Source organism: Lachnospira pectinoschiza, from assembly GCF_900103815.1.
In the GTDB taxonomy this organism is placed as follows: domain Bacteria; phylum Bacillota; class Clostridia; order Lachnospirales; family Lachnospiraceae; genus Lachnospira; species Lachnospira pectinoschiza_B.
This window is the reverse complement of record NZ_FNHZ01000004.1, coordinates 57,672-173,014: the sequence shown is the minus strand read 5'-3', so window position 1 is coordinate 173,014 and position 115,343 is coordinate 57,672. Positions and strand designations below refer to the sequence as shown.

General features: G+C 37.3%; 115 protein-coding genes, 1 pseudogene and 1 other annotated feature (1 of these 117 only partly in view). Of the genes and pseudogenes, 108 read left to right on the top strand and 8 right to left on the bottom strand.

Annotated features, from left to right (window positions below; all coding sequences use genetic code 11):
• The first annotated feature begins 584 nt into the window (after positions 1-584).
• Positions 585-1,127 (top strand): NUDIX domain-containing protein, encoded by a 543-nt coding sequence (locus tag BLQ66_RS07855; protein ID WP_074521681.1) that lies wholly within the window; start codon positions 585-587, stop codon positions 1,125-1,127.
• Positions 1,128-1,306: 179 nt separating this feature from the next.
• Here the strand turns inward: BLQ66_RS07855 and BLQ66_RS12050 are convergent, their stop codons facing one another.
• A complete protein-coding gene (locus tag BLQ66_RS12050; protein WP_180364708.1) occupies positions 1,307-1,513 on the bottom strand; it encodes a hypothetical protein in 207 nt (68 codons plus the stop codon).
• Positions 1,514-1,617: 104 nt separating this feature from the next.
• On the opposite strand from BLQ66_RS12050, the gene BLQ66_RS07850 reads away from it, so the two are divergent.
• The 13 genes and pseudogenes from BLQ66_RS07850 to glmM all read left to right on the top strand — a co-directional run bounded on the left by BLQ66_RS07850 (position 1,618) and on the right by glmM (position 15,836).
• Positions 1,618-1,983 (top strand): helix-turn-helix domain-containing protein, encoded by a 366-nt coding sequence (locus BLQ66_RS07850; protein ID WP_074521680.1) that lies wholly within the window; start codon positions 1,618-1,620, stop codon positions 1,981-1,983.
• A 1-nt stretch (position 1,984) separates the two neighbouring features.
• A complete protein-coding gene (locus BLQ66_RS07845) occupies positions 1,985-2,995 on the top strand; it encodes an ORF6N domain-containing protein (protein WP_074521679.1) in 1,011 nt (336 codons plus the stop codon).
• 48 nt (positions 2,996-3,043) lie between these two features.
• Positions 3,044-3,523, top strand: coding sequence for a GNAT family N-acetyltransferase (locus BLQ66_RS07840; protein ID WP_074521678.1), 480 nt, complete (start codon positions 3,044-3,046; stop codon positions 3,521-3,523).
• Positions 3,524-3,527: 4 nt separating this feature from the next.
• Positions 3,528-4,031 carry a GrpB family protein gene (locus BLQ66_RS07835; protein WP_074521677.1) on the top strand — a complete coding sequence of 168 codons (504 nt, stop codon included), beginning with the start codon at positions 3,528-3,530 and terminating at the stop codon, positions 4,029-4,031.
• A gap of 293 nt (positions 4,032-4,324) precedes the next feature.
• Complete coding sequence (locus tag BLQ66_RS07830; RefSeq protein ID WP_074521676.1) at positions 4,325-4,768, top strand: GNAT family N-acetyltransferase; 444 nt, start codon at positions 4,325-4,327, stop codon at positions 4,766-4,768.
• A 297-nt stretch (positions 4,769-5,065) separates the two neighbouring features.
• A pseudogene (rhuM, locus tag BLQ66_RS12315) lies at positions 5,066-5,621 on the top strand (RhuM family protein); the annotation flags it as partial.
• Between the two features lie 292 nt (positions 5,622-5,913).
• Entirely contained in the window at positions 5,914-7,224 is a 1,311-nt protein-coding gene (locus BLQ66_RS07810; RefSeq protein ID WP_074521673.1) for a hypothetical protein, read from the top strand.
• A 160-nt stretch (positions 7,225-7,384) separates the two neighbouring features.
• Positions 7,385-8,137, top strand: coding sequence for a hypothetical protein (locus BLQ66_RS07805; protein WP_074521672.1), 753 nt, complete (start codon positions 7,385-7,387; stop codon positions 8,135-8,137).
• A 25-nt stretch (positions 8,138-8,162) separates the two neighbouring features.
• Complete coding sequence (locus BLQ66_RS07800; RefSeq protein WP_074521671.1) at positions 8,163-11,039, top strand: YfhO family protein; 2,877 nt, start codon at positions 8,163-8,165, stop codon at positions 11,037-11,039.
• Between the two features lie 18 nt (positions 11,040-11,057).
• On the top strand, positions 11,058-12,323 hold the full coding sequence (locus BLQ66_RS07795; RefSeq protein ID WP_074521670.1) for a hypothetical protein: 1,266 nt from the start codon (positions 11,058-11,060) through the stop codon (positions 12,321-12,323).
• Between the two features lie 187 nt (positions 12,324-12,510).
• Entirely contained in the window at positions 12,511-13,254 is a 744-nt protein-coding gene (locus BLQ66_RS07790) for a polyprenol monophosphomannose synthase (protein WP_074521669.1), read from the top strand.
• Between the two features lie 90 nt (positions 13,255-13,344).
• Positions 13,345-14,361, top strand: coding sequence for a UDP-glucose 4-epimerase GalE (gene galE, locus BLQ66_RS07785; protein WP_027430919.1), 1,017 nt, complete (start codon positions 13,345-13,347; stop codon positions 14,359-14,361).
• A 122-nt stretch (positions 14,362-14,483) separates the two neighbouring features.
• The gene (glmM, locus tag BLQ66_RS07780) at positions 14,484-15,836 is read left to right on the top strand and encodes a phosphoglucosamine mutase (RefSeq protein ID WP_074521668.1); all 1,353 of its coding nucleotides are present in this window, start codon (positions 14,484-14,486) and stop codon (positions 15,834-15,836) included.
• A gap of 296 nt (positions 15,837-16,132) precedes the next feature.
• On the opposite strand, the gene BLQ66_RS07775 is transcribed toward glmM, so the two are convergent.
• Together BLQ66_RS07775 and BLQ66_RS07770 are read right to left on the bottom strand one after the other, a co-directional pair.
• The gene (locus tag BLQ66_RS07775; RefSeq protein WP_074521667.1) at positions 16,133-16,756 is read right to left on the bottom strand and encodes a hypothetical protein; all 624 of its coding nucleotides are present in this window, start codon (positions 16,754-16,756) and stop codon (positions 16,133-16,135) included.
• Between the two features lie 168 nt (positions 16,757-16,924).
• Positions 16,925-17,758 (bottom strand): helix-turn-helix domain-containing protein, encoded by an 834-nt coding sequence (locus BLQ66_RS07770; protein WP_074521666.1) that lies wholly within the window; start codon positions 17,756-17,758, stop codon positions 16,925-16,927.
• Positions 17,759-17,962: 204 nt separating this feature from the next.
• On the opposite strand from BLQ66_RS07770, the gene BLQ66_RS07765 reads away from it, so the two are divergent.
• The 5 genes from BLQ66_RS07765 (at position 17,963) to BLQ66_RS07745 (ending at position 22,365) form a co-directional block, all read left to right on the top strand.
• The gene (locus tag BLQ66_RS07765; protein ID WP_074521665.1) at positions 17,963-19,336 is read left to right on the top strand and encodes an MATE family efflux transporter; all 1,374 of its coding nucleotides are present in this window, start codon (positions 17,963-17,965) and stop codon (positions 19,334-19,336) included.
• A 159-nt stretch (positions 19,337-19,495) separates the two neighbouring features.
• Positions 19,496-20,383 (top strand): 4-(cytidine 5'-diphospho)-2-C-methyl-D-erythritol kinase, encoded by an 888-nt coding sequence (gene ispE / locus BLQ66_RS07760; RefSeq protein WP_074521664.1) that lies wholly within the window; start codon positions 19,496-19,498, stop codon positions 20,381-20,383.
• Positions 20,380-21,048 carry a GntR family transcriptional regulator gene (locus tag BLQ66_RS07755; protein ID WP_074521663.1) on the top strand — a complete coding sequence of 223 codons (669 nt, stop codon included), beginning with the start codon at positions 20,380-20,382 and terminating at the stop codon, positions 21,046-21,048. Before ispE ends, BLQ66_RS07755 begins: the two co-directional genes overlap by 4 nt.
• A 14-nt stretch (positions 21,049-21,062) precedes the next feature.
• Positions 21,063-21,629 (top strand): YwiB family protein, encoded by a 567-nt coding sequence (locus tag BLQ66_RS07750; protein WP_083330311.1) that lies wholly within the window; start codon positions 21,063-21,065, stop codon positions 21,627-21,629.
• A gap of 232 nt (positions 21,630-21,861) precedes the next feature.
• Entirely contained in the window at positions 21,862-22,365 is a 504-nt protein-coding gene (locus tag BLQ66_RS07745) for a hypothetical protein (protein ID WP_027430911.1), read from the top strand.
• A gap of 93 nt (positions 22,366-22,458) precedes the next feature.
• Here BLQ66_RS07745 and BLQ66_RS07740 read toward each other — a convergent pair whose 3' ends face one another.
• A complete protein-coding gene (locus BLQ66_RS07740) occupies positions 22,459-23,193 on the bottom strand; it encodes a lysophospholipid acyltransferase family protein (protein WP_074521662.1) in 735 nt (244 codons plus the stop codon).
• Between the two features lie 313 nt (positions 23,194-23,506).
• Here BLQ66_RS07740 and tig point away from each other — a divergent pair, with 313 nt between their 5' ends.
• The 33 genes from tig (at position 23,507) to BLQ66_RS07575 (ending at position 61,824) form a co-directional block, all read left to right on the top strand.
• Positions 23,507-24,694, top strand: a complete 1,188-nt coding sequence (tig, locus tag BLQ66_RS07735) for a trigger factor (protein ID WP_074521661.1) — start codon at positions 23,507-23,509, stop codon at positions 24,692-24,694.
• Positions 24,695-24,889: 195 nt separating this feature from the next.
• Positions 24,890-26,548, top strand: coding sequence for a SulP family inorganic anion transporter (locus BLQ66_RS07730; protein ID WP_074521660.1), 1,659 nt, complete (start codon positions 24,890-24,892; stop codon positions 26,546-26,548).
• Positions 26,549-26,683: 135 nt separating this feature from the next.
• Positions 26,684-27,850, top strand: a complete 1,167-nt coding sequence (locus BLQ66_RS07725; RefSeq protein WP_074521659.1) for a glycosyltransferase family protein — start codon at positions 26,684-26,686, stop codon at positions 27,848-27,850.
• A gap of 76 nt (positions 27,851-27,926) precedes the next feature.
• Positions 27,927-28,361, top strand: coding sequence for a MarR family winged helix-turn-helix transcriptional regulator (locus BLQ66_RS07720; RefSeq protein ID WP_074521658.1), 435 nt, complete (start codon positions 27,927-27,929; stop codon positions 28,359-28,361).
• A 362-nt stretch (positions 28,362-28,723) separates the two neighbouring features.
• On the top strand, positions 28,724-29,719 hold the full coding sequence (gene mreB, locus BLQ66_RS07715; protein WP_027430905.1) for a rod shape-determining protein: 996 nt from the start codon (positions 28,724-28,726) through the stop codon (positions 29,717-29,719).
• A gap of 69 nt (positions 29,720-29,788) precedes the next feature.
• The gene (locus BLQ66_RS07710; RefSeq protein ID WP_027430904.1) at positions 29,789-30,559 is read left to right on the top strand and encodes a flagellar hook-basal body protein; all 771 of its coding nucleotides are present in this window, start codon (positions 29,789-29,791) and stop codon (positions 30,557-30,559) included.
• Between the two features lie 126 nt (positions 30,560-30,685).
• On the top strand, positions 30,686-31,501 hold the full coding sequence (locus tag BLQ66_RS07705; protein WP_074521657.1) for a flagellar hook-basal body protein: 816 nt from the start codon (positions 30,686-30,688) through the stop codon (positions 31,499-31,501).
• A gap of 68 nt (positions 31,502-31,569) precedes the next feature.
• Positions 31,570-32,055, top strand: coding sequence for a hypothetical protein (locus tag BLQ66_RS07700; RefSeq protein ID WP_074521656.1), 486 nt, complete (start codon positions 31,570-31,572; stop codon positions 32,053-32,055).
• 183 nt (positions 32,056-32,238) lie between these two features.
• Positions 32,239-34,476: an SF1B family DNA helicase RecD2 gene (recD2, locus tag BLQ66_RS07695; protein WP_027430902.1), complete on the top strand. Its 2,238-nt coding sequence runs from the start codon at positions 32,239-32,241 to the stop codon at positions 34,474-34,476.
• Complete coding sequence (locus tag BLQ66_RS07690) at positions 34,470-35,225, top strand: ComF family protein (protein ID WP_083330310.1); 756 nt, start codon at positions 34,470-34,472, stop codon at positions 35,223-35,225. Before recD2 ends, BLQ66_RS07690 begins: the two co-directional genes overlap by 7 nt.
• A 49-nt stretch (positions 35,226-35,274) precedes the next feature.
• A complete protein-coding gene (locus BLQ66_RS07685; protein WP_074521655.1) occupies positions 35,275-35,685 on the top strand; it encodes a flagellar protein in 411 nt (136 codons plus the stop codon).
• Between the two features lie 394 nt (positions 35,686-36,079).
• Positions 36,080-36,361 (top strand): flagellar biosynthesis anti-sigma factor FlgM, encoded by a 282-nt coding sequence (gene flgM / locus BLQ66_RS07680; protein ID WP_027430899.1) that lies wholly within the window; start codon positions 36,080-36,082, stop codon positions 36,359-36,361.
• 16 nt (positions 36,362-36,377) lie between these two features.
• Positions 36,378-36,893: a flagellar protein FlgN gene (locus BLQ66_RS07675; RefSeq protein ID WP_074521654.1), complete on the top strand. Its 516-nt coding sequence runs from the start codon at positions 36,378-36,380 to the stop codon at positions 36,891-36,893.
• A 190-nt stretch (positions 36,894-37,083) separates the two neighbouring features.
• Positions 37,084-39,039: a flagellar hook-associated protein FlgK gene (gene flgK / locus BLQ66_RS07670; protein WP_074521653.1), complete on the top strand. Its 1,956-nt coding sequence runs from the start codon at positions 37,084-37,086 to the stop codon at positions 39,037-39,039.
• 18 nt (positions 39,040-39,057) lie between these two features.
• Complete coding sequence (gene flgK / locus BLQ66_RS07665) at positions 39,058-40,623, top strand: flagellar hook-associated protein FlgK (RefSeq protein ID WP_074521652.1); 1,566 nt, start codon at positions 39,058-39,060, stop codon at positions 40,621-40,623.
• A gap of 146 nt (positions 40,624-40,769) precedes the next feature.
• On the top strand, positions 40,770-42,308 hold the full coding sequence (locus tag BLQ66_RS07660) for a flagellin N-terminal helical domain-containing protein (RefSeq protein ID WP_074521651.1): 1,539 nt from the start codon (positions 40,770-40,772) through the stop codon (positions 42,306-42,308).
• Positions 42,309-42,344: 36 nt separating this feature from the next.
• On the top strand, positions 42,345-42,809 hold the full coding sequence (gene fliW / locus BLQ66_RS07655) for a flagellar assembly protein FliW (protein ID WP_074521650.1): 465 nt from the start codon (positions 42,345-42,347) through the stop codon (positions 42,807-42,809).
• A 1-nt stretch (position 42,810) separates the two neighbouring features.
• Positions 42,811-43,035, top strand: a complete 225-nt coding sequence (gene csrA, locus BLQ66_RS07650) for a carbon storage regulator CsrA (protein ID WP_027430893.1) — start codon at positions 42,811-42,813, stop codon at positions 43,033-43,035.
• A gap of 246 nt (positions 43,036-43,281) precedes the next feature.
• Positions 43,282-43,752, top strand: coding sequence for a flagellar protein FlaG (locus BLQ66_RS07645; RefSeq protein WP_083330309.1), 471 nt, complete (start codon positions 43,282-43,284; stop codon positions 43,750-43,752).
• Positions 43,753-43,872: 120 nt separating this feature from the next.
• Positions 43,873-45,975, top strand: coding sequence for a flagellar filament capping protein FliD (fliD, locus tag BLQ66_RS07640; RefSeq protein ID WP_074521649.1), 2,103 nt, complete (start codon positions 43,873-43,875; stop codon positions 45,973-45,975).
• A 98-nt stretch (positions 45,976-46,073) separates the two neighbouring features.
• Complete coding sequence (fliS, locus tag BLQ66_RS07635; protein ID WP_027430890.1) at positions 46,074-46,490, top strand: flagellar export chaperone FliS; 417 nt, start codon at positions 46,074-46,076, stop codon at positions 46,488-46,490.
• A gap of 11 nt (positions 46,491-46,501) precedes the next feature.
• Complete coding sequence (locus tag BLQ66_RS07630; protein ID WP_051195361.1) at positions 46,502-46,975, top strand: hypothetical protein; 474 nt, start codon at positions 46,502-46,504, stop codon at positions 46,973-46,975.
• A gap of 308 nt (positions 46,976-47,283) precedes the next feature.
• Positions 47,284-48,096: a flagellin N-terminal helical domain-containing protein gene (locus BLQ66_RS07625; protein ID WP_074521648.1), complete on the top strand. Its 813-nt coding sequence runs from the start codon at positions 47,284-47,286 to the stop codon at positions 48,094-48,096.
• A 387-nt stretch (positions 48,097-48,483) separates the two neighbouring features.
• Entirely contained in the window at positions 48,484-49,296 is an 813-nt protein-coding gene (locus tag BLQ66_RS07620) for a flagellin N-terminal helical domain-containing protein (RefSeq protein ID WP_074521647.1), read from the top strand.
• Between the two features lie 510 nt (positions 49,297-49,806).
• A complete protein-coding gene (locus tag BLQ66_RS07615; protein ID WP_074521646.1) occupies positions 49,807-50,619 on the top strand; it encodes a flagellin N-terminal helical domain-containing protein in 813 nt (270 codons plus the stop codon).
• 448 nt (positions 50,620-51,067) lie between these two features.
• Positions 51,068-51,889, top strand: a complete 822-nt coding sequence (locus BLQ66_RS07610) for a flagellin N-terminal helical domain-containing protein (RefSeq protein WP_074521645.1) — start codon at positions 51,068-51,070, stop codon at positions 51,887-51,889.
• A gap of 421 nt (positions 51,890-52,310) precedes the next feature.
• Positions 52,311-54,608 (top strand): motility associated factor glycosyltransferase family protein, encoded by a 2,298-nt coding sequence (locus BLQ66_RS07605; RefSeq protein WP_074521644.1) that lies wholly within the window; start codon positions 52,311-52,313, stop codon positions 54,606-54,608.
• Complete coding sequence (locus BLQ66_RS07600) at positions 54,586-55,638, top strand: N-acetylneuraminate synthase family protein (RefSeq protein WP_143452992.1); 1,053 nt, start codon at positions 54,586-54,588, stop codon at positions 55,636-55,638. Before BLQ66_RS07605 ends, BLQ66_RS07600 begins: the two co-directional genes overlap by 23 nt.
• A gap of 69 nt (positions 55,639-55,707) precedes the next feature.
• Positions 55,708-56,850, top strand: a complete 1,143-nt coding sequence (neuC, locus tag BLQ66_RS07595; RefSeq protein ID WP_074521643.1) for a UDP-N-acetylglucosamine 2-epimerase — start codon at positions 55,708-55,710, stop codon at positions 56,848-56,850.
• A gap of 16 nt (positions 56,851-56,866) precedes the next feature.
• On the top strand, positions 56,867-57,568 hold the full coding sequence (locus BLQ66_RS07590; protein ID WP_074521642.1) for an acylneuraminate cytidylyltransferase family protein: 702 nt from the start codon (positions 56,867-56,869) through the stop codon (positions 57,566-57,568).
• 9 nt (positions 57,569-57,577) lie between these two features.
• Positions 57,578-59,518, top strand: coding sequence for a glycosyltransferase family protein (locus BLQ66_RS07585; protein WP_074521641.1), 1,941 nt, complete (start codon positions 57,578-57,580; stop codon positions 59,516-59,518).
• 12 nt (positions 59,519-59,530) lie between these two features.
• A complete protein-coding gene (locus BLQ66_RS07580) occupies positions 59,531-60,700 on the top strand; it encodes a DUF4422 domain-containing protein (protein ID WP_074521640.1) in 1,170 nt (389 codons plus the stop codon).
• Between the two features lie 20 nt (positions 60,701-60,720).
• Positions 60,721-61,824 (top strand): glycosyltransferase family protein, encoded by a 1,104-nt coding sequence (locus tag BLQ66_RS07575; RefSeq protein ID WP_074521639.1) that lies wholly within the window; start codon positions 60,721-60,723, stop codon positions 61,822-61,824.
• A 45-nt stretch (positions 61,825-61,869) separates the two neighbouring features.
• Here the strand turns inward: BLQ66_RS07575 and BLQ66_RS07570 are convergent, their stop codons facing one another.
• Positions 61,870-63,075 (bottom strand): glycosyltransferase family protein, encoded by a 1,206-nt coding sequence (locus tag BLQ66_RS07570; protein WP_074521638.1) that lies wholly within the window; start codon positions 63,073-63,075, stop codon positions 61,870-61,872.
• 54 nt (positions 63,076-63,129) lie between these two features.
• Positions 63,130-64,305: a CgeB family protein gene (locus tag BLQ66_RS07565; protein WP_074521637.1), complete on the bottom strand. Its 1,176-nt coding sequence runs from the start codon at positions 64,303-64,305 to the stop codon at positions 63,130-63,132.
• A 188-nt stretch (positions 64,306-64,493) separates the two neighbouring features.
• On the opposite strand from BLQ66_RS07565, the gene BLQ66_RS07560 reads away from it, so the two are divergent.
• Positions 64,494-65,885 carry a class I adenylate-forming enzyme family protein gene (locus BLQ66_RS07560; RefSeq protein WP_074521636.1) on the top strand — a complete coding sequence of 464 codons (1,392 nt, stop codon included), beginning with the start codon at positions 64,494-64,496 and terminating at the stop codon, positions 65,883-65,885.
• 470 nt (positions 65,886-66,355) lie between these two features.
• Positions 66,356-66,724, top strand: coding sequence for a hypothetical protein (locus BLQ66_RS07555; RefSeq protein WP_027430875.1), 369 nt, complete (start codon positions 66,356-66,358; stop codon positions 66,722-66,724).
• A gap of 113 nt (positions 66,725-66,837) precedes the next feature.
• Here the strand turns inward: BLQ66_RS07555 and fliD (BLQ66_RS07550) are convergent, their stop codons facing one another.
• The gene (gene fliD, locus BLQ66_RS07550) at positions 66,838-68,163 is read right to left on the bottom strand and encodes a flagellar filament capping protein FliD (RefSeq protein WP_074521635.1); all 1,326 of its coding nucleotides are present in this window, start codon (positions 68,161-68,163) and stop codon (positions 66,838-66,840) included.
• 395 nt (positions 68,164-68,558) lie between these two features.
• Between fliD (BLQ66_RS07550) and rpmG the strand changes: the two genes are divergently transcribed.
• The 21 genes from rpmG (at position 68,559) to BLQ66_RS07445 (ending at position 93,601) form a co-directional block, all read left to right on the top strand.
• Positions 68,559-68,708, top strand: a complete 150-nt coding sequence (gene rpmG / locus BLQ66_RS07545; protein WP_027430873.1) for a 50S ribosomal protein L33 — start codon at positions 68,559-68,561, stop codon at positions 68,706-68,708.
• Positions 68,709-68,730: 22 nt separating this feature from the next.
• The gene (gene secE / locus BLQ66_RS07540; RefSeq protein ID WP_074521634.1) at positions 68,731-68,931 is read left to right on the top strand and encodes a preprotein translocase subunit SecE; all 201 of its coding nucleotides are present in this window, start codon (positions 68,731-68,733) and stop codon (positions 68,929-68,931) included.
• Positions 68,932-68,949: 18 nt separating this feature from the next.
• The gene (gene nusG / locus BLQ66_RS07535) at positions 68,950-69,483 is read left to right on the top strand and encodes a transcription termination/antitermination protein NusG (RefSeq protein ID WP_027430871.1); all 534 of its coding nucleotides are present in this window, start codon (positions 68,950-68,952) and stop codon (positions 69,481-69,483) included.
• Positions 69,484-69,622: 139 nt separating this feature from the next.
• A complete protein-coding gene (gene rplK / locus BLQ66_RS07530) occupies positions 69,623-70,048 on the top strand; it encodes a 50S ribosomal protein L11 (protein ID WP_027430870.1) in 426 nt (141 codons plus the stop codon).
• Between the two features lie 154 nt (positions 70,049-70,202).
• Entirely contained in the window at positions 70,203-70,898 is a 696-nt protein-coding gene (gene rplA / locus BLQ66_RS07525; protein ID WP_034209983.1) for a 50S ribosomal protein L1, read from the top strand.
• A 69-nt stretch (positions 70,899-70,967) separates the two neighbouring features.
• Positions 70,968-71,104 (top strand) — a sequence feature (ribosomal protein L10 leader region).
• Positions 71,105-71,160: 56 nt separating this feature from the next.
• On the top strand, positions 71,161-71,658 hold the full coding sequence (rplJ, locus tag BLQ66_RS07520; protein WP_074521633.1) for a 50S ribosomal protein L10: 498 nt from the start codon (positions 71,161-71,163) through the stop codon (positions 71,656-71,658).
• Between the two features lie 138 nt (positions 71,659-71,796).
• Positions 71,797-72,153, top strand: a complete 357-nt coding sequence (rplL, locus tag BLQ66_RS07515) for a 50S ribosomal protein L7/L12 (RefSeq protein WP_027430867.1) — start codon at positions 71,797-71,799, stop codon at positions 72,151-72,153.
• Positions 72,154-72,277: 124 nt separating this feature from the next.
• Positions 72,278-72,493, top strand: coding sequence for a type II toxin-antitoxin system HicB family antitoxin (locus tag BLQ66_RS07510; RefSeq protein WP_074521632.1), 216 nt, complete (start codon positions 72,278-72,280; stop codon positions 72,491-72,493).
• Between the two features lie 247 nt (positions 72,494-72,740).
• Positions 72,741-76,706 carry a DNA-directed RNA polymerase subunit beta gene (gene rpoB / locus BLQ66_RS07505; RefSeq protein ID WP_074521631.1) on the top strand — a complete coding sequence of 1,322 codons (3,966 nt, stop codon included), beginning with the start codon at positions 72,741-72,743 and terminating at the stop codon, positions 76,704-76,706.
• An 18-nt stretch (positions 76,707-76,724) separates the two neighbouring features.
• A complete protein-coding gene (gene rpoC, locus BLQ66_RS07500; protein WP_074521630.1) occupies positions 76,725-80,372 on the top strand; it encodes a DNA-directed RNA polymerase subunit beta' in 3,648 nt (1,215 codons plus the stop codon).
• Positions 80,373-80,676: 304 nt separating this feature from the next.
• Entirely contained in the window at positions 80,677-81,096 is a 420-nt protein-coding gene (gene rpsL, locus BLQ66_RS07495) for a 30S ribosomal protein S12 (RefSeq protein ID WP_074521629.1), read from the top strand.
• 227 nt (positions 81,097-81,323) lie between these two features.
• Positions 81,324-81,794: a 30S ribosomal protein S7 gene (rpsG, locus tag BLQ66_RS07490; protein WP_027430863.1), complete on the top strand. Its 471-nt coding sequence runs from the start codon at positions 81,324-81,326 to the stop codon at positions 81,792-81,794.
• 22 nt (positions 81,795-81,816) lie between these two features.
• Positions 81,817-83,934, top strand: coding sequence for an elongation factor G (fusA, locus tag BLQ66_RS07485; protein ID WP_074521628.1), 2,118 nt, complete (start codon positions 81,817-81,819; stop codon positions 83,932-83,934).
• A gap of 229 nt (positions 83,935-84,163) precedes the next feature.
• Positions 84,164-85,357, top strand: a complete 1,194-nt coding sequence (gene tuf / locus BLQ66_RS07480) for an elongation factor Tu (protein WP_027430861.1) — start codon at positions 84,164-84,166, stop codon at positions 85,355-85,357.
• Positions 85,358-85,714: 357 nt separating this feature from the next.
• The gene (locus BLQ66_RS07475) at positions 85,715-86,413 is read left to right on the top strand and encodes an ECF transporter S component (RefSeq protein WP_074521627.1); all 699 of its coding nucleotides are present in this window, start codon (positions 85,715-85,717) and stop codon (positions 86,411-86,413) included.
• Between the two features lie 169 nt (positions 86,414-86,582).
• On the top strand, positions 86,583-87,584 hold the full coding sequence (locus BLQ66_RS07470; RefSeq protein ID WP_074521626.1) for a P1 family peptidase: 1,002 nt from the start codon (positions 86,583-86,585) through the stop codon (positions 87,582-87,584).
• 429 nt (positions 87,585-88,013) lie between these two features.
• On the top strand, positions 88,014-89,633 hold the full coding sequence (locus BLQ66_RS07465) for an autotransporter outer membrane beta-barrel domain-containing protein (protein ID WP_074521625.1): 1,620 nt from the start codon (positions 88,014-88,016) through the stop codon (positions 89,631-89,633).
• Between the two features lie 30 nt (positions 89,634-89,663).
• A complete protein-coding gene (locus BLQ66_RS07460; RefSeq protein ID WP_074521624.1) occupies positions 89,664-91,124 on the top strand; it encodes a ferric reductase-like transmembrane domain-containing protein in 1,461 nt (486 codons plus the stop codon).
• 267 nt (positions 91,125-91,391) lie between these two features.
• On the top strand, positions 91,392-92,390 hold the full coding sequence (locus tag BLQ66_RS07455; RefSeq protein WP_074521623.1) for an FAD:protein FMN transferase: 999 nt from the start codon (positions 91,392-91,394) through the stop codon (positions 92,388-92,390).
• A gap of 212 nt (positions 92,391-92,602) precedes the next feature.
• A complete protein-coding gene (locus BLQ66_RS07450; protein ID WP_074521622.1) occupies positions 92,603-93,082 on the top strand; it encodes a NusG domain II-containing protein in 480 nt (159 codons plus the stop codon).
• 9 nt (positions 93,083-93,091) lie between these two features.
• A complete protein-coding gene (locus BLQ66_RS07445; protein ID WP_074521621.1) occupies positions 93,092-93,601 on the top strand; it encodes a Gx transporter family protein in 510 nt (169 codons plus the stop codon).
• Between the two features lie 281 nt (positions 93,602-93,882).
• On the opposite strand, the gene BLQ66_RS07440 is transcribed toward BLQ66_RS07445, so the two are convergent.
• Entirely contained in the window at positions 93,883-94,788 is a 906-nt protein-coding gene (locus BLQ66_RS07440; RefSeq protein ID WP_074521620.1) for a class I SAM-dependent methyltransferase, read from the bottom strand.
• Positions 94,789-95,046: 258 nt separating this feature from the next.
• Between BLQ66_RS07440 and BLQ66_RS07435 the strand changes: the two genes are divergently transcribed.
• The 33 genes from BLQ66_RS07435 to BLQ66_RS07275 form a co-directional block, all read left to right on the top strand.
• Complete coding sequence (locus BLQ66_RS07435) at positions 95,047-96,870, top strand: ABC-F family ATP-binding cassette domain-containing protein (protein WP_074521619.1); 1,824 nt, start codon at positions 95,047-95,049, stop codon at positions 96,868-96,870.
• Positions 96,871-97,060: 190 nt separating this feature from the next.
• A complete protein-coding gene (locus BLQ66_RS07430; RefSeq protein WP_074521618.1) occupies positions 97,061-98,677 on the top strand; it encodes a zinc ribbon domain-containing protein in 1,617 nt (538 codons plus the stop codon).
• Between the two features lie 518 nt (positions 98,678-99,195).
• Positions 99,196-99,510 carry a 30S ribosomal protein S10 gene (gene rpsJ, locus BLQ66_RS07425; protein ID WP_027430852.1) on the top strand — a complete coding sequence of 105 codons (315 nt, stop codon included), beginning with the start codon at positions 99,196-99,198 and terminating at the stop codon, positions 99,508-99,510.
• Between the two features lie 221 nt (positions 99,511-99,731).
• Positions 99,732-100,367 (top strand): 50S ribosomal protein L3, encoded by a 636-nt coding sequence (rplC, locus tag BLQ66_RS07420; protein ID WP_074521617.1) that lies wholly within the window; start codon positions 99,732-99,734, stop codon positions 100,365-100,367.
• A gap of 27 nt (positions 100,368-100,394) precedes the next feature.
• On the top strand, positions 100,395-101,015 hold the full coding sequence (gene rplD, locus BLQ66_RS07415; protein WP_074521616.1) for a 50S ribosomal protein L4: 621 nt from the start codon (positions 100,395-100,397) through the stop codon (positions 101,013-101,015).
• Positions 101,015-101,317, top strand: coding sequence for a 50S ribosomal protein L23 (gene rplW / locus BLQ66_RS07410; RefSeq protein WP_027430849.1), 303 nt, complete (start codon positions 101,015-101,017; stop codon positions 101,315-101,317). The genes rplD and rplW overlap by 1 nt, the downstream gene beginning before the upstream one ends.
• A 48-nt stretch (positions 101,318-101,365) precedes the next feature.
• Entirely contained in the window at positions 101,366-102,208 is an 843-nt protein-coding gene (gene rplB / locus BLQ66_RS07405; RefSeq protein WP_027430848.1) for a 50S ribosomal protein L2, read from the top strand.
• Between the two features lie 50 nt (positions 102,209-102,258).
• On the top strand, positions 102,259-102,534 hold the full coding sequence (gene rpsS, locus BLQ66_RS07400; protein WP_027430847.1) for a 30S ribosomal protein S19: 276 nt from the start codon (positions 102,259-102,261) through the stop codon (positions 102,532-102,534).
• Positions 102,535-102,652: 118 nt separating this feature from the next.
• Positions 102,653-103,039 carry a 50S ribosomal protein L22 gene (gene rplV / locus BLQ66_RS07395; protein ID WP_027430846.1) on the top strand — a complete coding sequence of 129 codons (387 nt, stop codon included), beginning with the start codon at positions 102,653-102,655 and terminating at the stop codon, positions 103,037-103,039.
• Between the two features lie 87 nt (positions 103,040-103,126).
• The gene (rpsC, locus tag BLQ66_RS07390) at positions 103,127-103,801 is read left to right on the top strand and encodes a 30S ribosomal protein S3 (RefSeq protein WP_027430845.1); all 675 of its coding nucleotides are present in this window, start codon (positions 103,127-103,129) and stop codon (positions 103,799-103,801) included.
• Positions 103,801-104,238 (top strand): 50S ribosomal protein L16, encoded by a 438-nt coding sequence (gene rplP, locus BLQ66_RS07385; protein WP_027430844.1) that lies wholly within the window; start codon positions 103,801-103,803, stop codon positions 104,236-104,238. The genes rpsC and rplP overlap by 1 nt, the downstream gene beginning before the upstream one ends.
• The gene (rpmC, locus tag BLQ66_RS07380) at positions 104,228-104,428 is read left to right on the top strand and encodes a 50S ribosomal protein L29 (RefSeq protein WP_074521615.1); all 201 of its coding nucleotides are present in this window, start codon (positions 104,228-104,230) and stop codon (positions 104,426-104,428) included. Before rplP ends, rpmC begins: the two co-directional genes overlap by 11 nt.
• A gap of 45 nt (positions 104,429-104,473) precedes the next feature.
• A complete protein-coding gene (rpsQ, locus tag BLQ66_RS07375) occupies positions 104,474-104,731 on the top strand; it encodes a 30S ribosomal protein S17 (protein ID WP_027430843.1) in 258 nt (85 codons plus the stop codon).
• A gap of 68 nt (positions 104,732-104,799) precedes the next feature.
• Positions 104,800-105,168 carry a 50S ribosomal protein L14 gene (gene rplN / locus BLQ66_RS07370; RefSeq protein ID WP_027430842.1) on the top strand — a complete coding sequence of 123 codons (369 nt, stop codon included), beginning with the start codon at positions 104,800-104,802 and terminating at the stop codon, positions 105,166-105,168.
• A 10-nt stretch (positions 105,169-105,178) separates the two neighbouring features.
• On the top strand, positions 105,179-105,490 hold the full coding sequence (gene rplX, locus BLQ66_RS07365) for a 50S ribosomal protein L24 (RefSeq protein WP_027430841.1): 312 nt from the start codon (positions 105,179-105,181) through the stop codon (positions 105,488-105,490).
• Positions 105,491-105,511: 21 nt separating this feature from the next.
• On the top strand, positions 105,512-106,054 hold the full coding sequence (gene rplE, locus BLQ66_RS07360) for a 50S ribosomal protein L5 (protein ID WP_027430840.1): 543 nt from the start codon (positions 105,512-105,514) through the stop codon (positions 106,052-106,054).
• A 16-nt stretch (positions 106,055-106,070) separates the two neighbouring features.
• A complete protein-coding gene (locus BLQ66_RS07355; RefSeq protein ID WP_027430839.1) occupies positions 106,071-106,256 on the top strand; it encodes a type Z 30S ribosomal protein S14 in 186 nt (61 codons plus the stop codon).
• A 156-nt stretch (positions 106,257-106,412) separates the two neighbouring features.
• A complete protein-coding gene (gene rpsH / locus BLQ66_RS07350; RefSeq protein WP_074521741.1) occupies positions 106,413-106,814 on the top strand; it encodes a 30S ribosomal protein S8 in 402 nt (133 codons plus the stop codon).
• A gap of 141 nt (positions 106,815-106,955) precedes the next feature.
• Positions 106,956-107,498 (top strand): 50S ribosomal protein L6, encoded by a 543-nt coding sequence (rplF, locus tag BLQ66_RS07345; RefSeq protein WP_074521614.1) that lies wholly within the window; start codon positions 106,956-106,958, stop codon positions 107,496-107,498.
• 17 nt (positions 107,499-107,515) lie between these two features.
• Positions 107,516-107,884 carry a 50S ribosomal protein L18 gene (gene rplR, locus BLQ66_RS07340; protein ID WP_027430836.1) on the top strand — a complete coding sequence of 123 codons (369 nt, stop codon included), beginning with the start codon at positions 107,516-107,518 and terminating at the stop codon, positions 107,882-107,884.
• 19 nt (positions 107,885-107,903) lie between these two features.
• On the top strand, positions 107,904-108,413 hold the full coding sequence (rpsE, locus tag BLQ66_RS07335; protein ID WP_027430835.1) for a 30S ribosomal protein S5: 510 nt from the start codon (positions 107,904-107,906) through the stop codon (positions 108,411-108,413).
• Between the two features lie 41 nt (positions 108,414-108,454).
• The gene (gene rpmD, locus BLQ66_RS07330) at positions 108,455-108,640 is read left to right on the top strand and encodes a 50S ribosomal protein L30 (RefSeq protein WP_027430834.1); all 186 of its coding nucleotides are present in this window, start codon (positions 108,455-108,457) and stop codon (positions 108,638-108,640) included.
• Positions 108,641-108,667: 27 nt separating this feature from the next.
• Positions 108,668-109,108: a 50S ribosomal protein L15 gene (gene rplO, locus BLQ66_RS07325; protein WP_027430833.1), complete on the top strand. Its 441-nt coding sequence runs from the start codon at positions 108,668-108,670 to the stop codon at positions 109,106-109,108.
• A 1-nt stretch (position 109,109) separates the two neighbouring features.
• Positions 109,110-110,429: a preprotein translocase subunit SecY gene (gene secY, locus BLQ66_RS07320; protein ID WP_074521613.1), complete on the top strand. Its 1,320-nt coding sequence runs from the start codon at positions 109,110-109,112 to the stop codon at positions 110,427-110,429.
• A 160-nt stretch (positions 110,430-110,589) separates the two neighbouring features.
• Positions 110,590-111,231 (top strand): adenylate kinase, encoded by a 642-nt coding sequence (locus tag BLQ66_RS07315; RefSeq protein ID WP_027430831.1) that lies wholly within the window; start codon positions 110,590-110,592, stop codon positions 111,229-111,231.
• 21 nt (positions 111,232-111,252) lie between these two features.
• The gene (map, locus tag BLQ66_RS07310; RefSeq protein ID WP_027430830.1) at positions 111,253-112,008 is read left to right on the top strand and encodes a type I methionyl aminopeptidase; all 756 of its coding nucleotides are present in this window, start codon (positions 111,253-111,255) and stop codon (positions 112,006-112,008) included.
• Between the two features lie 10 nt (positions 112,009-112,018).
• The gene (locus BLQ66_RS07305; RefSeq protein ID WP_074521612.1) at positions 112,019-112,291 is read left to right on the top strand and encodes a KOW domain-containing RNA-binding protein; all 273 of its coding nucleotides are present in this window, start codon (positions 112,019-112,021) and stop codon (positions 112,289-112,291) included.
• An 8-nt stretch (positions 112,292-112,299) separates the two neighbouring features.
• On the top strand, positions 112,300-112,518 hold the full coding sequence (infA, locus tag BLQ66_RS07300) for a translation initiation factor IF-1 (protein ID WP_027430828.1): 219 nt from the start codon (positions 112,300-112,302) through the stop codon (positions 112,516-112,518).
• Positions 112,519-112,621: 103 nt separating this feature from the next.
• Positions 112,622-112,735: a 50S ribosomal protein L36 gene (gene rpmJ / locus BLQ66_RS07295; protein WP_005339020.1), complete on the top strand. Its 114-nt coding sequence runs from the start codon at positions 112,622-112,624 to the stop codon at positions 112,733-112,735.
• 304 nt (positions 112,736-113,039) lie between these two features.
• The gene (rpsM, locus tag BLQ66_RS07290; protein ID WP_027430827.1) at positions 113,040-113,414 is read left to right on the top strand and encodes a 30S ribosomal protein S13; all 375 of its coding nucleotides are present in this window, start codon (positions 113,040-113,042) and stop codon (positions 113,412-113,414) included.
• A 46-nt stretch (positions 113,415-113,460) separates the two neighbouring features.
• Positions 113,461-113,856 carry a 30S ribosomal protein S11 gene (rpsK, locus tag BLQ66_RS07285; RefSeq protein ID WP_027430826.1) on the top strand — a complete coding sequence of 132 codons (396 nt, stop codon included), beginning with the start codon at positions 113,461-113,463 and terminating at the stop codon, positions 113,854-113,856.
• Between the two features lie 19 nt (positions 113,857-113,875).
• Positions 113,876-114,469 (top strand): 30S ribosomal protein S4, encoded by a 594-nt coding sequence (rpsD, locus tag BLQ66_RS07280; protein ID WP_074521611.1) that lies wholly within the window; start codon positions 113,876-113,878, stop codon positions 114,467-114,469.
• Positions 114,470-114,686: 217 nt separating this feature from the next.
• Positions 114,687-115,343: the 5' portion of a DNA-directed RNA polymerase subunit alpha gene (locus BLQ66_RS07275; protein WP_027430824.1), read on the top strand. 312 nt of this gene lie beyond the right edge of the window; 657 of the gene's 969 nt are visible here — the first part of the coding sequence; the start codon lies at positions 114,687-114,689; its stop codon lies off the right edge, out of view.

Here is a 115,343-nt window from a genome sequence, read left to right as displayed (position 1 = left end):
TACACAGTATTTTACACAGTATTAAAAGATAATTAGGCTTATTCTCTGTAATTCGTAAAGAATACGTTTTGAAATTATTATTTTCTTTATGTTTCATGATGTAAATTTTAAGGACAACAGAAATAATAAAAAAAGCATACCCTGTAAAATTAAATGCAATAGTATAATTACTAGCTAATTGTATTTGCGCTGAAGAATTATGTGCATAAGGGTCTATGGATGTGGGGAGAAAACTGATGAAATAATATTCTCCTAGAATTACCATTGCGATAATGGTGATCCCAATTAACCAAAGTAGATTAGAAAGTAATTTCAATTTTTTCATAATAATCACTTCCTTTTCATCATATTATGTAATAGTATAGCATAAAATTTTTTAATTGCACACGCATTTGTGGGAAAACCTGCAAGTCCTGAGAGTAAGTTTACTCCAGGAGATGTTCAGATGATTGAGGATTATCATAACCTCAGAGAAGAGCAGCTATGCATTCGAGGAATAGGAGCGTAGAGCCAAGTTTTGATCCTAATTGAAAAATTTAATGTAACGAAAGCATGGTTGTGGAGGGGAAAGGAGAAACGGTAATATGAGAAGATTATTTACAATTGATCTTAAAGATTATAGAGAGGATTTTAGGATTTTCAGAAGACCGTCTGCTAGAGCAATCATACGAAGAGAAGGCAAACTTCGCATGGTATACAGCCCTGTCGAGAAGTATTATAAGTTTCCTGGCGGAGGAGTCCGTGGTAATGAGGACAGGATAGATACGCTCATAAGGGAAGTGCGAGAGGAAACAGGTCTTGTTGTTATACCGGAAACCGTCAGAGAATACGGCAGCGTTTTGAGAAGACAAAACAGTGATAGAGATGAGGATACCATTTTTGAACAGGAAAATTTCTATTATTTCTGTGATGTAAGTGAAGCAAACATAGGGCAGGATCTTGACAGTTATGAGGAAAAACTGGAGTTTACTTTAAGAGATGTTGATATTGACGAAGCAATCCGGGTAAATGACGAGTATACCAGTGAGAATGCTTTCAATTATCAGATGATAAAGAGAGAGTTGCGTGCGCTTCAAATGATGAAAGAAGAAGTCTTTACAGGTTTAATGGGAAAACAGTTGTCATAGGTACGCATGGAACTGCACTTAGCACCATTCTGAATTATTATGATCCAGCATTTGATGTGGATGATTTTCTTCGGTTCATTGATTGGATGCCGTATATAGTGGAATTATCATTTATAGGTCATGAACTGATAGAGAAGAGGGAATTGGCACATATTTATAAGGAATATCAAAAGTGTTGACTAAGTGTGTCGGCGATGAGATTCTTTTATGTCTTTTGCAATTGCAGTAATGCCTTCGCAGATCAGTCGATTGTTGATGGTGCCACTTTTCAAAATGCCTATGGCATCATCGTTGTGTTTCAGCGCAAAAATATCTGATGAGTATTCATTCCGATTTTCTGATAATCCCAAAAGATAATCTGCAGACACACCATAAAAATTTGCCAATGCGATGATCGATGTATGAGAAATATCTCTTGTAGAAATAATGCGATTGTGGTATTGTTTGTATATACACAAGTTTGTATATGCACACAACAATGGAGGGTTACATGACTATAAGTGAAAGGCTTTTTAGGATAATGGAAGAAAAGAATATATCAATGTCTGAACTGTCACGCTTGACTGGAATATCAAGACATACGATTTTTGACTGGCACAAGAAGAATACGAATCCGGGTTCAGATAAAATAATGGCCATTTGCAGAGCGCTTGAGATTACTCCGGAACAATTGCTGACCGGTGAAGGAATTGATGATGTGACAGAGCTTAAACCTATAACGGAACGAGCATATGATGATAGAACAGATGCTAAACTGCTGAAGGATTATCACGGAATGCAGGAAGATCAGAAGAAAAGATTGCTTGCATATGTGGAGGCACTAAAGAAAATCGAGAGTCTGGAGGATTTGAAATAGCATGGGGAAAATTACAGAAATCTTGACGATAGAAGAACTATATAAATGCGTATACATTATTCGCGGACAGCAAGTAATGTTTGATCAAGATCTTGCTGCGATATATGGATATGAAGTGAAGAGGCTCAACGAACAGGTGAAAAGGAATATCAGCAGGTTTCCGGAAGATTTTATGTTTCAAATTGAACCGGAAGAGGTTCCGGATCGTTTAAAGTCGCAAATTGCGACTTTAAACGGAAGCAACAATAAACGTGGAATGCACATAAAAAAGATGCCATATGCTTTTACGGAACAAGGAATTTACATGCTTGCTACGGTATTGAAGGGAGATTTAGCTGAGCAACAGAGTATTTATATAATGAGGGCATTTAAAGAAATGCGCCATTACATAAGAAGAAATCAACAGTTTGTTACCGGGGCCGAGATGAATCTGCTTAACGCCCGTGTTACTGAGATTTCGATGCAGGTTGCGGGACTAAATGATCATAGAATCAAGACGGATCAAAGCATAGAGAAGATTCAGAAAAGTATAGACACTATTAATGCAAATTTTATCCAGAAGGATGATTACAGGAATTTTGTTATATACAAGGGACAGAAGTTTGAAGCAGATGTGGCATATATAGATATCTATCAAAAAGCTAGAAAGAGCATATATATCGTAGACGATTATGTGAATATAAAAACATTGCAGTTATTATCGCAGAAGAAATCGGGTGTAAACGTGATTCTATTCACCGAAAATGGTTTCGGACGACAGGGGTTCTTGACTACAACAGTTGTAACGGATTTTAACAATCAGTATCCGTTACTGACTACAAAACATAATCAGGATTGTCATGACAGGCTGATCGTCTTGGATTACGGCTTTAAAACCGAGCAGGTTTTTCATTGTGGAGCATCAAGTAAAGATGCTGGGAAGAAACTATGTGCCATAAATGCTGTTGCGGATACGAGCCTTATTCATCCCGTGATAGATAAAATGCTTTCAAGTCCGGATTATACAATTTAGCTATGCTTTGAGGCATTTTCAGATGATATAGAAGAAACAATCATAGGAGTGAAAAAAACATTGGAATATAGAGTGGCAACTTTGGATGATATTGATTTATTGACGGTTTCCCGTGTTAAAGTTTTAAGAGCGGCAAATAAGTTAGATGATTCTGTTGATATGACAGAGGTTGAAAAAGAATCATACAATTATTATAAAAAGGCATTGGCTGATGGTAGCCATTTCGCGATTCTTGTAATGGATGATGGTGAATTTATAGGGGCTGGCGGTGTTAGCTTTTATAACGTTATGCCGACTTATCATAATCCCAGTGGCAAGAAAGCTTACATTATGAATATGTATACAGATCCGAACTATAGACGACAAGGAATTGCGTATAAAACATTAGATACGCTTGTTAATGTTTCAAAAGAACGTGGAGTTAAACATATATCATTAGAAGCAACAGATATGGGGCGACCTTTATATGAGAAATATGGTTTTGTAAAAATGAAATCAGAAATGGAATTAATAATGATGGAGAAATAGCTTAATGAGAACAAAACATGTTGTTGTACTTCCTTATGATGAAAACTGGAAGCAGGGCTTTATTGACATAAAAACAGAGCTTAGTCAGGCTCTCGGAGAGCTTGCGATTTCTATTGAGCATGTCGGCAGTACCTCAGTTGAAGGATTGGCAGCTAAGCCAATTATAGATATTGATGTTGTTGTGAAAAAAGAAAGAATTAATGATGCGATTTTAGCTTTGAAAAGTATTGGCTACATTCATGAAGGTAATCTTGGAATACCTGGAAGAGAGGCATTTGCATATGATGGTAAAGAGCATTTACAGAAACATCATTTATATGTGTGTCCGGAGGATTCTTTGGAATTGAAAAGACATTTGGCATTCAGGGATTATCTTAGATTGCATCCAGAGGCTGTAGATGAATACAGTAAAGTTAAGGTGGAGGCTGCAAAACTTTATCCAGAGGATATTGACAAATATATTGAACACAAGGCGTTTGTTATAGAAAAAATTTATTCTGTTATGTAAGGAGTGGGTATTAGAACTTTTTACGGAACCGTAAAGTATTTTGTTGACAGCTTTGTAACTATTGTAATAAGCTATTATTATTAAGAGAGGAGGTGCTTCATTATGATGATAAGTGGAATAAATACTATAGCTGAATATCTCATGAAGACCTCGGTGATTTTTGTTTAGTTTATTATGATTAGATGCCGTGGACTTTTGCCACGGCTTTTTTTATTGAAAAAAGTCATGGTTTTCGTAGATATTCATACAAGATCAAAGGAATCAGTGAACTAGAATATTTATGGAGGAAAACTATGATAAGTTTGAAGGTAATTAACGAAGATAATTTTGTAGATGCATTTAATCTCAAGTTAGCTAAAGGTCAAGAGGAGTATGTTTCTCATCCGGTACGAAGTCTAGCGCAGGCTTATGTATATAGGAATCAATGCCAACCCTTTGGGATATATGCTGATGAAAAGATGGTTGGGTATGTCATGGTGATATATGATTATGATATTCCGGAGTATGATATTTGGCATATGATGATTGATGAATCACAACAAGGCAAAGGTTATGGTAGAGCAGCGCTTAACCAAATTATTGAATATATAAAAGCAAAACCATTCGGTGATTCTAGCAGAATTGCACTAACCTGTAATAAAAACAATTATGTAGCCAAAGCGCTATATGAAAATATTGGTTTTTCATCTACGGGAGTTGAGGATGAAGATGAAATTGAACTTGTTATGAATGTATAATAATCATTAGAAACTATGGGCGCACTCGTGCTTTACTTAACAGTAAGTATGAGTGCGCTTTTGCTATGCGGAAAAAAGATTGCGTTCAGGCACTTGGAAAGTTTGTGTACCTTGTATTACTTTTACTTTTTACTATGTCCACTTCCTTTAATTGTTTTATAGAAATCTGAGTAGCGTTGCAATATGTCAGTAAAGATCTTGAACTCGTATGAATCCATCTTGGTAAAATTGATTTTGAAAAGTTTTCATGTAATGGTTTTCATCGGAAATACCTTTACTTTGAAGGCGAACCCTTGTCTGTTCAATCATTTTGTTGATGCTTCGAAATTGCAGCGGCAAGTCCTGAAAGCAAATGTTAGCGAGCATATTACAAATATTTTCAAAGAGGGTGAACTTGTAAAAGAAGCAGTTGTTCGAAAATTCCGAACAACTGCCTCAGATGGGAAGAATTACAATGTTCTTCATTATAACTTGGATATGATTATTAGATGAAAATTCAACCTGTCGGAAATTCCGACAGGTTTGGATGGAAGGAAATAGACAGGTCACAAGAAAACTACCATTTTATAACCTTGATATGATAATTTCTTTGGGTTATCGAGTTAAATCTTCAACAGCGACGCATTTTCGCAAGTGGGCAATGCAACGTTTGAAAGAATATATAATCAAAGGATTCACAATTGATGACGAGCGTCTAAATGGAAATGGCGGTTGTAATTACTGAAAAGAACTTCGTGATAGGATTCGAGATATCCGTTCTTCAGAAAATGTTCTTTATCGTCAGGTTCTGGATTTGTATGCAACTAGTGTTGATTACAATCCAAAGAGTGATGAGTCTATACAGTTTTTTAAGGAAACTATTGAAAGAGCAAAGGAATCTTGTGAAAGTGCAGAAATAGAGGTGCTTGACCATTTTGCCGGCGCCGGCAAAATGATTGAGATAGCTAGTGGGGCAATGAGAGAAAAAATCAGATAGTAAGGGAATCGGAACATTCGATTCCCTTATTTTACTGTACAAAGAAAACAGCTATACTGACTTTTATTAATTTAAGTGCTATAATTAGACAGAATATGGGTATGTATACAATTTTATCATACCAAAGTGAAGTTAAGTAATGAGAAGAAATAATAAGAGGAGTAATCATATGAATAACGAAACTATGCTTTCGTCACTAGTTAGAGGAGCGTTAAACAACGAGAACAGCAGAGAAGAATTTCTTAAGAAAATGTATGATGACGTGTATGCCTTAGTTTATCCGGTTATGAAAAACAAGAATGATTCTAAGGATTACACAGAAGATGCCCTAGATTATGTATATGATAATCTATCCCAGATTAATTTAAATAAGAACATTTATCGACAAATCGCAACATTAGTTTCTAGTTTCTTAGTTAAGGATTTATTAGAAGAAGCTAATGATTACGAATTAAAGGATTGTGCTTATAGTTATGATAATTTAAAGGAAGATAAGGAATTACATAACGTTTGCAAGAATAATGTTACAGCCTTTAGAAACGTGAAGGACTTTAAGGGTTGTGGAAAAAAGTTTAAAAAGTTGCCGGCTGTTCTTATGGCAATGTTAGAGCTTTTCGGTTATGAGATGCGAAGTGTAGCAGAGATTGCAAAGCTTACTAATCTTAGTGAAGATAAGGTTAGAGGCTTCCTTAATGAAATAAGAAGATATTATGGTTATGAAATCTTAGATGGATTTAAGGCAAAGGCAGTTAGTGAGGATACTAACGAGCTAGATGGCTTTGAATTTATTGATGAGAATACAAATCCTGAAACTGCTCCAATTCCTGAAGTTGAAGCAATAACTGAAGATTCAGAGGAAGATTTAGAGTTAGAGACATTATCAGTTGAAGCTGATGATGACTTTGAAGTTGATAAGAGTGAGACTGATGGGGAAGAAAAGGAGGAGAAAAAGGCAGGTCCTATTGTGGGCTTCTTTGCTAGACTTTTCCCAGATCTTTCTGTGGGTCAGGCAAGAATTGTAACTGTGGCTTTATTTGGCTTGGTGGTAGCAGTAGTTGCCGTTCTTGTATTTGTGCCATTACTAGGTAAGGATGAGGTGGCATCAGATCAGGTTCAGGTTGAATCAACTACTGAGGCTGAAAGCGAGACAGAGACTAGTGAGGCAACAACTGCTAGTCAAACAAAGGCAGCAACAACAAAGGCAACAACTGAGTCTACAACAGAAGCTACAAAGTCATCAAATAGTACAACAACTTCTAGTACTGAAACTACAACAGAGACTACAGAAGCAACTAGTTCAAATGATTCACAGGATTCAAAAAAATCACAGGATTCAAATGATTCACAGGATGTAGAAGAGTCTGGTGAGGAATCAGGAGAGGAAAGTTCTGATGATAGTACTCAAAAGACAGATGATAACACAGAAGCTAATGCTACTAAAGCAACACAGGAGGCAACTACAGAAGCAGTAAGTAATTAGTTAAATAATATATTTTATAAAGGAATGAAATATGAACAACAACACACGATTTAAAAAGCCTCTAAGAAGGCTATTATACGGAGCGAGTGCTGTTTTAATTTTATTTTATCTCATTGTTTTATATCTAGGGCTTAAACCTGATGTAGGTGTGGAGTATGAAATGTATTACATTAGCCACGAAATAAGTGAGTGGCCGGGTTACGGTAATCTAAGTTATGACTATGGTCAAGTGGAGTATTTGACTGAAAATACTTATCGTAACAGTGATGGTAAATACGTAAGCCATCCCGTAGCTAGACGAAGAGGTGATGGATGGCATACTTCAGGAAGATTTGATGGTACTTGGTCTAATGACGAAGAATCGATTCTTTACTACATTTTTAATGAAGATACGAATAAGGTAACAATCAGCATAACAGTTAAGGATTACTTAACCGAATATGGTTTTGTAAGAGCTAATTCAGGCCTGACTATGAAAGATGCCGCTGTTTTATCTAAGCAGAGAAAGTCGGCGGATAAAATAGTTTCAGGAACAATTGAAACGGCAATAATTGCAGCTACTGATGAGGGAAACTCTCATAGATCCTGGGTGCTAAAGGTGATTAATTTGGCAAAGGAAGCCAATGCTAATGGAGAAGAGTTAACACTTCTTTCTGTGGCTAGCGCTTTTCCATCTGAAAGCTTAAGAAGAGCATCTTATACAGGTTGTGAGTATGTAGAGCCATCAACGGACGGAACTTGTTCGGTAGATATTTATCTTGGTGAGACTTATATAGGTACATTTAATCAGCCGGGAGAGTTTGAATTTAGTGTAGATGCAGACATAGTAAAGGATGAGCTTTACGAACTTAAATTTGTCTCAGATGAAGATACAAGTTTCCTTTTATGGAAGGTTAACATAACGAATCAATAAAAAATAAAAACTAGGAGTTAGATTTATGAAAAAAAATCGATTAGGGTCTCTAATTAAAGAATTTAGTATTCCTGGCCTTATAACACTTATTACTCTTTTAGTAGTCTTTTTACTAAAGGGAATTTGGCCACTTGGTCAAAACAGAATTGATTTCTTTGACAACATGCAGCAGGTTGCCCCATTATATGCCCATTTATGGGATTTCATGCATGGCAAGGCAAGCATATGGTTTGATTGGTACACAGGCTATGGTACTAATGTTTCAATGAGTATTTCAGCATTTTCAATGCTAAGCCCATTTAATATCTTATTATATTTTTGCCCAAGAGATTACATTTTAGAGTTTATCTCAATTCTTACATTAGTTAAATTAACTTTTGCTTCTGTGGCAATGTATGGATATCTCTATGTTAGCTTTAAGAACTTAGATAGAAAGGCAAAGGTTGCTCTTTCAGTTCTTTACTCATTTGGTGGATATGTAATTGTTTACGCTTCATGCTTTACACCATGGATGGATATTGTAGCAATTTTCCCACTTCTTATGATGGCTTACGATAGATTATTCTACACAGGCAAGAAGTTATTCTATACAATCATGGTAGCAATTATGTTTATTATTAATTACTATCTTGGTGCTATGTCGCTTATTTACATTCTTTTAGTTGGTGGAATCAGAATGTTTGCTACTGGAGATAGAAAGGCTTGGAAGAAGAAGACTTTAAATACTGGTCTTGGTACAGCAGGTGGCCTTGCACTTTCTTGCTTCGTGCTTATTCCTGTATTTATGCAGCTTTCTACTTCACAGCGTGGTGGCAGCAGTGAAAGTTTAATTTCACAGTATTTAGGTTGGATTGTTAAGCCAGTGGCTACAAGCATTTCCCTTGGTATTATTGAACGTTCTATTATGATTTTTGGACTTTCTTTCTGCTTCGTGTTTGTAATCGCAGCAATGATTAGAGAAAAGAAGAATTCAAAGAGCTTTAAGGAAAGCTTAGGAATGCTAATCTTAGTGTTAGCGCCTGTTGTTTCAGAGGGTGTAAACCTTATGTGGCACTTTGGTTCTTATAACGGTTATACCTTAAGAAACGGATTCATCATTGCCTTTACAATGATTATCCTAACAGCAAAGTATCTTGAGATTCACATGCAGGATTCTTATGAAAATGCATCTAGAAAGCCACTTATTAACGATGATAAGCTTTCTAATAAGGAAAGAATTATTAGTTGTTTCCTTATAGCCTTTGTTTGCATTGGCTTTGCCCTTCTTTATAACAAGGCAGGAAGCCTTGGAGAAATGGCTGGCTTTATATTTGTAAATGCAGTATTTGTAATTTTCCTATTGATTTACATTTTCATGCTAATTAAGTCAAAGAAGGGGCTTAACCTTAAAAGGGTTATTTCTTTCATGATTGTGGAAGTATTCTTAGGAGTTTATGCCTTTACTGGCCCACCTAAGTTCTACAGCTACGCAGCTTACCAGTACGGCGATTATGTTCAGTTAGCAGTGGAGGCCGATAATAACCTTGAAATTGAAGAGTCTGCAACAGATAGAATTGTAAACCCTGATATTTCCCTTAATGCTAACTATCCATTGATTTTAAGAAGAGGCGCAACATCAAGCTTTACAGCAGCCCTCCTTGAAAATACACAGGATTACAGTAGAAACTTTGGTTACTCTAAGTACTTCTTATGGTTACTTGATTCTGGCGGAACAGTATTTACAAATGCCTTATTCCACGTGACTGAGGCAGTTAATCAGTTAGATTTAGATAATTATTTATATACACTTGAAAGACAGGAAGGGGACTTTAAGTTATATTCTTGTAACTACACACTTCCTTTTGCCATGACTATTAATAAGTCTATCTTAGATGAGGGCTTAGCAAATTATGGCGATGCAACAAATTGGGACAGAGGCGCTCATGGCGACTGGATCGATTTACATAACATTTTCTATTCAGCAATGGTAAACGATAGCGAGGCTACTCTTGTAAAGCGTTACGAGGATGAGGCAGAGATTTCAAAGACTGACACAGTTCTTTCTGCAAGTTATTCTTACTACATCAATGGTACACAGGCCCTTTATATCGGTCTTGATACTAATAATGATGATAACGATGCTAATTCATCAATGCTTTATGAGGACTTAACTGTCTATGTAAACGGTGAGGCTGTCAATGCTTCAACTCTTGGTGATTTAGAAAATGTATCAACACCTGATAACTACAACAATGGTCTTCTCTATTTAGGTACATTTGCAGATGAGGATGTAGAAATTGTTGTTGAGTGTAAGGATATTGATAATTACGAAAGACTTATTACAACAGTCGGTGGAGTTGATTTAGGAAAGCTTGGAGAACTTTGCGATTCTTATAACAACAATACAGAATATGAGGTAAGTTATGATAACTCCTCTTTAACACTTACATATAATAACTACTATACAGAATCAGAATCTGATGATTCAGATGGTAGCGTTTCTTCAGATTGCTATATTATTATGCCAGTTATTTATAATAGCGATAACTGGAGCGTAACAATTAATGGAAAAAGCGTAGAAGCAGATAATGTATTTGGCTTATTTACTGGGGTTAACCTAGAAGAAGGCAATAATACAATTACTCTAGAATTTAAGGCAAAGGGTACAACACCAGGTCTTTTAATTTCTATAATTGCTTTAATTATTATTGTTGCTGGCAGTCTTTATGGATATTTTACAAAGAAGGGCAAGTTAAAAAGAGTCGCTCTCTTTGGAGTTTGCGAAAAGATTCTTTCAAGAATTGCAGTTTGGGTATACGGTGCAATCTTTGTACTCATGACAATATTTATGTTTGCAATTCCTATCGTTACTAGTGTATTTGCAAATCTAATTCAGATCTTTAAAGGCTTAATGAATTTATAGAAAAGGAGAGTACTATTTATGTCCAAAATAAAAGACAAATTTAGAAGGCTCCTAAAGGAAAACGTAAATTTTAGAATATTAATGACAATTCTTATGGTATGGGGGCTTTCAAGACTTATAATGATTGCCCTTGTGCCAATCACTAATTTGATTTGTGATACTCATAAGGATTTTGCCATGTCCATAAATGTGTGGGATGCAGAGCATTACGCAGACATTATGAAATACGGCTACACTTATCCAACAGATGTGGACCCTCAGGCTAACTGGGCATTTTTCCCACTTTATCCTTTGATCTGCATGTTTGTAAGAGCCCTAAGTTTTAATCATCTTTCGGCTTATGTAACAGGTATGATTGTGTCTAACATTTGCATAATAATTGCTGCTTTCTATTCCGCAAAGATTGTTACGGATTTAGGTCTTAACTACGGAGATGGCAAGAGGGTCAAACTAAGAGGCAGTGAGAGTAAGGAAGGAAAAGTTGAATATTCTTGGATACTTATTTCAATCTTACTTTTTGCTAGTCCTTATGCTTTTTATGCAGGTTCAACTTATACAGAGAGTCTTTTTATAATGACTATCGCCTTAAGTTTCTACAATATTATAAAGAAGAACTACTTGGCAGCGGGCTTTTTTGCCATGCTTACCTCAGCTACTAGAATAGTTGGTTGCATACTTGTTTTCCCAATTATTATAGAAATGTTCTTTGATTGGATAAGACTTGAGGATAGAAAAATTCCTCACATTAAGGACTTTAAAAAGTTTTGTAGATGTTTATGGGATTTCATTCTTTATGAATTAAAGAGACCCGTTGATATATTCTCAGTGATGATTGCCCCTCTAGGTACATTTGCATATATGTTCTTCTTAAGAATCTTTTGCGGTGACCCTTGGGCTTTCATGCATGTGCAAATTGCATGGCGAGATGACAATTATTTCCCAATTATTGGGGTTTTATGGAAGGCCTGCACAGGCCAGCTAGAGCTAAGATACACCTACATGGGTTGGTTTTGTATTGTAGCTTTCGCCCTTTATGGATATATGATTTATAGAAAATATATCTCTATGGCGATTTTTGGAATTATAGCTCTACTTATTCCACTAACTAGTCATGTTATGAGTACACCTAGATTTATTATTGGAGTTTGGGTAACTTATATAGGAGTTTACGACCTTTTAGCTAGATTACCAAAAATTTTAAGAATAATTATTACAACAGCATTAATTGTGATAGAAAGCTTTATGATTTTCTATTGGTATCAGGAATTTTATTGGTTTATGTAAGTATTGGCTTTAGTGAACTTTTTATGAAAGCTATAATTTTACTTGTAATATTCATATTTAGGTATTATAATGAACAGGCTTGTGAAAAAACTATCAGTTTGTGAGAGTTTTTGCCTTATATAGGGCATTTTTAAACAAGTGATTACTATTAGATTAAAATTTATATAAGATATTTAGGAGGCAAACAATGTTATCAGTTGTTATTCCAACATTTAATGAAGGTAAGAACATTAGAAATCTTGTAACTCAGATTGATGATGCTCTTAAGGGAATTGATTATGAGATTCTTTTTGTAGATGACAGTAAGGACAACACACCAGAGATTATTATGGAAGTTGCTAAGGACTTCCCACAGATTCGTATGGAACATAGAACTAACGAATCAGGACTTGCTACAGCTGTTTTAAAGGGATTCAGATTAGCAAAGGGCGATTATATGGCGTGTATGGACGCTGATTTACAGCATCCTCCAATCGTTTTAAAATATATGTATAGAGCAATGGAAGCTGGCGCAGACTTCTGTATTCCATCAAGACTTATTCCTGGTGGTGATGACGGTGGTCTTAACTGGTACCGTAAGTTTGTATCAGGTACAGCAAGAAAGATCGGACAGATCATGTTACCATGCTTAAGAAAGATTACAGATCCTACTTCAGGTTTATTCATGTTTAGAAGAGAAGTAATTGAGAACGCTGACTTACAGCCAATTGGTTGGAAGATTATGGTTGAGGTACTTGCTATGGGTACTTACGCAAAGGTTACTGAGATTCCTTATAAGTTCCAGCAGAGAACTGAAGGTGAATCAAAGCTTTCAGGTAAGGTTACTATGGAATACCTTAAGCAGTTAGTTAATCTTCGTAAGAGATACAACAAGGCTAATAAGTATACAGTTGAGACATGGACAACTGAACGTATGATGCAGGGCGAATAATTAGTGCCTTAAACTAAAATATATGGTATTATTAAACGTGGGTGCGCAACATGCGCCCACGTTATTTTTTCTTTTTGGAGGATATTTGATATGGCAATTTTAGTAACAGGCGGAGCAGGATTTATTGGCAGTCATACAGTGTTAGAGTTACTTAATGCTGGATATGAAGTAGTAGTAGTGGATAATTTAGTTAATGCAAGTAAAGAGTCTTTAAAGAGAGTAGAAGAACTTTCAAATAAAAAGGTTACATTTTACGAGAATGATATCTTAGATAGAGACGCTCTTAATAAGATTTTTGATAAAGAAGATATTGATAGTGTAATTCATTTTGCCGGTCTTAAGGCAGTTGGTGAATCAGTAGCTAAGCCACTTGAATACTATCATAATAATATTTCAGGTTCTTTAGTACTTTTCGATGTTATGAGAAATCATGGTGTTAAGAATATCATTTTCTCATCATCTGCAACAGTTTACGGAGACCCTGCCTTTATTCCTATTACAGAGGAATGCCCAAAGGGTAAGCCAACTAACCCTTATGGTATGACAAAGTGGATGCTTGAAGAGATCCTTATGGATATTCAGAAGGCAGATCCTGAGTGGAATGTTATTCTACTTAGATACTTTAATCCAATTGGTGCACATGAGAGTGGCAGAATGGGTGAGAATCCTAACGGAATTCCTAACAACCTTATGCCATACATCACTCAGGTTGCAGTTGGTAAGTTACAGCAGCTTGGTGTATTTGGTAATGACTATGATACTCCAGATGGAACTGGTGTAAGAGATTACATTCATGTAGTTGATTTAGCTCTTGGTCACGTGGCAGCTATTAAGAAAATTGCGGAAAATCCAGGTGTTAAAATATATAACTTAGGTACAGGAAATGGCTACTCAGTTCTTGATATCGTTAAGAACTTCGAGGAAGCAACTGGCGTTAAGATTCCTTATGTTATTAAGGAAAGAAGAGCAGGAGATATTGCAACATGTTATTGTGATGCAAGTCTTGCAAAGAAGGAACTTGGCTGGGAAGCAAAGAGAGATTTAAAGCAGATGTGTGCTGACTCTTGGAGATGGCAGTCAAATAACCCTAATGGGTATGAAGGATAAGCATAAGCTTTACAATAGTGGGAACATCATCCATTAGATTTGCCTGCGGCAAAGGGATGATGCTAGGTCGTAGTGTTAAAACACTGCGACAGTAAGTGGTATTATTTAGGAGGAACTAACAAATGGGAAAGTATTTTGGTACTGATGGCTTTAGAGGTGAGGCAAATGTTACATTAACAGTTGACCATGCCTTTAAGGTAGGTAGATTTTTAGGATGGTTCTATGGTAAGAATCATAAAGACGGTAAGTCAAAGGTAGTTATTGGAAAGGATACAAGACGTAGTAGCTATATGTTTGAATACGCATTAGTTGCTGGTTTAACAGCTTCTGGCGCAGATGTATATTTACTTCATGTTACAACAACACCTTCTGTATCTTATGTTGCAAGAACAGAGGACTTTGATTGCGGTATTATGATTAGTGCAAGTCACAATCCATTTTACGATAACGGAATCAAGCTTATTAACGATAGAGGCGAGAAGATGCGTGAAGACGTTATTGGCGAGATTGAGAAGTATCTTGATGGAGACTTAGGTGAAATCCCTTATGCAACTAAGGAGAATATCGGACGTACAGTGGATTATGTAGCTGGACGTAACAGATACATGGGTTACCTTATGAGCCTTGCTATTCATTCTTTCAAGGACAAGAGAATCGGTCTTGATGCAGCCAATGGTAGTGCTTGGACTCTTGCAAAAGCAGTATTTGACGCACTTGGAGCTAAGACTTATGTTATAAATGCTAACCCAGACGGTACTAATATTAATACAAATTGCGGTTCAACTCATATTGAAGGCTTACAGGAATTAGTGAGAAGAGAACATCTTGATGCTGGTTTTGCCTTTGATGGTGATGCTGATAGATGTTTATGTGTAGATGAGAATGGTGAAATCATTTCCGGTGATCACATCCTCTACATCTATGGTTGCTACATGAAGGAGCAGGGCGCTCTTGAAGGTAACAAGGTTGTTACAACTGTAATGTCAAACTTTGGTCTTTATAAGGCCTTTGATGCAGTAGGCATTGAATATGAGAAGACTGCTGTAGGTGATAAGTATGTTTATGAAAATATGCTTCAGAACGGATACAGACTTGGTGGTGAACAGTCTGGCCACATTATCTTCTCTAAGTATGCTACAACAGGTGATGGTATTATTACAGCCTTAAAGATGATGGAAGTTATGATTGCAAAGAACAAGACATTATCTGAACTTGCTGCACCATTTGCAGTTTATCCACAGGTATTAAAGAATATTAAGGTTACTAATAAGACTGAAGCTCAAAACGATAAGGAAGTTAAGGCAGCAGTTGAAGAAGTAGCTAAGATGCTTGGTGAAGATGGTAGAATCTTAGTTCGTGAAAGTGGTACAGAACCACTTGTTAGAGTAATGGTTGAAGCTGATAGTCTTGATTTATGCGAAAAGCTTGTAGATAAGGTTATTGATGTAATTAAGGCTAGAGGTTATGCAATCTAGAATTAAGAATTAACATTAAATAATGAATAAAGCTAGAAATTAGCTAATATAATAAAGAAGCAGAGAGTTAAACTCTCTGCTTCTTTTATTTAAAGGCCGTAGCCTTGGTTTTTAAAAACATACCCAAATTTTTAAAAAAGTAAAAAACATTAAATTAAAATTGAAATTTTCTAATCAAGGTTAATATCATAATTCCTGATGAGAAAGCAAGCCCCCTTGCTTTTTATGATCATTGGTACCCCTACTAATGATTTCATCAGATATGAAAAAATTCTAAGTCAAAGAAGAAACGTTTCTTAAGCGTTAGTGCTTTCGCTCTTGCTATTGTAGTAGTCTTCAAACATTGTATTAACTGCGTCGAGGGTCTGATTTGAAATATCAGGAAGTTCCTTGCCCCAAGTTTTAGTTGCGGCTTTGAAACCCTTCTCAACGGCAGCCTGCATCTTCTTCATAGTCTCCACATCATCACCTGCTAAGGCTTTTGCGAAGGAGAAGATTCTCTCAGATGTCTGTTTAACACCCCAATAACCGTCTTCAGAAATGTCTTCTTCTGCTTGTTTTCTTGTTGCTTCATCTACAGTGAAATTTCCACTAGCTAATTGTTTCCACATGTCATCGGCTGAACCAATGGCAATTCCTTGTTTCTGGAACATCTGTGTAACAAGTGACTGCATCTGTGAGGTACGTGCCTCAAGGTCTGCTTTTAATTGTTCCACTAATTCCGGGTTAGCTATTTGTCTTGTTGTAGATGCTGTTTGGCTTGAATTGCTTGAACTCTCGTAAGTTGCTGCGACATCAGAATAAATAGCCTTCTCCGAAGTGGATGAGCTATTAGACTTACTTGCCTTACTAGAGTACTTTGATGCTACGGTCTCTGTAGCTGCTACAGAGATAGCTGAATTAACTCCATTTAATTCCATAAGCTTTACCCTCCTTGGTAAAAAAAGATTCTATTAAGATATTTAGTTTAAGAAAAGATTTCTTATAACTCAAGTATCGGCATCTTAATATGAAAACTTAACCCTTAAATTACATTTTTTTTGAAAATTTTTTGAGGCCGTAAATTTAGCAATACATTTTCAAAAAAATTAGAATGTTTCTGCGTTCTTTCTATACTTGTGAGGAGACACGCCCTTAATTCGTCTAAAGGCATCTCCAAAGTAATTGCTGTCGTTAAAACCGCATTCAAAGGCAATTTCTGTAATAGTTTTGTTGGTACCAAGTAAAAGCTCACAGGCTTTTTTAATTCTAATATTAATCATGTACTCCTTAAAACCAAAACCAGTGGATGCTTTGAATTTCTTAGACAGGTATGAGCGACTTAGGTTAAACTGGTGAGCAATGTCATCAAGCATAAGTGGCTCATTGTAGTGATTGTATATGTAAGTTGCGATTTCTTGCATAATCTGGTTGTTCGTGTCGATCTCTTTTACAACGTTATCCTCAAATTTCTTGCATCGAATTATAAAAAGAAGTAACTCGGATAGGGATGTACTTATAAATGCCGGGGATAAGATGTCGGGATTGTTCTTCTCAAATAAAAGCTTGTTCATTAGAGTTTCTGCATAATCCCTTCTTCTATCTGGTATTGAAAATACATCATTAGCCGATAAAAATCCTTCAACCACGCCGTCTCCAGCATAATTGTTTAGCCAGTGCACCTGTTCTTCTGTAAAACTTATTACGATACGTTCATGAATACCTTTACCTGTGTAGTCAGTCTTGTGAAGAGTGCCTGCAGGTACAATGGCAATATCGCCCTTGTTGAAGGTATAGATGTTGTGATCAATAAAAACCTTACATTGTCCGCTTACCAAATAAAAAATTTCATGGAAGGGATGAGAGTGGGTGCTGCTTGGTTTAAAAGAAGCATCTCTTTTTATACGTTGTATATTGAATTCTTTCGGAACATTCTTTAACATAATTATATAACTCCTTAATATATATTAAAAGTAAAAAATATTTACCGGTTTTGCATTAGCTAACAAAATTTCTGTATTTTCTCTTATATAAAGGTATAAATTTGTAGAAAATACATATTTTTATGCTAATATAATTATTGTTTATAATTTGATAATTGTCAAGAAACATTTATAGATAACATGTGAAAAATATTAGGAGAAGTTATGGCAAAGAAACTAAGCGCTTCTAAAAGGAATGAAATCCTTAGCGGAAATTTGGTCAAGGCGATTTTAACCCTTGCAATTCCTGTTATGATTAACAGCTTTATTCAGAGTATGTATAATCTGACAGACACTTACTGGCTTGGAAAGATTGGTACAGATAGCCAGGCAGCAATCACTTTAGTATCGCCTTTTCAGAATATATTGATTAATTTTGGAAATGGTTTTACTACAGCAGGTGCGATTTTAATAGCCCAATATTTAGGTGCAAGAAAGGATGAAGAGGCCAACTCCATGGCTAATCACATTTGTCTTACAGCTTGGGGCTTTTCTCTTGTGTTAGCAGTATTTTGCTATCTTATATCTCCAGGCCTTGTGGCTTGGCTTGGTGCAAGCGGCGATATTTATAGATTTGGTTTAACTTACATTAGAATAGTAGTTTTGGATTTACCATTCCTATTTACTATTAATTTGTTTACCTCGGTTAAGCAGTCTCAGGGAGATACCATAAAACCTATGCTTCTTAATACATTAGGTGTGGCAGTTAACTTATTACTTGATCCATTATTTCTTATGGTATTTGGTTGGGGCATTAAGGGCGCAGCTCTTGCGACATTACTTGCAAAGGTGCCATGTGCAATCGTTGCAATATTTATCCTTTCAAGAAAGACTCAGTTAATACGAATTAACTTTAGAGGCTTTAAGCTAGACATGAACAAGGTGTCTAACATTTTCAAAATTGGACTTCCAACTTCAATCGGTGGTAGTACAATGCAGTTTGGCTTTATGCTTATGACTAAAAATGTAGCTGTTTACGGTACTATGGCCACTGCGGCTTACGGTATCGGCAATAAGATTAACTCTCTTATTACAATGCCGGCAAACGGTCTTGGTTCAGCTATTTCTACAATCGTTGGACAAAATATCGGTGCAGGTAATAAGGAGAGAGCGAATAAGGCTTATCACATTACCTTAAGAATTGGTGCAGTTTTCCTCTTCGTATTTGGTATGCTTTTATCTAGAAGACCTATTGCCTCTTTCCTTGTAAAGATATTTACAAGTGATATGGAGGTTGTGCCTCTTGCAACGGACTTCCTATCTATAATGGCAGCTTGGTGTTTTACTAATGCATTTTACAATGTAACTCAGGGCCTCTTTAATGGTAGCGGTCATACTTTAGTTACAATGCTTGTAGATGCCTCAAGAATCTGGATTTTTAGATTCTTAACTTTATGGGTTTGCTCAAGTATTCTTCACATGGGCGTAGAATCTGTATGGTACGCAGTTGTTGTATCTAATGCAACATCCGCTGTAATCCTATATATTCTCTACTGGACAGGCCTTTGGAAGAGAGAAGTAATAAAGATAAAAAGGTAGTAATTAATTAAATTGTTCTAAAATAAATACAAAAACCTTGCAAATAAAAAAGTGATTTAATATAATAGACGTGGAGTGTATCATGTATACACGATACGTCTATTTGCTTTTTATGGGAAAATTTAAAGCAAATAATGAGTTTTTAAATTAGGAGTAACTATGGAAAGTGTTAGGCTAAAGGCTAGAGCTAAGATTAATCTTGGCCTTGATGTCGTGGGAAGAAGAGAAAATGGATACCATGATGTAAGAATGATTATGCAGACAGTGGGTATCTATGACAGACTTGTTGTAACAAAGATTGAAGAAGATGAAGTAAAGATACATACTAATCTAGGATTTTTACCGGTTAATGAGAATAACCTTATATATAAAGCATTTATATTAATGAAGGAAACTTACGGCTTTAAGGGCGGAATTGAAGTTGACTTAAGAAAATTTATTCCAGTATCGGCTGGTATGGCGGGTGGAAGTACAGATGCGGCTTCTACTTTATTTGCAATTAATAAGTTATTTTACTTGGGTCTTAATTTAAGACAGCTTATGGAATTAGGCGTAAAGCTTGGTGCTGATGTTCCTTATTGTTTACTTAGAGGAACAGCCCTAGCAGAAGGAATTGGTGAGGAATTAACTAGTCTTAGACCAATGCCAGATTGCCATATTGTTATTGCTAAGCCACCTATTTCAGTATCTACAAAGCTTGTTTATGAAAAGCTTGATTCTGATGAAGTGGAAATTAAGCACCCTGATATTGATGGGATTATATCTGGACTTGAGGCAGGAGACCTCTATGAGGTTGCTTCAAAGATGGGAAATGTACTTGAACAAGTAACAATTCCTATGTATCCGGTTATTGATACAATTAAAAATGATATGTTAGAATGCGGAGCTCTAAATGCCATGATGAGTGGTAGCGGACCGACAGTATTTGGACTTTTTGAGGATGAGGAAAGAGCTAAGGCTTGTCAGGAATATTTAAGACAAAAGCAGGATGCAAGACAGGTCTACATTACAGACGTATTCAATTTAGTAAATGGAGGTAAAAAATGAAAGGCGAGTTAAAGATGGATGTAAGTGAGTATTTACCACTTAGAGATGTTGTATTTAATACATTAAGACAGGCTATTTTAAAGGGCGAGATGGAACCAGGCGAAAGACTTATGGAAATTCAACTAGCTCAGAAGCTTGGAGTTTCAAGAACTCCTATTCGTGAGGCTATTAGAAAGCTTGAGCTTGAAGGCCTTGTAATTATGATTCCAAGAAAGGGCGCTGAAGTTGCTCATATTACTGAAAAGGATATGAAGGACGTACTTGAAGTAAGATCAGCCCTTGAGGAATTAGCTGCAACTCTTGCTTGTAAGAATGTTACAACAGATAGATTAAATGAATTAAAGGCAGCTAATAAGGTATTTGAATCAGCAATCGTTTCAAAGGATGTAGTTGCTATTGTTGATGCCGATGTAGCTTTCCATGATATTATTTATGCAATGACAGAGAATGCTAGATTAATTCAGATTATTAATAACTTATCTGAGCAAATGTATCGCTACAGACTAGAATATGTTAAGGACGCAAGAACACATTCAATCCTTATTTCTGAGCATAATGATATTATTAGACAGTTCTCAATCCGTAATGTTGATGAAGCTAAGACAGTAATTAGACAGCATATTAATAATCAGGAGAAGGGAATTATTAGATTACTTAATAGATAATTATAGTAGGGAATATGAAGAATAAAGAAAAAGTATTTGTTAAAATCAAGGGAATGTATGATGACCCTTTTTCTATAGATATAGATGAAGGATTAAGTGATCCAATGCTTATTAAAGATGCAAACCTTGTTGAGATTCCTAATCTAAATGATATTGAAGTAAGAGATGAGGAAACTAAGAAGGATAACGATGACGAACTTGAGGTGATTCATCTTGGCCGTTATGGAGTGCTTAATGGAAGTGAATATATCAAGTTTGATGAGCTTGATGAGGATTCAAATGTAATTAAGAATACCATTAAAATCGCATGTAATGAGGACGGTTCTCAGGTTGTAGAACTTATTAAAAAGGGCTATTACTCAACACATATGATTTTTCAGGCTGGAAAGAAGAATACAACCGCTTATGAAACACCTTTTGGTAGTTTGTTAATTGGCATTTATACTAAAAATTTAAGAATAAAAAGAGAAGAGAATAGAATTGCAATCAAATTAAATTATTCACTAGATGTTAATTACAATACAATATCTGAGTGTAATGTGGAAATATGTATTACTAGCAAACTAGAAGAGGAAATTTAACTCAGTCGGAGTACAAGCTCCGACTGAGTTAAACGCTCCGCGAGGATGCGCACGGATTCGGACAGGAATTTGTCTGCTTCAGCAGACCCGAATCCGGCGCGCAAGACTCGCGAGCGAGTCTTGACTAGCAAAATAATAATAAATTTCGATGCTTTTCAAGGTCTAATAGTCATGCTATAATATTTTAGGCGTCAGATTTGATGCAGTTTTATAATGTAGGAGGAAGTACACCATGCCAGTTTGGCTCATAGTTTTATTGGCTATTTTAGCCGTTGTTGTAGTTGCACTTATTGTGCTTGTTATTGTTGGAATGAAATTACAGAAGAAGCAGGCTGCTAATCAGGAGCAGATTGATGCTGCTAAGCAGGTGGTTTCTATGTTAGTTATTGATAAGAAGACCATGAAGATGAAAGATGCTGGATTGCCTAAGATCGTTTTAGATCAGACACCTAAGTATCTTAGAGGTCGTAAGATGCCTATCGTTAAGGCAAAGGTTGGCCCACAGGTTATGACACTTTTAGCTGATCCAAGAGTCTTTGAACAGATTCCTGTTAAGGCAGAAGTTAAGGCAGAAGTAAGTGGTATCTATATCGTAGGTATTAAGTCAGTTCGTGGTGGCAAGATTGCTGTAACTGAGAAGAAAAAGAAGGGCTTCTGGAAGAAGGTAGCTGATAAGGCTAACGAAACAGTAGAGAAGAACAATAAGGCTACTGCTAAGAAGAATAAGAAGAAGTAATTCAATTACGAATATAATAAGAGCTTTGGAATTGAGGAAACTCAAATACCAAAGCTCTTTTTTATATTTCTTTTTTGTTTTTGTAAAGTCTTATTACTTAAACGCTTCCTGATGCTTGTTATAATTTTCAAGAATAATATTATAGACCTTACTTGGAATTTCCTTCTTCTCATCACGACTCATGCTAGTCATATCTATAGGTTCTAAGAATTCAATTCTTGTGTGAGTCTTTTTAATGAATGGGAAGTGGGCTTCAAAGATCTGCTCTGTATTATTCTGAACCATAGGAATAATCTTACAGCCAGACTTTTCAGCTAATTTAAAGGAACCTGTGTGGAATTCCATTAATCCATCACCGCTATTTCTCGTACCTTCTGGGAAGATAACAATAGAAGTTCCGTCCTTAATATAGTCGATACCTCTTAAAATTGTCTTTAAACCTTCCTTAATATTATCTCTATCAAGGAATGGACATCTAAGTAATCTCATCCATTGTCTAATAATAAGGATTCTATTCATTTCCTTTTTAGCAACAAAACCAGTCTTTAATGGAACCAATGTATATCCTATTACTACATCGAAGTAGCTTCTGTGATTACCTACAAAAAGTACAGCTTCGTCTTTAGGAATATTTTCAAGACCAACCACTTCAGTCTTGGTGCCAGATAGGAATAAAACCACTTTAAAGACGAACTTAACTAGGGTGGCTGCATAGACCTGGCTAGCACCACGATTAATTTTAGAAATTATATAGCCTATTGGAAGTAAGATTATGCTTAAAATGCAGTAAAATACAATCCAAATAAGCACTAAAAGAACACGAATCATATCATTCTCCTTAATTTTTTATCACCTTAATTATACCTTTAGTTTGTAGATTTTAAAAGCGTTAAAACTAGTATTTAAGAAAAGAATTGGGCTTTATAAAAATTAGTTTAATCGTTGAAAAAAATGTGAATAACCTTTTAAATAATTATGAAATATGGTATAACTAAAAAAGTCCACGCATGTTTGATTAAACGGGGTCTAGCAAAGGAAAGACGGATGTTTAATTGGGGCCGTAGGAAAGATTTTCCTATGACAATAGAGAAGATAGAACTTGCTGGTATAAATTAAATAATAAAGAGGAAATGGTGGAATTATGAAGAGAAGATTCATGGGCATTATGCTCGCAGCTACTTTAGCAGCATCTTTAGTAGCTTGTTCTAGCAAAGATAGTTCAACAACAACAGCAACATCTACAGTTAATTCTGAAATTACAGCAGAGGAGTATGCAGACACAATCGTTGCTAATGCTAACATTTATAAGAACTATGTAACTATTAATTCAGAGGATTATTTAAATCGTGAAATCGATGTTGACACATCCTCATATACAGTTTCAGATGATGATGTTAACAGTCAGTTAGAGACACTTCTTGAACAGCTTACAGAGACTGAGAACGTTTATGAAGGTGAGACAAAGGAAGGCGATGTAATCAACCTTGATTATTCAGGTACTTTAGATGGCGTTGCATTTTCAGGTGGTACAGCTACTTCATATACATATACAGTAGGTTCAGGATCATTTATTGATGACTTAGATCAGGGTCTTATTGGCTTAACAGTAGGTCAGACATATGATATTCCTTGTACATTCCCATCTGACTATTCATCAACAGATTTAGCAGGTAAGAGCGTTATCTTTACAGTTACTGTTAACTACATTGAGAAGGACGTAGTTCCTGAATTAACAGATGACTGGGTAGCAACTAATGCTTCAACACTTGGTTATGATGGATGTACAACAGTTGAGGAATTAACAGCAGCAGTTAGAGCTAATCTTGAGACAACAGCAGCATCTAACCTTGTTAGTGCAAAGTACAGCGCTGTATATGCTTTAATTACAGAAAACTTAGAGGTAAATGATTACCCAGCTGATGAATTACAGCAGTTACTTGATACATTAAATGATAATATTCAGTCTGAATTTGATACATACGGTTCATACTATGGTATCACAGATTTAGAGACATATATTACAACTGTTTATGGCTTTGAAAGTACAGATGCTTTCAATGAATATGCAGATGAGTATGCAAAGAGCTACTTACTTGAGAAGATGATTGTAACAATCATTGCAGCAGATAATGATATTACAGTTACTGCTGATGAAATCAATACAACAGGTGAGGAATTAGCATCTTACTATGGTTATGATAACTATGATGCAATCTTAAGCGAATACGGTAACGAAATGAATGCTGAAATTGGTTACCAGTGCTTATATACAAATGTAACAAACTTCCTTGCTGACAATAGCGTTTTAACAACTACAACAGCTGAATAATAAATATGTATTTATGCACTAGGCCTTAGGGTCTAGTGCTTTTTTTAGTTTTTGATAATGTGAATTTTGATAAAAATATATCTATATGTTTTATTATAAGAAATACCTTGAAAAAGTTCCTACAGTATGGTAATTTTACAAACGGTTTATAAAAATTTTATATTTAGATAAAAAATAGAAAGTAGGAAGTGTATCATGAATCAGTTTGTACCAAAGCTATTCGACTGTATGAAGAACTACTCAAAGAAGCAGTTTGCAGCGGATTTTGTTTCAGGTATCATTGTAGCGATTATTGCGTTACCATTATCCATTGCCCTTGCACTTGCATCTGGCGTAGGTCCAGAAGAGGGTATTTACACTGCGATTTTTGCAGGTTTTGTTATTTCATTTTTAGGCGGAAGTAATGTTCAGATTGCTGGACCAACAGCAGCCTTTGCCACAATTGTAGCAGGTATTGTTGCTAAGAATGGAATGGATGGCCTTGTAGTAGCAACTATTATGGCCGGTATTATCTTAGTAGTTATGGGCTTTTTAAAGTTTGGAAATCTTATTAGATTTATCCCATATACTATTACAACAGGCTTTACCTTTGGTATTGCAGTAACTATCTTAGTTGGACAGATTAAGGATTTCTTAGGCTTAACATTTAAGACATCCCCTATTGAAACTATGGATAAGATTAAGGCTTGTATAGAGTCAATCGACAGCTTTAATTATCAGGCTTTAATCGTAGGTGTAGTAGCTTTAGCTATTTTAATAATCTGGCCAAGATTTAAGGCTTTAGAAAAAATCCCTGCTTCTTTAATAGCAGTTATTGTAACTGTTGTTATGGTAAAGTTAGGAATGAAAGTTAAGACAATTGGAGATTTATATACAATTTCTAATAAGTTACCAGGACTTACAGTTCCACATGTTAGTTTAGAGATGATTAAGAACTTAACACCAGATGCCTTCACAATCGCTATCCTTGCTGGTATTGAGTCATTACTTTCATGTGTAGTTTCAGACGGTATGATTGGTAGTAGACATAAGCCTAATCAGGAATTAGTAGCACAGGGTGCCGGTAATATTGTATCAGCTCTATTTGGTGGTATTCCTGCTACAGGCGCAATTGCTCGTACTGCTGCAAATGTTAAAAATGGTGGACGTACCCCAGTTGCTGGTATGGTTCACTCAATTACTCTTTTACTTATTTTAGTAGTGCTTATGCCTTATGCAGCATGGATTCCAATGCCATGTATCGCAGCAATTCTTTTCCAGGTTGCTTATAACATGAGTGGCTGGAGAGAAATGCTTAACTTACTTAAGCACTCACCAAAGAGTGACATTTTAGTATTACTTGTAACTTGTATCTTTACTATTGTATTTGACTTAGTTGTAGCTATTGGCGTAGGTATTGTCCTTGCAGCCCTTCTCTTCCTTAACAGAATGGCTAATGTTACAGAGATTAAGTCATGGAAGTACATTGGTGAGGGCATTGACGAACACAATGACCCAGAGGCTATTAGACTTAAGGAAGTTCCAAAGAACACAGTAGTTTACGAAATCATTGGACCTATGTTCTTTGCGGCAGCAGATAAGTTTGTAGACATTGAACTTGGCGCTGAGGTAAAGGTTTTAGTTATTAGAATGCGTGGCGTTCCAGCTATGGATGTTACAGCCCTTCGTTCTTTAAAGAACATTTACACAATCTGTAATAAGAGAGGAATTACTCTTGTACTTAGCCATGTTCAGGATCAGCCAAAGTCTGTTATGGAACATGCAGATTTCATCAAGCTCGTAGGTAAGGAAAACTTCTGTAAAAATATAGATGCTTCCCTTGAGAGAGCTAGAGAAATCGTAGAGATGGCATAAAATTATAATAATAAATATAGAGCTTCAGATAAGTTAATCTTGTCTGAAGCTTTTTTGATGTTATAATAAATCTAGATATAGGAAATGTGAACTGAATTTATATAGATGCAAGGCTTTGTAGCTTAAGGGGGAACTATGAAGATACTTTATTATAGCTGGGATGAGATGATCTGCGTAGACGTAATGGAGGCTTTTAAGGAATTAGACTGCACTTTTAAAAGAGTGAGATATGAGCATAAAAGTGACTTTTACGAGCCGGATTTTCAAAAATTTATTGAAAAGGAATTAGAAGAGGACAACTACGATTTACTATTTAGCATAAATTATATTCCGGTTTTATCTATGGCTGCCTTTAATAAAAAAATCTTTTATATGTCTTGGGTTTATGACTGTCCTTGTGGCACCATGTATTCTGAGACCATAAAGAATCCTCTTAATATAGTCTTTGACTTTGACGAGACAGAAGTGCGCAAGTTTAATAATATGGGTATTGAAAATGTATTTCATATGCCACTGGCTGCTAGCATTAACAGAATGGATAGGCAAATGAAAGAAGCTAGTAGTAAAGATCATGATTTGTATAAAAAGGACATCTCCTTAATAGCTAGTATTAGTGAATATAAGAGTCAGTTTGAAGCTTTAGAAGGCTATAATAGAGGTTATGTGGAGGCTATTATAAAGGCTCAAACAAAGGTATTTGGTGATGAGATTGTAGAGAAATTTGTAAGCTCTGATATGGGTGAAAAGATTGCAAAATGTCTTAATTTTACAAAAAATCCAGATATGATAATTAGAGATTCTGATTTGCTAGAAATGCTTTGTAATAAAGAAATTAGAGACATTGATAGATTAGAACTTGCTCGTCTTTTAAATGATAAAGTTTCAAAGAAATATGATACGGCTCTTTATACAGATTACAAGGGAGATGCATTTTCAAAGGTAAATAAGGGCATAGTGGATACATATAAAGGGCAGTACTTGGTTTATAAAAATAGCAAGATTAATATTAATCCTACCCTTAGGGGAATTAAGTCAGGTATTAATCAAAGGTCCGTGGATGTGGCGGCTTGCAAAGGCTTCCTACTTACAAATTACAGTCACGAACTAGCTAGGGATTTAGAGGCTATTGGGGCCTGTGTAATTTATTATGATTTAATGGATCTTGAGGAAAAGATTGATTATTATATGAGCCATGAGGATGAAAGGCTTGAAATTGCAGCTAGAGCCCATGATTTTTACAAGAAAAACAGAACTTATACAATAGTTCTTGGGAAAATGCTTGAAAGTTTTAGGAAAATATGATAAATTGAATACAATTAAATTGCCTATTTAACATGTCAGATAAATGTATAAGATAGATTTTGGAGGAATTATTGTTATGAAAGATAAGTATGACGCTATAAAGTTGGAGAATCAGTTGTGTTTCCCTCTTTACGCTGTATCAAAGGAAATTGTTAAGAAGTATAAGCCATATTTGGACGAGCTTGATTTAACATACACACAGTATATAACAATGATGGTAATGTGGGAACATAAATCTATGAATGTTAAGGAATTGGGAGAATATCTTTACTTAGATTCAGGTACATTAACACCAGTTTTAAAGAAGCTTGAACAGAAGGGCTGGTTAGTTAGAAAGAGAGATTCTAGAGATGAGAGAGTTCTTAATGTTTCTTTAACAGAGGAAGGCCTTGAATTAAGAGAGAAGGCATGTAAGGTTCCTGAGCAGATGGGCAATTGCTTGAAGCTTTCAAAGGAAGAAACAGAAATCTTATATAAGGTTTTATATAAGGTATTAGATACAATTAATTAGGATTAGTAAGATTTAAGAATCAAATTAGAATTTTTTGACAAAATATATTTCTAAGGGGTTAAGTTTTAGAAATCGTTTACCGATATACTACTAGAAATCCCTAAATGGCAAAGACTTTTATTTGCTTATTTAAACAGAAGTATATTTTGTCTTATTTTATTGTTTTTTTAAATTTAGGACTTTAAAAATTTGACTAAATTGTATATAATGTTTATCGACTATGTGATTTCTTATTATAAAGTGTTTTTAAAGTAAGATATACATAGGGTTTAGTGTAACATTGAGTGTAAAAAATTATGTTTAAATAAGAGGAAGCGGGGCAAGAATAGCTTGCTACAGGATTTGAAAGGAGAACATTTAGGATGATTTCAACAGATATCGGAATAGATTTAGGTACTGCAAGTATCTTAGTATACATTAAGGGAAAGGGTGTAGTTTTAAAAGAACCTTCAGTAGTAGCTTTTGATAGAGATACTAATAAGATTAAGGCTATTGGTGAAGAAGCTAGATTAATGCTTGGTAGAACACCTGGTAATATCGTAGCTGTACGTCCTTTAAGACAGGGTGTTATCTCTGATTACACAGTAACAGAGAAGATGCTTAAGTACTTTATTCAGAAGGCAGTAGGCAAGAGAATGCTTAAGAAGCCTAGAATCAGCGTTTGTGTTCCTTCAGGAGTTACAGAAGTTGAGAAGAAGGCCGTTGAGGATGCTACTCTTCAGGCTGGAGCTAGAGAGGTTGCTATTATTGAGGAACCTATCGCAGCTGCAATTGGTGCAGGTATCGATATTTCAAGACCATGTGGTAACATGATTGTTGATATCGGTGGTGGTACAACAGATATCGCTGTTATCTCACTTGGTGGTACAGTTGTAAGTACTTCAATTAAGATCGCTGGTGATGATTTTGATGAAGCACTTGTTAGATTTATGAGAAAGAAGCACAATCTCTTAATTGGTGAGAGAACTGCTGAAGATATTAAGATTAAGATTGGTTCAGCTTATCCAAGAGCAGAAGTTGAAACAATGAACGTTAGAGGTCGTAACTTAGTTACAGGTCTTCCAAAGACTGTTGAAGTTTCTTCAGAAGAAACAGAAGAAGCTTTAAGAGAAGCAACATCACAGATTGTTGAAGCAGTACATTCAGTACTTGAAAAGACTCCTCCAGAATTAGCATCAGATATTGCTGATAGAGGTATCGTTCTTACTGGTGGTGGTGCACTTCTTAATGGACTTGAAGACTTAATCGAAGCTAAGACTGGTATTAACACTATGACAGCAGAGGATCCAATGACAGCTGTAGCTATTGGTACAGGTAAGTTTATTGAATTCTTAGCAGGTTACAGAGACGATAAGTAATTGTCTATAGAGAGACTAAACTTTTAACTTGCTTGATAGACTATAGATGATTGCTAGATAGGAGTCGCTATGGTTAAAGGTCTTTATACTGCATATTCAGGATTAACACTACAACAGAAGAGATTAGATTTGGTATCTAACAATTTGGCTAATTCCCTTACAACAGGTTATAAGAAGGAGGGCTTAACAGCTCAGTCCTTTGATACTGTTTATGGAATCAAGGTTAATGATTCATCAGTAAACTATGTTAATCAGTATATTGGTGATTTAAATCTTGGTGCGAAGATTGGTGAGAGTTATAGATGCTGGGATCAAGGAGCCCTTAGAAGTACTGAAAGCGAATTTGATTTTGCTCTTTCAGGAAGTGGTTTCTTCTCTATTGAATTTACCAATAAGTCAGGAACAACATCCACTATGTATACGAGAGATGGTGCCTTTCAGATTAATGCTGATGGATATCTTTTAACTAAGGATGGAGATTATGTTCTTGGTGAGAATGGATATATTCAGATTCCAACTAACACTGATGAATTTAGTGTGGATGTCCTAGGTAATATTTATGCAGATGATGTATATATTGATAAATTTGCGTTGGTAGATTTTGAAGATTACGATTATTTAGAGGCCTATGGCGAGAATATGTTTCAAACAGTAGATGGCTATACGGAAAAGGAAGCCACAGCAACTGTTAATCAAGGTTACTTAGAGGCGTCCAATATCAATGTAGTAACGGAGATGATTGATATGATTTCCATTGCTAGAAACTTTGAAAGTAATCAGAAGATTATGAACTCCATAGATACTATGTTATCTAAGATGGTGACAATTTCAGAATTATAGAATATAACGGATTTAATTTTTGACAATTAAATCCGTTTTTTTTAAATTCAACTATAAAGTTTTGGATAAAAAGAACCGATAGAATAGATGAACTAGAAGATTATATACATTTGGAGGTAATGTCCTATGATGAGATCATTGTGGACTGCTGCATCAGGAATGACATCGCAGCAGACTAGTGTAGATACAATTGCTAATAACCTTGCTAATGTAAACTCTGTTGGCTATAAGCAAGAGTCCACTCAGTTTAAGAGCCTTTTATATCAGGATTTGCAAAGTAAAACTACCACTGCAAATGTGGAACAAAAGCCAGTAGCAGCACAGGTAGGTCTTGGTACTAGAGTTTCTTCTATTACATCATATTTTACACAAGGATCTCCAAATGCCACTGATAGCGATACAGATTTTGCTATTATTGGCGATGGATTTTTTGCAGTAACTAATCTTGATGGTGATACAGTTTATACAAGAAACGGTAATTTTTATATGGCAACCGCCACAGAAGGCATGATGCTTGCAACAGCAGAAGGTTATCCTGTGCTAGATGTGGATGGACAGCAAATCATTTTAGATGATACTTATCAAGTAAGTTCTATTACAATATCAACTGAAGGTGAGTTATTATATCCAGATGAGGATAACAACCCACAGCCAATTGGTTATAAAATTGCACTTTATCAGTTCACTAATCCTTCCGGCCTTGATAAGCTAGGTACTAGCTACTATGCAGAAACAGAGGCTTCCGGAGTTCCTATTAGTGAAGAGTATGATGGGGTTACAAAAAAGAGTAGCTTAAAGCAGGGCTACTTAGAAGCTTCAAATGTACAAGTTGCTACAGAAATGGTAAACTTAATTACAGCACAGAGAGCTTACGAGCTTTGTTCAAAGGCCATTACTACATCAGATACAATGATGGAGCAGGCAAATAATCTAAAGAGATAATTAGAGGATATATATTTTTCTAGCAATTCATAGGGAATTGTTACAGAGGGGATAAAAGGAGGAAAAATATGAGTAGTGTTTCAGGAATAGGTGCATCATCTAATTATGCAGATGTTTATGATGCAACTAGCAGTGCACTTACAAGTAAAATTAATTCAACAAACTTTGAAACTGCCACAGATGAAGAATTAATGGCAGTGGCAAAGGAATTTGAGAGCTATCTTTTAGAGCAGGTTATGAAGTCTATGCAGAAAATGACTTCAGTTACGGGAGATAGCGACGGAGAAAGTGCTTCAGCTTCCCTATTTAATTCACTCGTGGGTATAACTGGTGAGGAAACAGATTCGGCTATGTCTACACTTAGTGATTACTATGGAGATGAGCTTATTTCTCAGCTTGCAAGTACTTTAACAACAAGCGTTAGTAACAATAACGGTGCAGGTCTTGGAATTGCCCAGGCACTCTACGAGCAGATGAAGAGAAATTATTCTACTGTGGCTGAGGTAAATCAGGTACAGTCAGTAGGAACAGCAGATGACAACACATTAGCCTAATAAAAATAAAGGGATAAGTCTTATAAGACCAGTGTTTAAGAGGATTAGAGCAGCTTAAATTGGCTGCTCTTTTTTTGTATTATAATCTGTGTTACAATGTCTTAGTCATTATTATCAAATTTTGTTGGCAGTCGCCAAAATTTTCCAAATCAAATAAGAGGTGAAAGAATGGACTACGACAATATAAAAGAAGTAGAGGGCTTTATAGAGAGTATTATTTATCGTAATGAAGATAATGGCTATTCCGTATTTGAGATAGATAACGAAGGAGAAGAGATTACTTGTGTGGGTACATTAAGTTACATAAGCGAAGGTGAGTATATTGTTGCCACAGGTAATTACGTTAAACATCCCGTTTATTATATGCAGTTTAAGATAGATTCCTATGAATTTCAGGCACCTAATGATACCGCTTCTGTCCAGAGATATTTGGCAAGTGGGGCAATTAAGGGTATTGGTGAGAAAATGGCTTCGCGAATCGTAAAGGAATTCGGAGACGATACCTTTAGAATCATGGAAGAGGAGCCAGAAAGATTAGCAGAAATCAAGGGAATTAGCAATAATAAGGCTATGGAAATAGCTAATCAACTTATGGATAAAAAGGACATGCGCAAGGCCATGATGTTTTTACAAAAATTTGGAATTGCTATGAACCTTGCCACTAAGATCTTTAAGCAGTATGGTAATCAAATTTATAATTTAATAGAGACTAATCCTTATAAATTGGCAGATGATATTGAGGGTATCGGCTTTAAGACAGCAGATGAAATCGCCTCTAGGGTTGGAATTAAGATAGATTCTGACTTTAGAATTAAGAGCGGAATTTCTTACTGTTTGAGTCAGGCTTCCCTTAATGGACACATTTTCTTACCAAAAGAGGAACTAGAAAAAGATGTAGTTAGCCTACTTTTAATAGACATTGAGGACTTTGATAAGTACTTAATGGACTTGGCAGTGGATAAGAAGGTGGTTTGTAAGACCATGGAGGATGGCAGTGTAAATGTCTACTCTAGCCTTTATTACTACATGGAAGGAAATGTGGCTGCTAGATTAAAGGGCCTTGCCCAGGTGGAGTCTAGGTCTTTAGAGGAAATTGATGAGAGAATCAAAAGAATCGAGAAGGAAGAGGACATTGAGCTTGATGATATCCAAAAAGAAGGAATTAGAATGGCGGCAACTAGCGGACTTCTTGTAATTACAGGTGGTCCTGGTACTGGTAAGACTACAACCATTAATTCCATTATTAAGTTCTTTATGCTAGATGGTTTAGAGATTAGGCTTGCAGCTCCAACAGGTCGTGCAGCTAAGCGTATGACAGAAGCTTGTAATATGGAAGCACAAACTATTCACAGACTTCTTGAAATTAACGGCGGTGGGGCCAGTGAAAGTAATTCTAGGGCTTCGGGTCTTTCTATGTTTTTTGAAAGAAATGAAGATAATCCCCTTGAGGCAGATGTAATCATTGTGGATGAGATGTCCATGGTGGATATTAATATTATGTATTCCCTAATTCGCGCCGTGGCTGTGGGCACAAAGCTTATACTTGTAGGTGATGTGGATCAGCTGCCATCTGTGGGACCGGGTAACATTTTAAAAGATATAATTGCTTCTGGCTGTTTCCCTGTGGTTAAATTAGAGAAAATCTTTAGACAGGCGGAAACTAGTGAGATTATTATGAATGCCCATAAGATTAATAAGGGAGAAGAGGTTGTGCTTAATAAGTACAGCAAGGATTTTCTCTTTGTTAGACGTAATGGTGCGGATGCTATTATAAATGCAATGAAGACCTTGATTTCTGACAAGCTGCCAAATTATGTGCATGCGGATATTTCAGAAATTCAGATTTTGACACCATCAAGGAAGTCGGCTACAGGTGTTGATAGATTAAATTCAATTATGCAGGATTTCTTAAACCCTTCAACTCAGACTAAGCAGGAGAGAGTTCACGGAGACACTACTTATCGTGAAGGGGATAAGGTTATGCAGATTAAAAATGATTATCAGCTGGAGTGGCAGAAAAAATCCAAGTATGGTGTAACCTATGATAGAGGAACTGGAGTCTTTAACGGAGATACAGGAATAATCGAGGAAATTAGCCAGTTTAATGAGACAGTAACCGTTAGATTTGAAGATGGTAGATTTGTAGATTATGAGTTTAGCCAGCTTGATGAATTAGAGCTTGCTTATGCCATTACAGTGCATAAGTCTCAGGGTAGTGAATATCCGGCGGTTATTATTCCTATGTATCAGGGACCTAGAATGCTAATGAATAGAAATATTTTATATACCGCTGTTACAAGAGCTAGAACCTGCGTATGCATGGTAGGAGAAGAAGAAATCTTTAGACAGATGGCAAAAAATATTACAGATACCAAAAGATATTCCTCACTTGATCAAAGAATTAAGGAGATTATGTGTTAAAAACTAAAAAGAATATGTTAATAAGAGATAAATTTTTGGAGGGCTTGGTGGATATCTTCTATCCACCAGCTTGTCCGATATGTTTAAGACCCCGTCCCATTGTGGAGGGCAGGAGGGAAAACATTTGCAAAATCTGTAGGAAAAAAGCCCCTTATATAACAGGACCTAGCTGTTTTAAGTGTGGCAAACCTCTAGATAATACAGATAGCGAATTCTGTAAGGATTGTTTGGAAAACCCTCACGTCTTTAAAAAGTCTATGGCTGTTTTTGAATATACAGACAGTGTTAGTAAATCCATTTATGAGTTTAAATATTATAACAAAAGAGAATTTGGCAAGGTCTTTGCTAGTGAATTAGTCCTTAGGTTAGAGGATGAGATTAGAAAATTTGATCCAGACGTTATAGTGCCGGTGCCTATTAGCAAAGAGAGAAGAAAATTTAGAGGCTTTAATCAGGCGGAAATCTTGGCAAAAAACATGGCAAAGGGCCTAAATATTCCCTATGATGAGAATCTGATTTATCGCGTCAAAAATACAATTCCCATGAAAAAACTGAGCAATACTAATAGAATAAAAAACCTTGAAAACGCTTTTCAAGTGTCTAGAAATGTTGTAAGATATAATAAAGTAATAGTCGTGGATGATATATATACAACAGGAGCAACTCTAGATGCCATAACTAAGGAATTAAAGCGATTTAAGGACTTAGAAGTAGTTGGCATTGTTATTTGTGTGGGACAGGGTTTCTAGAAATAGCTTCTGAAAAATAAAATGTATAACTGTATGCAGGAGGTTTACTATGGAAGTTAGAAATTGTCGTGGATGTGGAAGATTATACAACTATGTTGGCGGTAGCTACAGAAATTTATGCCCAGATTGTGTAAAGAAGTTAGAAGAGAAGTTCCAAGAGGTAAAAAGATATATTGAGGATAACCGTGTTGCAAGTATTAGACAGATTTCTGAGGCTTGCGATGTAAATCCTAAGCAGATAGAGCAGTGGGTAAGAGAGGAAAGATTGGTATTTTCTGATGATTCACCTATTGCAATCTTTTGCCAGACTTGTGGTGCGCCTATTAAGTCAGGTAAGTACTGCGAAAACTGTAAGGAGACAATGTCTGATCAGTTAGATCAGCTCTATGGCAAGAAACCAATTGAAGAGCCAAAGAAGAAAAGATCTGCAACTGCTAAGATGCGTTTCTTAGATAACTAGTAAAGAGAGCAAAGGGGTCGGATATCGACCCCTTTATTTTTATAAGGAGTGATACGCCTATAAGATTTGCTTTATGCGCTTAGAGTTTATTAAGTTTTTATGTTACAATTAGAATCATTAAAAAATTGACAATATAAATTTTCTTTTTTATACTTTAAAAAGAGCTTATGAAAATGTTTTTCTGGTCGATATATAATTCAGAGATGATACAGGACTAGAAAAAGAAAATTTTTAGGATTGTATTAAAAAAAGAACAATATTTATTTATAAAATCGGTTAAGTTTTGAGATTAAACTTCCGATAAATAAGGCATAAAGCAGAAGAGTCTCTTTAAACTAAGAGTATGGAGGGGTTCTTTATAAGTCTTAGAAAGTATGAAAGGACGGCGAAGAGTATGAGAATAGACGCTTATAATGCAATTAGCCAGGTTTATCAGGCAAATGCTACTAGCAAAGTTAATAGCACAGGCAAGGTGGCAAGTGCTAATGACAAATTCGATATTTCTGATACAGCAAAAACTTATTCTGTTGCAAAGACAGCAGTTGCTGAAAGCTCAGATGTAAGAGAGGATAAGATCGCTGATATCAAGGCAAGAATTGCTGCTGGTACCTATGCTGTATCTGCAGAGGATGTTGCAGATAAGATAGTTAATAGCGTTTCTACTTTGACATTCTAAAAGTGAGGTTTTGACTATGGCTAGCATGATTGATTCATTAATTGAAGATATGAACAAAGAGAATAGCTTGTATTTAGAGCTCTATGGCTATGCCAAGGAAAAGACCAATGCGATTGTGAGTAGCGATGTAGAGTCTCTGCAAGCTATTCTTAAGTACGAACAAGCATTAATTAATAAGATAAATGCAGTAGAAGAAGATAGACTAGCAGTCGTTGATGAAATATGTAGAGTATTACATCTTTCCCCAAAAGACGTGAAGGTAGAAAGAATTGTAAAGCTACTAGAGAAACGACCTAGAGAACATGATAGATTAGAAGAAAGTTACCTGGCTCTTAAAAGGACAGTAAAGAGCCTAATGCAGATAAATGAGAATAATAAAACACTACTTAAGGCGTCTATGGAGATGATTGAGTTTGATATTAATGTTGCTAGATCAGCAACCCTTGCTCCACAGACAGCAAATTATGGAAAGACAGCTACAGAGGCATCGGTGATGACCTCAGCTATTGGAAGCTTTGATGCAAAGCAGTAAATGTAGCTTAAATATAATAGGGGCGTTTAGACGCTCCTTTTTTTATTGCCTAGATTAATCGCGATACATTTTCATAAGGAAAAGAAAAATAGAGGTTAATTCTAGCTAGATTTTACCGATATAAATAGCAGATGGACTAACTAGAAGTGACTAAATTTAAACTCTTTTTCATATTTAGAGGTGAAATATTATGGCAAATGGAATGTCAGGACTTTATGTGGGCATGACTGGTGTAAGATCAAACCAGATTGCACTTAATGCAACAGCCCACAATCTTGCAAATATAAATACAGAAGGTTATACAAGACAGCAGGTTACCTTTGAAGATACTGTTTACATGCCAGTTATGACTAATGATAAGGTAACTACTCCTGTTAGTGGTCTTGGCGTGTCTATTTCTGAAGTTAGAAGAATTAGAGATACCTTTATTGATGCGTCTTATCGTTCAGAGAATTCTAGACTTGGCTTTTATGATGCACAGTATCAGGCGGTTAACGAGATTGAGGATTTATTTGGTGAAATGCAGGGCGTAACCTATCAGTCTTATTTAACAGATCTTTATAATTCTTTAAATGAGTTAACTAAAAATCCAACAAGTACTGTTGCTAGATCTTCCCTTATTCAGACTGCAACAGCCTTTATAGATAAGTCAGAGGCAATTTACGAGGGCTTAATTACTTACCAGACAACCCTTAATACTGAAGTAAGAAATATGGTTACAACAATAAATGATTTAGGTCAAACTATTTATAGTTATAACAAGAAGATTACAGCTATTGAGGCAGCAGGGGTTGAACATGCCAACGATTTAAGAGATGAGAGAGATAAGGCTATTGATGAGCTTAGTAAATATATGGACCTTGATTATTATGAGGGGCCAAATGGAGAAATCATTATTAATGCCGAGGGTGTACCTTTTGTTTCTCTTAATGAAGTGGCAGAGATGAGTACAGAATATGTCACTGGTACAAGCCTTGTTATTCCAACTTGGCCTTGCTATGACAGAGAGGTATTTACAGCGTCATCTCTTGCTAAGACTTCTAATGAGACAGACACAGATAAGGGTCAGTTAAAGGGTCTCATTCTTTCAAGAGGTAACATGGTGGTGGATTACACTTATGTGGCTGAAATGCCATCAAGCTCAGATTACGATTTAACTACAACTGAGGGTTTAGCTGAATATAACGAGGATTATGCAGAATATGAGGAAAAGCAGGAATATTACAATACCTACATTTTGCCATCTCAGGTTTTAACTGCCATGGCAGGATTTGATTATTTGGTAAATGGTATTGTTACTGCCCTAAACGATATTCTTTGTCCGGAAAAGGAAGTAACACTTACAAGTGAGTATACAGATAGTGATGGCAACTTAGTTCAGGCAGATAAATACATTTACACAAACATAAGCAGTGCCGTTCTTTACAATAGATTCGGTGAGGAGGTTGCAGGAACTCAAAATTCTAATGGCAGCTATGACTATGAATCAGAGGAAAAGCTCTATAGCAATTCCAATGGTGATGGAACTGGTGCTGTGGCTTTTGATTCTGTAACTTACTCACTCCTTGACCTTGATAAGACAGATTATGGAATGGATGATGATAGAACTGTAGGCCAAGAGCTATTTTCAAGAGCAAATACAGAAAGATATGTGGTTACAACCGATTCTAATGGCGACACAATATATATTAGAAATAATTTAAATGATCAAAAGTACGAGTCTTACTATAGACTTGGTAACTTAAGCATAAATTCAGCAGTAGCCCAGGATTTAGCTCTTCTTCCACTTTCCACTGTAACGGATAAGGAAGATTTTGAGAGGGCCAACGAACTTGTAGATGCTTGGGATGTGAAGTTTGGAACCTTTAACATCGAAGAGTATTCAAAATCTACATTTAATTCTTATTACAATAACTTCGTTGGAAAATATGCCACTTGGGGCGACGTTCTTAATAGTTATGTAGCTAATCAGGAAAATATGGTAAATGGTTACGACAACCAGAGAACTGAAACAACGGGAGTTTCTTCAGATGAAGAGCTTCAAAAGATGATTAAATTTCAGCATGCTTACAATGCTAGTTCAAGATACGTAAATGTAGTAAGCGAAATGCTTGAGCATCTAGTAACTTCACTTGGTGCGATCTAAAAAGAAAGAAGGTAGTTTATGGCATCAACATTTTTTGGATTAACAATTGCATATTCTGGATTACAGGCATCCCAGGCATCTATTAATGTAACTGCTCATAATTTGTCAAATGTAGATACAGACGGTTACACAAAAGAGACTGCCGTTAAGGAAGCAGCAAGCTCTCTTAGAACTTATGCCCCTTACGGTACACTTGGTGCTGGTGTTGATGTTACAGAGATTAGCCAGACAAGAGATAGCTACTATGATGAGAAGTATAGAAATAATCAGACTTATTACGGGGAGTATGAGGCTAAGAATAATTATATGTCACAGATTGAGAGCTTCTTTAACGAATTTATCCTAGAGGGTTACACAGAGGAATATAACAATTTCTTTAAAAATGTTAGTCAGACCATGTTAAATCCTGAGGATAATTCTACTAAGAATTCCCTTATTCAAAGTGCAGTAAGTATGACAGATTATTTTAATTATCTTGCTTCTAATTTAAAGGATATTCAGGAAGATGCTAACAACGAGGTTAAGGATGCGATAGAGCAGATCAATTCTCTTTCTCAGTCTATCTATCAGCTTAATAAGCAGATCAATCAGATTGAGGCTTGTTATGGAAATGCTAACGACCTACGTGATTCTAGAAATGCCTTGGTAGATGAGCTTGCAAAGATTGTAAATATTACAACTAACGAAGAGGATTTAGGTAATAACTTAACTAATTACACCATTAACATTAATGGTAGTACCTTGGTAAATTCCTATGGTTATCACGAACTTGTGGTAAATTCAAGAGCAGATACAGATGCAAGAAATAACTCAGATGTAGCTGGTCTTTATGATATTAGCTGGGATACAGGTCAGGAGTTTAACATTTACTCAAGCTCTCTTGGTGGCCAGCTAAAGGGACTTATAGATATTAGAGATGGCTGTAATGGCCAGATCGAATCTGTTGTGGTAGATGACAATGGAGATTATGTCTATAGTACTGATGGATATTTTACAACTGAGTTTTCTGATTATGATGGTAAAAATACTGACTTTAAGGGAATCCCTTATTATCAGGCTCAGTTAAATAAGTTTATGACAGTATTTGCAGATGCAGTTAATGAGATTTTAAAGACAGGTTATTCTTCAGATGGTGAGACAGAAGGTGCTTCACTTTTTGTAATTAAGGATAATCAGGTGGCTTTCTCAGCAAGTAATGTAACAGTCAATGAGGATTTACAGCTTGACCCTTCAAAGCTTGCTACAAAATCAAGCCTAAGTACTGGGGCTGCAAATGCCGATATAATTGAAGAGCTTAATGCATTACAAACAGCACAGATTTATAACGGTGGTACAGGTTCTTATTTCCTTGAAAGTATTATTTCAGATGAATCTATTGATACTAACAAGGCAAAGAATTTCCTACAGAATTATACAAACCTAAAGACCACTATTCAAAACCAGAGATTATCTGTAATGGGCGTTGATTATGACGAAGAGGCTATGGATTTAGTAACCTTCCAGCAGTCTTATAATCTAAGCTCAAAGATGATGTCGGTGTTAAATGAAATTTATGATAAGCTCATTAATCAGACAGGAGTTTGATGGGGCTTTCCATATCTTGACTTTAATTGCGAAGCAATTCAAGTCCTAACGCCCGACGATTTGCGAAGCAAATTCTAATTCGGGCTTTCCATATCCTGTAGTGGTTGTGGAGAAATAAAAAGATTGTAGAAGAAAGGAAGTAGCCTATGTCCATGCGAATTACTAACGGCATGATGGTAAACAGTTCACTTGCCAACATCCAGGTTAATAAAAACCAACTTAATACATTAGATACACAGTTATCTACACAGAAGAAAATTAACAAGCCATCAGAAGATCCAATCGTAGCAATTCGTGCTCTTCGTCTTCGTTCAAGTCTTGATAAGGTAACACAGTATCTGGATAAGAATATTCCTGATGCAGATAGCTGGCTTTCAGTTACTGAGGATGCCCTTGATGAAGGATATTTGATTTTGTCCGATTTATACAATTATTGCGTGCAGGCCTCAACAGATTCTTATTCATCTGCTGAAAGAAAAACTATTGCAGATAGTTTGGAAAATCTAAAGGAAGCCTTTTATGCAGAAGGTGATATTGACTATGCTGGCCGCTATGTATTTACAGGTTTTGCAACAGATGTGCCCCTTACATATCAGTCAGATGATACGGCAGCAGATGTAGATTATACAATTACTCAGAATTTTACCAGAGAGAACCTCTCTTTAAAGACAGCTTACACCAATGCTTACACTAATACAGATATTATTAATCTTGATGCAAAATATGATGCCACAACGGGACGTCTTGTAACTCCTAATGTAGAGTCGGTACACAGATTACAGCTTGCTTATAAAGATATTGATACTGCAAAGTTTTCCATAACAGATGCAAATGGAAACACAGCCGCAATAACCATTGATGATAGTGGAAATGTTACAACAGATAATACATTACAAACATCTGATGGAAACGCAATAACTATTACTCATACAGTGGATGATAATTATGTTCCAGGAGAAGATGAAATTGCCATTAATACTACAACTGGAGAGCTTTTGTTAGGTGAAAATGTTTACAAAGACGTTTATACCAACAATACATTTTCAATAACTTATGATAAGAACAATTTCATTAAAGGGGATTTAAATCCTACTATGTATTTTGATTGTATTGATAATATTTCTGGAATAGAGTATAATAAAGTACAAGAAAACATTGAGTACAATATAAATTTTTCGCAGAAACTAAAAATTAATACTGAGGCCAATGAAGGCTTTGATATTTATTTAGGCAGAAACATCGATGATTTGGTAACTGCAGTTCAAAACGTTTTGGATTTAGAAGACCAGATTGAACAGGTAAATTCAATGCTTACACAGGATCAGTATTCGGATAGTAGTTCTCAGACTAAGTTAAATGATATCTTAGAGGGACTTACTAAGCAGTTAGAACTTGCGGAAGATAAGATGACTGATGTTTATGAAGATGGTGTAGGATGGATGCAATCTTACCAGACTACAATTTCTGAATGTAAGGCAGATGTAGGTAATAGAAAAACAAGATTGACCTTAACAAAATCTCGACTTACAGAACAGGAAACTAACTTCAAAAATCTAAAGTCGCAAAACGAGGATATTGATCTTGAAGAGGTAGTTGTAAATTATTCTGCAGCGCAGTTAGTTTATAACGCATCTCTAACAGCATCAGCAAAATCGGTTCAGCAGACACTTTTAGATTTTCTTTAAAGACAATTAAAGTAAAGGGGAAAGGTTAGGTGTGACATGAAGGTAGAGACTAAATGGTTTGGGACTATTGAAGTGGGAGAGGAACAAATTCTCACATTTGAAAAAGGCATTATAGGCTTTGAGGATTGGAAGAAGTATACTCTAATTTACGACGCCGAAAAGGGAGTTGAAGAAAGTTCAATTTACTGGCTTCAGGCAATTGATGAGCCAACTCTTGCGCTTCCTATTATGGACCCTACTCTAGTTTATGAAGGGTACGATCCAATAGTTGAAGACGAAATTATTAACACACTTGGAGATAATATTGCAGACGCTACACTTCTTGTAGTTTGTACTGTAACTGTTCCTGAAAAGCTTGAGAATATGACGATTAATCTTAAAGCACCAGTTATTATTAACATGGATACTAATAAAGGTGTTCAGTTAATAGCCGATAACGATGATTATCAAGTACGTTACCCTATTTATGACATTCTCAATGCTGAAAAGGACGGTGAATAATATGCTAGCATTATCAAGAAAAAAAGACGAGGCCATTATTATTAATGATGATATAGAAGTAACTGTAATTGAAATTAAGGGAGAGCAGGTAAAGCTAGGTATTACTGCCCCTAAATCTGTTCCAGTTTATCGTAAAGAGGTTTATGTTCAGATTCAGGCAGCTAATAAGGAAGCAGCAGCTCAAAAGGTTGATGTTAATGCCTTAAAGAATCTTTTTAAGAAGTAGATTATTAGGATTTATTTAACTTTATTTTAGGAGAGGCAGGGGAAGGACAAGCCAGAGGATAAATAATATCTATTCAAAATACACAAAATATGAAGATTTATTTGTAGAAATTGTACAAACTTTGTATAATTTCTGATTTTGGCGTTAAGTTTTTATATTTGTTAGTCGATATATAAGACAGCAAAGTCTTATTTATATATATAAACGCAACTAAACAAATTAATTCTTCACATGGAGGTGAAACCTATGGCTATTGATGTAGGTAACGTAGCAAGTTATCAAAGTAATTCAACTGTAAATGCTAAACCAGCTTCAAACGTTGGCACTGTTAGCGTGGAAAATGCTAAAAGTGGCAGCGTTGTAACTGCGTCTAGCCAATCTTCAACCACAGATCAGGCAGTGGCAATTCCAAAAGTTTCTGACACACTAGCAGCAAAAGCTAAGGAGGAAGATCCTACTAGTTTTGAAAATGTTAACGTTAACGTTAATGTAAAGACAAAGGAAACTTCCCTTAAGGATGTCACTGACATTAGTAAAATTGTCAATAATAATACTGTGGCGGAATTTAGTTATAATGAACCAACAAAAAGAATAGCGATTAAGATCAAGGACAAGGAAACTAACGAGGTTATTAAAGAAATTCCATCTGAGAAGGCTCTTGAGATGTTGGCTAAGGCATGGGAGCTTGCAGGCATTATGGTTGATGAAAAACGATAATATTAGTGGAAAAGACTAATATTTTAACCAGAATATTCCGATGCATATACTATACAGAATACTATGTAAACATGGATGTTTGATTTTGTAATGCAAGGATGCAAAGATAGGAGAGGTTATATGACAGTAAGAGTATCGGGTATGGTCTCAGGAATGGATACTGATTCATTAGTAGAAGCTCTTGTTTCTTCATACAAAGTAAAAAAAGATAATTTAGTTAAGGCACAGACAAAGCTTTCTTGGAAGTCTGAGCAGTGGAAGACAATGAATACAAGCATTTATAGCTTCTATTCAGGAAAGTTATCAGCTGCAAGACTTTCTACAAATTACAATTTGAAGTCAGCTTCTGTGTCTGATAGTTCTGTTGCGAAAGTTACAGCATCATCTTCAGCTGTAAATGGAACACAGACATTAGCAGTAAACAAATTAGCAGCTACTGGTTATTTAACTGGTGGTGAAATTACTGATAGTTCAGGATCTAGCCTTACAGCTAGTTCTACAGTAGCAGAGGTTTCTGGACTTGAAAGCTTTAGTTCAGGTAATATTTCAGTTACTGTAAACGACGAAACAACAGATATTAATATTACATCTGATATGACTTTAACTCAGGTGGTAAATGCGTTAAAGAATGCAGGCTTAAATGCTAGTTTTGATGAGACTAATGGTAGATTTTTCGTAAGTTCTAAGGAAAGTGGTGCGGATAATGATTTTACCTTAACTGCATCAGATTCTTCAGGTCTCACACTTCTACAGAATTTAGGTATCTATAGCACTAGCACAGCGACTACAGCAGAATACACTACTTGGGCTAATTATACAGATGAGGAATTAGAAGAGCTTGCAGCAGAGGCTGCAACTGAGAACACCACATCAGTTGAAGATAGAGCTACAGCTTATGCAAAACAGTATAATACAGCTTATAACGCAGCTGAGGCTATTACTGATGAATATGGTACATTGTCGGAAATGGAAGCATTGCAGACTGAATACGAAGAAGCAATGGCTGCTTACGATTCCTATAAGACAACAGATGAAGATGGAAATGAGACCTATGACACAGATGCAATAGAGGAAGCAGGTCTTACAGATGAATTTAATACAGCCAAGACTAATCTTGAAAATATAACTACAGCCATTACAAATTATACTACATATCAGACTACAATGTCTGAAGTAGCAGATTATGTTGTGATTTCAGATGATGGAACTGCAACAGCAGCAACAGAGGGCACAACAGCATATGACAATATTCAGGAAGAATATGATAGCGAGTATCAAACAAATTATGAAAGTTACTTAGCTACATATACTTCAAAGAGAGAATATGCTCAAAGCGTAGTAGATGGAACAGTTTCAACTACAGCTACAGGTGCTTCTGCCAATGCAGTTAGAATCGCAGGTAGTGACTCAGAGATTGTTTTAAATGGAGCAACCTTTACAAGTGATTCTAATACATTTTCAATTAATGGCTTAACAATTCAGGCAACAGCCCTTACGGGGGACGAAGAAGTGACTATAACAACAGATACAGACGTTGATGGTATATATGATTTTGTAAAAGATTTTATTACAGATTACAATACGCTTATTAAAGAAATGGATGTTAAATATAATGCTGCGTCATCTAAGGGATATGAGCCTTTAACTTCAGAGGAAAAGGAAGCTATGTCAGATGACGAAGTAGAAAAGTGGGAAACTAAGATTAAGGATTCACTCTTAAGAAAGGATGGTATCTTAGGACTTACAATGAATTCTTTAAAGGCAGATATGGCCTCGGCTATTACAATAGATGGAAATGGCTATTCCCTAGCATCCTTTGGAATAAGTACTTTAGGTTATTTCTCATCACCAGAAAATGAAACTGGAGTTTATCATATTGATGGTAATTCAGAAGATTCAGCAACATCTGGTAATGAAGATAAGTTAAGAGAAGCAATAGCTAATGATTCAGAGACAGTTATTTCCTTCTTTTCACAACTAGCAACCAAACTTTATACAGATCTTGGTAATAGAATGGCAAGTTCTTCAACAAGTAGTGCCTACACTATTTATAACGATAAAGAAATGAATACTCAGTATTCACAATATACATCAAAAATTACAGATGCAGAGGATAAGATAACAACTTGGGAAGATTATTATTATAAGAAGTTCTCAGCAATGGAATCTTCTCTAGCATCACTTAACTCACAGCAGTCATCTCTATCAAGTTATTTTGGATAAAGAAAGGCAAGGGTATACTAACTAGAGGTTAATCGTTTTATGAAAATGTATCATAGCAATACATTTTCATAAATGATTACAAATAAGGAGGAACTGGTATGGCATTAACTCAAGGGCAGAAGCAACAGCAGCAAGCATTAGCAGAACAGTATAAAAGAAGTAAGATTCTTACAGCATCACCTGCAGAGCTTACCCTTATGCTTTATGAGGGAGCGATTAAGTTTTGCAACATAGCAATTATGGCTATTGAAAAAGGTGATATGGAAAGAGCTCATATTTATATCAAGAAGACAGAGGATATTATTATTGAATTTAGATCAACTCTTGATAGAAAATATAAGGTGGCTGAAGATTTTGAGCGCGTCTATGTTTATATCTATGACCTTTTAGTAGAAGGTAATATTAAAAAGGATACTGAGATACTAACAAGGGCTCTTAATGAAATTAGAGGAATGCGCGATACCTGGAAAAAGGTTATGGAAAAGACAAAAGGACAATCGCCAAAGAATAGCTAAGAGGGTATATTATGGAAAATTATTTAGAGATTATGAAGGACAGCTTAAAAAAGAAAATAAAGGTGCTAGAAAAAATCGAGGAGCTTGATAGAGTTCAGACAGAACTTTTTAGTGCCGATCCTTTTGATGAGGAAAAGACTAGAGCAAGCTTTGAAGAAAAAGGAAAGTATATCAATGAGTTAGATAGACTTGATGCAGGCTTTCAGTCTCTATTTAATAAGATGAAGGATCAATTAGATGGCAAGAAAGACCAGTACAAGGAAGAAATAAAGGAAATGCAAAGCCTTATTAGAAGAGTCACTGAACTTAGTGTGACAATAGAGAGTCAGGAGAAGCGAAATAAGGATTTGGCAACTAAAAGATTTAATAGTATGCGCAAGGAAATTTCCAATGCAAAACGAAGTACTAGTCTTGCAAAACAATATTATAGTGCAATGAATAATGTGCTAAATGTAGACCCTCAATTTATGGACTCAAAGAGTTAAAAAAGCTAGTGTTTAAGGGCTTTTTAGCTAAATTATTTGTTAGGAAAAATTTTAAAAAAATAGTTTACAAATAACTAATTAAATGGTATATTAGTACTAGAAAAAGATAGATTTTCTATCTAGGTGGTAAGAATAACAGAATATACGAGGCAGTAACACCATTATCTCTTTAGTTAATTACCGTTAGCTGTGACAATTGCGAAGCAATTCTACAACTAGCGGATAATTAATAGATGAAGCAATAACGCTTCACTAAATCTTAAAATGCCAAGGAAGGCATTAGTTCTTTTTTCAAGGAGGAAAAAATTATGGTAGTACAGCATAATATCACAGCGATGAACACAAACAGACAGATGGCTTCAATTCAGAGCGCATTGTCTAAGTCAACAGAGAAGTTATCATCAGGTTACAAAATCAACAGAGCCGGCGATGACGCTGCAGGTCTTTCAATTTCAGAAAAGATGCGTGCACAGATTAGAGGTCTTAATAAGGCTTCTGCTAATGCACAGGATGGTATTTCACTTATCCAGGTTGCTGAAGGTGCTTTAAATGAAACACATTCAATCTTACAGAGAATGAATGAGCTAGCAACACAGGCAGCTAACGATACTAATACTGATACTGATAGAACTGCTCTTGCAGCTGAAGTAGATCAGCTTGTATCAGAAATTGATAGAATCCGCGAAACTACACAGTTCAATACTATGAACCTCTTAGATGGTTCATTCACAGGTAAGAACTTACAGGTTGGTTCTCTTGAAGGCCAGAAGATTCAGATTTCTATTGGCAACATGGATTCAACTTCATTATCAGTGGATTCATTATCACTTTCATCTTATTCACAGGCTGGTAGTGCAATTACAAAGATTCAGGATGCTATTGATACTGTATCAACACAGAGATCAACACTTGGTGCTCTTCAGAACAGATTAGAGCATACAATCAACAACTTAGATACAACTAAGGAAAATACACAAGCTGCTGAATCTCGTATCCGTGATACAGATATGGCTGCTGAGATGGTAGAATACTCAAAGAACAATATTCTATCACAGGCAGGCTTATCAATGCTTTCTCAGGCTAACCAGGCTAATCAGGGTGTTCTTTCAATCCTTGGTTAATGATAACTAGGCTTATAAGAAGTGTTTAAAGTAAACTACTATAGAGAGGCGGTCAAGAATTTCTTGACTGCCTCTTATTTTTTTGCAATAATTATAATAGTAAAAAGATGTGAACAATTAAAAAAGCTATCAAAAATTACTGATGTAAAATTTTTAAAATAAGGGGTTAAGTTATAATTAATTTGTCCGATATATGAAGTATGAAGAGTGAAAGCAATGGTACCCAATTATGAAATTCACTTAAAAGGGCATCGAAATTGAAATACCCAATCAATTTAGTGATGCAATAAAAAACATTAAAAGAGCATTAGATTTTAGCTAATGCAAACCCAACTAGAGATAGTTGTAAACTTATGGAAATTTTCTAAATCAAGGAGGAAACTAATTATGGTAGTACAGCACAATCTAACAGCTATGAACACTAACCGACAGATGGGAAATGTTCAGACAAATTTATCAAAGAATACTGAAAAGTTATCTTCAGGTTATAAGATTAACAGAGCTGGCGATGATGCTGCTGGTCTTTCAATTTCAGAAAAGATGCGTGCACAGATTAGAGGTCTTAACAAAGCTTCCACTAATGCAGAAGATGGTATTTCATTAATTCAGGTAGCTGAAGGTGCTCTAAATGAAACACATGCTATTTTACAGAGAATGAATGAACTAGCAACACAGGCTGCAAACGACACAAATACTGATACAGATAGAAAAGCCCTTCAGGCCGAAGTTGATCAGTTAGTATCTGAAATCGATAGAATTCAGAGTACAACACAGTTTAATACTATGAACCTCTTAGATGGTTCATTTACAGGTAAGAACTTACAGGTAGGTTCACTTGAGGGACAGAAAATTCAGCTTAGTATCAATAACATGGACGCAGCATCTTTATCAGTAGATTCATTATCACTTTCATCTTACTCACAAGCAGGTAGTGCAATTACTAAGATTCAGGCAGCTGTAGATATGGTATCAACACAGAGATCAACACTTGGTGCGGTTCAGAACAGATTAGAGCATACAATTAACAACTTGGATACAACAAGTGAGAATACACAGGCAGCTGAATCACGTATTCGTGATACAGATATGGCTGGTGAAATGGTTGAGTACTCAAAGAACAACATCCTTGCTCAGGCAGGACAGTCAATGCTTACTCAGGCAAACCAGGCAACACAGGGTGTATTATCAATTTTACAGTAATATACAATGCAATTTACGAAGGCGCCTTTATGGCGCCTTTTTTAATTCAGTCGAAGTATAAGCTCCGACTGAGTTAAATTTAAAGCTTACGCTTTTGAAGCGGGGGATTGCTTACACTGCGGTAAAGCGGACATTCGGAATCCGCTTCGCTACTTCCTCATGAACGCAGTGGCACTTTGTGCCACCTGTCAGAAGGGGCTTTAACCCCTTCTGACACTAGTAAGCTTTATACCCCCGCTTAAAGCTTACGCTTTTGAAGCGGGGGATTGCTTACACTGCGTTCAAAAAAATTTTCCTCACCCACTAAAGTAAATAAAAAGTCTGCCGATATATCTAGTAGCAAATAAATATAAGCTACGAATAATAATAAAAAGTAGCTATATTATCTGCTAAGTAGGAACCATACTTATAGGTTTAATCCAGTAAATAGGTTAAGGGTTCTTACACATTAACTTAATAATTACATCAAGGATGGTGTAAAGATTTTTTATTTTCAAGGAGGAAAAAATTATGGTAGTACAGCATAATGTAACAGCAATGAACACAAACAGACAAATGTCATCAATTCAGAGCGCATTGTCTAAGTCAACTGAGAAGTTATCATCAGGTTATAAGATTAACAGAGCCGGCGATGATGCTGCAGGTCTTTCAATTTCAGAAAAGATGCGTGCACAGATTAGAGGTCTTAACAAGGCTTCATCAAATGCACAGGATGGTATTTCACTTATCCAGGTAGCTGAAGGTGCCTTAAATGAAACACATTCAATCTTACAGAGAATGAATGAATTAGCAACACAGGCAGCTAATGATACTAATACTGATACAGATAGAAAAGCTTTATCAGCTGAAGTAGATCAGCTTGTATCAGAAATTGATAGAATTCGTAGCACAACACAGTTCAATACTATGAACCTCTTAGATGGTTCATTCACAGGTAAGAACTTACAGGTTGGTTCTCTTGAAGGCCAGAAGATTCAGATTTCTATTGGCAACATGGATTCAACTTCATTATCAGTGGATTCATTATCACTTTCATCTTACTCACAGGCTGGTAGTGCAATTACAAAAATCCAGGATGCTATTGATACTGTATCAACACAGAGATCAACACTTGGTGCTCTTCAGAACAGATTAGAGCATACAATCAACAACTTGGATACAACTAAGGAAAATACACAGGCTGCTGAATCTCGTATTCGTGATACAGATATGGCTGCTGAAATGGTAGAATACTCAAAGAACAATATTCTATCACAGGCTGGCTTATCAATGCTTTCACAGGCTAATCAGGCTAACCAGGGTGTACTTTCAATTCTCGGTTAATTAAATACTACTATAGAAGAAGGGGGTCGATGCATATCGGCTCCCCTTTTTTTAATGTCATAACTGTCGAAGACAGTTGTGATGTAGGAGCCGCCCCTCAGCCGAAGGCTGATCTAATGGCGGACTCTTCCCTAATGTCGTAACTTGCTCTGTAATATATTTTGTAAAAATTAAAATTTTTCTACAAGAAGGGTTAAGTTTTTTTTATTTACTCCGATAAATATACTGTAAGTGATAAACAAGGTACCCAAAAAGAAATTCACTTCTTCTTAGTCCTACCCAGACTAAGAAAAACAAAATACTTAATAAACCCAATTAAGTAAAAGGTATAGCAAATAGCAAATTTTTAAAAAGCATATTAAAAGAAAACAGTAAAAAGAAAGAAAGTAAAAAGCATATCAAAAGTAAATTAATTATGGAGATTTTCTAAATCAAGGAGGAAACGATTATGGTAGTACAGCACAATCTTTCATCAATGAACACTAACAGACAGTTAGGCGGAGTTTCAGGAGCATTATCAAAGGCAACAGAAAAGTTGTCTTCTGGTTATAAAATTAATAGAGCAGCCGATGATGCTGCAGGCCTTTCAATCTCAGAAAAGATGAGATCACAGATCAGAGGTCTTACAAGAGCATCAGACAATGCACAGGATGGTATTTCACTTATCCAGGTTGCTGAAGGTGCGTTAAACGAAGCTCATTCAATCTTACAGAGAATGAATGAACTAGCAACACAGGCAGCTAATGATACAAATACAGCTACTGATAGAGATGCTCTTCAGTCAGAAGTAGATCAGCTTGTATGTGAGATTAACAGAATTAAGAGTACTACACAGTTCAATACACAGAACCTCTTAGATGGTACATTTACAGGAAAGAATCTTCAGGTTGGTTCTATCTGTGGACAGGCTATTACACTTAGTATCACAACCTTTAGTGCAGGTGAAAATGGACTTGCAGTTGATGGCTTAAAGCTTACATCCTTCACAGCAGCAGGTAGTGCAATGGATGCAATTCAGGTAGCTATTGATAAGGTTTCAACACAGAGATCTTCACTCGGTGCTGTTCAGAACAGATTAGAGCATACAATTAATAACCTTGATACAACAACTGAGAATACACAGGCTGCTGAATCACGAATTCGTGATACAGATATGGCTGAGATGATGGTTGAGTACTCTAAGAATAACATCTTAGCTCAGGCAGGCCAGTCAATGCTTACACAGGCTAACTCTCAGACACAGGGTGTATTATCACTCTTACAGGGTTAATAAAAAGAAAGTTACGATTTTTGATAAACATAGACAGTATCATAAATCTCTTTATAAATTTCAAATCCTTCAGAAGGGGAGCCAGTCATCTGACTGGCTCTCTTTCATTTTAAGCTTTATTTTTAGGAAAATGTATTGCTGTATGAACGCAGTGTAAGCAATCCCCCGCTTCAAAAGCGTAAGCTTTAAGCGGGGGTATAAAGCTTACTAGTGTCAGAAGGGGTTAAAGCCCCTTCTGACAGGTGGCACAAAGTGCCACTGCGTTCATGAGGAAGTAGCGAAGCGGATTCCGAATGTCAGCTTTAATTAGAGAACTAGTGGATTTACTGACATTTTAACTAATTGAAAAGAAACTATTTATATGCTATTATAGAGTTAGTTTAAACGTGTTAAAAATTTAATAAAAGCGAATGGAGGAATCATGACACAGAGTGAGATTTTTTCTTTAGCTAAGAGCTTATATACTAATATAAAAATAGATGAGGAAGTTATAAATAAACTTAATATGGCCTTTAATGAGCTTTATGCTGTGGCAAGCGTTCACACAGATCCTGTAAAAAGAAGTACATTTTTACAGCTTGTAATGGATTTAAAGAATGAGCTTGAAAAAGGTGCAGTTTCTAAAAGTGCGGATATAATGCTGGAATTCTTAAGTTTACTTCATGATGAAAAAAGAGTTGAGTCAGATATAGAAAATGATTTTAAAAGAGAAGACTTAATAGAAACCTTCAAAGAGAATCTTAGAATCATGAGTAAATATAATAGTTCTTTATTTGTGGGCTTAATGACTTGCTTATTTCCAGACAAATGTAAAGCCGAGGAAGAAGTTAATAAGGAAAATGTTGGAAAGACAATAGAAAAATTCTCTAAATATATAAATAACTATAAGGGAGAATTAATAAATCAAAAGCTTGTTAATTATACAGACCTTGAAAGCATTAATCAGATGGAAAGAGAGAGTATTTATGATAATCCTAATAGAAATTACAGTTTAGATTTGGACTATTGTGGGAATAAGTCTATAAAAGTTGTGGATAATAATGAGACTTTTTACCTTCCTAGTGGATATGATAGCAAATTAGAGGCAACTGCTATATTTAATTCTATTAATCATAGAATAGATTCAGCTTATATCTTAATTGGTTTAGCTAACGGTGACTGCTTAAAAACTTTTCTTGATAATAGCAAGGAAGATAACGAAATAATATGCGTGGAGCCAGATGTGGAAGTTTTTGTAAAGGCTATGCATATATTTAAATTGCCAAAGCAGGAAGATAAGGTTAGGTGTTACATTTTTGTAAATGGAATAAATGGTACGAAATTAGATGCAATTATTCAACATATAATTACTCCTCAAAGGGTGCCGGTGACTTCCGTTATAGCGATTTCAAACTGCTTTAGATATTACAGTAAAGAGGTAAGAGAGTATAACGAGAAATTCCACAAGGCCAGTAAATGGGGCGCTATGAACCTTAATACTAAGATTTTAAGAGGCTATAACTCTGTGGAGAATGCTATTCTTAATTTGCCAATCTTTATTAAGAACTCTTCGATTTATGAGGCAGTTGCAGCATTAAAAGAATATAAGGATAGGACAGCTTTCATTGTGGGAGCGGGTCCTTCTCTTGATAAAAATGTTGACGAGCTAAAGAAGGTGAAAAATAAAGGCATAATTATTGCCTCCGATACTGCGGTAAAAATTCTATTTAAACATGGAATAGTGCCGGATTTAGTCGTGACTATTGATTCTGTTAAAAAGAAGGAAACCTTTGATGATGACAGACTAAAGGATATTCCTACTATCGCAGGTGCTGGGGCCTTAAATATTGCGGTAAAAGATCATAGGGCGAAAGTATTTTTTATAACTGATTTTGATTATTTTAGATATTTCATTCTTAAATATGATAAGCAGGATGTATTTTTTAGTACAGGTGGCTCTGTAGCTACCTCGGCTATTTTTTACTCTACTCTAGTAGGTTTTGAAAATATTGTTCTAGTTGGCATGGACCTTGCTATGACGGGAAAGAAGTTTCATGCTAGCGATGTCTATAAGGAGGGAGATATTGATTTATCTGATCCGCAATTTATTAAATGTGAGGCTTATGATGGGGGAGAGGTTTATTCTACTCCAGATTATTTAGCTTATGCAGAATGGATAGAGGATTGCAGCAAGAGACTTAGAGAAACTAAGATTATTAACTCTACAGAGGGTGGTCTTAAAATTCGTGGAATAGAAAATGCTAAATTATCAGACATGGTGACTTTAGAACAAGATAAGAAAGAGATAGATTTTACTAAGCTTTTAAATGAGGCTCCTAATGTCTTTAGTAAAGAGGAGATAGAGGAAATTCTAGATATTAACTATTCTTATATAGATTTTTCTAAGAAGCAGGATAAGAAATTAAAGCTTTTGATTGCAGATTTAGAGAAGGCGAAGATGGATTTTGTGGCGGGTAAAAATGTAGATTTTGCACCACTTTTTGACAGGGTACATGAAGTGGATGAGGCCGCAAATTCTAATGCCTATCAAAATTTGGTTAGCATTAGGTCTAAGGAAAAAGAAAAGAAAGCCTATGAAAGTGTTATAGGTTTTGAAGAAAAGGCAGAAGGAAATGATCCAGTTAAACTATTAGATGCTGTAATTAATATATTAAAGGGTACGCTAGAGGCTAACAAGGAAGTGGGGGATAAGCTAAGTGAGATCTACAAAGCAAATTAAAATTGGGGATATAACTATTGGGGGAGATGAAAGAGAACAGGTCTTAGTTATCCCTGAAATTGGAATTAATCATGAGGGTAGTTTAGAAGTGGCTAAGGAAATGGTGCTTTCTGCTAAAAGGGCTGGAGCTAGACTAATAAAGCATCAAACCCACATAGTAGAAGATGAAATGAGCCATAGGGCAAAGGAGGTTATTCCTGGCAATGCAGACGTTTCCATATATGAAATTATGAAGCGTTGCGCTCTAAATGAAGAGGAGGAGCTAGAATTAAAGCGCTATACAGAAGAGTTAGGCATGGTGTTTTTATCTACTCCTTTTTCAAGGGCAGCAGCTAGGAGACTAAAGAAGTTTAATGTTAGTGCCTTTAAGATTGGTTCAGGGGAATTAAATAACTATCCCTTAATTGAAGAAATAGCAGAATATGGTAAGCCAATGCTTGTCTCAACGGGCATGAATAGCATGGAGTCTGTGGACAGGGCTGTTAATATACTTGAAAAGTATGGAGTTAGTTATGCTCTTATGCATACTACAAATCTTTACCCGACAGATCCAAGACTTGTAAGGCTAGGTGCTATGGAAGAGATGATGAAACATTTTCCTAAAATTCCCATTGGCCTATCAGATCACACACTAAATAACAATGCCTGCATAGCTGCCATGGCACTTGGGGCAAATTTAGTGGAGAGACACTACACCGACAGAAAGGATAGGACAGGGCCGGATATAGTATGCTCCATGGATGAAGGAGAGTTAAGGAATTTACTTGAGGCGGCTAAGACTATTCCTTTAATGCTTGGTGGAAAAAAGGAGGCGGCAAAGGAGGAACAAGTAACCATTGATTTTGCCTTTGCAACTTGTGTAACTATTAAGCCGGTTAAAAAAGGAGAGATATTTACTAAGGAAAATCTCTGGGTAAAGAGACCTGGAACTGGGGAAATCAAAGCTAAGGATTATGAAGGGATTCTTGGGAAAAGGGCGATGATGGATATTGAAAATGATTGTCAGCTAACTTGGGACATGATCGAGTAAGACTAGAGTTTCTAGCTTATGGCTAGGTTTTAGAGAAACTAGTAGGAAAGACTAAAATGGGTGGAGCAAATGGAAAAATGTCAAAAGAAAATCGTTTTTGTAACGGGGACAAGAGCGGATTATGGAAAAATTAAAGCACTTATTTCAGAGGTGGAAAAATCTTCCTCTTTTGTAGCCTATGTCTATGTTTCGGGTATGCATCTAGTGAAGAACTTAGGCTCTACTTATAGAGAGGTTTTAAAGGATGGATATAGCAATGTCTATGTGGATTTTTCTCAGGGAAATACAGGTGATATGAGCTATGACCTTGGTAGCGTAATTTGTAATTTTACCAATTATGTAAGCCATGTGGACCCGGATTTAATCGTGGTGCACGGAGATAGAAATGACGCCCTAGCAGGGGCAATTGTGGGAGCTCTAAAAAATATTAGAGTGGCCCATATTGAAGGGGGCGAGCTATCGGGCACAATTGATGAATCCATTAGACATGCCATTTCAAAATTTGCTCACATACATCTAGTTTCCAATGAAGATGCAAAGATGAGACTACTTCAATTAGGAGAGGAAGAGGATAGAATCTTTATTATGGGCTCTCCAGACATTGATGTAATGTTATCAAAGGATTTGCCAAGTCTAAATCTTGTAAAAATTAGATATGACATTCCTTTTGAGGACTACGGGATTTGCATGTATCACCCGGTTACAACAGACCATGAAAATTTACATTGGAAGATAAAAAATTTAGTAGATGCTTTAATGGAGTCGGGGAAAAATTACGTGGTCATTTATCCAAACAATGACTTTGGTTCAGAACTTATTCTTAATGAATATAGAAGACTTGAAAAAAACGGACATTTTAAAGTCTATCCATCTATTAGATTTGAGTACTTTTTGACCCTTTTAAAAAATGCAGAATTTATGATTGGTAATTCTTCTGCGGGAGTTAGGGAAACTAGCGTTTACGGGGTACCTGCCATAGATCTTGGCAGCAGACAAACTAATAGATATAGCCTTAAAGACTCTAATGTACAGCATTGCAGTGAAGATAGGGAAGAGATTTTAGAGGCTATAGAAAAAATAGGGGATTATAAGATAACAAGAAATGACTTTGGTCTTGGAGACTCTAGGGGAAAATTTATGGAGATTCTAAGATCAGATAGTATATGGAAATTTGATATTCAGAAACATTTTATAGATAGGAATATTAACTAGTTAGGTAGGTGTAGCTATGATTAATGGTAAGAAAGTTTTGGCATTAATTCCAGCTAGGGGAGGAAGTAAAGGAATTCCAAATAAAAACATTTTAAAAATCAACAGAAAGCCCTTGATTGCTTACACAATCCACGAGGCGCTTAGCTGTGATTATATTGATGCAGTGGTGGTATCAACAGATAGCGAGGCTATTGCAAAAGCTGCCACAAAGGCGGGAGCAGAAGTTCCCTTTATGAGGCCAGAGGAGTTAGCAGGAGATAAGGCAAAGTCCATAGATGCTGTCCTGCATGCCATTACTATGTTAAAAAACATGGGGAGAGAATATGACTATGTGGTTTTACTTCAGGCCACTTCCCCACTTCGTAATGCCTCAGATATTGCAGGGGCCCTAAAGACCTTTGTGAATAATGGAGAGAAGGGACTAGCCTCAGTTTCAGAGGTTTTAGAATCTCCAATTCTTATGAGAAAATTTGACGAGAGCGGAAAGTTAGTAAACTTAATTGAGGGCACAAGCACCATGAGAAGGCAGGATATGCCAACTTTCTATAAGGTAAATGGTGCAATTTATATAAATAAAGTTGAAGAGCTTACAAAGGATACCAGCCTTAATGACAATGAACAAGGCTATATTATGGATAGAACCCACTCAGTAGATGTGGATGATTATGAAGATATTGCAGTTGTTAATTATTATCTTGGCGCACTAGGAAGGAAATAGGGTAGTTAAATGAACTGGATAGAGCTTAATAAGTCAAAAGCACTAGTGACAATGGTAGTTATTGTCAATGATTATGATTATCTTGAAAATGTAAAGAAAAAGGCGAATGAGTTAATAAACGAGGCGCCTTTACTTAACTTGAGCTTAATTGGCATCTGGGATGATGAGGAAATTGACAATTACGCTAAGGCTAAGAATAAGGCCCTAAAATATGTCTCTACAGAATATGTAAGCTTTGTAAGGGATAGTGATTTTGTTGAGGACTACTATGAGAAGGATTGGTTAAAACTTCTATCTAGTTGTGAAAAAATGTCGGACTTTGAGTCTAACCCTGTGGAAAACTACAGCTTTGAAAGAATAATTATGCTAACGGCCTCAAGACTATCAGGCCTTGTGGTGCAGGTGGAAAGCATAAAGACCTTAGGGGGCTTTAATGAATATCTACAGTCAGCAGAGGAGTACGAGTTACTTACTAGACTTAAGGAATATGCACCTTTTCTTTCAAAATATGCCTTTGTAGCTAAATTTTCAAACTTCGAGTCAAAGCCTATCTTTAAAGAGGACTTTATGACTTATGCTTACTGCCTTATTAGGTTTAAGGATTATTTAACTAAGCATAAGCTCTGGAATCAGGCCTTGATTCGTAAAGCTAACTGGGCCATTACCTTTGAACAGGAAAAGGAGTTTGAAAATATCCTTTTTGGTATCTTAGGGGATGAGAAATATTTTAAAAAGATAATGTCAAAATACGATCCAATTCTAATCGTAAATGACTATGAATATGTCTGCATTGATGTGCTAGAGAGCTTCACTAGGGAATTCTATGAGGCCTGCAAGGCTAGTGGTAGGGCAGCTATTGTGGTTAATGGCCACAAAAGAGACCTTATATATAAGGCAAGGCAAATGCATATTAGTGCGGTGCTAGGCATTCAGTCGGGCATCTTTTCTGATGTAGATCCTAATAAGTTAAATATTAATAGTTTGGATTGTCCGAAGTTTATTAACATTTTCGACCATCCACTTTATATAAGCTATCTACTGATGTTTGTGGTGGATAGGTTCTACTGCTTAGCTTGCGATGGGGACTATGCAAAATTTGCCAAGTCAAACTTTAACTCTGTTAAGGATTCCTTTATCTGGTATCCCGGAGGCAAGAGGGCAAAGAGCCTAAAGGGAGTGGCTAAGGACATAGATATTGATGAAAATAGGGAATACGACCTAAGCTTTCTTGGCAGTTTCACAGACTATAGAAGTCTTATGTCTTCTTTTTACAAATTGCCAAAGGGAGAGCGAATTATTGCCAATGCTATGCTAAGAATCTTAAGAAAGGACTCTTCTCTTAGCTATGACAAGGCCTATAAAAAGGCTATTGATGAGCTCTTTAGAGAGGATGAATATACTCATGAAATCTATAATGATAGAAAGCAAAGGCTAGTAACCATGCATCATCTCTGGCCGGTGGCAAGGCTTGTAAGTGCTTATTATAGGGAGAAGGTTATTAGAAAACTCCTTGATGATGGCCTTACGATTCATGTCTTTGGAAATAGCTGGAAATCTCCGGTTTTAAAGGACTACAAGAAGCTCATTATTCACGAGGAACTAAACTATAACGAGGCCCTTGAGGTCTATGCGAAATCTAAGATAAGTCTTAACATTTTCGCATGGCACAAGGATGGCCTATCGGAGCGAATCTTTAACGCTATGTTTAATAACAGCTTGTGCGTGACGGATAGTTCAAAAGCTTTAAAGGAGAACTTTAAGGACAAGGAGGAGCTAATAGTTTATGAGCTAGATAAGCTAGAGGATCTCTCAGAGACGATTAGGTATTATCTAAGCAATAAAGAGGAGCGAATTAGGATAACTAATAATGCCTATGAAAATGTTAAGGCTAATCACAGTTGGAAGAAAAGAGTTCAGGAGTTTGAGGATATTCTTGAAAATCTAGACTAGAGGGGAGAAGTTATGGCTAAGGTTTATGTTATGACCCATAAAAAATTTAATCCACCAGAGAATAAGGATTATGTTCCTATTCATGTGGGCAGGGAGAAAAGTGAAGATTTAGGCTATATTGGCGATGACACAGGGGATAATATTTCTGGTCTTAATTTTTTATACGGCGAATTGTCGGGGGTTTATTGGCTCTGGAAAAACCTGGATTCTAATGAAAATATAGGAATTTGTCACTACAGACGCTACTTTATTGATGACAATAAGAAAATCATAGACCCGGCGGTTTTTGATGAAGAATTGAAAGAATACGACATGATTGTCTCTTATGAGAATAAGCTTTCTAATATGAATTTTAGAGAGGCCTTTGCAAGGGCTAATAATGTGGAGATTCTTGATGAAATGGGGAATTACATCAAGGAAAATTTCCCAGAGGATTACATTGCCTTTAGAGAGGTTATGAAGTCTAAAAGCTCTTATATTGGCAATTTAATGGTTTGTAAAAAAGAGACCTTTGATGACTATTGTAATTGGGCCTTTGCCATTCTTTTTGGCATGTCAAATCGCATTGATTACACTAAGTTTACAGATCTTTACCACCTTAGAATCTTTGGCTTTTTAGGGGAAGCCTTGCTAAATATATACATTTTCAAAAATAATCTAAAGGTTAAGTCCCACAGAGTTTTAATTACGGATGAGAAGGCAGAAACTAGGGAGCTTAGACTTGCAGTTAGCCAGCTAATTAAGCTACACCAAATTGAGGAGGCCAAGGAGCTCTTCTATAAGGTGCTTGAAACTAGGCCGGACCTTAATTTAAAGGATTCTGATTTGACTAATAGCATGACAATTATTGCAAGCATTCTTGATGTCCTTAATGCGGAGAAAAATATTGCCATGAAGGGAGCTCTTGATTATAGTGATGACCTGAATGTGCTTATTGAGCATTTTAAAAAGGTGGAGGAAATCCTTGAGGAGTCTCTTGGCATCGGGGATGACGATGGCTTAATGGGCTTAAAGACCATGAAGAAAAACGCCTATTATGAGGGTTTTAAGGGCTACTTTGAAAAGACTCATACTAGCGCCTTTGTGGTGGAGGCAATTTGTCAAAAAAGTAAGCGTCTTAAGCGCTGGACGAATGACTTTATTAGAATTCATCTTGAACTTATGGAAGAGGGAAAAATATAGCTTTTGAAAGTGGGGAGAATATGAAAATTCTGCTTTTTAAATGGAATGCTTTTATGCAGTCTGAAGTGGAGGAAACTTTTAAAGAATTAAATTACGATTATGAGGCCTTTTATTATCTTCCAAAGGATTGGAATGAGGATGAAAGGCTTTTTGAGATTACAAGGGAGAAGCTGCTTAAAGGAAACTTTAGTCATGTTTTTTCAATAAATTATTCCTCTATTATTGCCGAGGCCATTAAAAGCCTAAATAAGGATATTCTCTATATAAACTGGAATCACAGCGTGCCCTTTGAAACTAGGAATTTAGAGGGGCTAAATTACGACTTCAACCGCAGCTTCATCTTTGATAGGGCCTATACTAACAGGCTTTTAGAGGCAGGTTATAAAAATGTATATCACCTGCCACTTGCAACAAAGATTAGGGATGTTGCCTTTAAAAATCCAGTCTATACATATGATATATCCTTTGTAGGCTCTATGTATGTGTCAGAATATAAGGACTTTAGTAGACCCTTAAGTCAAAATTTAAGAGGTTATCTTGATGGCCTTGTGGAATTTCAGTGCCAGTTAAATGGTGGAAATATCTTTAATGACTGCATAAATAATGAACTTTTGGAAAAGATAAATGGGGAGATTAGTAAGGAGCAAATCTACTACCTACTTAGCAGGGAGGCCACAAAGAGGCAGCGTCTTCTTGCCTTAATGCTTTTAGAGTCTAGGTTTAAAACTGCCCTTTTTTCAAAGGATGAGATGCAAGAATTAAAGAATACTTACATGGGTGGTTATATAGACTATAGTACTAAAATGCCGGAAATCTTTAGGAATTCTAAGATCAATCTAAATGTTAGTCTTAGCTGTATTGAGACGGGAATCCCTTTAAGAGTTCTTGATATTATTGCCTGTGGCGGTTTGGTGCTTTCTAATTTCCAACCAGAAATTTATGAATATTTTAGACCAGATGAAGATATTATCTGCTTTAATAATAGCGAAGAACTTCTAGCTAAAGCGAGCTTCCTCATTAAAGAAGATAGCGTAAGAGAAAAGGTCATTGAAAATGGCCTTGAGATTATAAAGAAAGCCTTTAACTATAAAGATAGGGTGGAGGCTATGTTTGGGATGAACTAAGGATTTGTAGGCAGCCCTAAGAAAGGATGCTTTTACAAATCCCTATTATAAATCTTGGAAAATTAAATTTAGAATCTTTTCGTAGCTGTGGTTTTCCTTTACCTTTTCATAGGCAGAGAGCGCCATAGCTTCTCTTTTGTCGTCGTGTTCTAGGTAGTAGTTACATTTTCTTAATAAATCCTCTTTAGAATCATAGAGGCATAAATCCTCGCCGTCTATAAAGTGCCTTAAAAAATCTTCCTGATAATTAGACATCAAAAAGCCCTTAGAAGCTAGGATATCCATGCATCGAAGAGGGATTCCTGACCTTATACTTCTAAGGCTGATATTAAGATTTATCTTTGTCTGCCTAAAAATGTGTGGCATATGGTCGTAATAGTCCACAGGTCCGAAAGTGTGCACATTTTCAAGAAAATCCACAGGATTATGGGTATAGAGACTTACCTTGTATTTCTTAGCAAGACTCCTATCAAGGGCTTGTAAAATATGGGTGCGTTCCTTGTTTGCTAGCTTCCTGCACAAAAAATAATTGGCATAGACATAGCTTACAGTTTCCACTCCGTCCTTGTTTTGTTGAACTTCCATCTTATCTAGCATTTCTTCTAGAATTGGTCCTGTAATTAAGTCTTCTAAAAAGAAGCTGCCATAAACTTTTTCCTGAGCATCCATAATGGCCTCAAGATAGCCCCTAGTGTAGTCATTAATCCCAGCCTTTACTAGGCGGTCGTAGAGGTTGTGCTTCTCGTTATACATAGAGCCAATAAAGGAAATGTCGGCGCTATAGTTTGGATGAGTGATATTAGTTGTGGACTCGGAAGTCTTATCATAAGGGCTTCCAAGCTGCTTATCAAGCCTATGTACATTTACAGGAAGGGGCATGTATTTAATTGTTTTTATACCCTGGTCTGCAAAGCGGAAGTAATCGGCACTATCAAAGGTGTAGATGTGATTACAAGGGTTGATTATGGTATATGAAAATGTATTTATCTGGGGACTGTCATAAATCAGGCACACATAAGGCAGATTTATTAAATTGCAGCAATTAGAAATTAGAGGAGAGTAATTAAAGCTAAAGGCGCAGTCGTAGTGGCTTTTCTCGCACTCTGTAAGGAAACGAGTCTTAAAGCCTTCATCTACCCTGTCTCTTATGGCTGGGTCTGATATGAGTTTGTAGCTGTGGCCCATTCTTTTTAGGGCTTCCTTTAAATCTTCAATTCCAAAACTCTTATGATCTAAAATCAGTATATTCATGCTATCCCCTAATCTTTGTTGCTTAATTATTTCTTGGCTTTTAGCCTTTTTAATCTAGTCTCTAAAGGCTTGGTCAATAATTTGTAAAAGTCTTGTGGTTACATTGTGATATTTTTTAACAGTTTCATGTCCGTTTTTTGCAATTTCTATTCTTTCTTCGTCGTGCTCTAAATAGTAGCCGCAAAGCTCTACTAAGTGGTCTAGGTCCTCGTAGACTACAAGGTCTTTTCCATTTTCAAAAACTTGTAAAAGCTCCGTTTGATAGTTACTAATAAGAAAACCACCGCTTCCTAAAATGTCAAAGACTCTTAGTGGAATGCCGGTTTTAATGGCTTTTGAGGTGAAGTTTAGATTAATCTTTGACTGATTAAAAATTATTGGCATCTCCTCTAGGCTACCGGCGTTTCCTCTATATCTCACATTTCTAAAGTCCTTTAGGGAGCTTTGGGTGTAGAAATCTAATTTATATTTTTGCCCTAGCATATTTAAGGCTAGTTTTCTTTCTTTTTCTGCCACGCGGTAACTAAGGTGCGCCTGTGTAACTAGGGCTTTCTTGTCTTCTCTGGCGTCTGGTGGGAAACGATAAAGATGGTCTACATTTTCAATAAAATAATCACAAAATTCTTCGCTTGCCGCCTCGTCTAGGAAATTAAGCCCATAGACGTTTAGCTGGGCGTCAATTAGGGCGTCGTGATAGCCCTTATAATAGTCGCTAAATTTGGCGGTACTATAAGGGTTTTTCTCTTCGTAACTTGAACCAATAAAGGAAATGTCTGCCCTAAACTTCTCCTTTTGCGCTTCACTGACACCCTCAAGATAGCTATCTAGACGGTCTGTGTTAGCGTAAAGGGGAGTGTGATAAATGTGGCCTGGATTCTCATTTTCAAAGTCCTTATATAGGCTTAAATCAAAGAGAAAGACTCTGTTAAAGGAGTTGGATAGGGATTTTGAAAATAGCTCTAGCACGGGACTATCCACAATCAGGCTAATGTAGCGCAGCTTTAGAATCTGGCACAAATCCGATAGCCAAGGGAAGAAGTTTATGGTAAAGACAAAGCTAAAACCTCCTGGCAAGAGGACTTTTGATACCTGTTCTACGCACTGGGCAGGCAGTAGATTTTTATTGGTTACTTCAATATTAATTTCTTCGACTTCAAAGCCTAGGTTTTTGAAGCCGTGAATGATATCTGGCTCGCAGATACTTCCATATCTGTAAAATAATATTTTCATAAGCTTTTCTCTCTTTATTTGGTCACGATAATTTCTTTAAATATTATAACAAAAGCGTAAGAATATGTAAATCTCCTTAAAGACTGCCCTATTTTTTTGTTCTAGCTTTAAAACAATAATGGAAAAATGGGGGTGGTTGTGATATTATTTTTAATGTAATTATGATTGCAAAATAAGGGGAATTTGCTATGAATAAAGATTGTTTTATTTATAATTTTTTAGAGGAAGCGGCGGCTAAATGGCCTGAAAAGCGAGCTATAATTTATGATACTTTTGAGGTGAGCTACAAGCAGCTTTTTGATGATGTGGTTAGAAAGGCTATTCATATGCAGCGTTTCCAGGGTCAGAGAGTGGCAATTTATGGCCCATCTTCATATAGATGGATTGTTAATATGTTAGGTACTGTGGTTTCTGGTAAGGATGTGGTTTTGGTAGATTTTTTCTTGCCTGCACAGGTAAGAAAGGGCTTGCTTGCTAAGGCTAGTGTGGAGTTTATTCTTACTTCAACTAATCAGTACATTTTGGCAGATAAGGATGCCAGAATTATTAAGAATGCAGAGAAGGACAGCGTTGAAGGTCTTAAGCTTGATTTAAAGCAGGGAGAGGGTAACATTTTAATGTTTACTGCAACTGGTGGTGAGTACGACAAGGCTGCGGTACTTACATCAGAAAACCTTGTGGCAGCAGCGAATGCAGTTAATAGTAAGTTAACATGTGACACTAAGGATGTAGTTCTTACTCCTATTTCAATGCATAGAATCTTTGCAGTGCTTTATGGACTTATGTGGCCTTTAGCAAATGGCGCTTGTGTTGCTGTTGGCAGGGGCTTAAGACATATTGATGCGGATACATATTATTACAATGCAACGGTTTTACCTATTACACCGGCTATGGCTAGATATCTTACAAGGGTTAATGGCTATAATAAGGAGTTAAAGAAGATTATCGTTGGCGAGGCTAAGTGTCCTAAGAAGTATCTTGAAAGCATGATGGCTCGTGGGGTTGAGGCCTACACAGTCTATGGTGCTCTTGAAACTTCTGGTTGTATTGGTATCGGCAGGGCTGACGAGGACGGTTTTGAGCTTTATGATGGTGTAAATGCAACAATTGCCGAGGATGGAGAAATCTTAATTGGCGGTGACATGATTATGGCGGGTTACGAGACTGACCCTGAGTATACTTCAAAGGCCTTAGATGGCGGGGTTTACCACACTAAGGACTATGGTGAGTTTACAGCGGATGGTCGTCTTCGTCTTAATAAGACTAATCCTGATCTTATCCAGCTTGCAACAGGCGAGAAGATTAGTAAGAGGGTTACATGCAAGCAGTTATCTGAGTTAAATGGCATTGCAGATACTTGCGTAGTTAAGTATGCAGACCTTTTAACGGCAATTATTGTTCCTGTTGATAAGTCGGATAGCGAGGTTAAGTTTAGACATCTTATTGATAAGTACAATGCTAAGAAGGGTTACAGATGGGAGATCCAGAAGATTATTGTTAGCCAGGAGGCTCTTCCTACTAAGGAAAATGGAGAGCATGACGAGGCTAAGATTATTGATAAGTATTTGGCTTGTAACTAGTAAAAAATTAAATTTGTGATTTAGGCAGGTGGCTTTGGCTACCTGCTATTTTTATGGAATTTAGGCGGGGGTGACTACATTTTCATAAAATTTAAAAGAAATTCTAGAAAGGGTTAAGTTTTGAAACTTTGCTCCGATATATATTACAGATGTGCTGTAGGGCTGGCGTCGACTAGTTTAGTTACGCGTGTACCATAGAATGTGATTTGACGAAATTGCATTTAGCGTACGGACGCCAGCTATATACAAAGCACAGGGCTAATTAACTAATTAGCATCGAAACTTTAACTTAACGGAACAATGAAATTTAAGGGGGACAAGGATCACAAGCTCTCAAGTCCCATCCTTGCTCCGGTGTAGGTACAAACCGGTTGCACATCTCAGTGGTTATGCCAGATTTATATCTGGCATCCTACCTACAGTATCATGTGGAGAAACGCCTGTAGGTATACAAGTAAGGAGGTTTACTTATGAGTAATTATGAAATGGAACAGATTGAAGCACTACAGGCTGCTAGCCCATATTGCGAGAAGTTAATTACAGCTATTGGCCGCATTATTAAGGAGTATTCTGGTGACAAGTTACCTGATACAGATGAGTATATGCACCACATCCTTAAGGGTCTTTACTGGATTTTTAGCATTTATGGTTCTACACAGGATATGATTAATCCTAACGGCGAGGTTATTGATCAGGACGAGGTTAACTCTTATGTTCTTGAGCTTAACAAGGCTAATAAGGAAGAAGATGATGAGGCTAGAGTAGAGGCTTTCACTGGTATTTTAAAGTTTGTAGAGGACTTTAAAAGAGAAGCTGATTTAAAGATTTCAGCTGCTTAAAGGAAAAGAAAAAAGTTTATTATAAAAAGCGCTTATAACATCGGCTATAAGCGCTTTTACATTTGATGTGCTATAGAGCTGGCGAGTCGAATCCTTAACGGTTATACTCGCCGCTACGTATAACCGTTAAACATCATGCCTGTGTAGGCAGAGAGGTTATACGGGTCAGTAGTTGTTCTTTGTGGATTTTTATAAGCCACTATTTTATTGTTTACGTAGTTCATTGGATCTAGGGAAATGTCTTCGGCCTTCTTTTGGATATCACTCTTAAAGGAATCGAGGCTATTAAAAACGTCTTTCAAATCGCCTTCTTGAGCCTTTTTAACAATTTCCTCCTTGTCTACGCGTATTAAACCTTGGTCATCTACTGAAAGACCGCTTTGACCTAGCTGTTCTTTATAGGAACTTGCTATGGCCTGTATCTCTTTACGTAGCTTCTCGTTGCCACCAAATTGATTATTGGTTTCATCCGTAGCTACAGAAATCAAGTTGTTGTAGCCGGATACCAGCTCCTCGATGCTTTCTGCAATGGAATCTGCATCAGCGAGAAGACTTATAGTAGCCGGCACCTGCGTGACGGTCTTAAGGTTTAGTATAAATGATTTGTCATAGGTTATGTCATTATTAGGACTTGCTCTTTGACTGCCATTTATAGTATATGAGGCATTAGATGGGAATTGGGAAATTCGATCTAAGCCTAGGGTTCTTACTAGATTTTCGTTTTTTGTAGCATTTTCCATACTAGTAGCTGTATCTATATTGAAGTTATCTTCCGTGTCGGTGTTTGCTACTATATTAAAGGTAATTGGCTTTATGCCTTTAAAACCGGTGGCGTTGGATTCAATGGTTAGGGCGGTGTTTCCTAAACTATCCTCTAAAACCATGGAACTTAAGCCGATGTTTGATTTATTAATAAGCCTAGATACATTTTCCTGAACATCAATGGTTGCTTCATTATCATAGATGCTAAACTGGAATTCGTAGGTGATGTTATTAATATTTAAATCAAATGAATAATCCCCGGGGGCAAACAAATTGGACTTTGGCTGCAAATAATTACCTATATTAACCTGATTCTGGGCAATCTTATCTACAGACACAGTCAAATCTTCTATATTTAATTTCGAATCACCAATAAATACAGCATCTACGGCTTCTGGATTTGAGGAAACGGCTGTCTTTTTATAGTTCATTCCTGTTCCGTCAGCGTTTGATAGCTCGTTGGCGATATTATTCAATTCTCTTGCATTCTCTTTTAAGTCGATGGCATACTTCACCGCATCGTCTGAGGTGTCAGTCTTATAGGTTGGAGACTGGCTGTTATGCTTTACAACTTTATTATATGTAGTTTTTAGCTGGTTTTTCGTATGGGAGTCGTATTTAGAGTTAGCCTTATGCCCATACTGAGATAAATAGTAATCGTATACGCTACTGATCATAACAGTCACCTCCTTGTCTGTATAATCAATAAAGAAAGTAATAGGAATCCTTTCCCTACTTCTAAAATGTATTAAATTCGCTTGCTTTAGTAAAATAGTCACGTCCTAGTAGTAAAATTTTACACTATACTACCCTTTATCATAATTTTATAGTACCATAGTCCTATAAAAATGTAAAGTTATTTTTTTAGAATAGATAATAAAAATTTATCAAAAGAATATTTTTTAATTTTGTTGTTGACTATTGTCTTTTGTCTATGCTATATTAGAACGGCTATGGAAGAGGTCTTTTTTTTATGCCCTGAATTTAATAACCCTAAGATTTAGGCATGGAATTAAGCAACCAATTGGTGTTATAAACACCTACAAAATTAAGTAAATTGGAGGTGGAAGTTGTGCGTATTAAGATAACATTGGCATGTACAGAGTGTAAACAGCGTAACTACAACACAACTAAGGATAAGAAGACACATCCTGACAGAATGGAAACAAAGAAATACTGCAAGTTCTGTAAGTCACACACATTACACAAGGAAACAAAGTAATCTAAAACAGTGAGGTGCAATTATGAGCGAAGCTAAGAAAAAAAAGCAGAAGAAGAGCTGGTTTAAAGGATTAAAGGCAGAGTTTTCTAAGATTGTTTGGCCAGATCGTCAGACTCTTACAAGAGAGACAGTTTCAGTTCTATTTGTATCCGTATTATTAGGTGTAATTATTGCAGTAGTGGATTTAGCAGTCCGCTTTGGTATTGAATTCATCGTAAAATAATAAGGAAAAGGTGATAGAATGGACGAAGCAAAATGGTATGTTGTACATACTTATTCAGGATATGAGAATAAGGTTAAAGTCAACATAGAAAAAACAGTTGAAAACAGAAATCTTCAGGACCAGATTCTAGAAGTGCTCGTTCCTCTCGAGACTGTAGTCGAAGTTAAGGACGGCTCTAAGAAGACTGCTCAAAAGAAGATGCTTCCTGGATATGTCCTTATCAAAATGGTTATGAATGATGACAGTTGGTATGTCGTTCGTAACACAAGAGGCGTTACAGGATTTGTTGGACCTGGATCAAAACCAGTTCCACTTACTCCAAGTGAAATCAAGTCACTAGGTATCAACCTTCCAACTGGCGAATTAAAGCCAGCTGTTCAGTTTGACGGCAAGGTTGGAGATAAGGTAATGATTCTTTCTGGTGCTTGGGAAGATACAATTGGAGAGATTACTAGCATCAACGAAGGTAAGCAGGTGCTTACAATTAACGTTGAGATGTTCGGTCGTGAAACACCGGTCGAAATTGATTTCACAGACGTGAAATTAATGTAACAATTAAGGTCTACATGGGTAGACAGCCTATTTCGGGCGTGGGAGACCGCAGAATATAAGATGTTTCATAGTACTTATATTCTTAAGTTAAAGATTATAGCGGTCGCCAATTACCACATTATTTTTAGGAGGTGCCACTATGGCAAAGAAAGTAACAGGTTATATTAAATTACAGATCCCTGCAGGCAAGGCAACACCAGCACCACCAGTTGGTCCAGCACTTGGTCAGCACGGAGTTAATATCGTAGAATTTACTAAGCAGTTCAACGCAAAGACAGCAGATCAGGGCGATTTAATCATCCCTGTAGTAATTACTGTTTATGCTGATAGAAGCTTTAGTTTTATTACAAAGACACCACCAGCAGCAGTTCTTCTTAAGAAGGCTTGCAACATTAAGTCAGGTTCAGGCGTACCTAACAAGACTAAGGTTGCTACAATTAAGAGATCTGAAGTTCAGAAGATCGCAGAGCTTAAGATGCCAGATTTAAATGCTGCATCAATTGAAGCAGCTACTTCAATGATCGAAGGAACAGCTAAGAGTATGGGTATTGTTGTAGAGGACTAATTAGTCTTTAGTTAACAAACTTACACAAGCTATTTAGAAACAGCTCTTTATCACTTTATGTGAATTGCAGGAGCAAAATACAACATATATCACATACCGATATATGTGGGAGGAAAGTTAATCCTTCCGTTATTACCACTAGGAGGTTTATATAATGAAAAGAGGAAAGAAATATGTAGAAGCAGCCAAGAATATTGACCGCGCTACATTATATGATGCAACAGAAGCAGTTTCATTAGTTAAGAAGACTGCAGTTGCTAAGTTTGATGAGACAATCGAAGCACATATCAGAACAGGTTGTGACGGACGTCACGCTGAGCAGCAGATCAGAGGTGCTGTTGTTCTTCCACACGGAACAGGTAAGACTGTAAAGGTTTTAGTATTCGCTAAGGGTGCAAAGGCTGATGAAGCTTTAGCAGCAGGCGCTGATTTCGTAGGAGCTGAGGAATTAGTTCCAAAGATCCAGAACGATGGTTGGTTTGATTTTGACGTAGTTGTTGCTACACCTGATATGATGGGTGTTGTTGGTCGTCTCGGTAGAGTACTTGGTCCTAAGGGCTTAATGCCAAACCCTAAGGCTGGTACAGTTACTATGGACGTAACAAAGGCTGTTAATGATATCAAGGCTGGTAAGATTGAGTACCGTCTTGATAAGACAAATATCATTCACGTGCCAATTGGTAAGGCTTCTTTCACAGAAGAGCAGTTATCAGACAACTTCCAGGCTATTATGGATGCAATCGTTAAGGCTAAGCCAGCAACACTTAAGGGTCAGTATTTAAGAAGTGTAGTTTTAACTTCTACAATGGGTCCTGGTGTTAAGGTTTCAACAGCTAAGTATGTTGGTTAATTTTTAACGCTTGACAACCTATATATTTTGATAGTATACTATCACACGTTGGTAATTAACTTATTGTTAATTAACATATATTATTGCCCTAAGACAGTGAGTCCGTAAGGTTAAAGGTTAAACGCTCGCCGAGGAAAGAAATTAAGATTATTATGTAATTTCAAGTCCTTCTGTCTTAATGGCAGAAGGGCTTTTTTCTTTACTTTCATGAGGCAATTCCCCGTTATATAACGGAAAGAATCTAAATAGGAGGTAAAATTTAATGGCAAAGGTAGAACTTAAAGCACCTATCGTAGACGAAATTAAGGCTAACTTAGATGGCGCTTGTGGCGTTGTTTTAGTTAACTACCAGGGTTTAACTGTTGCTGAAGATACAGAACTTCGTAAGCAGTTAAGAGAAGCTGGTGTAGTTTACAAGGTATATAAGAATACTTTAGTTAAGAGAGCAATCGCTGGTACAGAATTCGAAGAATTCACAAGCTTACTTGATGGTACTAACGCTATTGCAATCTCTAAGGAGGATGCTACAGCTCCAGCAAGAGTTTTAGCAAAGTTCGCTGAAAAGGCTGAAGCACTTGAATTAAAGGCTGCAGTTGTTGAAGGAACATTTTATGATAAGGATGGCGTTAAGGTTATCGCAAGCATCCCATCAAGAGACGAACTTCTCAGCAAGTTCCTTGGATCTATTCAGTCACCTATTACAAACTTTACTCGTGTTATTAAGCAGATTGCTGAACAGAACGAGAATGGTGCAGCTTAATAAGTTGTTGAATAGTGAGCAAGCATTAGTTTGCAATTATTAGATACGTGAGTTGGTAGCAAGTCTACTAACAACTATCAGAGATATTTATAAATCGTGGCATTGACCACAACTATAAGAAAAGGAGATTTAGTGATTATGACAACACAGGAAATTATTGAAGTAATCAAGGGTTTATCAGTTTTAGAATTAAATGATTTAGTTAAGGCATGTGAAGAAGAGTTCGGCGTATCTGCAGCAGCAGGCGTTGTAGTTGCAGCAGCAGGTGCTGGCGCAGCAGCAGAAGAAAAGACAGAATTCGACGTTGAGTTAACAGCTGGTTCAGGCGTTGGCGTTATCAAGGTTGTTCGTGAAGTAACAGGTCTTGGCTTAAAGGAAGCTAAGGATATGGTTACAGCAGCTCCTAAGGTAATCAAGGAAGGCGCTTCTAAGGAAGAAGCTGAAGAAATCAAGAAGAAGCTTGAAGATGCAGGTGCTACAGTTACATTAAAGTAATTTCACTTGAACATTCTAGTTGAAACTATGATATAATTATTAAGAGCCCAACGATGAGCTAGCTCTCGATTGGGCTCTTTTATTTTGACTAGTAATTAAATAAAAAACGGAGGTCCTGCTTGATATGAAATCTGTAGATTATTATAATGATTTACCATATAAGGTTAGAATCATTCCGAACAAAACAAAGGACACATTTACTGTGGCTTACCCAGAACTTCCAGAGGTGGTAAGCGAAGGAAAGACTATTGAAGAAGCCCTTAACAAAGCAAAAAAGGCTAAGTATGAGTGGCTTTCATTAGCAGTTAAAAACGGAACAAAAATTGTGGAGCCAGATTAATGGCAAAACAAGTTATAATACATTTTCTAAAAAGTACTGCAGTTATTGCGAATCTAATTTAGCAGGGTAACGTAATGCAGTACTTATTCTATAAAAATAATTCTTAAAAAATCCCTATGTTGATATTGACTAACTTGACTTATTGTGATAATATGGACAATGCACTATTGTGGTATTTGTGTCTATTTGACACTATCAATTGATGATAAACCACATTTGCGAAATAAACACAAGGGGTGAAACGTCAATGGAAAAGAACAGATTACGCCCGGTAATGTCAGGCAAATCAATGCGCATGAGTTTTTCTAGAACTAAGGAAGTTCTTGAAATGCCTAACCTTATTGAGGTCCAGAAGGATTCTTATCAGTGGTTCTTGCGCGAAGGCTTAAAAGAGGTCTTTGATGACATATCTCCAATTGCAGACTACAACGGTAGATTGAGTCTCGAATTTGTAGATTATGAATTGTGCGAGGATGAAGTAAAGTATTCCATCGAAGAGTGTAAAGAAAGAGATGCAACATATGCAGCTCCACTTAAAGTCAAAGTCAGACTTCACAATAAAGAAAGTGAAGAAATTAGTGAACATGAAATTTTCATGGGTGATCTTCCTTTAATGACTAGAACAGGAACTTTTGTAATTAATGGTGCTGAGCGAGTTATCGTAAGCCAGTTAGTACGTTCACCTGGAATATATTATGACATTCAGAAGGATAAGTACGGTAAGATTTTCCTTTATAGCGCTCAGGTTATTCCTAATAGAGGTGCATGGTTAGAGTATGAAACAGATGCTAACGATGTATTCTATGTTAAGGTTGACCGTAATAAGAAGGTACCTATTACAGTTCTTATTAGAGCAATGGGTGTTAACACTAACGCCGAAATTATAGATATTTTTGGTGAGGAACCAAAGCTTCTTGCTACTATGGAGAAGGATTCTTCTTCTAATTATCAGGAAGGTATTCTTGAATTATATAAGAAATTAAGACCAGGAGAACCATTATCAGTAGAAAGTGCTGAATCGCTTATTCATGGTATGTTCTTCGACCCTAGAAGATACGATCTTGCTAGAGTTGGTAGATATAAATTTAATAAGAAGTTATCTTTCAGAAGCAGACTTAATGGTCAGGTTTTAGCTGAAGATGTTCTTGATCTTAATGGTAATGTTATCGCTAAGGCTGGTGAGACAGTTACTAGAGAATTAGCTCAGGAAATTCAGGATGCTGCCGTTGCTTCTGTATTTGTCAGCGTTGAAATTAAGAGCTTTGATGGCTCTGTTTCTAATAGAACAGTTAAGGTTTTATCAAACCGTGCTGTAGATATCCGCAAGTGGGTAGATATTTCAGATGAAGAAGCTAAGGAATTAGGCGTTACTGAAGCTGTATATTATCCAGTACTTGAGCAGATTTTATCAGAGAATTCTGATATTGAAGATATTAAGGATGCAATTGAGAAGAATATTGCTGACTTAGTTCCTAAGCATATTACAGTAGAAGATATTTTTGCTTCTATTAATTATAACATGCACTTAGAGTACGGTGTTGGTACAAAGGATGATATTGATCACCTTGGTAACAGACGTATTAGAGCTGTAGGTGAATTATTACAGAACCAGTTTAGAATTGGTATCTCTAGAATGGAAAGAGTTGTTCGTGAAAGAATGTCAACTCAGGACCTTTCTGGTATTTCACCACAGTCATTAATTAATATTAAGCCTGTAACAGCTGCTATTAAGGAATTCTTTGGTAGTTCACAGTTGTCACAGTTCATGGATCAGAATAACCCATTAAGTGAGATTACTCATAAGAGACGTCTTTCTGCCTTAGGTCCTGGTGGTCTTTCAAGAGATCGTGCAGGTTTCGAGGTTCGAGACGTACACTATACTCACTATGGTAGAATGTGTCCTATCGAGACACCTGAAGGTCCTAACATCGGTCTTATTAACTCATTAGCTTCTTATGCTAGAATTAACGATTATGGTTTCGTTGAGGCTCCATATCGTATCGTTGATAAGTCTGATCCTAAGAATCCTAGAGTAACTAATGAAGTTAGATACTTCACAGCTGATGAAGAAGATGATTTCCATGTTGCTCAGGCTAATGCTGAAATCGACGAAGATGGTTACTTCGTTCGTAATACAGTTTCTGGTAGATTTAGAGAAGAAACTTCTCAGTTTGCTAAGGAACAGATTGATTTAATGGATGTATCTCCTAAGATGGTCTTCTCAGTTGCTACATCTATGATTCCATTCCTTCAGAATGATGACTGTACTCGTGCCTTAATGGGTTCTAACATGCAGCGTCAGGCAGTACCTCTTCTTATGACAGAAGCACCAGTTATTGGTACAGGTATTGAGAACAAGACTGCAGTTGACTCAGGTGTTTGTGTAGTTGCTGAAGAAGATGGTGTTGTATTATTATCTGAATCTAACAGAATCGTTGTTAGAGAATTAGATGGTAATGTAAGAGAATACAAGTTAACAAAGTATTCAAGATCTAACCAGTCTAACTGTTACAACCAGAGACCTATCGTATTTAAGAACGATGAGGTTAAGAAGGGTGATGTAATCGCTGATGGTCCTTCAACATCTAATGGTGAAATTGCCTTAGGTAAGAACCCTCTTATCGGTTTCATGACTTGGGAAGGTTATAACTACGAGGATGCTGTACTTCTTAGTGAGCGTCTTGTTAGAGATGATGTTTATACATCAATTCATATTGAAGAATATGAAACAGAAGCTAGAGATACTAAGCTTGGACCAGAAGAAATCACAAGAGATTTACCTTCAACTGCTGCAGAAGCTGTTAAGGATCTTGATGAGAATGGTATCATTCGTATTGGTGCTGAGGTTCGTGCTGGTGATATCTTAGTTGGTAAGGTTACACCTAAGGGTGAAACAGAACTTACTGCTGAAGAGAGATTACTTAGAGCTATCTTTGGTGAGAAGGCTAGAGAAGTTAGAGATACTTCACTTAAGGTACCTCATGGTGCATACGGAATTATCGTGGGCGTTAAGGTATTTACAAGAGAGAACGGTGATGAATTAGCTCCTGGAGTTAACAAGTCAGTTCGTATCTACATCGCTCAGAAGAGAAAGATTGGCGTTGGTGATAAGATGGCCGGTCGTCATGGTAACAAGGGTGTTGTTTCAAGAGTTCTTCCTGTTGAAGATATGCCATATCTTCCAAATGGTCGTCCTCTTGATATCGTACTTAACCCATTAGGTGTACCTTCACGTATGAATATCGGACAGGTCCTTGAAATTCATTTAAGTTTAGCTGCTAAGGTTTTAGGCTTTAACATTTCTACACCTGTATTTGACGGTGCTGATGAAAATGATATTACTGAAACATTACAGCTTGCTAATGACTATGCTAATACTCCATTCGATGCTAAGGAATTAAAGGAATGGAAAGAAGATGCTGAAAAGCAGGGTGAGGAATTACCTAGCGATTTAGTAACATTTGAAGATAAATATAAGGATGTTCTTACAGAGGAAGTATTTGACTACCTTTCAAAGAACAGAGATCATAGAGCTGAGTGGAGAGGTGTTCCAATCGGTAGCGATGGTAAGGTAAGACTCCGTGATGGTAGAACTGGTGAATATTTCGATAGCCCAGTTACAATCGGTTTCATGCACTACTTAAAGTTACACCACTTAGTAGATGATAAGATTCATGCTCGTTCAACAGGTCCTTACTCACTTGTAACTCAGCAGCCACTTGGTGGTAAGGCTCAGTTCGGTGGACAGAGATTTGGTGAAATGGAAGTTTGGGCTCTTGAAGCTTATGGTGCTGCATATACACTTCAGGAAATCTTAACAGTTAAGTCTGATGATGTTGTTGGACGTGTTAAGACATACGAAGCTATTATTAAGGGTGAGAATATTCCTGAACCAGGTATCCCTGAATCATTCAAGGTATTACTTAAGGAATTACAGTCACTTGCACTTGATGTAAGAGTTCTTGATGCAGATAATAACGAAGTTAAGCTCCTTGAGAGTTCTGAATACGAAGTTACTGACTTTAAGAAGGTCTTAGATGATGGTAACTACAGAAGAAACTCTAGAGAACAGGAAGCTGAATATGCTAAGGCTGGTTCAACTATTCAAGAAATAGGTGAAGATGGTTTTGAAGATGCTACTGATGTAGACGATAGCTTTGATGACAATAGTTTTGATGAAGCTGATGATTACGGTGACGGTAGCGAAGAATAAAGAGAAGGGAGCACTATAATGGCAGAGAATTTAAAGAGCAATAAGTCTTTAAAATTTGACAAGATTCAGATTAAGCTTGCATCTCCTGAAACAATTAAGGAATGGGCTCGTCGTAGTGATGGTTACTACGGTGAGGTAACTAAACCTGAAACTATCAATTACAGAACACTTAAGCCTGAAAGAGATGGTTTATTCTGTGAGAAAATATTTGGACCTAGTAAGGACTGGGAATGCCACTGCGGTAAGTATAAGAAGATCAAAGATAAGGGTATTATCTGCGATAAGTGTGGCGTTGAAGTTACTAAGGCATCTGTACGTAGAGATCGTATGGGTTACATTCACTTAGCAGCTCCTGTATCACATATCTGGTACTTTAAGGGTATTCCAAGTAGAATGGATCTTATCCTTGATATCGGTCCTAAGAACTTAGAGAAGGTGCTTTATTTTGCATCTTACATTGTAATTGACCCAGGTGAAACAGACATTCCATTTAAGAAGATTTTATCTGAGACAGAATATAGAGAATTATATGATCAGTATGGCAATACTTTCAGAGTAGGTATGGGTGCTGAAGCTATCCTTGAACTTCTTTCAATGGTTAACCTTGAAGAAGAAGCTGAAAAGCTTAAGGAAGAGTTAGCAACTACAACTTCTCAGAAGGCTGCTAGACTTATCAAGAGAATTGAGGTTTTTGAAGCATTTATTAGTGCTGGTCAGAAGCCTGAATGGATGATCTTAACAGAGATTCCAGTAATCCCACCAGATTTAAGACCTATGGTTCAGTTAGATGGTGGTAGATTTGCTACTTCAGATCTTAATGATCTTTATAGAAGAATTATCAACAGAAATAACCGTCTTGCTCGTTTATTAGAGCTTGGCGCTCCTGAAATTATCGTTCGTAACGAAAAGAGAATGCTTCAGGAAGCTGTTGATGCACTTATTGATAACGGTCGTCGTAATGGTCGTCCTGTAACAGGTCCTGGTAACAGAGCTCTTAAGTCATTATCAGACTTATTAAAGGGTAAGCAGGGTCGTTTCAGACAGAACTTACTTGGTAAGCGTGTCGATTACTCTGGACGTTCAGTTATCGTTGTTGGACCAGAACTTAAGATTTATCAGTGTGGTCTTCCAAAGGAAATGGCTATCGAATTATTTAAGCCATTCGTTATGAGAGAATTAGTAAGACGTGGTCTTGCTGACAATATTAAGAAAGCTAAGAAGAGTGTAGAACATCTTGAAACAGAAGTATGGGATGTATTAGAGGATGTTATTAAAGAGCATCCAGTAATGCTTAACCGTGCTCCTACACTTCATAGACTTGGTATTCAGGCATTCGAACCTATCCTTGTAGAAGGTAAGGCTATTAAGTTACATCCACTTGTTTGTACAGCCTTCAATGCCGATTTCGATGGTGATCAGATGGCTGTCCATCTTCCATTAACTGTTGAAGCTCAGGCTGAGTGTAGATTTATGTTACTCTCACCTAACAACTTACTTAAGCCTTCAGATGGTGGTCCAGTTGCCGTTCCTTCACAGGATATGGTACTTGGTATTTACTACTTAACACAGGAAAGACCTGGTGCTAAGGGTGAAGGTAAGTTCTTTAAGAGCACTAACGAAGCTATCTTAGCTTATGAGAATGGTGTAATTACACTTCATTCAAAGATTTTAGTTCATGTAACTAAGAAGGATGCTAACGGAAACGAAGTATCTGGTAACGTTGAAACTACACTTGGTAGATTATTATTCAACGAAATCCTTCCTCAGGATTTAGGCTATGTTGATAGATCTAAGGAAGAAAATTTCCTTCTTCCTGAAGTTGATTTCCATGTAGGTAAGAAGCAGCTTAAGGACATCTTACAGCATGTTATTAATACACATGGTACTACAACAACAGCAGAGGTATTAGATGATATTAAGGCAATGGGTTATAAGTATTCTACTAGAGCGGCTATGACAGTTTCTATTTCAGAAATGACAGTGCCACCTATTAAGAAGCAGCTTATTGCTGAAGCTGAAGCTAAGGTTGAACAGATTACAAGAAACTACAACCGTGGTCGTTCAACTGATGAAGAAAGACATAAGAATGTAATTAGAGTATGGCAGGAAACTGATGATCAGTTAAAGGATGCCCTTCTTGAAGGTCTTGATAAGTATAACAACATCTTCATGATGGCCGATTCTGGTGCCAGAGGTTCTAACCAGCAGATTAAGCAGTTAGCTGGTATGCGTGGTTTGATGGCCGATACATCAGGTAACACTATCGAACTTCCTATCAAGTCTAACTTCCGTGAGGGTCTTGATGTACTTGAGTATTTCATTTCTGCCCATGGTGCTCGTAAGGGTCTTTCTGATACTGCCTTAAGAACAGCCGATTCAGGTTACTTAACAAGACGTCTTGTTGATGTATCTCAGGATCTTATTATTAGAGAGACTGATTGTTCAGAAGGTAAGGCAATTCCTGGTATGTATGTTTACTCATTTGTTAATGAGAGATCATCACATTCAGGTTCTAAGGAAGATATCCTTGAGCCATTACAGGAGAGAATTACAGGTAGATACTTAGCAGAAGATATCGTAGATCCAGAAACTGGAGATATCATTGTTAAGGCTAACCACCTTGTAACTCCAAAGAGAGCTGAAGCTATTTGTAAGACAGGCGTTAAGCAGGTTAAGATTAGAACAATCCTTACTTGCCGTTCACATATCGGTGTTTGTGCTAAGTGTTATGGTGCAAACCTTGCAACAGGTCAGACAGTACAGGTTGGTGAAGCAGTTGGTATTATTGCTGCTCAGTCAATCGGTGAACCTGGTACACAGCTTACTATGAGAACATTCCATACTGGTGGTGTTGCCGGTGATAACATTACACAGGGTCTTCCTAGAGTAGAAGAACTTTTCGAAGCTAGAAAACCTAAGATGTTAGCCGTTCTTGCTGAATTTGGTGGTACAGTAAGTATCAACAAGACAGAAAAGAAGGAAGAGATTATCATCACAGATGATGAAGGTAACTCTAAAGCATATCCATTATCAAAGGATACTAGACGTAAGGTTGAAGAAGGTCAGGTTGTTAAGAAGGGTGAAGAAATCACAGAAGGTTCTGAAAACCCACACGATATCGTAAGAATCTTAGGCGTTAGAGCAGTTCAGGATTATATCCTTAGAGAAGTTCAGAGCGTTTATAGAATTCAGGGTGTTGATATCAACGATAAGCATATCGAACTTATTGTTCGTCAGATGCTTAAGAAGATTGTTATCGATGAGCCAGGTGATTCAGAATTCTTACCAGGTTCTACAGTAGAAACTATAGAATTTACAGAAACTAACGAACAGTTAGAGGCTGAAGGTAAGAGAACTGCAACAGGTACACCTATTATCTTAGGTATTACTAAGGCTTCACTTGCAACTAACTCATTCCTTTCAGCTGCTTCATTCCAGGAAACTACAAAGGTTCTTACAGATGCAGCTATTAATGGTAAGGTTGATCCACTTATCGGTCTTAAGGAAAATGTTATTATTGGTAAGTTAATCCCAGCTGGTACAGGTATGAAGAGATATCAGAATGTACAGCTTGATACAGGTCTTGATTATGAAGAGCCTGTTGAGGAAATTGCAGTTTCAGAGGATGCTGATGCAACAGAAGAAATTGCAGTAACTGAAGAGTAATAAATATTTGAAATAAATAAAAATAAAGGCATTTTGGAAAATCTAAAATGCCTTTATTTTTCTGTTGAAACAAGTTAGTTATCTACTATACAAATTAAGAGTATGTGGATAATGTACAAGTTATGATAAATATTTGTGGAAAAATTGTTAGCTAAACTAAATATATTCACTTGACATATATAGTGGAAAATAATATAATTTTAGGGCGTGCCAAATAGGTATGCCCTATTTTGTTGCGCGACATTCTTAGTGAATTACTAAGATGCAACCAAAATTTATTCTAATTCCGGGAGGTGAAATACGAATGCCTACATTTAACCAGTTAGTAAGACAGGGAAGAAAGTCAGCTACTAAGAAGTCTACAGCTCCAGCTCTTCAGAAGGGATATAACTCACTTCAGAAGAAGGCTACAGACATTTCAGCACCACAGAAGAGAGGTGTGTGTACAGCAGTTAAGACAGCTACACCTAAGAAGCCTAACTCAGCTCTTAGAAAGATCGCCAGAGTACGTCTTTCTAATGGTATCGAAGTAACATCTTACATTCCAGGTGAAGGTCACAACCTTCAGGAACACTCAGTTGTTCTTATCAGAGGTGGAAGAGTTAAGGATTTACCAGGTACAAGATACCATATCATCAGAGGTACACTTGATACAGCAGGTGTAGCTAAGAGAAGACAGGCTCGTTCTAAGTACGGTGCTAAGAGACCTAAGGACGCTAAGTAATTAAGTCTTTTAAGACCTACCGAGCTATCGGTAAATATTAACGATTTACATAAGTAGATTAAGTAACAGCACTTATGTGCAATGAATAGTCGAAAGACATTTAACGAACATAAATTTATTATTGTGCCGGAGTTAGATTAATCCACGGTTGCAGATTAAGATAGACGGCGCGTACACGAATTTTTGTGAGTACCTATGAATTAATTATTATTAAGGAGGGAAGAACCGTGCCACGTAAAGGACATACTGTAAAAAGAGATGTATTAGCAGATCCTATTTACAATAACAAGGTGGTTACTAAGCTTATCAACAACGTTATGCTTGATGGTAAGAGAGGCGTAGCCCAGAAGATTGTATACGGAGCATTTGAAAAGGTAGCAGCTAAGAGCGATAAGCCAGCTTTAGAGGTTTTCGAAGAGGCTATGAACAATATCATGCCAGTTCTTGAAGTTAAAGCTAGACGTATCGGTGGTGCTACATATCAGGTACCAATCGAAGTTAAGCCTGAAAGAAGACAGGCATTAGCACTTCGTTGGATCACAACTTTCTCTAGAGCTAGAGGCGAGAAGACTATGGAAGAAAGACTCGCTAACGAGATTCTCGATGCAGCTAACAACACAGGTGCATCTGTAAAGAGAAAAGAAGATATGCACAAGATGGCAGAAGCAAACAAGGCTTTTGCTCATTACAGATTTTAATTAAAACGGAGGGATATAAGCAATGGCAGGAAGACAATATCCACTTGATAGAACAAGAAATATTGGTATCATGGCTCATATCGATGCCGGTAAAACTACTCTTACAGAGCGTATCTTATACTACACAGGTGTAAACTATAAGATCGGTGAAACTTATGAAGGTACTGCTACAATGGACTGGATGGAGCAGGAGCAGGAAAGAGGTATCACAATTACTTCAGCTGCTACAACTTGCCACTGGACATTACAGGAGCAGGCTAAGCCTAAGAAGGGTGCTTTAGAGCACAGAGTAAATATCATTGATACTCCTGGTCACGTTGACTTCACAGTAGAAGTTGAAAGATCATTAAGAGTACTTGATGGTGCTATCGGTGTATTCGATGCAAAGGGTGGTGTTGAACCACAGTCAGAAAATGTATGGCGTCAGGCTGATACATATGGAGTTCCAAGAATGGCATTCGTTAATAAGATGGATATTCTTGGTGCTAATTTCCCTAACACAGTTAAGGAAATTGGAACAAAGTTAGGCAAGAATGCTGTAGTTATCCAGTTACCTATCGGTAAGGAAGACTACTTCAAGGGTATTATTGACCTTTTCGAAATGAAGGCCTACATTTACAATGATCAGAAGGGTGAAGATATCTCAATCGTAGATATCCCTGATGATATGAAGGACGAGGCAGAAATCGCTCATACAGAATTAGTTGAGAAGATTGCTGAATTAGATGATGATCTTATGGAGAAGTATCTCGAAGGTGAAGAATTAACTATCGACGAGATGAAGAAGGTTCTTCGTAAGGGTACTATTGAAGGTACAGCTATCCCAGTTTGCTGTGGTTCAGCTCACCAGAATAAGGGTATCCAGAAGCTTCTTGATGCTGTTATCGAATTCATGCCAGCTCCTACAGATGTACCTGATATTAAGGGTACTGATATGGAAGGTAACGAAATCACAGTTAAGTCTTCTGATGAAGAGCCTTTCGCAGCATTAGCATTCAAGATTATGACTGATCCATTCGTTGGTAAGTTAGCTTTCTTTAGAGTTTATGCAGGTACATTAAACTCAGGTTCTTACGTACTTAACGCTACTAAGGACAAGAAGGAAAGAGTTGGTCGTATCCTTCAGATGCATGCTAACAAGAGAGAAGAAATCGATAAGGTTTACGCAGGTGATATTGCAGCTGCTGTAGGTCTTAAGGTTACTTCAACTGGTGATACAATTTGTGATGACCAGCATCCAGTTATCTTAGAGTCAATGGAATTCCCAGAGCCAGTTATCGAGCTTGCTATCGAGCCTAAGACTAAGGACGCTCAGGGTAAGATGGGTGAAGCTTTAGCTAAGCTTGCTGAAGAAGATCCTACATTCCGTGCTCATACAGATCAGGAAACAGGCCAGACAATTATCGCTGGTATGGGTGAATTACACCTTGAAATCATCGTTGATAGACTTCTCCGTGAATTTAAGGTAGAAGCTAACGTAGGTGCTCCTCAGGTTGCTTATAAGGAATGCTTTACTAAGGCAGTTGATGTTGATAGTAAGTATGCTAAGCAGTCAGGTGGTCGTGGTCAGTACGGTCACTGTAAGGTTAAGTTTGAACCTATGGATGCTAACGGTGATGAATTATTCAAGTTCGAATCAGCAGTAGTTGGTGGTGCTATCCCTAAGGAATACATCCCAGCTGTTGGTGAAGGTATTGAAGAAGCTGCTCAGGCTGGTATCCTTGCTGGATTCCCAGTTCTTGGTGTTAAGGCTACTGTTTACGATGGTTCTTACCATGAAGTCGATTCTTCAGAAATGGCATTCCACATCGCTGGTTCTATGGCTTTCAAGGAAGCTATGGCTAAGGCAGCTCCTGCTATCTTAGAGCCAATCATGAAGGTTGAAGTTACAATGCCTGAGGAATACATGGGTGATGTAATTGGTGATTTAAATTCACGTCGTGGACAGATCGAAGGTATGGAAGATATTGGTAATGGTAAGCTTGTAAAGGCTTATGTACCACTTTCAGAAATGTTTGGTTATTCAACAGATCTTCGTTCTTCAACACAGGGTCGTGGTAACTACTCAATGTTCTTTGAGAAGTATCAGCAGGCTCCAAAGTCAATTCAGGATAAGGTTATTGCAGCTCACGCAAAGTAATATAAGTTTCCTGTAACATTAGTTAATAAAAACCTAAGGTTTTATTATATAGTGTATAACTACAAGATGAAGGCTTGCCTTCATCTTGTAATAAAGATATTTGACAATAATCACAATAAATTATTGTTGAAAAAATTTCAGAAATGAAATATAATATATATCAGCTATGATAATCCCGAAATTCGGGCAACTAATCAAAGTTGGTTATTATTAAGGAGGATTTTAAATAATGGCAAAGGCTAAATTTGAAAGAACAAAACCACATTGTAACATTGGTACAATCGGACACGTTGATCACGGTAAGACAACATTAACAGCTGCTATCACAAAGACTCTTCATGAGAGACTTGGTACAGGTGAAGCTGTTGCATTTGAAAATATTGATAAGGCTCCAGAAGAAAGAGAAAGAGGTATCACAATCTCTACTGCTCACGTTGAGTACGAAACAGAGAAGAGACACTACGCTCACGTTGACTGTCCAGGCCATGCTGATTATGTAAAGAACATGATCACAGGTGCTGCTCAGATGGATGCTGGTATCTTAGTAGTTGCTGCTACTGATGGTGTTATGGCTCAGACAAGAGAACATATCCTTCTTTCAAGACAGGTTGGTGTTCCTTACATCGTAGTATTCATGAACAAGTGTGATATGGTTGATGATCCAGAACTTCTTGAATTAGTAGATATGGAAATCAGAGAACTTCTTAACGAATATGACTTCCCAGGCGATGATACACCAATCATCCAGGGTTCAGCTCTTAAGGCTCTTGAAGATCCTAACTCAGAATGGGGCGACAAGATTCTTGAACTTATGCATACAATCGATGAGTATGTTCCAGATCCAGAAAGAGATACAGATAAGCCATTCCTTATGCCTATCGAAGATATCTTCTCTATCACAGGTCGTGGTACAGTTGCTACAGGTAGAGTAGAAAGAGGTATCCTTAAGGTTAACGAAGAAGTTGAAATCGTTGGTATCCATGAAGACATCCGTAAGGTTGTTGTTACTGGTATCGAAATGTTCAGAAAGCTTCTTGATGAAGCTCAGCCAGGTGATAACATTGGTGCACTTCTTAGAGGTGTTCAGAGAGACGAGATCCAGAGAGGTCAGGTTCTTTGTAAGCCAGGTTCAATCACACCACACCACAAGTTTACAGCTCAGGTTTACGTATTAACAAAGGACGAAGGTGGACGTCATACTCCATTCTTCAACAACTACAGACCACAGTTCTACTTCAGAACAACTGATGTTACTGGTGTTTGTGAATTACCTGCTGGTACAGAAATGTGCATGCCTGGTGATAACGTAGAAATGACAGTTGAACTTATCCATAACGTAGCTATGGAGCAGGGTCTTCGTTTCGCTATCCGTGAGGGTGGTAGAACAGTTGGTTCTGGTGCTGTTGCAACAATCATTGAATAATTTTAAATCATTTAGACATAATTAGATTTAATATATATAATTTATAGTTCGGACGCCAAGGGGCTTGTAGTTTACTACAAGCCCTTTGTTTTTTTGCCTTTATATATTATCTATAAGATGATCATGGGAGAGTTAAATTTATAAGGGGAAAATTTTTGTATATTGTATACATTTTCATAAAAATTAGTTGTTTTTTTCTTTAATCTATCATATACTTATGCAGGAAATCCGATATAAAGAATGACTAGATTTGGGCTTGGCGCATAAGTTAAGTGCAGCCAATTAAAGCATATGGTCATTCATGGGTTGTTTACGTTGTATCCGCTTAGGGCGAGAACGACAGTAAGGAGGAGCAATATGAATAAGAACAAATTAAATGTTCGCAAGTTAGTTGAGTTAGGTGTTTTAACAGCTATCATTCTTATTATGGCTTTTACACCACTAGGTTATTTAATGACACCATGGGGAATTCAGATTACTTTAATTGTAATTCCTGTTGCAGTTGGTGGAATTATTCTTGGACCTAAGGCAGGCGCTTTCTTAGGTTTAGTATTTGGTTTAACATCATTTTCACAGAGTTTTTCAAGCGTATTAGGACAACAGATGTTACAGGTTAGTCCAGTAAAGACATTCATTTTATTAGTAGGTAACAGAATTTTAGTTGGTTTAATTCCAGCTTTGATTTATCTTGGCTTTAGAAAGCTTAAGCTTAACAAGGCAGTGGCAATCACAATTTGCTGCTTCTTAACACCTATTACTAATACGGTTCTTTACATCGCAGGTAACTGGTTAATGTTTAAGGATACATGGTTAGGCAATGAGTCATTAACTGGCGGTTATACTGGTAATGGCGGTTTTAGCTTACTCTTTTTCATGCTTGGTTTAGTAGCTGTAAACGGTATAGTAGAGGCTATTGCTTCGACTATTATTGGCTCTGCAGTTTGCCAGGCTTTAACACATACAGTTAATAAGGCAGATACACCCATAAGTGCTAGCTATAAGGAAGGCGTAGCAAAGGATGTAGTTGATAATAAGAATTTAGGCGAGTCGGCTTAAAACTAAATGAATTTGTAATATAAGGAACAGCTAAATGTGCTAGAATAACAGTAGTAATTATTGTTATAACATTTGGCTGTTCTTTTTTGATAAAAATAATGCTTTAATAAATTAGAATGGTAATAAAGAAAATTGATATAGGAATACATTTTCATAAAAAGGAGTTTATATGAGAGAGATTGATTTAATGGAGGTTGGCGGCTTTAAGGTTGGTCATTACACTGACGAAGAGGCGGCAACAGGATCAACAGTGATTTTATTTGATGAAATGTCAGCTGCGGGAGTGGACATTAGAGGCGGCGGCCCAGCTTCTAGGGATTCGCAGATTTTAAATCCACTAATGGCGGCAAATGAAATTAATGGTGTTTTATTATCAGGGGGCAGCGCTTTCGGCCTTGATGCGGCTGGCGGTGTACTTGAGTATTTATCAGAGAGAGGTATTGGCCTAGATGTGGGAGTTGCCAAGGTGCCTTTGGTGCCGGAGGCTTGTATATTTGACCTTGGAGTTGGAAGAGCTGATGTTCGTCCAGGTAAGGATGCGGGTTACAAGGCTTGCGAGAACGCTAGTTATGAGAGCCCAAAGAGAGGTAACGTGGGCGCTGGAACAGGAGCATCTGTGGGAAAATGTTGTGGCCCCGACAGAATGATGAAGTCAGGTTTAGGCACATTTGCAGTAGAATTAGGCGAGCTTAAAGTAGGCGCAATCGTGGCGGTTAACGCAGTTGGTGACGTTTATGAGGATGGCAAGGTTATCGCAGGCTTGATGAATAAGGATAGGACAGGGCTTGCAAGTTCTTTTGATGAAATATTATCATGGACTGAGAAGGCGTCTATGGGAAATGCAGGTGAGAGTGGTAAGATTGATCTCGCAGAGTCAAAGGCTTCCACTAATACTACAATTGGCTTGATTGTAACTAATGCCAAGTTCCCTAAGGCGATGCTTTGCAAGATTGCTGGTATGGCCCACAATGGTTATGCAAGAACTATTAATCCGGTGCATAGCATGATGGATGGAGACAGTATTTATGCGGCTTCAACAGGAAATGTGGAGTCGGATGTTAATACAGTTGGTATGCTTGCAGCCTTCGTTATGGAGAAAGCTGTAATTGATGCGGTTAAGCAGGCAAAGCCAGCTTATGGGCTAAAGGCCTATGAGGATTTTGCAAACTAGGCTTGGCAGTAAGTGTGCGGGAAGCGTATAGGAAATGTGCGGGAAGCGTGTTAGAAGTGTGCACGAAGTGCGAACGGGAAAGAGTGTGAAGTGCAGCTAATCTAGGAAACAAAAGGTAAATTTAGGAAGAGTCGTAATTAGGATTGCGGCTCTTTTTTTTATTGCAAGAAAAGACAATAAGGAGAAGAGCGTTGTGACTTGCAGCTAAAAAAAGATTGTGTACAATTTAAAATTTTAACTAAATAAGAAAAACTATCAATAAGGATTATTGACCTCCTAAATAATTTTATGATATTATCTTACTCGAACTCGAGTTAGTTTAGTTGAACACAATTTAGTAATGTAAAACATAATTTAGATTGATTAAACTAAAAAACTTTAGGTTTTCGTAACATTTTCATTAGTTTTATAAAAAATAGGGAGGAAAAAATGAAAATCAATAAGATTTTAGCTACAGTACTTGCTTTAGTATTAGTAGCAGCAAGTATTCCTGCAGTTAGCGCAAAGGCTGCAGACGAATATGTATACGGTACATTAAGCTATCTTACATACGGAGAGTATTTCTCTAGCGAATTAGGAGATAGCGCAGCAGTAGCAGCAGATGGATACGACACTATCACAAGTGCTACAACATCAAAGTATAAGTCATTTGTTAACTCAGCTTACACTACAGACGAGTCAACAGGTGAGACATCTATTTACGGTATCAGCAATGTTCCAGTAAGAATTGAGAAGTCAGTTTATGAAGCAGCAGTAGCTGGCACAAACAGCGCAGTAGCAAGCTTGCTTTCAAGAGGCTTCACAGAATCAGCTAGCGAATTGTCTGTTTATAAGGAAATCGCAAGCGACGGATCAATTAGCGCATACGTTGGTTTAACAAACACAGATGTAGCAGCTGATGCAAGCTCTTCAATCTCAACAGATACACCTTGGGGTAACTATATCGTTTACATTTATGCAAATGATGGTTCAGCTCTTGATTCAGGTAAGAACATCGAAGGTGCTTATGTAACAACAACAGACGGTCAGTCTTATCCTTTATATCACTCAGCAAACCTTTGGTTCCAGGCTTATGAGTTCTCATGGGCAGTTGAAGAAGACTTCACAGAGCCACACGGCAACAATCCTTACACAGCTTCTTTAACTGGACTTACAGGTAAGACAATTAGCTCAGTAACTTACATCTATAAGACAACAGATGAAAGCGGCGTTGCTACATTTTCAAAGAACACATATAACGTAGGCGAGCTAAAGGTTAAGAACTTACTTGATGATTCAGCTAGCGTAACAGCAACAGAGGCTAACAACACAAACAACAACACAGCTGACTTAACAGTTACAGCACCAGCAGGCACAAACTATAATGTGGCATCAGTTGGTTCATTAGTTGAGGGCACAGATTACACAGTGGCAGCAACAGAGTCAGGATACGCTATTAGCTTTTCTGAAAATGTAGCTGCAGGCGCATATACAGTAACACTTACTGATGACAATTACGAAGACATGACAGTTGATGTGGTTGTATCAGCAAACATTTCAGAGGGCGACATTACAATTCAGGACAATGCGTTAGTTATTAATAATGAAAATGTATCTCTTGCCGACTTCTTATCAGCTCTTTCATCTGCAACATTAACAGTAGATGGAACAACAATTAGCAATGGCGCAAGCGTGCTCTTTAACGAGGATGGCAGCGTTAACCTTGAAGCTAAGACATCAGGTCGTGGTGCTAAGACATTATTCCCAGAGGCAGCAAGCTATGAAGTGGTTTTAACAGTACCAGGTTACGGTACAATCACAGGTACAGTTGTTAAGGCAGAAGCTAGCGAAGAAGTAGCAGCTGAAGAAAGCGAGCTTGTAGAAGGCGACATCGAGGCCGAAGAAGTTGCAGCAGAAGAAGTAACAGTTGCAGCTGCAGCAAGCGAAACAGCAACAGAGGATACAGACACTAACGATTCAGCTAAGACAGCAGTATATGTAGTAGTTGCAATCCTTGCCCTTGCAGTAATCACAGGAGAGGAAATTCTTAGAAGAAAGAAGAGAGCGTAAAAATTTATATATAGTGGAGGAAAACTTTAAATGGTTTTCATTGTTGGACTTATTTTAATGTGTGCTTTAGTGTGGTTCTTTGCGGATCACATTAAGAAATATCCGGCTTATTTTTACGCCGGCTCGTTTATAATAACAGCAGTTGCATATTTTATTTATAAAAATGTAACTATGTCGGATTTCGTAGAAACTTATATCCTAGGTATATTTACAAAGGGAACCTTAGGAATTGCAGGTTTTTACATTGTAATGTTTACAGGTGCCCTAAAAAACGGCAGCAAGCTCATTAAGAAGCTCATGATGATTAGGGGAGAGTTATCAATCATGTCCTGCATCTTGATGTTTGCCCACCTTGCAATCTTTGGCCCATCCTACATTGGAATGGCAGCAAAGAACGCCAGCGTAATGTCAAAGAGCTTACTTGTAAGTATCATTTGCGGAACAGTGCTTTTAGTGCAAATGATCTACCTTGGGGTAACTTCAGTAAAGGCAATTAGACGTAAGTTTAAGGCAAAGACTTGGAAGAATCTTCAAAGAACAGCCTATCTCTTCTATTTCCTTACATACGTTCATGGGGTAACAATGCAGGCGACTAAGATTCAATCTGCCGATAAAGGCGCCCTAATCACAATCATTGCTTACAGCGTTTTATACTTTACATACGTGATTATGCGTGTAAGAAAGGCAGTCCTTGCAAAATACAAGAAGGCAGATGCCTTTAAAGTGGCTAAATTCGATAAAATAGGCACATCTATTGCAGGAGTTCTTGCAGTGGCACTCCTTTGCCTTATTACAATCCCACAGTTTAGTGAGTACGCAGAGGCAAGCGAAAGAATTGAGGCTAGAAAGAAAGAGGCCGCAGAGCTTCAGGCAATGCTTGATGCCCTTGAGGAAGATGAAGAAGTGGCGGCTGATAGTGCTGAAAATGTAACAGAACTAGCAGAGGAGAATGCATCAGAGGAGGCTTCATCAACAGAGGAAGCTAGCAGTGAAAATGCATCTACTACTGTTGATACATCTAACGCAAGCTCAAGTAATTCAGCCTCAACAAATACATCAGGCTCAGCTAGCACAAGTGCTGGAAGTACAGGCTCATCAAGTGCTGGCAGTTCAACAGGAAGTTCAGACTCATCGAGCGCCGCTAGTTCTAGTGCAGGAAGTTCATCAGCTAGCCAAGGCTCTTCTTCATCCACAGGAAGCGCCCAGGCAGAAGCTACAAGAACTTATAAGGCAGATGGAACATATAGTGCTTCAGCAACAGTTGATATGTATGAATATCCAATCATTGTAACAATTACAATTAGTAATGATAAGATTGTTTCAGCAGTAGCTAATTACAATGCTGCTGTATCGGATGAAGATTATACATGCTCAGAAAAAGCTGCAGGTGGTTTATCAGCCAGCGGTTATAGCGCAGTTTCAGGTGCTACATATTCATCAGCAGCTATTCAGAAAGCATATGATGCAGCAGTAGCCAAGGCAAAGAATTAATAAGGTATAAGTTCACGTTAGAGGGTTTAGCAGTTGACACAAATATAATATTTATACTAAAATTTAATGCCAGTAGGGTAACTTACTGGCATTATCTTATGTAAACGATGTGGCTTTCATATTTAAAGTGAAAAGCAATAGATTAAAAAGAAAGGGATAGGACTACGTTTTGTAGCCAGGTGATTTAAAATGTTTACTTTATCGGAAATACTAAAAAGAAATTATAAGAGGCTAGGCAGTTTGTTGTTAGTGCTTTTGGTGTTTGCGATGAATTTAACAGCTTGTACTAATACGAAAACTAGTAGCAGTTCAGCTACTGAGTCGGCTAGCCTATCAGAGTTACATTTTGACACAATCATGTCCATAAGTTTATATGGCAGTGACAAGGCGGCTTTAACAGAAATTATAAATGAGGCCTACGACGAGGTGGATAGATTAGAGTCTATCTTTAGCGCCCAGCTTGAAACTAGCGAGCTTTACAGTATAAATCAGGGGATTGCAAAAGGCCAGACAAGCTTTGTGATTTCTAAGGAGCTAACTGAGGTTATTGACTACGCCCTTAAGGTAAATGAAGAGTCTAATGGGGCTCTTGATATTACTATTGGAAATTTAATTAATCTTTGGGGCATTGGTACAGATCACGAGAAACTACCAACTGATGATGAGATAGCAGCGGCGCTTGTTGGCACTGGCTGTGAATATATAAGCCTTGATAAGGAGACTAATACTTTAACGGTTTCCTCTGAAAATGTGCAGCTAGACCTTGGGGCTATTGCTAAGGGCTACGCAGCAGACCTAGTAAAAGAGCTGATTTTAGCTAAGGATTCAAGCGTGGTGGGCTTGCTAGATTTTGGCGGCAACATCATGACTATTGGCTCAAAGCCAGATGGCAGCAATTGGAAGGTGGGCATTACAGACCCTCTTGATTCCACTAGCGTTTACGGCGGGGTTAGTGTCTCTGACCTTTGCGTGGTCACTTCTGGTAATTACGAGAGATATTTTGAGGAAAATGGAGTGCGCTACCACCACATCTTAGATGCCGCAAGCGGCTACCCTGCAGATAAAGGCATCATTAGCTCATCTATTATTGGGGCTTCTTCAATTGAGTGCGACGCTCTTTCAACTGCATGTTACTGCCTTGGGGTAGAGGATGCACTTGCTTTGATAAACTCCCTTGATGGTGTGGAGTGTGTGCTAATTGATAATGATGGAAATTATTATACTAGTGATGGAATCGGGGACTATAATTTTACAAAGGCAGAGTAAGGCCGGCGCCTGTGATACGTGACCTGGCGGCGCCGGCTCTATCGGCGTGGCTTGACGTAAAATGTGGCCGGCGCGGCGCGAATCTGATGGCGGCCCCTAGGGGTTAGCATCATCTGTGCGCCGCCCATGTAACCGGCGCCGCCCTTGCAATAAGCGCCGCCCTTGCAACAAGCGCCGCCCTTGCGCCTGTCCAAATTTAGAAAGGAGATAATATGGATTTGAATAAAAAGGACATGAAGGAAATGAAAAAGGCAGACAGCTCTAAAGATAAATCTAAAGAGAAATCTAAAGCTAGTACTAAGAAAATCGCAATTATATTATCTCTTCTAATCCTTGTAATTGGACTAGGGGCGGGACTTAGCCTTTACATAATGAACAGGGAAGCGACAGATGGCAGCTATGCCTACATTTACCAAAACAACGAACTTATTAAAGTGGTAGACCTAACCAACGTGAAGGAAGACTATGAATTTAGAATTGACTCAGAAGACGGGGGTTATAATATTGTAAAGGTAACAACAGATGGCAGCATCGGAATCATAGAGGCCTCTTGTCCAGATCACGTCTGCATGAACACAGGCTTTATAAGAAATGGCCTAGTTCCCATAACTTGCCTTCCAAATGAACTTGTAATCGAGGTTAAGAATTCTAAAGAAGACAGTAATCTTGAATACGATGGGGTTGCCCAGTAAGGAGTTTTTATGTCAGTTAGAAAAATCACATTGTTAGCCCTATATACAACTATAGCCCTAACAATTTTCGTAATAGAATCAGCAATACCAACAGTTGTGCCAATTCCCGGAGTGAAACTTGGTCTATCTAATATCGTGACACTTTTTGTAATAAAACGACATGGAGCAAAGGAGGCGGCTATCGTCCTTATAATGAGAGTAATACTTGCCTCAATATTTGCAGGACAAATAGTATCCTTTACATACTCCATTGCCGGTGGCTTTTTATGCCTAATTGTAATGGCAATTATAAACTTTATTCTAAGAGGCGAGTTTTTATTTATCACTAGCGTCTTTGGTGCCATTGCCCACAACGTAGGTCAGATTCTTGCAGCATTTTTTGTTTTGAAAATGTCTGGCATCTTCGCCTACATTCCTTTCCTTATAATTAGCGGTATCATTACCGGCTTGTTTACAGGCTTTGCCTGCTACTTTGCAGAAAAGAAGATTCCAAGAAAGCTAACTAATGAGCTTAACTAGAGGGTAAGCTAGAAAAAAACAGTTAGATAAATATAGAAGAAAAAAATCCCTATCACAGTAAATTTGTGATAGGGATTTTAAGTTCATTTAATTCTAAAATTAATTATTGCATTTAACCCAGTCGGAGAAATCCACCACCTCGTTAGTGTAGGTGGTGGATTTCTCCGACTGAGTTAAACGCTCCGCAAGGATGCGCACGGATTCGGACAGGAATTTGTCTGCTGAAGCAGACCCGAATCCGGCGCGCAAGACTCGCGAGCGAGTCTTGACATTACCGACGATTATGCATTTTCAAAACGACCACTAGCGCCACAAGGAAGCACGAGTCCGTTTGAGCTTACTGGAAGGCCAACTTCCTGAGAGTCTACAAAGGCATTAGGATTCTTATCTAGGACGTCCTTTAACTCAGTCTTTAACATGTAAGTTAAAACAGCTGGCTGAAGGCCTGTTGTGTATGAATTAATAAGGAAGAATAGCGGATCGTCGTTTAGAATCTGCATACAAATCTTAACGAGATTGTGGATGGATTCTTCAATCTTCCAAATTTCGCCCTTAGGTCCACGACCGTATGATGGTGGGTCCATGATGATTGCATCGTATGTGTTTCCACGTCTGATTTCACGTTCTACAAATTTAACACAGTCGTCTACGAGCCATCTAATAGGGGCATCAGATAGTCCGGAACTTGCAGCATTTTCCTTAGCCCAGTTAACCATACCCTTAGAGGCATCTACGTGAGTTACCTTAGCGCCGGCAGCGGCAGCGGCAAGAGTTGCACCACCTGTGTAGGCGAAGAGGTTAAGTACCTTGATTTCCTTATCTGGATTGGCTTTCTTCTTATTATATATGAGTGTTGAGAACCAGTCCCAGTTGGCAGCCTGCTCTGGGAATAGGCCTGTGTGCTTGAAGGAGAAAGGCTTTAAGTTAAATGTAAGCTTCTTTCCTATTGGCAATTCGTAGTTAATCTGCCACTGCTGAGGTAGGTCGAAGAATTCCCATTCTCCGCCGCCCTTCGAGCTTCTGTGGTAGTGACCGTTCATGTGCTTCCAGCCGTATTCCTTCTTTGGAGTGTCCCAGATTACCTGTGGGTCCGGACGCACGAGCAAATATCCGCCCCAGCTTTCAAGCTTCTCACCCTTTGATGTGTCAATAACGTCGTATTCTTTCCAATTATTGGCTATAAACATAGTATCCTTCTTTCTTCTAACGATTTATTAAAACAAATTGGCCTCTGCCAAAATGTTAGTTATCTTTTTACGCACTAAAGATTATATATGATAGTGAACTTTTAAGCAAATCAATCTTTGCAATTGACAGAAATCTTTTTTATAGCTTATCATAGGTGTGATTGACTGGGGGCTTTGCCTTGCTGGTTAGTCACATTTTTTCAAAAATAATGTTAATAAATAATATAAGAAGCAATTTCTTTGTGGAAAGGTTTATATATGAATATTTTAAACGTTGAGAATATATCTAAGACTTATGGAGAGAAGGATCTTTTTAAAAATGTATCTCTTGGTATTAACAAGGGCGACAAAATCGGCGTCATTGGCGTTAACGGTACGGGTAAGTCTACATTTTTAAAAATCATCGCAGGCCTTGAGGAGGCAGATTCCGGCAAGGTGGTTAAGGGTAATGGGGTAAATGTTACATATCTTGAACAGATGCCAAACTTCCTTGAAAATGAAACAGTTCTTTCTTATTGTATGCGTGGTAAGCACAATGCCACTGAGGCGGAGGCTAAGGAAATTTTAAATAAGCTTGGGGTGCCTGATTTTGACAAGTCTATTAGCTTGCTTTCTGGTGGCCTTAAAAAGAGGGTGGCGCTTTGTAAGGCAATCCTTGAGCCTAGCGAGGTTTTAATTTTAGATGAGCCTACAAACCACCTTGATAATGAGATGGTTATTTGGCTTGAGGACTATATTAAGGCCTTTAAGGGCGAGCTTATTATGGTTACTCACGACAGATATTTCCTTGATAATGTAACAAACAAGATCGTGGAGCTTGATTATGCAAATCTTTACGAGTATGACAGCAACTATTCTGGCTTTCTTGAGCTTAAGACTCAGAGGGAGGAGATGGAGCGCGCCACTGAGAAGAAGCGTCAGAACACTCTTCGCAGGGAGCTAGAGTGGATTAAGCGTGGTGCCCTTGCTCGTTCTACTAAGCAGCAGGCAAGAATTGATAGATATGAGGATATGAAGCAGGCTTCTCGTGAGGCGAGAGCGAAGTTTATGAAGTCGGACCTTATTATGAGTTCGGTGGGAACTCGCCTAGGAAATAAGACCATTGAGCTTCACAACGTGGGCAAGGCCTTCGGGGATAAGAAGCTGTTTTCTGACTTTGAATACATTTTCTTAAAAGATGATAGAATCGGTATCATTGGTAGTAACGGCTGCGGAAAATCTACTTTAATGAAGATTATCACAGGGGAGCTAGAGCCTGATAGTGGTAGCGTGGAGATTGGCGAAACGGTGCGCATTGGCTACTTTATGCAGGAGAATGAGCCTCTTGATGAAAATGCTACAGTGCTTGAATTTGTGCGTTCTATCGGCGAGTATGTCACAACCGCTGAGGGTAAGGCCACTGCTTCTCAGATGTGTGAGAAGTTCCTTTTTGGGCCTAAGCAGCAGTGGACACCTATTCGTAAGCTTTCTGGTGGCGAGAAGAGACGACTCTATCTTTTGTCGGTGCTTATGAGTGCGCCAAATGTGCTTATTCTTGATGAGCCGACTAATGATTTGGATATTGAGACTCTTGAGATTTTGGAGGAGTACCTTGATGGCTTTGCGGGCATTGTCATTGTGGTTTCTCATGACCGCTACTTCCTTGATAGAGTGGTGGATAGAATTTTTGCTTTTGAAAATGGACACCTAAGCCAGTACGAGGGTGGCTATTCCGATTACAGGGACAAGGCCGTTATGGCTGGCAAGTTGTTAGAGAACGGGGCAAGAGCTGACTCTACTATTAACAATACATTTTCAAATGCCAGAAACCTTGAGGCGGCTAACGAATACAAGGCTAACAAGTCTCACAGCAGGAAGTTTAGCTATGCTGAGAAGAAGGAGTTCGAAACTATTGATGATGACATCGCAAAATTAGAGGACAGAATTGCGGAAATCGATGGGCTTATACTTAAGTGTGCTACTGACTTTGTAAAGCTTAACGAACTTACTAAGGAAAAAGAGGAAAAGGAAACGCTTCTTTCGGAAAAAATGGACCGTTGGGTTTATTTGAATGAATTAAATGATGAAATAAATGGTAATTAGTCTTGAAATAGATGGAGGTTCATGTTATCATTTCTAAAGATTTTATAAAACTTTATTATGAGGGGCTTATACATTAAGAGTGCACTTAATGGCTTATTTATGTTTACTTGTGAGGGTTTAGGTGGCGTCTGAGCTTTCTTAATGAAGAGGTTTAATGAGATCAAAAAAGTAATAATATGGGAGGATTTATATGTTTTGTCCTAATTGTGGAACTAAGAATGAAGACGATGCAGTATTCTGTGGAAACTGCGGAACAAAATTAAATCTTGATGACTTTAACGAAACATTAAATGCAGCTGCTAATGAAACAGCTGAGGCTGCAGATGTTGCTAATCAGGCAGCAGATACAGTAGATGAAGTAGCTAATCAGGCTACAGAAGCAGTAGATGAAGTAGCTAATCAGGCTACAGATGCTTTTGTAAATCAGGAAGCTCAGCCAGTTCAGGAAGCTCAGGGCTTTGCTAACGGATTTGATCCAAACGCAAACCAGAACTTTAACAATGGATTTGATCCAAACGCAAACCAGAACTTTAACAACGGATTTGATCCAAACGCAAACCAGAACTTTAACAATGGATTTGATCCAAATGCAAATCAGAACTTTAATAATGGTTATGCTCCTAACTATGCTAACAATGGTTACAACCAGGCTCCATATCAGCAGCAGCCTGCTAAGCCATTTAAGCTTAACAAGAAGATCGTTGGTATTGCAGTAGCAGTTGTTGCTGTTATTGTAGCTATCGTTGCATTTGTTTCTATTGGTAAGGCTGGTGTTGATTACAAGAAGACAGCTAAGAAGTATGTTACAGCTATTGAGCAGTGTGACTGGGATACAGCTTACGATTTAATTAACCTTCCTGATAGCGAGTTCTTAACTAAGGAAGCTTTAATTAATGCACATGCTGATGCAACAGGTGAGAAGGTTACTGGTATTACAGTTTCTGACGCTTACAGCACAGCTGGTAGCACAAAGGGTAGCGTAACTGTTAAGGTTACTTATTCAACAGCTACAAGCAATGGCAACCAGAGTACTTACGTTCTTTCACAGACTAACGACAAGTACTTACTCTTCTTTAAGAAGTATAAGGTTTCATCAGAAGGCCTTGTTTACAAAGACACAACAATCCAGGTTCCTAAGGGTTGTACATTATCAATCAATGGTGTTGAGGTTAAGTCTGATTACATCAAGGCTGATAACTCAAGCTACGGTTCTTATTATGATTCTTACGTTATTCCATACATTTTCGCAGGTGATAATAAGATTAAGCTTACAAGTGATGTAGCTGAGGATTACGAGACAACAATCAGTGTTTCTTATGATGAAAGCGTTAAGTCTATTTCTTACTCTGATTTAAGCTTTACAGATGATGCTGAAAAGGCTGCAATGGAAAAGGCTCAGTCAGACATTGCAACTATTGCTAAGGCTGCTTACGAGAAGAAGAGTTATAGCGACATTAAGAGCTTAGTATCTTCTGAGGCTGATGTTGAGGATGAGTATAATGATTTAGTTGAGGATTTCCATTCAGCATCTGGTTCTTTATATACTAGAGATGTTACATCTTATGATCTTTCAGCTATTAAGCCTACTGTTGGTACAAAGTACTTTACATTAACTGATGAAGGTGCTCCAAAGATGAGAATTTATCTTGGCTATACACTTTCAGGTAAGTACAAGTATACAGGATACGGCTCTGAAGAAGAAAAGTCAGGTTCTTACACATACAATAGCTATTACTACATCGATTATGTATATGAAGATGGCGAATGGTTAATTGATGATGTTTACCTTAACTTCTACTTCTATTAAGATGGAGCGAAGGAGTTTCTTCTTATAAGAAAGGTTACTTATTATAGAAGGAATTCGTAAACTTAGATATAGCGAATACATTTTCATTACAACTATTATGAAAATGTGTCTATGAATATAATTATTATTGCCACGGGGCTTTCGAAAATTAACTTGAAAGTTCCGTGGCTTTATTTTTTATTGTTCTAAAAAAAATACAAAAGAATTCTTGCAAATAATATACTCCTAGTGTATATTTATACATGCTGTGACATTGATAGCTGTGAAGCGAGAGGTTGCTACATTTGAACAATAGCTTGAATGTAGGTTTTCCGTGGAGCGAATGTCAAGGCTGGAAGCAATTCCGGCGAAGAATCTGGCGACAAGTCACTGTACTATAATTGCTACTAAGACTCAGTTTTAGTAGACCACGATGAATCAAGTTTCTCTTAAGAGATAATATGATACACGTGGGAGTGTGTACAGTCACCGCTTGTCGTACTTACTATTTATAAAGTGCGAAGGAGGCGACTTTTTTTATGGCAAATCAGGTAATCAGAATTACTTTGAAGGCTTATGATCATCAGTTAATCGATCAGTCTGCTAAGAAGATCATCGAAACTGCAAAGAAGACAGGAGCTAATGTTAGTGGTCCAGTACCTCTTCCAACAAAGAAGGAAGTTGTTACAATTCTTAGAGCTGTACATAAGTACAAGGACTCTAGAGAGCAGTTCGAACAGAGAACTCATAAGAGACTTATCGATGTATTACAGCCATCTCAGAAGACAGTAGATGCTTTATCTAAGTTAGAGATGCCAGCTGGTGTATTCATCAACCTTAAGGTAATGAACTAATCATTGCCAAGACATTTTCTTGATTAACAAGAAAACGCAGCAAGAAACATTTAAGTTTCAATAACAATGAGAGCTAATCCTAAGGGTTTAATATAGAAGCAACAAAAGCATTCCTATAACGGTGGTGCAGGTTCCACTTATATTAACTTATCTAGGATGACAGGATGCGCTGAATTTATTTATCATCTTGTCCGCTGTAGATTTAACAGGAGGAAAAGAGTATGAAGAAGGCTATTTTAGCTACTAAGGTCGGAATGACACAGATCTTCAACGAAGATGGTGTTTTAACACCTGTAACTGTATTACAGGCTGGCCCTTGTGTTGTTACACAAGTAAAGACAGTCGAAAACGACGGTTACGAAGCTGTCCAGGTTGGTTTCGCTGATATCAGAGAAAAGCTCGTAAGCAAGCCAATTAAGGGACATTTTGACAAGGCAGAGGTTCCTTATAAGAGATTCGTTAGAGAATTCAAGTTTGAAAACTCTTCTGAATACAATGTTAAGGACGAAATTAAGGCAGATATCTTCGCAGCAGGCGATAAGGTAGATGCAACTGCTATTTCTAAGGGTAAAGGTTTCCAGGGCGCTATCAAGAGATTAGGACAGTCTAGAGGTCCTATGGCGCACGGTTCTAAATTCCACAGACATCAGGGTTCTAACGGATCAGCAACAACACCTGGTAGAGTATTCAAGGGAAAAGGAATGCCTGGACATATGGGTTCTAAGAGAATCACAATCCAGAATCTTGAAGTAGTAAGAGTTGATGTTGAGAATAACGTTATCTTAGTTAAGGGTGCAGTACCTGGACCTAAGAAGTCATTAGTAACTTTGAAAGAAACAGTAAAGGTTAGTAAGTAATCTTTACCAAGGAAGGAGGACTAAACAGTGGCAAACGTATCTGTTTACAATATTGAAGGCAAAGAAGTTGGTTCAATCGAATTAAACGATGCAGTATTTGGTGTTGAAGTTAATGAACATCTTGTACATCTTGCAGTTGTAAGCCAGCTTGCAAATAATCGTCAGGGAACACAGTCTGCAAAGACTCGTTCAGAAGTATCTGGCGGCGGAAGAAAACCATGGAGACAGAAGGGAACTGGTCATGCTAGACAGGGTTCTACAAGATCTCCACAGTGGACAGGCGGTGGTGTTGTATTTGCACCAAAGCCAAGAGATTATTCATTCAAGATGAATAAGAAGGAGAAGAGAATCGCTCTTCTTTCAGCTTTATCTTCTAAGGTAGCTGATAGCAAGGTTGTTGTATTAGATGAATTCAACCTTGATGAAGTAAAGACAAAGAAATTCGTAGAGGTATTAAACAACCTTAAGGTTTCTAAGGCTTTAGTAGTTCTTGAAGGAGAGAACAAGAACGTTGTTCTTTCTGGTAGAAACGTTAACGGTGCTAAGGTTTCAAACACTAGCGAAATCAATACTTATGATGTTCTTAAGTATGATACATTAGTTGTTACTAAGGCAGCTGTTGAAAAATTAGAGGAGGTGTATGCATAATGGCAAATATTCAGTATTATGATGTAATCCTCAAGCCTGTAATCACAGAAAAGTCAATGACTGATATGGCTTCTAAGAAGTATACATTCTTAGTTCATACAGACGCTAACAAGACTATGATTAAGGAAGCTGTTGAGAAGATGTTTGAAGGAACAAAGGTTGCTTCAGTTAACACAATGAATAACAACGGTAAGAAGAAGAGAGCTAACAGAAAGGATCAGGGCTACACAGCTAAGACAAAGAAGGCTATCGTGCAGTTAACAGCTGATTCTAAGGAAATCGAAATCTTCGAAGGACTTTAAGATATAGACGTGTAGAAAACAATATTACACAGCCGAAAGGAGAAAGAAATGGGAATTAAAACATATAACCCATATACACCTTCCAGAAGAAACATGACTGGTTCAGATTTCTCTGAAATTACAAAGTCATCTCCTGAGAAGTCATTACTTGCTAAGAAGAGCAAGACTGCTGGTCGTAACAACCAGGGTAAGATTACTGTACGTCACCACGGTGGTGGAAGCAAGCAGAAGTACAGAGTAATCGATTTTAAGAGAAACAAGGAAGGAGTTCCTGCTAAGGTTATCGGTATCGAATACGATCCTAACAGAACTGCTAACATCGCACTTATCGCTTACGCTGATGGTGAGAAGTCATATATCCTTGCACCTGCTGGTTTAACAGATGGCATGACAGTACAGAACGGTGCTGGTGCTGAAGTTAGAGTTGGTAACTGCTTACCATTCACAGAAATTCCAGTTGGTACACAGGTTCACAATATCGAGTTATATCCAGGTAAGGGTGGACAGCTTGTTCGTTCTGCTGGTAACTCAGCTCAGTTAATGGCTAAGGAAGGTAAGTATGCAACACTTAGATTACCTTCTGGCGAAATGAGAATGGTTCCAATTATCTGCCGCGCAACAATCGGTGTTGTAGGTAATGGTGATCACAACCTTATTAATCTTGGTAAGGCTGGACGTAAGAGACATATGGGTATCCGCCCTACAGTTCGTGGTTCTGTTATGAACCCTAACGACCATCCACACGGTGGTGGTGAAGGTAGAGCACCAGTTGGTCGTCCAAGCCCAATGACACCTTGGGGTAAGCCTGCTATGGGTCTTAAGACTCGTAAGAAGAAGAAGGCTTCTAACAAGCTTATCATTAGAAGAAGAGACGGAAAGGGTATTAAGTAATATTAGTGCCTAGTAACTTTGAGAAACAAGATTATAAGGAGGTTTAACCTATGGCTCGTTCATTAAAGAAAGGACCTTTCGCTGATGCTAGCTTACTTAAGAAGGTTGATGCATTAAATGCTTCAAACGATAAGCAGGTCATCAAGACATGGTCTCGTCGTTCAACAATTTTCCCAAGTTTCGTGGGACATACAATTGCTGTTCATGATGGAAGAAAGCATGTTCCTGTATTCGTTACAGAGGATATGGTTGGTCATAAGCTCGGTGAGTTCGTTGCAACAAGAACTTACAGAGGACACGGTAAGGACGAAAAGAAGTCTAGATAATAGATGAATCTTTGGAAGAACCCGAAAGGGGTCTTCCGCGGGGATTCCCGATTAAAGAAATCGTAATTACTAATATAGATAATGGATACATTTGAAATTTTGAAAGGAGGACTAATCCATGGCAACAGGACATAGATCCCAAATTAAACGTGAAAGAAACGCCGTTAAGGATACAAGACCAAGCGCTAAGTTAAGCTACGCTAGAGTATCTGTTCAGAAGGCTTGTTTCGTATTAGATGCTATTAGAGGCAAGAGCCTTGAAGAAGCACTTGGTATCGTTATGTACAATCCAAGATATGCTTCATCACTTATAGAGAAGTTATTAAAGTCTGCAGCAGCTAATGCTCAGAACAATAATGGTATGGACCCAAGCAAGTTATTCGTTGAAGAATGCTTCGCTAACAAGGGACCTACAATGAAGAGAGTACATCCAAGAGCACAGGGTAGAGCTTACAGAATCGAAAAGAGAATGAGCCACATCACTGTAATTCTTAATGAAAGATAATTAATCGGTACTTGATTTATTGTTTCAAGATTACTTGAAATTAGAATATGAAATCAAACATTTCCTAAAGAATAGAAAGGAGATTTTATGGGACAGAAAGTTAACCCACATGGTTTAAGAGTCGGTGTCATTTCTGACTGGGACTCAAAGTGGTATGCAGAAGATGCATTCGCTGATAACCTTGTTGAAGACTATAACATAAGAAAATTCCTTAAGAAGAAGCTTTATGCTGCAGGAATTTCAAAGATCGAAATTGAGAGAGCTTCAGATAGACTTAAGATTATTATCCACACAGCTAAGCCTGGTGTTGTAATCGGTAAGGGCGGATCTGAAATCGAAGCTTTAAAGAAGCAGGTTGAAAAGATGACATCTGCTAAGAGATTAAGCATCGATATTAAGGAAGTTAAGAGACCAGATCGTGATGCTCAGTTAGTAGCTGAAAACATCGCTCAGCAGTTAGAGAATCGTATCTCTTTCAGAAGAGCTATGAAGTCATGCATGGGCAGAACAATGAAGCAGGGCGCTAAGGGTATCAAGACAAGCTGTTCTGGACGTCTTGGCGGTGCTGATATGGCTCGTACAGAATTTTACAGTGAGGGTACAATTCCTCTTCAGACACTTCGTGCAGATATCAATTATGGTTTTGCAGAAGCTAACACAACATATGGTAAGGTTGGCGTTAAGGTTTGGATTTACGAAGGCGAGGTTCTTCCTACTAAGGCTAACGCTAAGGTTAATGTTAAGGAAGGGAGCGATAAGTAATGTTACTACCTAAGAGAGTTAAACATCGTAGACAGTTCCGTGGTTCTATGGCTGGTAAGGCAACAAGAGGTAACACTCTTGCATACGGCGATTTCGGTATCGTTGCAACAGAACCATGCTGGATCAAGTCTAATCAGATAGAAGCAGCCAGAGTTGCTATGACAAGATATATCAAGCGTGGCGGTAAAGTATTTATTAAGATTTTCCCAGACAAGCCTGTTACAGGTAAGCCTATCGGCGTACGTATGGGTAAAGGTAAAGGTAACTTAGAGTGCTGGGTAGCAGTAGTTAAACCTGGACGTGTTATGTTCGAGATCTCAGGCGTAGCAGAGGAGACAGCTAGAGAAGCTCTTCGTCTTGCTACTCATAAGCTTCCATGCAAGTGTAAGATCGTTTCACGTGCAGACTTAGAAGGCGGTGATAACAGTGAAAATTAATAAGTATGTAGAAGATTTAAAGGCAAAATCAGCTGCAGAGTTAAATGAAGAATTAGTAGCTGCTAAGAAGGAACTTTTCAATTTAAGATTCCAGAACGCAACTAATCAGTTGGATAACACAAGCAGAATTAAAGATGTTCGTAAGAATATCGCTAGAATCCAGACTGTAATTGCACAGAAAAATGCTTAATTGCTAAGCTGGATGATAAATTAATCCTAAGAAAGGAGTACAACTGTGGAAGAGAGAAATTTAAGAAAAACTCGTACAGGTAAGGTTGTCAGCAACAAGATGGATAAGACTATCGTAGTTGCAGTAGAAGATAACGTTAAACATCCACTTTACAACAAGATTGTAAAGAGAACATATAAGCTTAAGGCTCATGATGAAAACAACGAATGCTTAATCGGTGACGTAGTAAAGGTAATGGAAACAAGACCTTTATCTAAGGATAAGAGATGGAGATTAGTTGAAATTATCAGCAGAGCTAAGTAATTAATTAATTTTAGTAAACACATTCGTAAAGTACGAATGAGACATATATTACTGAAAGGGGTAGTACTATGGTACAACAGGAAACCAGACTTAAGGTTGCTGATAACACAGGTGCTAAGGAAATTCTTTGCATCCGAGTTATGGGCGGATCTACAAGAAGATATGCAAATATCGGTGATGTTATCGTCGCTTCTGTTAAAGAAGCAACACCAGGCGGCGTTGTTAAGAAGGGCGATGTTGTTAAGGCCGTTGTAGTACGTTCTGTAAAGGGCGCACGTCGTAAGGACGGTTCATATATTAAATTTGACGAGAATGCTGCTGTTATCATTAAAGATGATAATACTCCAAAGGGAACTCGTATCTTTGGACCAGTAGCTAGAGAGTTAAGAGAAAAGAAGTTCATGAAGATCGTTTCTCTTGCTCCAGAAGTATTATAGGAGGTGCCGAATGTCAGCTGTTAGAATTAAAAAGGGCGATACAGTTGTTGTTATCGCAGGTAAGGACAAGGGCAAAGAAGGCAAGGTATTAACAGTTAATGCTAAGAACCACACAGCAGTAGTTGAAGGTATTAACATGGTTACTAAGCATGCTAAGCCAAGTGCTGCTAATCAGCAGGGTGGAATTCTCCATCAGGAAGCACCAATCGATATATCTAACATTGCTTACTCAGTAAACGGTAAGGCAACAAAGATTGGTTACGAAGTAAAGGATGGCAAGAAAGTTCGTGTTGCTAAGGCAACAGGAAAGGCTATCGATTAATCGAGGAAGGAGGCAATAATTTTGAGTAGACTTAGAGAACAGTATGATAATGAAATCGCTAAGAAGATGACTGAAAAGTTCGGTTATAAGAACCCAATGATGGTTCCAAAGATCGATAAGATCACTATAAATATGGGCGTTGGTGAAGCTAAGGAAAATTCTAAGGTTCTTGACGCAGCAGTAAAGGATCTCGAGACAATCGCAGGTCAGAAGGCAGTTCTTACAAGAGCTAAGAATTCAATTGCTAACTTCAAGTTAAGAGAAGGTCAGGCAATTGGTTGTAAGGTTACATTACGTGGTGAAAAGATGTACGAATTCCTTGATAGATTAGTAAATCTTGCACTTCCACGTGTACGTGACTTTAGAGGCGTAAGCGCTAACTCATTCGATGGAAGAGGTAACTATGCACTTGGTATCAAGGAGCAGATTATCTTCCCAGAAATCGAATATGATAAGGTAGATAAGGTTAGAGGTATGGATGTTATCATCACAACTACAGCTAACACAGATGAAGAAGCACGTGAATTATTAAGATTATTCAACATGCCATTCAAGAAGAATTAATATAAGGAGGTAAATTATGGCTAAGACTTCTATGAAAGTAAAGCAGCAGAGAAAACCAAAGTTCTCTACTAGAGCATACACACGTTGTACAATTTGTGGTCGTCCACATTCTGTTTTAAGAAAGTACGGAATCTGCAGAATTTGCTTCCGTGAATTAGCATACAAGGGTCAGATCCCTGGTGTTAAAAAGGCTTCTTGGTAAGATTAATATAATTGTTGCAAGTTCTTTGAACTTGCAACGATAAAATCTTGCTTTAAGCAATATATTTTAAGTTGTTATCAACTTAATGCACATTATGTGCAAACAATTGACGTAGTCCAGCAATAAAGCTGGAAACCAGTGAATTATAAGGAGGAAATATTAATGACAGATCCAATTGCAGATATGCTTACAAGAATTCGTAATGCAAATACAGCAAAGCACGACACAGTTGATATTCCAGCATCTAAGATGAAGCTTTCAATCGCTAAGATTCTTTTAGATGAGGGTTACATTAAGTCTTATGAAGTTGTTGAAAATGGAAACTTCAAGGATATCCGCGTTACTTTAAAGTATGGTAAGGATAAGAATGAAAAGATCATTTCTGGACTTCAGAGAATTTCTAAGCCAGGTCTTAGAGTTTATGCTAGCAAGACAGATCTTCCTAAGGTTTTAGGTGGTCTTGGTGTTGCAATTATCTCAACAAACAAGGGTGTTGTAACAGATAAGGAAGCTAGAAAGCTCGGCGTAGGCGGAGAAGTTCTTTGCTTCGTTTGGTAATTATATAGACGTTACTAAGGATTTTAAGTATAATTAAATCGTTCGGATTTATTTTATGATCCTATAACTATTAACCCAATCAAGAAAACATATTCCTATCATTGTAAATGTTTTCTTAATAATTTTTAGGAGGTGCACGGCATGTCACGTATAGGAAGAATGCCTATCGCTATTCCAGCTGGTGTTACAGTTGAATTAGCAGAAAATAATAAAGTGACTGTAAAGGGTCCTAAGGGAACACTCGAAAGAGTTTTACCTGCAGAAATGGACATTAAGGTTGAAGGTAGTGAAGTTGTTGTTTCAAGACCTAACGACTTAAAGAAGATGAAGTCATTACACGGCTTAACAAGAACTCTTATTAACAACATGGTAATCGGTGTAACAGAAGGCTACGAGAAGAAGCTTGAAGTTAACGGTGTTGGTTATAGAGCACAGAAGCAGGGTAAGAAGTTAATCCTTTCATTAGGTTACTCACATCCTGTAGAGATGGAAGATCCAGAAGGAATTGAAACAACTCTTGATGGACAGAACATCATTTTTGTTAAGGGTATTAATAAAGAAAAAGTTGGCCAGTACGCAGCTGAAATCAGATCTAAGAGAGCTCCAGAACCATATAAGGGTAAGGGTATCAAGTATGCTGATGAAGTAATCAGACGTAAGGTTGGTAAGACTGGTAAGAAATAATTAAAGGAGTGAATATAATGGTTAGTAAGAAGTCAAGAGCATTAGTTCGTGAAGCAAAGCATAAGAGAACACGTAACCGTTTCAGCGGAACAACTGAAAGACCACGTTTAGCTGTTTTCAGAAGTAACAATCATATGTACGCTCAGATTATTGACGACACAGTTGGTAAGACACTTGTTTCTGCATCAACACTTGACGCTGACGTTAAGGCTGAAGTAGAGAAGACTAATAATGTTGAGGCTGCAACAGTAGTAGGTACTGTAGTTGCTAAGAAGGCATTAGAAAAGGGAATTACAACTGTCGTTTATGACAGAGGCGGATTCATATATCAAGGTAAAGTAAAGGCATTAGCAGAGGCAGCAAGAGAAGCTGGCCTCCAGTTCTAAGCGGAAGGGAGAAAACAGTATGAAACGTACAATTATTGATGCTAGTCAGCTAGAATTAGACGATAACGTAGTATCAATCAAGCGCGTAGTTAAGGTTGTAAAAGGTGGACGTAATATGCGTTTTGCAGCTTTAGTAGTTGTTGGTGATCGTAATGGTCACGTTGGCGCTGGTGTTGGTAAGGCAGCTGAAGTTCCTGAAGCTATCCGCAAGGGAAAGGAAGATGCCATCAAGCATTTAGTAGAAATTCCAATGGATGAGAATGGTTCAGTACCACATGATTTCATCGGTAAGTTCGGTGGAGCAACAGTTCTTTTAAAGAGAGCTCCAGAAGGTACTGGTATTATCGCTGGTGGTCCTGCTCGTTCAGTACTTGAATTAGTAGGTATTAGAAACATTCGTACAAAGTCACTTGGTTCTAATAATAAGCAGAATGTAGTATTAGCTACAATCGCTGGTCTTCAGGCTATGAAGACTCCAGAAGAAGTTGCAAGACTTCGTGGTAAGTCAGTTGAAGAAATCTTAGGCTAAGAAATTGTTTAGCACCATAAAAGGTGCAGATGGAGGTTAAAATGGCTGATAAGAAGTTAAGAATAACTTTAGTTAAGTCTCCAATCAGTGCTGTTCCTAAGCATAGAAGAACTGTTGAAGCTATGGGTCTTACAAAGCTTCACAAGACAGTAGAACTTCCAGATAATGCTGCTACAAGAGGACAGATTCAGCAGATTGGTTATATGTTAAAGGTAGAAGAAATTTAATATAAAATAATAGAAGGAGGTGCAAGAATGGATTTATCTAATTTAAGACCTGCAGAAGGTTCAGTTCAGAGTGATAATTTCAGAAGAGGTCGTGGTCACGGTTCAGGTAACGGCAAGACAGCTGGTAAGGGACACAAGGGCCAGAAGGCTCGTTCAGGAGCACCAAGACCTGGTTTTGAAGGTGGCCAGATGCCATTATATAGAAGAATTCCTAAGAGAGGTTTCACTAACAGAAATCGTAAGGAATTCGTAGCTATCAATGTTTCTACATTAGAAAGATTTGATAACGGTTCAGAAGTATCAATCGAAACTTTAATTGAGACAGGTATTGTTAAAGATACTAAGGACGGCGTAAAGATTCTTGCAAACGGTGAGCTTACAAAGAAGCTTACAGTTAAGGCTAACGCATTCAGTGCTGCAGCTAAGGAGAAGATCGAAGCTCTCGGCGGAACTTGCGAGGTGATCTAGTATGTTTAAGACACTTGTAGGCGCTTTTAAAAATAAAGACATAAGAAAAAAGATATTATACACATTAGCAATTTTAGTTGTTGTAAGAATAGGAAGTCTTCTTCCGATTCCTGGTGTAGATACTGATTACTTTAGTAGCTTACTTAGTGGAATTAATACCGGTGATTTGGATTATCTTAGTGCATTTACAGGAGGTTCATTCGAAAGAATGTCCCTCTTTGCACTTAGCATTACACCATATATCACATCTTCGATCATAATGCAGTTACTTACAATTGCAATTCCAAAATTGGAAGAAATGCAAAAAGAGGGCGAGGACGGTAGAAAGAAGATTGCAGCTATAACAAGATACGTAACAATCGGTTTATCACTTGTTGAAAGTATCGCAATGGCAGTTGGATTTGGTAGATCAGGTTTAATTGCAGGATATGAAGGATTTAGTACACTTCATTACGTTGTAGCAATCATTGTTGTAGTTATTGCACTTACAGCAGGTTCAGCAGCACTTATGTGGTTAGGTGAGAGAATTACTGAAAACGGTGTAGGAAATGGTATTTCAATTGTATTATTAATTAATATTATCTCAGGAATGCCAAGTGATTTCGCTACATTATTCAGCTCTTACGTAGCAACACAGACACCAGCAAAGGGTGTTTTAGCAGCAGCTGTTATCTTAGCTATTGTTGTAATAATGGTAATTTTAGTAGTTATCCTTCAGGATGGCGAAAGAAGAATTCCTGTTCAATACTCACAGAAGGTTGCAGGAAGAAAGCAGGTTGGCGGACAGTCAACTAATATCCCATTAAAGGTTAATACTGCAGGTGTTATGCCAGTTATTTTCGCATCATCACTTATGCAGTTCCCTGTAATTGTTGCTCAGTTATTTGGTAAGTCATATGAGTGGACAAGATATTTAAGCTCATCTTACTGGTGCAGAGTAAGTTACCCTAAGTATTCACTTGGATTAATTCTTTATGTAGTATTGCTTATTATATTTGCATACTTCTATACATCAATTACATTCAACCCAATACAGGTAGCGGATAACTTAAAGAAAGCTGGTGGAGTAGTTCCAGGTATCACACCAGGAAAATCTACTAGTGATTATCTTAATAAGATACTTAATTATATCGTATTCGTTGGTGCGGTAGGTTTACTTATTGTAGCTCTTATACCAATCGCTTGTACTGGATTCTTCAATGCAAGTATTTCATTTGGTGGAACATCAATCATCATTATTGTTGGTGTTGTTCTTGAGACATTAAAGCAGATCGAAGCACAGATGGTTAATCGTTATTACAAAGGATTTTTATCTGAGTAATTGATTAAAAGATATATAATGGGCTTACCTGGGAGAAATCCTAGGTAAGTCTGTATTTGTGTTAAAGAGAAAATGTAGTAAATGACAATTAAAATAGAAATCTAACCGCAATTTATGCGATTTCATATAGAACTAGTTATATTGAATGGAGGATTTATCAATGAAGATTATTATGTTAGGTGCACCAGGTGCAGGAAAAGGAACACAGGCTAAGAGAATTGCAGCAAAGTATTCAATTCCACACATTTCAACAGGAGATATTTTTAGAGCGAATATCAAGAATAACACAGAATTAGGTCAGAAGGCTAAGACATACATGGACAAGGGTGAACTTGTACCAGATGAATTAGTAGTAGATTTAATTATGGATAGATTCAAGCAGCCAGATGCAGCTAATGGATATGTATTAGATGGATTCCCAAGAACAATTCCACAGGCAGAAGCTCTCGATAAGGCATTAGCAGCTAATGGAGAATCAGTAGATTTCGCTATTAATGTTGAAGTACCAGATGAGAACATCATTAAGAGAATGGGCGGAAGAAGAGCATGTGTAGGTTGTGGAGCAACATACCATATCGAATTCAACGCACCAAAGGTTGAAGGCGTATGTGATACATGTGGAGAAAAGTTAATTCTAAGAGATGATGATAAGCCAGAAACAGTAAAGAATAGATTATCTGTATATCATGATCAGACACAGCCACTTATTGAATACTATAATAAGAAGAACGTATTACGTGAAGTAGACGGAACAATGGCTATGGATGATGTATTTAATGCTATCGTAGAGATTCTTGCTTAATCACTACAAGGAGAAATAGATATGTCAGTATCAATTAAAAGCCCTCGAGAAATCGAGTTAATGAGAGAAGCAGGAAAAATACTTGGAAAAGTATATAAAGAAATTGCAAATGAGATAAAGCCGGGAGTTTCAACATATACAATCGACAAGATTGGTGAAGAAATCATAAGAAGCTATGGATGTATTCCAGAAGAAAAAGGCTACGAAGGTTATCCAGCTTCATTTTGTGTTTCTGTAAACGATCAAGTAGTACATGGAATTCCTAGCAAGAATAAAATATTGCGTGATGGCGACATAGTTTCACTAGATACAGTCCTATCATACAAAGGATATATGGCAGATGCAGCAAGAACTTATGGCGTAGGTGAAGTTTCAAAAGAAGCTCAACAATTAATGGATGTTACTAAACAAAGCTTTTTTGAAGGAATAAAATTTGCTAAAGAAGGATGTCGTCTACACGAGATATCTAATGCAATAGCGGATTATAACGAATCTTTTGGTTATGGAGTATTAAGAGATTTATGCGGACATGGTATTGGAACATCAATGCATGAAGATCCACAGATTCCTAACTTTAGACAAGAACATCGTGGTATTCGTTTACATGAAGGTATGACACTTGCAATCGAACCAATGGTAACAGCGGGCGATTGGAGAGTTAACTTCCTAGATGATGGATGGACAGTAGAAACAAGAGACCATTCGTTATCAGCTCACTATGAGAATACCGTTCTCGTAACAAAGGACGGACCGGAAATTTTAACATTAGAAAATTAAGGTGAATATAATGATTAATGAGCTAAAAGGTTTAATGGCAAAGTCACTAGTAGGTCATGATAAAGATAAGATATATATTGTAATCAGTGAAGATTCACAATATGTCTACTTATCAGATGGCTATTTGAAAATGTGTGACAAGCCGAAAAAAAAGAAGAAGAAACATGTGCAGATAATAAAGAATGAAAATTCATTATTATATAGAAAGATTCAAGAAAATCAGAAAATTTCTGATGAAGAAATCAAACTAGAAATAAAGCAGTATATTAGTAAAAGAAATTAGGAGGATTTATGTCAAAGGCTGATGTAATTGAAATCGAAGGAACAGTAGTAGAAAAGTTACCTAACGCATTTTTTAAAGTAGAATTAGAAAATGGACACCAGATCTTAGCTACAATTAGTGGTAAGCTAAGAATGAACTATATTAGAATTCTTCCAGGTGATAAAGTAACAATTGAAATGTCACCATATGATTTAACAAAGGGAAGAATTATTTGGCGTGATAAATAATCTACTTAATATTTAAGTGGAATATTTTATAATTTGTTGTTGCAATTATATTTTCATTTGTGATATAATTGTTCACGAACTTGTCTGAAAGGAGGCTTTTGCAGTGAAGGTTAGATCATCAGTTAAACCAATTTGTGAAAAATGCAAAGTCATTAAGAGAAAGGGCAGCGTCAGAATTATCTGCGAAAACCCTAAGCACAAGCAGAGACAGGGTTAATTTCCTGTTAAGAAGCTTAGCTTCTTAGGTTCTGCATATGGATAGCAAAGTCATTATTGCTATCAATGTAAATTCATCAAGTATTAAGCAAAGTACTATAAGTACGACTTGATGATTATTAATTTGCGGCTGCAGTAATTATTGAATGAAGATAATTACTATTTGATATAGTTATTATAAGGCAACGCACACATTTCAGGCCATGCATAGATAGGAAACTTATCGAAGCAAGGAGCTGCGTATGTGTATAATAATAAGTTTCGAAATAACACATTAATTAGTTAATTAACGGAGGTTACGTAATATGGCTCGTATTTCAGGTGTGGATTTACCAAGAGAAAAACGAATCGAAATCGGACTTACTTATGTTTATGGTATTGGACGTGTAAGATCAAATAAGATCCTTGCTGAAGCTGGTGTTAATCCTGACACTCGTGTTAAGGACTTAACAGACGAAGAAGTAGCAAAGATTGCTAAGGTTATTGATGCTGATTCAGAGCATTTAGTAGAAGGTGACTTAAGAAGAGAAGTTGCCATGAATATCAAGAGATTAAAGGAAATTGGTTGCTATAGAGGAATCCGTCATAGAAAGGGTCTTCCAGTTAGAGGTCAGAAGACTAAGACTAACGCAAGAACTTGCAAGGGTCCAAAGAAGACAGTAGCAAACAAGAAGAAGTAATTTAAATAAAAATTAAACGTTTTAAACTCAATAGGAGGATATAGTCATGGCTCAGAAAGCTACAAAGAAAGTGACAAAGAAGCGTGTTAAGAAGAATGTCGAAAGAGGACAGGCACATATTCAGTCATCTTTTAATAATACAATTGTTACATTAACAGATGCAGAAGGTAATGTATTATCTTGGGCATCTGCAGGTGGTCTTGGATTCAGAGGATCTAAGAAGTCTACTCCATATGCTGCTCAGATGGCAGCTGAAACAGCTACAAAGGCTGCTTTAATTCACGGATTAAAGTCTGTAGACGTTATGGTAAAGGGACCAGGTTCAGGTAGAGAAGCTGCTATTAGAGCACTTTCAGCTTGCGGTCTAGAAGTTACAAGTATCAAGGATGTTACACCAGTTCCACATAATGGTTGTCGTCCACCAAAGCGTAGAAGAGTTTAATTTAGGGAGGTAGTATACAATGGCAGTTAATAGAACACCAGTGCTTAAGAGATGCAGATCCCTTGATTTGGATCCTGTATATTTAGGAATAGATAAGAAGTCTAGAAGAAAGGCTAAGAATGCTGGAAGAAAGATTAGCGAATATGGTTTACAGCTTCGCGAAAAGCAGAAGGCTAAGTTCATCTACGGCGTATTAGAAAAGCCTTTCAGAAATTATTATAAGAAAGCTGAGAAGCAGAAGGGTATGACAGGTGAAAACCTCATGATCATGCTCGAACTCAGACTTGATAATGTTGTTTATAGATTAGGTCTTGCTAGAACACGTAAGGAAGCTAGACAGATTGTTGATCATAAGCACATTTTAGTTAACGGTAAGTGCGTTAACATTCCTTCATACTTAGTAAAGGCTGGAGACGTAATCGAAATCAGAGAAAAGTCTAAGTCTTCTGCAAGATATAAGGAAGTACTCGAAGCTACAAACGGTAGATTAGTACCAGAGTGGTTAGAGGCAGATCAGGAAGCTCTTAAGGGTCAGGTTAAGTCTCTTCCAACAAGAGAAGTAATCGATGTTCCTGTAAACGAGATGCTTATCGTCGAGTTATATTCTAAGTAAGATGCGTAATTCAAAGCCAGGCAGTTGTATGGAAAGTGTATTTAAAACTTTCCATACCTGCTGGCTTTTATGCGACTTTATATGTTATAATAATTCAAGATATAATTTTTTGAATCTTTTAACAAGGTATAATCGCGCTACAAAGCTGTATGCTTAATTGCCTAGCTTTGATAAACGCAATATATACAACTTAAATACCCAATAAGGAGGGGCAATAATGGTTGATGCAGATTTCAATTTCAAAATGCCAAAAATTGAGATGACTGAAGAGTCACAAGATGGAAAGTTTGGAAGATTTGTAGTTGAACCACTTGAAAGAGGTTATGGTTTAACACTTGGTAATTCTTTAAGAAGAATTATGCTTTCATCTTTAGTTGGTACAGCAGTAAGCAGCATTAAGATCGATGGTGTGCTTCATGAGTTTAGTTCAATTCCTGGCGTTAAGGAAGATGTTACTGAGATCGTAATGAATATTAAGCAGTTATCAATTAAGAATAACGGCAACTCGGTTGAACCTAAGGAAGCTCATATTGATTTTAAGGGCGAAGGCGTAGTTAAGGCATCTGATATCCAGGTTGATCCTGATATCGAAATTATTAATCCTGATTTAGTAATTGCACATCTTAATGGAGCTGATGCAAAGCTCTCTATGGAACTTACAATTACTAATGGTCGTGGTTATGTTAGTTCAGAAAAGAACAAGAGAGATGATGCTGCAGCAGGCGTAATCGCTATTGATTCTATTTATACACCAGTTGAGAGAGTTAACATGTCTGTTCAGAACACTCGTGTTGGTCAGGATACAGACTTTGATAAGTTAACACTTGACATTTTCACTAACGGAACTATAGCTCCAGACGAGGCTTTAAGCCTT

Excerpts from the sequence above, each read along its gene's own strand:
- BLQ66_RS07855 (WP_074521681.1), top strand. The coding sequence starts at position 585 with ATGAGAAGATTATTTACAATTGATCTTAAAGATTATAGAGAGGATTTT.
- BLQ66_RS07850 (WP_074521680.1), top strand. The coding sequence starts at position 1,618 with ATGACTATAAGTGAAAGGCTTTTTAGGATAATGGAAGAAAAGAATATA.
- BLQ66_RS07845 (WP_074521679.1), top strand. The coding sequence starts at position 1,985 with ATGGGGAAAATTACAGAAATCTTGACGATAGAAGAACTATATAAATGC.
- BLQ66_RS07835 (WP_074521677.1), top strand. The coding sequence starts at position 3,528 with ATGAGAACAAAACATGTTGTTGTACTTCCTTATGATGAAAACTGGAAG.
- BLQ66_RS07830 (WP_074521676.1), top strand. The coding sequence starts at position 4,325 with ATGATAAGTTTGAAGGTAATTAACGAAGATAATTTTGTAGATGCATTT.
- BLQ66_RS07810 (WP_074521673.1), top strand. The coding sequence starts at position 5,914 with ATGAATAACGAAACTATGCTTTCGTCACTAGTTAGAGGAGCGTTAAAC.
- BLQ66_RS07805 (WP_074521672.1), top strand. The coding sequence starts at position 7,385 with ATGTATTACATTAGCCACGAAATAAGTGAGTGGCCGGGTTACGGTAAT.
- BLQ66_RS07800 (WP_074521671.1), top strand. The coding sequence starts at position 8,163 with ATGAAAAAAAATCGATTAGGGTCTCTAATTAAAGAATTTAGTATTCCT.
- BLQ66_RS07795 (WP_074521670.1), top strand. The coding sequence starts at position 11,058 with ATGTCCAAAATAAAAGACAAATTTAGAAGGCTCCTAAAGGAAAACGTA.
- BLQ66_RS07790 (WP_074521669.1), top strand. The coding sequence starts at position 12,511 with ATGTTATCAGTTGTTATTCCAACATTTAATGAAGGTAAGAACATTAGA.
- galE (WP_027430919.1), top strand. The coding sequence starts at position 13,345 with ATGGCAATTTTAGTAACAGGCGGAGCAGGATTTATTGGCAGTCATACA.
- glmM (WP_074521668.1), top strand. The coding sequence starts at position 14,484 with ATGGGAAAGTATTTTGGTACTGATGGCTTTAGAGGTGAGGCAAATGTT.
- BLQ66_RS07775 (WP_074521667.1), bottom strand. The coding sequence starts at position 16,756 with ATGGAATTAAATGGAGTTAATTCAGCTATCTCTGTAGCAGCTACAGAG.
- BLQ66_RS07770 (WP_074521666.1), bottom strand. The coding sequence starts at position 17,758 with ATGTTAAAGAATGTTCCGAAAGAATTCAATATACAACGTATAAAAAGA.
- BLQ66_RS07765 (WP_074521665.1), top strand. The coding sequence starts at position 17,963 with ATGGCAAAGAAACTAAGCGCTTCTAAAAGGAATGAAATCCTTAGCGGA.
- ispE (WP_074521664.1), top strand. The coding sequence starts at position 19,496 with ATGGAAAGTGTTAGGCTAAAGGCTAGAGCTAAGATTAATCTTGGCCTT.
- BLQ66_RS07755 (WP_074521663.1), top strand. The coding sequence starts at position 20,380 with ATGAAAGGCGAGTTAAAGATGGATGTAAGTGAGTATTTACCACTTAGA.
- BLQ66_RS07750 (WP_083330311.1), top strand. The coding sequence starts at position 21,063 with ATGAAGAATAAAGAAAAAGTATTTGTTAAAATCAAGGGAATGTATGAT.
- BLQ66_RS07745 (WP_027430911.1), top strand. The coding sequence starts at position 21,862 with ATGCCAGTTTGGCTCATAGTTTTATTGGCTATTTTAGCCGTTGTTGTA.
- BLQ66_RS07740 (WP_074521662.1), bottom strand. The coding sequence starts at position 23,193 with ATGATTCGTGTTCTTTTAGTGCTTATTTGGATTGTATTTTACTGCATT.
- tig (WP_074521661.1), top strand. The coding sequence starts at position 23,507 with ATGAAGAGAAGATTCATGGGCATTATGCTCGCAGCTACTTTAGCAGCA.
- BLQ66_RS07730 (WP_074521660.1), top strand. The coding sequence starts at position 24,890 with ATGAATCAGTTTGTACCAAAGCTATTCGACTGTATGAAGAACTACTCA.
- BLQ66_RS07725 (WP_074521659.1), top strand. The coding sequence starts at position 26,684 with ATGAAGATACTTTATTATAGCTGGGATGAGATGATCTGCGTAGACGTA.
- BLQ66_RS07720 (WP_074521658.1), top strand. The coding sequence starts at position 27,927 with ATGAAAGATAAGTATGACGCTATAAAGTTGGAGAATCAGTTGTGTTTC.
- mreB (WP_027430905.1), top strand. The coding sequence starts at position 28,724 with ATGATTTCAACAGATATCGGAATAGATTTAGGTACTGCAAGTATCTTA.
- BLQ66_RS07710 (WP_027430904.1), top strand. The coding sequence starts at position 29,789 with ATGGTTAAAGGTCTTTATACTGCATATTCAGGATTAACACTACAACAG.
- BLQ66_RS07705 (WP_074521657.1), top strand. The coding sequence starts at position 30,686 with ATGATGAGATCATTGTGGACTGCTGCATCAGGAATGACATCGCAGCAG.
- BLQ66_RS07700 (WP_074521656.1), top strand. The coding sequence starts at position 31,570 with ATGAGTAGTGTTTCAGGAATAGGTGCATCATCTAATTATGCAGATGTT.
- BLQ66_RS07685 (WP_074521655.1), top strand. The coding sequence starts at position 35,275 with ATGGAAGTTAGAAATTGTCGTGGATGTGGAAGATTATACAACTATGTT.
- flgM (WP_027430899.1), top strand. The coding sequence starts at position 36,080 with ATGAGAATAGACGCTTATAATGCAATTAGCCAGGTTTATCAGGCAAAT.
- BLQ66_RS07675 (WP_074521654.1), top strand. The coding sequence starts at position 36,378 with ATGGCTAGCATGATTGATTCATTAATTGAAGATATGAACAAAGAGAAT.
- flgK (WP_074521653.1), top strand. The coding sequence starts at position 37,084 with ATGGCAAATGGAATGTCAGGACTTTATGTGGGCATGACTGGTGTAAGA.
- flgK (WP_074521652.1), top strand. The coding sequence starts at position 39,058 with ATGGCATCAACATTTTTTGGATTAACAATTGCATATTCTGGATTACAG.
- BLQ66_RS07660 (WP_074521651.1), top strand. The coding sequence starts at position 40,770 with ATGTCCATGCGAATTACTAACGGCATGATGGTAAACAGTTCACTTGCC.
- fliW (WP_074521650.1), top strand. The coding sequence starts at position 42,345 with ATGAAGGTAGAGACTAAATGGTTTGGGACTATTGAAGTGGGAGAGGAA.
- csrA (WP_027430893.1), top strand. The coding sequence starts at position 42,811 with ATGCTAGCATTATCAAGAAAAAAAGACGAGGCCATTATTATTAATGAT.
- BLQ66_RS07645 (WP_083330309.1), top strand. The coding sequence starts at position 43,282 with ATGGCTATTGATGTAGGTAACGTAGCAAGTTATCAAAGTAATTCAACT.
- fliD (WP_074521649.1), top strand. The coding sequence starts at position 43,873 with ATGACAGTAAGAGTATCGGGTATGGTCTCAGGAATGGATACTGATTCA.
- fliS (WP_027430890.1), top strand. The coding sequence starts at position 46,074 with ATGGCATTAACTCAAGGGCAGAAGCAACAGCAGCAAGCATTAGCAGAA.
- BLQ66_RS07630 (WP_051195361.1), top strand. The coding sequence starts at position 46,502 with ATGGAAAATTATTTAGAGATTATGAAGGACAGCTTAAAAAAGAAAATA.
- BLQ66_RS07625 (WP_074521648.1), top strand. The coding sequence starts at position 47,284 with ATGGTAGTACAGCATAATATCACAGCGATGAACACAAACAGACAGATG.
- BLQ66_RS07620 (WP_074521647.1), top strand. The coding sequence starts at position 48,484 with ATGGTAGTACAGCACAATCTAACAGCTATGAACACTAACCGACAGATG.
- BLQ66_RS07615 (WP_074521646.1), top strand. The coding sequence starts at position 49,807 with ATGGTAGTACAGCATAATGTAACAGCAATGAACACAAACAGACAAATG.
- BLQ66_RS07610 (WP_074521645.1), top strand. The coding sequence starts at position 51,068 with ATGGTAGTACAGCACAATCTTTCATCAATGAACACTAACAGACAGTTA.
- BLQ66_RS07605 (WP_074521644.1), top strand. The coding sequence starts at position 52,311 with ATGACACAGAGTGAGATTTTTTCTTTAGCTAAGAGCTTATATACTAAT.
- neuC (WP_074521643.1), top strand. The coding sequence starts at position 55,708 with ATGGAAAAATGTCAAAAGAAAATCGTTTTTGTAACGGGGACAAGAGCG.
- BLQ66_RS07590 (WP_074521642.1), top strand. The coding sequence starts at position 56,867 with ATGATTAATGGTAAGAAAGTTTTGGCATTAATTCCAGCTAGGGGAGGA.
- BLQ66_RS07585 (WP_074521641.1), top strand. The coding sequence starts at position 57,578 with ATGAACTGGATAGAGCTTAATAAGTCAAAAGCACTAGTGACAATGGTA.
- BLQ66_RS07580 (WP_074521640.1), top strand. The coding sequence starts at position 59,531 with ATGGCTAAGGTTTATGTTATGACCCATAAAAAATTTAATCCACCAGAG.
- BLQ66_RS07575 (WP_074521639.1), top strand. The coding sequence starts at position 60,721 with ATGAAAATTCTGCTTTTTAAATGGAATGCTTTTATGCAGTCTGAAGTG.
- BLQ66_RS07570 (WP_074521638.1), bottom strand. The coding sequence starts at position 63,075 with ATGAATATACTGATTTTAGATCATAAGAGTTTTGGAATTGAAGATTTA.
- BLQ66_RS07565 (WP_074521637.1), bottom strand. The coding sequence starts at position 64,305 with ATGAAAATATTATTTTACAGATATGGAAGTATCTGCGAGCCAGATATC.
- BLQ66_RS07560 (WP_074521636.1), top strand. The coding sequence starts at position 64,494 with ATGAATAAAGATTGTTTTATTTATAATTTTTTAGAGGAAGCGGCGGCT.
- BLQ66_RS07555 (WP_027430875.1), top strand. The coding sequence starts at position 66,356 with ATGAGTAATTATGAAATGGAACAGATTGAAGCACTACAGGCTGCTAGC.
- fliD (WP_074521635.1), bottom strand. The coding sequence starts at position 68,163 with ATGATCAGTAGCGTATACGATTACTATTTATCTCAGTATGGGCATAAG.
- secE (WP_074521634.1), top strand. The coding sequence starts at position 68,731 with ATGAGCGAAGCTAAGAAAAAAAAGCAGAAGAAGAGCTGGTTTAAAGGA.
- nusG (WP_027430871.1), top strand. The coding sequence starts at position 68,950 with ATGGACGAAGCAAAATGGTATGTTGTACATACTTATTCAGGATATGAG.
- rplK (WP_027430870.1), top strand. The coding sequence starts at position 69,623 with ATGGCAAAGAAAGTAACAGGTTATATTAAATTACAGATCCCTGCAGGC.
- rplA (WP_034209983.1), top strand. The coding sequence starts at position 70,203 with ATGAAAAGAGGAAAGAAATATGTAGAAGCAGCCAAGAATATTGACCGC.
- rplJ (WP_074521633.1), top strand. The coding sequence starts at position 71,161 with ATGGCAAAGGTAGAACTTAAAGCACCTATCGTAGACGAAATTAAGGCT.
- rplL (WP_027430867.1), top strand. The coding sequence starts at position 71,797 with ATGACAACACAGGAAATTATTGAAGTAATCAAGGGTTTATCAGTTTTA.
- BLQ66_RS07510 (WP_074521632.1), top strand. The coding sequence starts at position 72,278 with ATGAAATCTGTAGATTATTATAATGATTTACCATATAAGGTTAGAATC.
- rpoB (WP_074521631.1), top strand. The coding sequence starts at position 72,741 with ATGGAAAAGAACAGATTACGCCCGGTAATGTCAGGCAAATCAATGCGC.
- rpoC (WP_074521630.1), top strand. The coding sequence starts at position 76,725 with ATGGCAGAGAATTTAAAGAGCAATAAGTCTTTAAAATTTGACAAGATT.
- rpsL (WP_074521629.1), top strand. The coding sequence starts at position 80,677 with ATGCCTACATTTAACCAGTTAGTAAGACAGGGAAGAAAGTCAGCTACT.
- fusA (WP_074521628.1), top strand. The coding sequence starts at position 81,817 with ATGGCAGGAAGACAATATCCACTTGATAGAACAAGAAATATTGGTATC.
- tuf (WP_027430861.1), top strand. The coding sequence starts at position 84,164 with ATGGCAAAGGCTAAATTTGAAAGAACAAAACCACATTGTAACATTGGT.
- BLQ66_RS07475 (WP_074521627.1), top strand. The coding sequence starts at position 85,715 with ATGAATAAGAACAAATTAAATGTTCGCAAGTTAGTTGAGTTAGGTGTT.
- BLQ66_RS07470 (WP_074521626.1), top strand. The coding sequence starts at position 86,583 with ATGAGAGAGATTGATTTAATGGAGGTTGGCGGCTTTAAGGTTGGTCAT.
- BLQ66_RS07465 (WP_074521625.1), top strand. The coding sequence starts at position 88,014 with ATGAAAATCAATAAGATTTTAGCTACAGTACTTGCTTTAGTATTAGTA.
- BLQ66_RS07460 (WP_074521624.1), top strand. The coding sequence starts at position 89,664 with ATGGTTTTCATTGTTGGACTTATTTTAATGTGTGCTTTAGTGTGGTTC.
- BLQ66_RS07455 (WP_074521623.1), top strand. The coding sequence starts at position 91,392 with ATGAATTTAACAGCTTGTACTAATACGAAAACTAGTAGCAGTTCAGCT.
- BLQ66_RS07450 (WP_074521622.1), top strand. The coding sequence starts at position 92,603 with ATGGATTTGAATAAAAAGGACATGAAGGAAATGAAAAAGGCAGACAGC.
- BLQ66_RS07445 (WP_074521621.1), top strand. The coding sequence starts at position 93,092 with ATGTCAGTTAGAAAAATCACATTGTTAGCCCTATATACAACTATAGCC.
- BLQ66_RS07440 (WP_074521620.1), bottom strand. The coding sequence starts at position 94,788 with ATGTTTATAGCCAATAATTGGAAAGAATACGACGTTATTGACACATCA.
- BLQ66_RS07435 (WP_074521619.1), top strand. The coding sequence starts at position 95,047 with ATGAATATTTTAAACGTTGAGAATATATCTAAGACTTATGGAGAGAAG.
- BLQ66_RS07430 (WP_074521618.1), top strand. The coding sequence starts at position 97,061 with ATGTTTTGTCCTAATTGTGGAACTAAGAATGAAGACGATGCAGTATTC.
- rpsJ (WP_027430852.1), top strand. The coding sequence starts at position 99,196 with ATGGCAAATCAGGTAATCAGAATTACTTTGAAGGCTTATGATCATCAG.
- rplC (WP_074521617.1), top strand. The coding sequence starts at position 99,732 with ATGAAGAAGGCTATTTTAGCTACTAAGGTCGGAATGACACAGATCTTC.
- rplW (WP_027430849.1), top strand. The coding sequence starts at position 101,015 with ATGGCAAATATTCAGTATTATGATGTAATCCTCAAGCCTGTAATCACA.
- rplB (WP_027430848.1), top strand. The coding sequence starts at position 101,366 with ATGGGAATTAAAACATATAACCCATATACACCTTCCAGAAGAAACATG.
- rpsS (WP_027430847.1), top strand. The coding sequence starts at position 102,259 with ATGGCTCGTTCATTAAAGAAAGGACCTTTCGCTGATGCTAGCTTACTT.
- rplV (WP_027430846.1), top strand. The coding sequence starts at position 102,653 with ATGGCAACAGGACATAGATCCCAAATTAAACGTGAAAGAAACGCCGTT.
- rpsC (WP_027430845.1), top strand. The coding sequence starts at position 103,127 with ATGGGACAGAAAGTTAACCCACATGGTTTAAGAGTCGGTGTCATTTCT.
- rplP (WP_027430844.1), top strand. The coding sequence starts at position 103,801 with ATGTTACTACCTAAGAGAGTTAAACATCGTAGACAGTTCCGTGGTTCT.
- rplN (WP_027430842.1), top strand. The coding sequence starts at position 104,800 with ATGGTACAACAGGAAACCAGACTTAAGGTTGCTGATAACACAGGTGCT.
- rplX (WP_027430841.1), top strand. The coding sequence starts at position 105,179 with ATGTCAGCTGTTAGAATTAAAAAGGGCGATACAGTTGTTGTTATCGCA.
- BLQ66_RS07355 (WP_027430839.1), top strand. The coding sequence starts at position 106,071 with ATGGCTAAGACTTCTATGAAAGTAAAGCAGCAGAGAAAACCAAAGTTC.
- rplF (WP_074521614.1), top strand. The coding sequence starts at position 106,956 with ATGTCACGTATAGGAAGAATGCCTATCGCTATTCCAGCTGGTGTTACA.
- rplR (WP_027430836.1), top strand. The coding sequence starts at position 107,516 with ATGGTTAGTAAGAAGTCAAGAGCATTAGTTCGTGAAGCAAAGCATAAG.
- rpsE (WP_027430835.1), top strand. The coding sequence starts at position 107,904 with ATGAAACGTACAATTATTGATGCTAGTCAGCTAGAATTAGACGATAAC.
- rpmD (WP_027430834.1), top strand. The coding sequence starts at position 108,455 with ATGGCTGATAAGAAGTTAAGAATAACTTTAGTTAAGTCTCCAATCAGT.
- rplO (WP_027430833.1), top strand. The coding sequence starts at position 108,668 with ATGGATTTATCTAATTTAAGACCTGCAGAAGGTTCAGTTCAGAGTGAT.
- secY (WP_074521613.1), top strand. The coding sequence starts at position 109,110 with ATGTTTAAGACACTTGTAGGCGCTTTTAAAAATAAAGACATAAGAAAA.
- BLQ66_RS07315 (WP_027430831.1), top strand. The coding sequence starts at position 110,590 with ATGAAGATTATTATGTTAGGTGCACCAGGTGCAGGAAAAGGAACACAG.
- map (WP_027430830.1), top strand. The coding sequence starts at position 111,253 with ATGTCAGTATCAATTAAAAGCCCTCGAGAAATCGAGTTAATGAGAGAA.
- BLQ66_RS07305 (WP_074521612.1), top strand. The coding sequence starts at position 112,019 with ATGATTAATGAGCTAAAAGGTTTAATGGCAAAGTCACTAGTAGGTCAT.
- infA (WP_027430828.1), top strand. The coding sequence starts at position 112,300 with ATGTCAAAGGCTGATGTAATTGAAATCGAAGGAACAGTAGTAGAAAAG.
- rpsM (WP_027430827.1), top strand. The coding sequence starts at position 113,040 with ATGGCTCGTATTTCAGGTGTGGATTTACCAAGAGAAAAACGAATCGAA.
- rpsK (WP_027430826.1), top strand. The coding sequence starts at position 113,461 with ATGGCTCAGAAAGCTACAAAGAAAGTGACAAAGAAGCGTGTTAAGAAG.
- rpsD (WP_074521611.1), top strand. The coding sequence starts at position 113,876 with ATGGCAGTTAATAGAACACCAGTGCTTAAGAGATGCAGATCCCTTGAT.